This window comes from Paenibacillus sp. MER 180, from assembly GCF_023713665.1.
In the GTDB taxonomy this organism is placed as follows: Bacteria; Bacillota; Bacilli; order Paenibacillales; family Paenibacillaceae; genus Paenibacillus_B; species Paenibacillus_B suaedae.
Genome location: NZ_JAMAVT010000012.1, coordinates 115,344 through 216,558 on the forward strand (window position 1 = coordinate 115,344; position 101,215 = coordinate 216,558).

Below are 101,215 nucleotides of genomic sequence, written 5' to 3' on the forward strand. Positions count from 1 at the left end.
AGAGGTTCAAGTTCAGGTACTGGAATCGAAGCAAATTGCCGATGCGGTGCTGCAAGATCAGGTGGATCTCGGATTATCCCGAATGTGGGCAAGTGATGCGCGGCTTACCTGTGATATATTGGGGGAGGATGAGGTGGTGCTTGTCGCGCCGCATGATGGGCATGATGCAGAGACGGCTTCTCCGCTCCAGCTCGGAGATTTGCTGGCGAATCATATGCTGCTCACTTATAATCATCCTGAATATTGGGAGCCGCTTATGCAGGAGCTGCAGACGAGATATCGATACATGCGCACAATGCTTGTTACCCAAGTTCATGTAACGAAGAGGTTCATTGAAGAAGGGCTTGGTATTTCGTTCTTGCCTGAGATTACGATTCGCCGTGAACGTACGGAAGGAAGATTGCTTCAGGTGGATTGCTCGGAATTGATGCTGCCTACCGCAAGAACGTATGCGGTTATGAAGCACAATGTTACTGAAGGGCAGCGTTTCCTGGAATTTTTCCGTGGATTCATGTAAACAGGAGATCAGGCTGCTAGTGGTTGCCGTTGAACCGGGACGGTATTTAACGGTATGCTAGTGCCAACAATGTTGATAGTGGAAGCAGGAGGGTAATGGGTGTGACAAATATATTAATTGTCGACGATGATAAAGAAATCGCTGGCTTAATCGATATTTACTTGAAAAATGAAGGATATTGCACGCATAAGGCATACGATGGTGTGGAAGCATTGGACATCCTTCAGCATGAACCTATCGAACTGGTCATTCTCGATGTGATGATGCCGAGGCTGGATGGACTTGCGGTATGCCGCAAAATTCGGGAGAACCAAGCGACGCCAGTCATGATGCTGAGCGCTAAGTCGGAAGATATGGATAAGATCATGGGCCTTATGACAGGTGCGGATGATTATATGACGAAGCCGTTCAATCCATTGGAGTTGGTAGCGCGCGTAAAATCTCTGCTCCGCCGTGCTTATTTATTGAATTCGCAGCTTCAGTCTCAAGCGCAGCCGGTGGATGTTATTCGCATTCAGACGATGGACATTAATAAGTCGACCCATTCGGTGAAGGTGGATGGACAAGCAGTACATTTAACGAGTGTGGAATTCGATATTCTCTACTTAATGGCGAGCAACCCAGGAAGGGTATTCAGTGCGGAAGAGCTGTACGAACGAGTATGGAAAGAGAACTTCAATGGATCGCACAATACGGTGGCGGTTCATATCAGCAAGCTGCGGGACAAGCTGGAATCAAGCGGTGGCAAACTCATTCAGACCGTATGGGGAGTAGGGTATAAGATTGAAGACACCATGGTATAGTAGCCTTCGATGGAAGATGCTGTTCACCTTCATGCTAAGCATTATATTGGCATTGATAACAGCCTACCTCATGCTCGGTCTTGCTCTGTTTATGTACACTTACTTGCATATCGATCTGCTTAATAGTTTGTTTCGGGCATTGGAGCGAATGTTCGGAGTTGTTGTACCGCTCATTGTCGTTGGGTTGGCGCTGTTCGTCGGTATCTATTTTTTACTGAATCGCAAATTAATTAAAAATATGGAGCAAATTACAGCAACGGTTCAGCGTATGGCGGATGGCAATCTGGATGCCCGCTGCACCGTCTCCACGGATGATGAAATTGGCAGGCTTGCGGATAACATTAATCGTATGGCCGAACAGATTAAGCTGTCGCTGGAAGAGGAGCGCCTTGCCGAACGTACCAAAAATGAGCTGGTTACAAGCGTATCGCATGATCTTCGCACACCGCTTACCTCCATCATGGGCTATTTAGGGTTGGTTGAGCAGGATCGATATAGGGATGAAGTAGAGCTGCGGCATTATACGAATATTGCTTATGAGAAGGCTCAGCGCCTGAACGTCATGATTAATGATTTGTTCGAATATACCCGCATGAACGGCGGGATGACGCTGCATACGAGGCCGCTTAATATTGTAGAGATGGCTGGTCAGCTGTGTGTACACTATCGTTACCCGATGGAGCAGGAGGGTCTGACCATCTCGATGCACAGCGATGAGGATCAGTACTGGGTCGAGGCGGATCCAGATAAGCTGGTGCGTGTATTCGACAACCTGCTTACCAATGCGATGCGCTATGCGCCGCGTGGATCTGCAGTGGGAATATTTCTCCGCAAGCGGGGGGCTCGAATTATGATCTCTGTGCACAATAGCGGCGAGCCTATACCAGCTCATGATCTGCCGCATATTTTTGATCGCTTTTACCGTGTGGAGAAATCAAGATCGGAGCATTCAGGCGGTTCTGGGCTAGGTCTTGCTATATCCAAGACGATTGTAGAGCTGCATGGGGGAACAATTGAAGCGATAAGCAATCAGGAAGGCACTTACTTTGTCGTTGAGATTCCAAGCTCCGTGCCTCCATTGTATGAACAATAACCGAAGGCAGGTGAGCCTTCGGTTATTGTTCTACTTATGCTTCGTTATGGCAGTTGTCGTTATGGCTGGAGTACTTCGACATATGGGAGTTGCCCGATTCGTGACGTGGTGATACATCCCTGTTTGTATTGCCCATACGAGATTCACTCATTCGGGATTCACTCATACGAGAATCATTCATAGGGGAATCACTCATATGGGATTGTTCCATATGGTGTTGTTGCATGTCGTGAGCTGATGCTGTGCCGGTTTCTGTCTCTCCCGCACCTGCGAGTCCCTCGTATACGGTATTGCCAAGCAAGAGGCTTCCTCCCAAGATGAGAACAGCGGCTAAGATGTTGCGTTTCATAAGGTATACCTCCTCGATATGTTACATATTTCACAATCATATGTCTATTATACCTGTTTGTGCGAATTAATCCCCCCTACTAAGGTCTAGAATCAATAAGATTTATACATATGGTAAATTCCACATATCCTTTATACCGTCTTCTTCATATTTTCTTCATCTTTCATTCACTTTTCTTCATTTCTGCTTAGCACATTATTAAGTCCATTCGGTTATCCTGATACCTATCACGGGAAGACATGCGAATGCATGATAACAGGATAAGGGTGGATAATCGTGAGATTGAATAGGAAAAGATGGCTGTTCGCTGGCTGCATCGCCGCTGCTGGTATTTGGTTCATACTGCAACCTTACTCAGGACAAATCAAACAAAAGATATATAAAGTAGTGTCTGATAGCGTGCACACTGTAACTGGGCAGAATGTATTTGCTTCAGGAAGCCTGGATGCCCAGGCAGCGATCGTCATCAATCAAGATACAGGTGAAATTCTATACGGGATGAATGCTGATGATCGGCTCGCACCGGCCAGCACGACCAAAGTGATGACCGCGCTCCTCGCCATCGAGATGGCAGACATGAAGGAACAGGTGACCGTAGGGCAGGAGGTGCTGCTTGGCAAGCCGGGGGAGAGCTCGGCAGGGCTGCGCTTCGGGCAGCAATTGTCGTGGAAAGATTTGCTGGAAGCGATGATGCTGCCGTCCGGGAACGATGCGGCGAGAACGGTCGCCGTTCAATTGGGACGTCAGGTGCGCGCCGATGCATCCTTGGATACGGAAGAAGCGATCCGCGTGTTCGTTCAATGCATGAATGATCGGGCAGAGGAGCTCGGCCTTCGCAACACGCACTTTATGAATCCGCATGGATTGCACGATGCGAACCATTATAGTTCAGCACATGACTTGGCTGTTATTGCGAAGGAAGCGATGAAGAGCAAAGTGTTCCGCACTATTGTAGGCCAAACTACTGCTGATGTGAAGCTCGTGTCCGCAGATATGGAGAAGATCATGAAGTCGTATACGAATCGGAACCGGCTGCTGCAACAGGAGAGCGAATATTATTATGAAGGATCGACAGGCATTAAGACAGGATTCACCGATGAAGCCGGATACTGTCTAGTCTCCGCTGCCGAGCGCAATGATCACCGAATGATTACAGTTGTTCTGCATTCCGGTTCGAATAGCGTCTGGACAGATGCGAGAGAATTGCTCGATTATGGCTTTGAACAATATGCAGGATGAATATAATCTCGTAAACAGGAGTGGAATCGAAAATGACAATGGTAGAAGTGAGGAACTTAAGTAAGACCTATGAAGGAAAGGTAGCCTATCAGGCTTTGTCCAATATAAATCTAGGTATTGAGCAGGGGGAATTCGTAGGCATCATGGGGCCTTCCGGAAGCGGGAAGACCACTTTAATGAATATGATTGCAACCATTGATGCGCCTTCGTCTGGCCAAGTCTTGATTCATGGCAATAATCCCTTCCAATTATCTATGGAGAAGCTGGCTCTATTCCGCCGGCGCGAGCTCGGATTCGTTTTCCAATCCTTTAATCTATTAAATACGCTGACCGTTAAGGAAAATATCGTACTTCCCTTAACACTGGACGGGGTAGAAGTGGAAAAATTGCACCGCAAGGCAAATGCGCTGGCAGAGAGGCTTGGCATTACTGCATTGCTGAACAAGCGAATTTACGAGATTTCCGGAGGGCAAGCACAGCGCGCAGCTATCGCGCGTGCGATTATTCACCAGCCGAAGCTGCTGCTGGCGGATGAGCCGACTGGAAACCTGGATTCGAAGTCATCGCGAGCTGTGATGGATACGATGTATCAGCTGAACAAGGAGGAGGGGACGACGATGCTGCTTGTTACGCATGATGCGATGGCGGCAAGCTATTGTGATCGCGTTGTCTTCATTAAGGATGGTCAGCTGCATCATGAAATTACTCGCAGAGGCAGTCAGACCATGTTTATGCGCAGCATAATGGACGTGCTGTCCGTGATGGGAGGCAATCCGAATGACGTTCTCACAACTAGCTATTCATAATATTGCTCGCAACAAGCGCATGTACGCTGCTCATTTCTGGAGCAGTACCTTCTCGGTACTGATGTTCTTCACCTATTCTTTGCTCTTGTTCCATCCCGATTTGAACGGCAAGATTCGATCTTCCAGTGAGACACTAAGCGAACTCGGGATGATGGGACTGCGTGTGTCGCAGGTTCTGCTGATCGTGTTTTCTTTCTTCTTCATCTTATATTCGGTAGGCTCGTTTCTTAAGACACGGAACAAGGAATTCGGCATTCTCATCATACATGGAATGTCTCCTAAGCAGTTCCGCAAGCTGGTGTTCATGGAAAATATGCTGATTGGCTGCGCCTCCATTGTGGCAGGCGTATTGTTGGGTGTCATTTTCTCGAAATTGATCCTCTCCGGGATATCTGAACTTCTGGCGATTGATAAAGGCTTAACGTTTTATGTACCATTGAAGGCGATAGGGACAACGTTTATCGCATTCTTGATCCTCTTCCTGCTGATATCGATCGTGACTACTCGGATGGTAAGGGTGCATCAACTCATTAATCTTCTCAAGGGATCGGACAAGCCGAAGCCTGAACCTAAGGCGTCGATAGGACTGTCGGTGCTAGCCGTCTTGCTCGTCGGAGCGGGCTATGCGACGGTGTTTTTCTTTGCAACAGGCATCACGTATTCGTTCCTTGTACTCCTGTCAGGGGTGGTGCTGACTGTAGTCGGGACGTATTTTCTGTTCACGCAATTCGCGGTATTTGCACTGCGAATGTTGAAGCGGAGCGATCGGCTGTATTTCAAGAAGACGAATCTCTTGACGCTCTCTGAACTGGGATATCGGTTGAAGGATAATTCACGCTTGTTCTTTATCGTTGCTGTAATCTCGGCGGTTGCATTTACTGCGATTGGTACGTGTACGGCAATCGGCAATCAAGGGTTAGCGGAGATGACGAACCCGTATGCATTTACGTATTATTCGTATCAAGGGAATAAGCAGGAACAGGATCATGTAAGTCTGATTAAACAAAAATTGGAACAATCACAATTGCCTTATCGAGTTGGCGCAGCTACTTTGAAATTTGCAGGTAATGATGTCACGGTCATGAAGTTGTCCGATTATAACAAGCTGGCGACAGCCCTTGGATATGAGCAAGAAGCGATTACCGCTGATAATGAAGCGTTCCTTGTACCGACTTCAGTCATAGGGGAACGAGTATATAGTAAAGAAGGATTCGAAGAAGTTGTCCAACTGATAGAAGACACTACTCGATATGCCTTTCAAATTATGAAAGCTGTACCTCATCAAGTGCTGCCGCAGGATTATGGGATCATTCGGCTTGTTGTGGTAACGGATGATGCTTATGAGCAGATACCTGATCGGGATGAGTCAGGCCAGGAATCCTATACGGTATATGGATTTGCGGTAGAGCATTGGAGTAAGCTTGGGGATACAACAGAACAGCTAATGAAGCAACTGAACGCAGATCAAGAAGGAGAACAGAGCGAATCCATGAAGTTTCAGTTCAGGGCGCTGTATCCGCAGTGGGTTGCGGCCAAGCAGGCAAATGGATTACTGCTGCTCGTGAGCGTACTCATTGGTGTGGTGTTCTTCACCTTTGCCGCAAGCTTCTTATACTTCCGATTATATACGGATCGCAGTCGGGATCAGCAGCAGACCGAAATGCTGTCCAAGATGGGGTTGACTCGCAAGGAACTGAATCGCGTCGTGACACGACAGCTGCTGGTTATGTTCTTTTTGCCGCTTCTCATCGCAATCTTGCATAGTGGGGTTGCATTTGCAGCGCTGCAGCAGTTGGTTCACTTCTCTGTGGGGGAAAGTACAATCAAAGTGCTCGTTAGCTTCACAGTAGTTCAAATCATTTACTTCTTCGTCATTCGATGGCGCTACGTGCAGCAATTGCGCAATGCGATGGTGTAAGACTATACATTCTAAATAATCGTAGACTTCCTTATTGAACCTTATTGCACAAAACCCCCTCGCGCTGGTCGCTTATTGCGATCAGATGCAAGGGGGTTTTGATCATAGGTATAGGGGTTGCAAAGAAAGGAAGAGCCCTGTAAGTCGGTGCTGCTCCCAGCAGTCTTTGCTTACAGTATATCTTACTTCACGCGAGAATTATTCTTCACGAATTCAATAATCTCATCAACATAACCGAATGCAAGAGCAGTAACCGTGTCAGCTGCGCCATAGTAAATCGCGATGCGTCCTGTTGCTGCGTCCACAAGCGATGCACAAGGGAATGCAACGTTAGGCACGTCGCCTACGCACTCGTACAATGTGGAAGGCTGCAGCAAGTATGGTTCGCTGCGGTATTTTACTTTCCAAGGCTCATCCAGGTCGAGGATCGCTGCGCCGAATGCGTATACGAATCCGTTACAGGAGTTCAGGACGCCATGATAGATCATGAGCCAGCCTTCGCTTGTTTCGATTGGAATTGGACCTGCGCCAACTTTCTTGCTCTGCCAGCCGCCCATTGGAGCCATTACGTGACGGTGACGACCCCAGAATTCCATATCAGGACTCTCACTGTAGAAGATGTCGCCGAACGGTGTATGGCCTGTATCGGACGGACGGCTCACCATTGCATAATTGCCGTTAATTTTGCGCGGGAACATAACTCCGTTGCGGTTGTAAGGCAAGAATGCATTTTCGAGCTGATGGAATGTCTTGAAATCATATGTGTATGCCACGCCGATTGTTGGGCCGTGGTAGATGTTGCACCAAGTTACATAGTAGCGGTCTTCGATCCAGCATACGCGTGGGTCGTAGCCTTCGATGAAATTGCCGATTTCCGGATCGTCACATTCAAATGTAAGCGGCTCATGGTTGATGTCCCAGTTAATGCCGTCTTTACTGAAGCCAGCATGCAAGCGCATGTAGCGATTGCGATCGTCGCAGCGGAATACGCCAGCGAATCCGCCTTCGAACGGAACAACAGCACTATTGAAGATACTGTTCGAGTTAGGCAGCAAATCGCGTGGAATTACTGGGTTCTGGCTGTAGCGCCACAATACGTCGCGATGTCCTTCAGGACGTTCTTCCCAAGGCATGTTCGGAATATCTGGACCGATGATCTTAATTTGGCTCATGATGCAAACCTCGCTTTGCGTAGTAAGTATGAAACCTGTGCTGTTCAAGTGCAGGTGACAGATGTTGAGACCAAAAGAATAGGTGAGAGCCTTGTTCTTTATTGATGTCGTGTGCAATGTCAACTGAACTTGTAACACAGCATGTGTCAATTGTCTCTCGAAACGCAATGACAGCGTTTCCGAATAACTAAAGAGTAAAACACCAAGGTTACAATGTCAAGTAAATATTGTGCATTTACCGTGCAAATAATGTGCAAAAACGTGTTATATATCGAATGTAGATGTGCAAATGTAAACTATATCAGACTGTGTACTGAATCGCGCCATTCTACCTCCACGCCGATGCGAATAAGCTCCTTCGGACGATGCGGGTGGTCAATACGCCATACGATCTGTTCTCCGGCGCGCATGCCGAGCTCTTCCTTCGGTACATGCACGGTCGTGATGGCGGGATGAACAAGCACCGATTCGGCGATGTTGTCGAATCCGGTAATGGAGATATCCTCAGGTACGCGCATGCCGCTTGCCTTCACAATTTGCATGAAATCGACAGCAATATTGTCATTCACACATACGAAGGCCGTTGGCTTATCCTCCATCCGGGAATAGGCTGCAGACAGTTCCTCTTCATTAAAATAATGACGCTTCATGGAGTTGATGATGCACCAAGATTCATTGACACTGAGCCTTGCTTCAGATAGCGCACGATTGAAGCCTTCCCACCGTTCGCGGTAGCTGAGGCAGGAGCCGATATCGCCTACAAAGCCGATCTTCTTATGTCCACGTGCAATTAGTTGTTGCGTTAGGGCATATACGCTATGGGTATTGTCTACGAGCATAATATCGCTTCCCAGCATGCCGAAGTTGAAGTCCGCATACGTATCGATGAACATCGAGGCAATGCCTGAACGTTCGATTAGCTCATAGTACTCCCTCAAGAAGGGGCCGATCATAATAACGCCAGCAGGCCGCTGCTGCACGAATAGAGAAGGCAGCTTCTGTTCGCGCTCTTCTTCCATGTCAACAATCGTCATCGCCAGGGAGTAGCCAGCTTCTTTCAAGGTTGTATTCAGCCCTTTGATGAAGCTAGACCAATAGTGGTTGCCCATATAGTCAGAATGAGTAAGCAGGGACACGATACGATTGGTCGAGATGATTCCTTCCGCAGCTTCGAGTTGATGGAATTTGGTATAGCCGAGCTCGACGGCCTTCTTCATGATGCGGCGTTTCGTGTCATCGCGCATGTCAGGATCGTTGTTCAACGCCTTCGATACGGTATTGCGGGACAAGTTCAGCGCGTCGGCAATATGTTGTTGAGTTACTTTGGATTGTGACATCTATAAATCGCTCCGATTACAAATGGATTGTGTCTAAATTAACGTTGTTACAAGTATATAGGAGGTTTACATTTATGACAAATGTAAAGTTGCATCTGTGAGGATGATTGGATAGCGGCATAGACTGCAACCAAACCGACATAATATGAGTATATATTCATATATAATTGGGTCGTTGGAATGAATTTTGAAATAGGGAGTTGGCATTACATGCGATCGTTTTTACAATGAGACAGAGAAGTGTGATTTCAGAAAATAACTCTCTGTTTTCAAGGTTTTTTGAAAAAAGATTTGTGTAATCATTCCTTTACCTGTGACCGATAACAAATTATATAAATATTTACATAAAGGAGTTACAGGGAAATGCATATTTCGGTGAAAAGCGAACAACAGGTGCAGCTGTATCGATCCATTTGGACAACAGTCTGGAAGGAGATGGGCTTTGAACTGGAATCCGCTGCACATCCATTGGAACAGGTCATCGTATTCAACGAGGCAGGGGTTGCTGTAGGAACATTCGAACTGAAGCTGTACAGTGAGAGTGCGCGTATGTTGAACGAGGTCGCTCCGTTCGCGGAACAGCCGGAGGTGATGAACGCCCCAGAGCAAGTGGCTGAAGTGGACAAGGTAGCTTTGCTGAAGGAACATCGTGGTCATAATATCGATCGGCTGCTATCTTCAATCGTTCATTACTCGCGCAAGCATGGGATCTTGCAATGCGCTTGTCTGCTGGAACCGGTATTCGCGCGTGCGCTGCGCGTATCATTCCATGTACCAATGCGCAAGGTTGGAAAGAAGATGTTCTATAAGGGGGACGATGTCATTCCTACTCTTATTCATGTCGGTGCAATCTGGCAGAATCCAGCCAAGTTCGACTGGTTAATCCCAGAACAGGAACAAGTGGAAGTTCACTCAATTCCTATCACCTGTTAGCCGATATAATAAGGTGTTGAAGTTAACGGAAATGCAGAAATGTTAAGGAATGGTTAACGAACTGACTAGACAAGCTGTTAACGACGATCACTCGATACATAGAAAGTTGGTAGATGACGTGAATGAACTAACGATTCTTGACAGGCGCAACCGCCTGTTTGTCAAGATCATATGGACAATGCTTGCGATTGGAATCATCGGGGATTTGGCTGCAGGTATTGTCGGGACCATGCTGTATGTGCTGATTGGTTTTGGCGCGGTGGCTTGTGGATTAGCGACGTTCTTAACCTATAAGCGCATTGGCGTAAAGTATGTGATGTACTTAATTCCGGTGTTTCTGTGTTCGCTTGTCCTGCTGCTGATGAAGTCGGATCCGAATCCGATCTTCAGCACGTATTTGTTATTCTATGTCGTAATCAGCTTGATGACTTTATATCAGAATTATCGTCCTATCGTCTTTACCGGCGTAGTCAGTATGATAATGACGGTGTACGTATTCTATGATCCATTCCTGAATGAGAAGTTGTTCACGCGAGAGCCGCTCCTCTATTTGCTTATGTATCTGCTATTCGTGACGATTGCACTCAGTGCTTCGGCGGTGTTCAGTCAGAACTTGCAGCGGCAAGTGGCGGAACGGGGAACGGAAGCGCTGAAATCGAAGGAGCAGGCGATAGAATTGCTTGGACAAATTCAATCTTCGGTTACGCTGCTTAATGAATTCAGTCATGAGCAGAAGCTGCGTGCAGAATCGACAGGGACGATCTCGCGTGAAGTTACAGAGACATTCGCGCAAATATCGACAGGTTTCGAACAGCAGACGATTAGCCTGCAGCATATCGGAAGCTCTGTGGAATCCGTGGAGCGCTCCGTAAGTCACGTTGCGAACGGGACGAATCAATTGGAGCAGGTTGCATCAACTACACTGCAATTGGCCGAGCAGGGCAGTGGTCAGATTGACACCCTTGTCGGTGAGATTGACCGTGTGAAGCGTACGGTGGAACAGACTGTGCAAGTGATGGACGCATTGAATGCGCAGACGGAGCAGGTCGGCGATATTGTCAGTACCATTAGTGATATTTCCGCACAGACGAACTTGCTGTCCTTGAATGCGGCGATTGAAGCTGCGCGAGCAGGCGAGCATGGCAAGGGCTTCGCAGTGGTGTCGGGAGAGGTTCGCAAGCTGGCTGACCATGCGAAGAAAGCGACTGAGGATATTGCAACTATATTGGAAACGATACGAACTCAGATCAGTGCCGCAGCTGAGCAGGTACAGCGTGGACAATCTGCCGTCGTATCCAGTGTAGAGGCTACGGGGCAAGTGGAGCAGATTATGCGTACGATTACGGATAACACCGACCAGGTGAACCGTCAGTCGGAAGCGATGCATGAAGCCGTTCGCGACCTTCAGACACAGTACTCCAATATGGCACAAGGTGTTGTGACGATTACGAACAGCACGGAGGAGCATATGGCCTCTGTGGAAGAGGTGCTGGCGAATATGGAGCAGCAGCATATGGATATTCAGGCGCTTGTTGATGGATACAGCCGATTAGACAAGCATGTCAGTGATTTGAAGCGTCTGTCCGAAGAAGAATAAATAGATAAAAAAAGGGCCTATCAGAGAGTACAATCTGATAGGCCCTTTCTGTATGATTAAGGGAAAGCAGGCAGGTATAATCTTCCGCCCAGATTGATGGAGGTCAGGTATGGAGAGGGGAATGCAAGTATGTGGATGAAGCATCGGGGAGAGGCGAGCAGGATTAGAGTCATGATGTTCAAAATGTATACGCTTACAACGAGTGGGTTAGCTGTTGTGCTGCGACCGATTCTTGTGTACAAGAAAGGCGGGATGATGGCAGGAGCTGTATGCTTATTGCTGCTGATTGGATGCAGTGGGCAGGTAGGGCAGTCGAAGGTGGCGGAACAGCGTTCCTTGCTGCCTAAGGTTACGGTTGTATTGAATAGTCTTGGCATAGGGTTCCCAGAACCGTTGACGGAGAACGACAATCCGTATGTAACCGACATCGAGGTGAAGACGGGTCTTCAATTAGAAGTGATCATCCCCCCATCACATCGGTATGAGGATCGCGTCGGTGTCATGATGATGTCGAACCATATACCAGACCTGATCAGCATTACGGATGCGAATTGGGTCTCCTTTTACGCACGGAAGCAGATGCTAACACCGCTCGACCACCTGCTTGCCCGATACGCACCAAAGCTGAAGGAACGGATTCCTCCTGAAGTGTGGGAGCAGGTGTCCTTTAACGGCCAAATATATGCGATTCCGAGCCTGCATGAGGGAAGGGGGCAGGAGATGATGTATATTCGCAAGGATTGGCTGGAACAGCTCGGACTTGAACCACCAGCTACTCTTGCGGAGATGGTAAATGTGATGCGTGCCTTTACTTCGCTCCGTTCGGACGACAATGGGTTGCACGATATTTATGGTACCAGCTTCATTGAAGAGTTGGGCCGCACCTCACCGTGGTTCGGTGCATATGGTGTGCAGCTCAATCAATGGATGGAACGGGATGGCCAGCTCGTATATTCCAATGTGCAGCCAGAGATGAAGGAGGCCCTTGCCTTCATGCGCACGATGGTTCAGGAGGGGCTCGTAGATCCATTGTTCCCGATTCAAACACAGCGTGGACTGGAGAGGCAGGTTGTGGATGGGAAGCTGGGTCTGTTCACGGGAACATGGTACGATACCCGCGGTGTGCTGGAGAGGAGCAAGGCGCGGGATCCGCGTGCAGAATGGATCACCCTACCTTTTCCGAAGGGGCCTGGAGGAAGTGGAACCTTTGCGCTGCCTCAAGTACGAAGCTATCAAGTAATCCCTGCTACCAGCTCTCACGCGGTGGAGGTGCTGAAGCTGCTTACCTATATCGACGAGGAGGGGAGGGATACCCTCAAGCTTGGATTCGAGGGAGACGTGTGGGCTTGGAAGGAGGGGAAGAGGGTGACCAATATGGAGCGCCATAATCATGATCATTATCGCGGACTTTATGCTAATTTGGCAGATATGCCTGATGAGGATTACACTCGATCCCGGCTGGATTCGTTAGGAATTCAATACCAGTTGTACGATAATCTTCGATTTACATCCATGCATGCACGTCCGAGCGCTTTCCGTTCGCTGCCGACACCGGCGATGACAAGATATGCACCGTTATTGTTGAAGAAGAATGATATGCTCATCGACATTATTCTTGGCAATCGACCACTTGAGGACTTCGACAGATACGTGTCGGAATGGATGAATGAAGGCGGGCGTGATATGACGAAGGAGGCCAATGACTGGTATCACTTCAGTCGCAACCAGATTGGAAGTGAGCCACCGCCCATTCAGTCTGAACGCAGTTCTAAGCACGGAGGGTGAGTCCTAATATGCTGAAAATGATACGTGACCAAATTCGCCAACGGATTCAGTGGCGATTAACCATCTATTTTGTACTTATTCTGATCCCTCTGCTGTTGACCGGCTGGTTCTCCAACAAGCGCTCTCAGGAGCTGCTTCTGTCAGAGACGACCGCTCGTACCGAAAGTGCAATGCATGCCCTCATGGACAATATTGAGCTCGTGCTTCAGAACGTGGAAGAGCTGTCCGCGGTGCTGTCAACCGATATGGAGATGAACGATGCGCTTGCACATGCGAAGCGGAAGCTGGAGCCGAAGGATGTCATGGCATTCGCCGATCTGAAGCATAAGCTGGCCAACTTTCTATCGATTCATCCGATGTTCTCGCAAATTGCTGTATATCACGATCATTCCAACTCCGTGATTTCTACGCTTCATGGCGTGCTTCCGGTTGATCGTGCGGATGAACGCATTTGGCTTCGACAGCTGCTTAATGGACTGGGGACTGGCATTGTATTCATTCAGCCGGACGAACGAATTGGGGCAGGGAAGCCGTTCGGTCAAGCGTTTGGAGCGGATAGTCTGGCAGTCGTTCGGGCGATGGATATTTACAACCCGAATCGAGAACGTCATGCGCTTATTATTAGCCTGAACATGGGGCGCTTGCAGCAATATATCCGTTCTGTTACGCCATCGCCACAGGCAGAGCTGCATCTATATACGGCAGATGGGAAATGGGTCACAGGAACGGCTAAGCAGCCTGAATCCTATCAGGATTACTTGGCACGTGCAGAAGCGAATGATCAGGTGTTAATTCAAGCCGCCTCGCCTTATTACGGCTGGACATTGACACTGGCTCAGCCGAAGAGGGAGCTGTTCGCCCAGTCCTACCAGCTGGAGTATTACGCGGTGTTTATGATTGCGCTGAGCATTGTCATTGCCCTCGTTATGGCTTATAGCATCTACACGAGCATTGCTGCTCCTATGCGGAAGTTAGCTCGGGGCATGAGGGCGATGACGAGCGGCAACTTAGATGTGAGGCTGAATTCGACGCGGCAGGACGAATTCGGTATCGTGACCCACCTATTTAACCACATGGCATCGCAGCAGCAGCACCTCATTCACGATCACTATGAACAGAGCTTGCGGCTTGCCAATACAGAGCTGAAGCTGCTCCAATCCCAGATCCATCCCCACTTCTTATATAACACCCTAGATTCGATCTATTGGATGGCCCAGCATGCTGAAGCTGAGGATATTTCCGAGATGGTACTTCACTTATCCCGATTCTTCAGGCTAAGTCTAAGTAAGGGCAAGGATGTAATTACCGTGAAGGACTGTCTGGAGCATTTGCACGCTTACATACGAATCCAGCAAATCCGGTTCTTAGACCTATTCCATATGGAGTACGATATTGAACCGCGCTCAGAGGAACTTCCGCTCGTGAAGCTGCTGGTGCAGCCCATTGTCGAGAATGCCATCATACATGGCTTGGAGAAGTCCTCGCAGCAAGCAGAGATGTTGCTGCGCATTGTAGTCCGAGTAGAGGAGGACACAGAAGGGAGAAGACTTACAATTAGGGTTATCGATTCTGGAACGGGTATGACGGAGGAAATGTGCGCCCAATTGCAAGCTGAACTGTCTGCTGTATTGCGGCAGCCGACAGAGCATGGTGTGGTGGCGAGCGACCACACAGGTGCTGGTTATGGACTTCGAAATGTCGCGGCACGAATCCGCTTGAATTACGGTCAGAATGCAAACATTCATATTGATAGTGTATGGGGTGGGGGGACAACGGTAACGCTCGTGCTTCCCTTGTCCGAGCCATACGTGGGGAGACAAATTGAAGATCGGTCGAGGACGGCAGGTTAATGCTTAATGCTTGATGCCTAATGCTGCTAGGCAGCCTTCAGTTTTCGCTAGTTGATGAAGCAAAGAATGCCTTCATTTCGAATCGTCACCGAGGAGGAGATAAGATGAACCTATTGATTGTGGAGGATGAGCTGCGGCTCCGTCAAAGCTTAACTGAGCTTATGCCTTGGGAGAGGGCAGGGATTACGGAAGTAACGGCAGCCGCTACCCTAGAAGAAGGGAAGCGGTGGCTGCAGTTGAAGCGTCCGGACATTCTGCTTGTAGACATTCAGCTGCCGGACGGAGATGGCTTATCCCTCGTGAGGCAAGCGTCGGAGTGGAATGTTGAGGTGAAGGCGGTGGTGCTCAGCGGTCATGATCACTTCCCTTATGCTCAAGAGGCGCTATCCATGGGGGTGAAGCAGTATCTATTGAAGCCGGCGGGACAGGATGCCATCCTGCAAGCAGTTGCCGCTGCAGTCTCGGAGCGCCGCCAAGACATTCAGCGGCGGCATGATGCCGATATGCTGCGTAAGCAATGGCACAACTACTTGCCGATACTGCGTCAGCGCATCTTGCGCCAAGGGCTGGATGGCAGCTTGTCGACGGCCTCGCTGCTAAGGAGAATGACAGAACTCGGTATCGACTTGCAGGAAGACGAGCGCTACGCAGTGATGGTAATCGATCCTGATCCTTACCCGCAGGAGCGGGTGCAGGCATTTGGAGGCGATCAGGGTCTAATGCACTTCGCGGTCGGCCAAGTCGTGGAGGAAACGATGACAGGGATGGAATACGGCTCAATGCTATTATGCCGCGAAGCAGACGGTCCGCTCGCCATCCTATTTCGCTATCCACCCGCTGCGCTCTCTAGGGGCATGGCAGAGGAGCATAGAAGGGTAGAAGCATCTCAAGCAGCAGAAAGTCATTGCGAGAGATCGGATGGAGAACTGATGATTGGCATTCATGCACTGGCAGGCAAGATGCTGGAGTATATCAAGACTTCATTGAAGCTTACGGCGAGTGCGGGCATCTGCTCGGGGTGCGGGCGGCTGGCTGACGTGCCGCGGCTGTATAAGGAAGCGGACTTCGCGCTCCGTCAGCGGCTCGTTCATGGTGGCGATATTGTCATTCCGTACCGCAATCACGGACTGAGAGCGGCTGAAGATGTTTCGGCTGTAACGATACATACGGAGCAGTGGGAACGGGAACTGGACATTGCCTGGAACACTGCCGAAGAGCAGCAGGCAGCGGAACTGGCCGAAGCTTGGATTCGCGCAGTATGTGCGATTCCAGAGGCAGAGGCATTTAAGGAGCAGATGATGTTTCTGCAATCGTGGATCATTATGTGGCTGCGCAGGCAGGGGTGGTCGATGGCGGAGGTAATGGGAGAGGATGCAAGATGGTTCCGTCACACCGCCGAACTGCGAACGAAACAGGAGTGGAGTGAGTGGATGCGAAGTGTCATGCGGCGCATTGGCGCGGAAGCAGGCATGGTGCGTCGTCGCGGCGGCAATCGCTTGGTATCGGAAGTGAAGGAGCTAATCGAGAGTGAACTTCATACAGAGCTAACCCTGCAGGAGGTGGCGGATCGGCTGTTTATTAATGCCTCGTACTTGAGCAGGCTGTTCAAGCAGGAGATGGATCAGCCCTTCTCGTCTTATCTCCTTATGCGCCGCATGGAGCGAGCCAAGGAGGCACTCTTTCAAGGGGAGCGGGTATATGAGGCAGCACAGGCGGCGGGATTCCGCGATGTCAGCTACTTCACGAAGGTATTCCGCAAATATTGGGGGGTTACGCCGAGTGACTGGAAGCGGGGTTAACGGGCTGCATAGGCTCAGTTGAACCTGACCTCACGATGGAAATCATTTTACCAGAAGAAGTCATGGCTCTCCCGTGTTCGATTGCAGCCAGATGCCGTAGGCTAGTAGCAGATGCAGCAAACAATGAATGCCAAGTGCTCATGCCACGGAAAGGATGGGAGCTATGGATAAGCTGGAATTGGACAATGCTCCACGTTTGTCTTCACGATCATACGGGCGAAAGTTGTGGAGCGACATTCGGAAGGACTGGGACTTATACATTGCACTTTTGCCAGGGATCGCCTTTCTTCTCCTGTTCAAGTATACGCCGATGTATGGGGTCGTGATTGCGTTTCAAGATTTCAACATTTTCAGCGGAATAGAGGACAGTCCTTGGGTAGGGTTCTCGCACTTCGAACGACTATTTCAATCGCCGAAGTTCGTTCAAGTGTTTTGGAATACGATTATCATTTCGGTTCTGAAAATTGTCCTTCTCTTCCCACTGCCAATTCTGCTGGCAATTCTGTTGAATGAGCTTACGAAAATGTGGTTCAAGCGTCCGGTACAAACGATCATTTACATGCCTCATTTCCTGTCATGGGTTATCGTTAGCGGACTCTTTATGGATCTGCTCTCCATCAATGGGGGGCTTGTGAATCGAATCATTGAGTGGTTCGGCGGAGAGCCGATCAAATTCTTCCTCGACAACAGTGTCTTTCGCTGGCTGCTCGTCGGCACGGCGGGCTGGAAGGAAGCAGGCTGGGGGACAATCGTATACTTGGCCGCCTTAAGCTCTATCGATCCACAGCTGTATGAAGCAGCCAAGATCGATGGGGCAAATAAGTTCAGACAAATTCTGCATATTACACTACCAGGGCTTGTTCCCGTCATTCTCCTTATGTTCATCCTGCGGCTCGGGAATATGCTGGAGGCTGGGACGGAGCAAATTCTCGTCATGTACAATCCCGTCGTCTACAATGTGTCGGATGTTATCGGCACGTATGTATATCGTACGGGTCTAGGCGAGCAGAATTACAGCTTCTCAGCTGCTGTGGGGCTGTTCGAATCCATCGTAGGCTTCGTGCTCATTATTGGTGGAAACGCTCTCAGCCGGCGCTATTTGAATCGGGGGATCTGGTAATGAGAGAAGTTCAGCATACAGCTCTCTTGATGTCGCAAGTCGCCGCTTATTTGGAACCTGAACGTAAGAAGGAAGGAGGTCTGGCATAACATGAGACACCAATTGACTGCTTCGCGGAGAACAAGAACGGCCATTCGAATGTCGGTAGGGGAGCGCATCTTCCATGTGTTGAACTATCTGTTTTTTGCCCTTGTGTCGTGGACGACATTGTTCCCATTTCTCAATTTGATTGCGAAGTCGCTCAGCAGTGAGGAAGCGGTTATGTCAGGGAGCGTGTCCTTGTTCCCGGTTGATATTCAGTTCGGAACGTACTTATATGTGCTGCGCGACTCTCAATTCATGAATGCTTTCCTCGTATCGGTCACAATTACCGTGGCGGGAACGGCTCTCGGTCTGTTCATGACCGCATTAGCCGCATATCCCTTATCCAAGCCGCGTCTGCGCGGACGCAAAATATTCATCTTGATGTATGTGTTCACCATGCTGTTCAGCGGTGGTCTTATTCCTACGTATTTGCTCATGCACCGATTGAATCTGATCGATACACTGTGGGTGCTCTTTCTGCCGAGCATGGTTAGCGTGTTTAATATGCTGATTATTAAAAACTACTTCGAGTCTCTGCCCGATGAGCTGGAGGAATCGGCCAAGATGGACGGAGCATCGAATCTGACAATCTTGTTCCGCATTACGGTTCCATTGTCGCTGCCGGTGTTCGCTACCATTGCACTCTTCTTTGCGGTAGGCTTCTGGAATGATTACTTTGCCTCGATGATCTATATCAATACGGCAGAGTTGAAGCCGCTGCAATTGTACTTGAAGGAACTGCTTGCGCATTCCAATATCACATATCAGGATGGCGGGCATGTAACGAATATTGATGCGGTCATGAACACGACGCCTCAGGCTATACAGGCCGCTTCGATTCTTGTTGCAACCTTGCCCATATTGCTGGTATATCCGTTCCTGCAAAAATACTTCGTGAAAGGGGTGCTGATTGGTTCCGTAAAAGGGTAATGCGGTGAAGATATTTCGGGGGACATCCAAAAGAGCGGAGGTATGTTCATGCAACGTAAACAGGTATGGATATCATTGATTTCGATTGTGATGGTCTTGTCACTTCTCGGCTGCAACAGCGCCGGTTCAGGGCAGGGTGCGTCAGGAGGAGAAGGCGGCAAGCAGCTCCGTCAGCTGATGCAGTTCGATCGCTTCGAGCCGAATAGCGATCCGGTAGCCGTGTACTTGAAGGAGAAGACGGGATATTCCGTGAAGTATGAGATGCTTCCTGCGGAAAATGCCGACGAGAAGCTGAACCTGCTCATGGCGAACAAGGAGTCTTATGATATTATGAAGCTCGCTTCAGCCCAATACTATCAGCTTGTATCGTCTGGTGCGCTGGAGCCGCTGGATGATCTGATTGAGAAGTATGGAACGAATATGAAACAGGTTATCGGCCCAGATTCTTGGAATGGTGCCCGTTATGACGGCAAAATTTACGCTATTCCAGAAACGGGCGGAGGCGGAACCTCATCGAATGCGCTCGTCGTCCGCCAAGATTGGCTTGATGAACTGGGTTTGAAGATGCCGACGAACCTGGATGAGCTGGTGACGGTGCTGAAGACATTCAAGGAGAAGAAGAATGTAATTCCGCTGACGGGAGGCAAGATCCCTGTACATCCGGATATCGCCAGTGTGTTCGGCTTAACGACGGCTTGGTTGGAGCGGGACGGCAAGATCATTCACGCGGTTGAAGCTCCAGAGATGAAGGAATACTTGAAGTTCATGAATACGCTGTACAAAGAGGGACTAATCGACTCCGAGTGGGGCATTAATACGGCGGATAAATCGATTGAGAAGATGGCAAGCGGCAAGGCTGCCATGTATAGTCCAGGGTGGTGGATTGCTCCGAACTTGGAAAATGCACTTGCGAAGAATTTCCCAGATGCGAAGCTTGCGATTGTGCCGGTATTGAAGGACAAATCGGGGAAAGCGCGTGTAGGCACGCCGGGCAATACGATTAATTATTACATTGCAATTCCGAAGTTCGCGAAGAACAAGGAAGAAGCGGTGAAGTGGCTCGACATGAAGTTTGATAAGGATATTTTCAAGGGGATCGCTATCGGTGAAGAAGGCGTACATCACAAGTTTGAAAATGGAGCCTACTCGCCGATTCTGCCGAAGTTCGCAGATGAGCGTACAAATGCAAGCTCATTCTTGACGGGTGTGGACGAGAAGAACTATCCGATCTACTGGCAGGCGAGATTGAAGAAAAACCCAATCGTAGAGAACTACTTCAACACATTCCAGAAAAATGCGGAGGGCCTGTTAATCGCTGATCCACTCGGTTCAGCGCCTCCAATGCCGGATATCTCGAAGAACGTGCAGCGGTTGAACAAGTATCAAGAGGACACGTTCATTAACTATATTAGCGGAACGGAATCGCTCGACAATTATGACCAGTTCCTCGCGGAATGGCATGCACAGGGTGGGGCGGATATGGTGAAGGCAGCGAATGATTGGTATGCGAAGCGTTAAGCATGAATAGACGAATTAGATGATTTAGATGAGTAAGTCAATAAACATTCCGGCAACTAGTTAAATAAGTATTCAGAATAAGAGGCGAGATCGAATAACTAGGTGGCATGCTGAAATGCAAATATTCGTCTGCGAGATGTGAACACAAGCAAAAGGGGATGGCCCGAGATTCAAGGGCCATCCCCTTTTGGATGTTTGGCGAGGCATGATACTGTATTCTTACGAGTTGATAAAGAAACTTATAATAAGAAACTTATGATAAATAACTTACTAAGAAACTCGTGATGAAGGGAATCATGCTGCGGGAAGAATCGATGCGATGCTTCCTTGGCTGCTTATACTGGCCTTGTAGAAGGCCATTGCAGTACAATGCCGAGCTGCTGCAGCTGCTTCTGAAAGGCGCTAAGATGCTTCTCGTCACTGCGCACAGCGCGCGGCACAATACCTTGATTCAGTGCATATGCAGCCAGTGCGCCAGCTGATTCGCCAATGTTCCATTCTGCTGGATGCACGCGGTAACAGCCGTTGGTAATATGTGTCGTTCCGATATTTTTGCAGGCGGGAATCAGATTGTCCATGCGAACCGGAAGCAAGCTTCCTAACGGGATTTGGAACGGCAAAGAGGAGATGTCAATATAGTTTTTGCCTCCGGTCGACGGATGAAGGTCAATCCGATAGCATCCGATGCCGACGGAATCAGCAAATGTCTCAGCAGGCTGACCAGGACGACAGTCGGTGGCAATGTGCTGCTCGAGCACAGTGAATTCCGCTTGAATCCGTCTTGATTCCCGTACATAAGGATACATGGCGAATCCGTCTTCTGTGCCAGCAACATCCGGCCGCAATCGCAGACCCGGGTAGCCGATGCCTCCGTCAGGACGCGGTGCTTCTGTCTGCAGCCAGTACAAGAGCGATAGGCTGAGCTGCTTGGCATCGAATAGGCTCCGCTGCTTCTCTTCTTCGCTTACATCGATAATCGAACCAAGCCAGTAGTCATTCTGCGGCCAATTGACGACCGACACCGGAGTAGGGAGTACTCCTGACGATTGATCATACAGCGAAGGGTTCGTAATTTGCCGATAATGGAACAGTGGGAACTTCCCTGTCTCCCAGAAGAGGGAGTAGGTGATGGGTTCCAGCGTCGTTGGCTTGACTGCCGTCCAGCTTAGAAGACGATCCGGCCAGAACGAAGGCTGATATTGGCTCCAGAAGTCATAGCGTGCAGGCTTCGGAATCGTATAATCTCCGTCCTTGTCGTAATCAACGGCGTAGCAGTAAGTGAAGCCCTGCATACTCTGCGGTTCAGGGTCGCCCGGCACGGCGTGCGGTTCGCCGGTATCACGCTGCGATTCTGCACCTGTGACATACTCTGTTCCCGAGAGGGCAAGCAAGTCCCCGCATTCGGTTGCGTCGAGGAAGTATGCTCCCGTTAGGACATATTCGTTGCCCGCTGCATCCTGAGCGGTTACCGCATGGATGCGGTCGCCATCAACCTCAGCATTGGTGGCGCGGCATTGTGTCAGAATGGTAAGCTGTCCGCTGTGCACGTAGGGGAATAGCATCGACTCCAGCACAGACAGAGCTACGCGTGGATCATGGCAGAGACGGCTTACAAGGCCGCTCCCAGGGTTCAGCTCCGGGTTCGAGCGAGCATTCATGGCCAATGGGAGATGCTCGCGATAGTAGCGGCGTATTTCATTGCGGAATTGCCTGTATGTCTGCGTGCAGCCGAATTGTTCGATCCACGGATGCTCGTCTGGCGGAACCAGTTGGCTTGTCAATTGTCCGCCGATACGGGCGGTCTCCTCCGTCAGTACCACTGTCTTGCCCAATCGACAAGCGGAGAGAGCAGCTGCACAGCCTCCTACACTTCCACCAATAATAACGAGCTCGGCGTTCTTCTCCATATTCGGTGAGGGTGACACTCGATCAGCTCCTTCGCAATATTTTCCAATTATTACTTACCCCAATAAGTATAGGAAAGAAACAGATCGCTTCCCATAGAATCTGATTGCTATTGTTGGTAGATTGAGTGCTAGTATTGAGTGAAGTAGGAAGAATATGTGGATTGGTGTTTACGGTTCCGGGTCGATCCGTTCCTAAAAAAGTAGACACGCGAGGCGGAAAGAGGGATGCGCCACGCGTGTCTATATGTTCAGAAGGGGGATTCCTCATGACATAAGGAATTCGTTATTTCGTTATTGCTTGATACGTTGTTCGATCTTCGCTGTAATGTCTTTCTTTTCTTTCATGTATTGCTCCACGACTTCGTATAGGGTCACTCCTGTATCAAGTGATTTTTTATCCTTAAACATGGCATAACCGTCGCCACCGGCGATTAAGAAGTCATTTACAGCTACGCGGTACGTTTTGTCGGCTTCCACCGCTTTACCGCCAACCTTCACATCCGATACACGACTTCCTTTTGGCTTTTTGATGTCGAAGGAGAATGTAATACCAGCAACTTGAGGGAAGCGGCCGGAACCAGCTTCGATCTCGCTAACGCCATTTTCCAAGGCTGCTGTCAAATCACTGCCCTTCGCCTCAACAACAGCAAGTGTATTCGGGAATGGAAGCACATCATACAAGTTGCGCTTCGTAATATCGCCCTTCATGATGGTTGTGCGAATACCGCCTGAGTTCGTAATGGCCAGATCGGCTTCGAATCCAGGCATTGTACGCGTGCGCGCCAGCATGGCATCTGCTACTAAGTTGCCCATAATCGTCTCCTGCTTCCGCACTCTTGCACGATCACCGTCTAGATCTACGCTTGCAGTAGCAATTTTCTCGTTCAATAGGGAGTCGGTTTCTTTCTTCAGAGATTCAACAATGGCAGCTACTTCTGGGTCTGGCTTCGTTGCTTCATCGTACTTGATCAGTCCACCAGAGAAATGAACCAAATCCTTGCCGTGGTAGTACAGATCAACACGGCCAAGCGACTTCGCATATTCCCAGTCCTGCACAATGTACGTACCGTTGACGAGTTCAGGCTGATCCACTGGTGTATGCGTATGTCCGCCTACAATGATGTCGATGCCTGGAACCTGCTTGGCCATTTCACGGTCATAGGATATTCCTGTGTGGCAGAGGACGATGACGTGGTCAGCTTCCTCGCGCAGCTTCGGTACCCATTCCTTCGCGACTTCGATTGGATCCTCGAACGTTAAGCCCTTGACGTTGTCAGGATGCGTAACGATTGGTGTATCTGCTGTGACCAATCCAAGAATAGCGAATTTCTTGTCGCCGAACTGCTTCATGACATACGGCTGCAGCAGGTTCTTCCCTTGTGCGTCGAATACGTTCGCAGCGAGTACAGGGAATTTGAACATTTTCGTCAGTTTCGTAAGCTGCTCGTAACCGAAGTCGTACTCGTGGTTGCCGGACGCCATGAAGTCATAACCAAGTGCGTTAGCCAGCTTTGTTGCGTTTTCCCCTTTGGACAGGTTCACATAAATTGTACCTTGAATCATGTCGCCTGCATCCAGCACCATGGAATTCGGGTTCTCTGCACGAAGCTCCTTCATTAACGTAGCGAGTTTAGCGTAGCCCATTTCCTTCGCTTTCTCGTCTTCTAACATATGTCCATGCGTATCGTTCGTATGTCCGAGCGTAATATGTGTCGTAATGGCATCGCCGAGTGCTGTGAAGAACTGCTCGCGTGTCACCGTATCTCCTGTCACTGCTACATCAAGCCCTGCCTTCTTGGCTACAGCTTGCAGTGTCGCAGCAGGAACCGGATGATGGAGCTCTTTCCATTGCGCTGCATCCACGATGTTGTTCTGCTTCGCCCAAGTGAGTGCTTTGGCTGCCCAGCCTTGGATGGAAGGATCAATGGCCTTCACTTCTTTTTCCTTGTCTTGTACGCGGGCAATCATCGCCACTGCTTCCGCAAGTGTGACTGGGCGATCAAGCGCCAGGCCATCATTATATCCGGTTATGTAGCTTTTCGATTGCATCCATTCCAGGTGGTTAATTGGATTCACAGGAGCTGCAAATAATGATCCGGCGAATAGAGTACTAATCAATGTTGTCAGAACTGCGGCAGTACCTAGCTTTTTCTTGTTCATAAACGGACCTCCAAGCTTGCTTCATATTTGAAATGTATATGTAATAGATATGAGTGATATATGTATCGTAGGACACGGGGGTTGGGAGATTGTTAACTAGAACTTAAGAGATTGTAAATTAGATAAAAAACACCCTTATCTCATGGCAGACAAGGGTGACTGTAATATACAAAGTATAAACATCCGGCGATTCAGATATGCCGCTCGCTCGCATCTGTATTTCCTAATCAGAATTCAAGACTACATTTCTAATCCAACACATACGCTGGTTTCTAACAGACACTCAAGCAGCAAACAGTCACCAGCCTACAGCTGCCTACAGCTCGTCGAAGCCGTTGTCATCGCCGACCTTGCCGTAAGTGCGGGACTTCGCTTCGAAGAAGTCGGTCTTCGTTGCATTCAAGGCTTCGTCCGAGAAAGGCTTAATCCACGGCATGCAGTTTACGTCAACGCCTTCATACAGCTTCTCCATACCGATAAGGCTTAACCGGCGATTGGCAATGTGCTTAATGTAATCCGACAATTCACGCAGATCGATGCCGCGTACCTGCTTGAGCGTATAATGGGCCCAGTTGGTCTCCAATTGTACAGCACGGTCAATCGTATCGTACACAAATTGGCGGTTAGCCTCGGTATTCAACTCTGGGAAGTCCACAAGCAGCTGTTTGAACACCTCACCGAAGAAGTAGCAATGCTGGTTCTCATCACGCTGAATGTATGAGATCATTTGGCTCGTCGCCATCATCTTCTGATCCCGGGCTAAATTGTAGAAGAAAGCGAACGTACTATAGAAGAAGATCCCTTCCAATATCAGATCCGCTACGAGTGCTTCAAAGAACGTCTGAGGTGTTGAATTATCGCGGAATGTCTGATAAATGTCCGCAATGAATCGGTTCCGTTCAAGCAGCACACGATCATGCTTCCAATATTCGAAGATATCCTTCTGCTCTTGCTCGGATACAAGAGAGGACAGTACATAGGAATACGATTGGTTATGCACGACTTCCTGCTGCGCAATGATAGCCGATATGGCTTCTAGCGATGAGTCAGTGAAGTAGTTCTTCACATCACCGACGAACATCGTCTGCATGGAATCGAGCACAGCAAGCAGCGAGATATTGATTTTAAATGCATGCTTCTCTTCTTCGTCTAACAGCGGGAATTGCTGTGCATCTTTCGCCATCGGAATTTCATCCGCAATCCAATGGTTTTGAAGGAGAACTTTGTACAATTTATACATATGCGGCATACGAATGTCGTTCCAATTCAATATGCCGGAGCATTCGCCTAGAATAATTCGTGTCGATTGATTCGGTGCTTCTGTATTGAAGATGAGCTGCCGATTCAGCTCACGATCTAACAATGTCATAGAACTCTTCCTCTCTATACACCTTATTCCCCGTGCACAATCATGCACAAATTGGTTGCTGTCAAAGTCAACCAGTAGGAAGGGCTGTGCTGCTGTATGTAACGTTCAGTAGCCCTTCCCGATTTTATGAACGGATTTCCGTAACAGTGCGTGTTCAAAAAGGCCGGTTTTCAGCACCGAAGCTTATGCTTCCGATGTGCGTTTTTTCAAAACGCCTCAATTGGATGAAGCTAGGGCCTGAGGAGCGGAGTGTACGTTTTGGGTACATGAGCACCTGAGATGTTTCCGCAGGAAACATACTTCGTAAGCATCTGCTTAGGCCCGGCTGAATTCAAGATTCGATGCCGAGTCCACTTCATGATTTACTTCGTGATCAAAAGCGGACTTTTTGAACAACCTCTAACAGTGATTCGAGTCCGTCGCTGGACGATGGGTGCATTACGAGCTGCACGCTTCACATTCTTCTACGGTTAATGCTTGACTGCGCACATAATACGTTGACTTCAGCCCAGCCTTCCATGCATGAAGATGGAGAGAAAGAAAGTCTACAGCGCGAATATCAGGACGTACATATAAGTTGAAGCTCTGTGCTTGATCGATATGGCGCTGACGTGCAGCCGCCATACGAATGGACCAGTTCTGGTCGAGACGGAAGGCTGTCTTGTAATACCATATCGTCTTCTCCGACAGATCCGGAGCAGGATTGGCAATCTTGTACGTCGTCTTCTCCTCATAGCTAAGCAGGTCATAGACTGGATCAATGCTTGCCGTTGAGCCCGCAATAATGGAAGTAGAACCGTTCGGGGCTACCGCCATCAGCCATGCATTGCGCATGCCGTTCGCCTGTACCTTATCCGCAAGTTCTTGCCACTGTTCGGTCGTCACGAATTTGCCTTGGCGGGTGCCTGTTGTATATTCTCGATCGGAGAAATAGCGGCCGTTCTCCCATTCCGATTGAGCGAAGAGCGGATATGCTCCTTTTTCCTTAGCAAGCTCCATGCTGGCCTGAATCGCCAGGTAGTTGATCTTCTCATAGAGCGCGTCATTATATTGCACGGCTTCTTCGGACTCCCACGCGATGCCTTCTAGGGCAAGCAGGTGATGCAGGCCGAAGGTTCCAAGTCCAATTGCGCGATAGCGGCGGTTCGTATGCTGCGCCTGAAGCACCTCAATGCGATTAATGTCGATAACATTGTCGAGCATGCGAACCTGAATCGGAATGAGCCGCTCCAGAATATCGGCACGCACAGCACGCGCTAGATGGACTGAGTTCAGATTGCATACGACAAAATCACCAGGGATCTTGCTAATAATAATGCGAGACTGTCCATCCTGAGTGGTCAGCTCCTCTTGCTCAACGAGGGTAGGCGACATGTTCTGCATAATTTCCGTACAAAGGTTGGAACTGTAGATCATGCCATGCGCCTTGTTCGGATTCGCGCGGTTCGCGGCATCCTTATAGAACATGTACGGTGTTCCTGTCTCTAACTGCGACTTCAAGATACGCTTCATGATGTCAATCGCAGGCAGTGTAATGCGCGGCAAGCTTGAATTCGCAACCGCCTCGGCATATTTATCGCGGAACTGGCCTTGACCACGCTGCTCGTCGTAGAAATCCTCAAGTCCAAGAGGGCGTCCGTGGTTATCCTTCCAGCCCATGATCTTCTTCACTTCGTGAGGGCAGAACAGATGCCAATCCTCCCGGTTCTCCACCGCCTCCATGAATAGATCCGGCAAGCTCACCCCATGGAAAATATCATGCGCCCGCATGCGCTCATCCCCGTTGTTCAGCTTCAAGTCGAGGAAGGACAGAATATCCTTGTGGAACACGTCCAAGTACACGGCGATCGCGCCCTTGCGTGTGCCTAATTGGTCGACGCTGACGGCTGTATTGTTAAGCTGGCGAATCCAAGGGATAACACCTGAGCTTGTATTTTTATGTCCGCGAATATCGGAGCCGCGTGCCCTGATCTTGCCGAGGTATACGCCGATACCGCCGCCCATCTTGCTGAGGCGGGCTACATCGGTGTTGGACTCGAAGATGCCTTCCAGCGAGTCGTCTACCGTGTCGATGAAGCAGCTGGATAATTGTCCGGCCACCTTCTTGCCTGCATTCGCCATCGTCGGTGTAGCAGCGGTCATGTATAGATTAGCCATTGCCCAGTATGCTTCCTTAGCCAGCTCTACTCGGCGCTCTGCCGGCTCCTTGTGCATCAAGTACATAGCAATGATCATATAACGTTCCTGCGGCAGCTCCATCGTGCGGCCTTCGAAGTCAGTGGCGAGATACCGCTCTGCTAATGTCAGAAGTCCAATGTAGTCGAAGATAAGATCGTGCTCCGCTTGAATGGATTGTCCAAGTTCTCGAATTTGTTCAGGTGTGTAAGCTTCCAGCAATTCTTGACGGTAAATACCTAGATCGCATAGACGAGAGATAAGCTTGTAGAAATCTCCGTAAGGCTTATCCGGATATGCCTTATAGTTGCGATGGAGGGCGGCCTCCTTATATAGCTTCGTTAATAAGGAATGTGCGGCAACGAACTTCCAATCCGGTTCTTCCTTCGTCACCAATTCCAACGCAGTCATCATGCTGGCTTGAGTAATATCTGCAGCCTGTACGCTGCTGCTGCGCAGCTTCGACAGCAAACTGCGGTACCAGCGTTCACGATCAAGCTGAGGGTAGGGAGCCATCATTCGCTCTCCGTAGCGCTTTATGCGTTCCGCATCGAAGGCAAGGGAGCGATTGTTAGGCTTGTGAACGGTGTGGACGATAGGTGTAGTCGTCTGCATTCGTGAGTATTCCTCCTCGAATATCGAATTGAGATGGAGCTTAGCTATCTATGTCGGAGTCGTTCAGAAGAAATAAAACTTCAAGTTGAGTGCTGGTTATGTATCCAAGATAAAGGGCTGATAATAGGCCTGAATGAAGCACTCTTCTGTCTAAGCGCATAAGAACAGCGCGTGCGCCATACATGGACGCACACCTTCATCATTCTCGACATTCCGATATGGCTTATACAAGTTGTCATCTACCTAGCGATTGTTAACAAGCCCCAAAAACGAACCTCGAATACAGCGTAAGGGTTATCCGTTGTTGCTGTTCTCAAGGTCATTTGCACTTTATGCGTATTGGTAGTAGTAATTTCTTAACAATCACAACATGTAGATATTATTTTGTAAATATACTACAACATATAGGGTAAGTAAATAGGCGCAAGGTGATAAATGTCACTGGTTTTGGAGTGTTACATTGGCAATATTCCTTGCCAGCAGGCTTGTCCGAGGGATGTAAGCGGGGGGCAAAAAATATTTTTTTACTGCGATTTCTTGCTGAGGGAAGGATGAAGGGAGATGTTGTGGTAGCATATGGAATAAAACCTGTTTGTCCGCGTACAGTGGACAAACAGGTTGCCGGTTGATGTCGAATAAAGAGGGAAAAAGGGCGGCATCCAGAGTTTGTGTGACATTGCATTTGTATGCATTATCGATGTACTGGTCGCACGTATGTATGGGAAGAGGGGTGGAACTGTACTCCCTTTTTGCCACTGAATCGATCACGGAGTAGAGGCGCATTCGATATAAAATACATATAGAAATTTTCTTAGATTTAGTTTGCAGGAAGTGGACTTGCGGGATTCCTCCAGCTCTCGCATGCGCAGGCGTACTTCTTGAAAATCGAACAAACGCGCCGCGAAGTATTCAAAGGTGGGGTTGCCGTAATCGCTCAATCCGATAGAGGACAAGTTAGTAAGCGCTTGCAAAGTTAACCGTCTAATTCGCTGTTCTGTTGCACGGACATCGCGCTTGAGATGATCTCCTGCAGCTTGACCGTGCGATGTTACTTGTTCGTAGATCATTTTAAGTGGCGGCAAATCTTGAAGCAGTCGTTGTTCCTGTTCTTGTGCTTTCAGCCATTTTACAATCCGAATCATATCAGGAGCACCAGCATCCCCGACAACCCCTAGTTGCAGGAGCAGTGATCTGGCTTGCTGTTCTATACTCTTCTCCTGTTGCACAGGTGCTTGCCCCTGCCATGCATGCAGGGCTTCCGTTCCAGATACTTCGAAGACGCGAAGTGAATTTCGGATAGATTGCATGGATTTCTCCAATCGCAAATGGTCGGATACGCGCCGAAGAACAGACAACACCTCCAAGCGATTGATAGGCTTTTGGATGAATGTGTCCACCCCTTGTTGGTAGGCCTCGCCGATCATTTCTTTGTTTTCGACTTGGGAGATCATGATGAAGCGGCCGTTGTAATCATGTTTGCGCAGTGACTTTACCGTCTCAATTCCATCGCGGCCCGGCATAAGCAAGTCAATGATGACAATGTCTGCATGGCTGACAACCTCTGCCGATACATAGGAGCCGTCACCGGCTTCGCCAACGACTTCGCCAAGACCACTTTCGCTAACGATCCGCATAAGCATTTTACGAATAGCAGGGTCGTCCTCGACAAGATAGAATTTTAACAAGTGAACACCCTCCTCTCAAGTTAAATGCTCTACAGGAATCCGAATTTGAAAACATGTATGTCCGGGAGTACTGGTTACGTCAATGTCGCCCTTGAATAGCTGGACGATGTCAGTGGCATGCGATAAGCCAATGCCTGTTGAAGAGTTACCCTCAGCATCAAATTTAGTTGTATATCCGGGATGGAAGATCAATTCAAGATCATCTGCCGAGATGCCAGGCCCGTCATCGATGATAGAGAACAAGAGGAGCCCGTCATGCAAATCAACCTGCAAATCGATTCGACCTTCCTGTGGTATCGCTTCAACAGCATTGGATGCAATGTTGTTCAACACAGAGAGAAGCGGATAGATCTCGGTGGTAGAGAGATTCATGTTGCAGCTGAAATGTAAATGGATCTGCTTCCCGAGCAGCAGGCCGTAGTTGGTATTCGCCCTTACGACCATGGCGCATAATTCAGCAATCTGAATGCGTTTGGAGAGCATGCGTTCCTGATGAATGATTTTGAATAGGCCAGACAGAATGCGCTCGGAGTCTTTCTTCAGCTCATGTACATGCTTGGCAATCTGCAATGCTTGTGCTGCATCTACATAGAGCCGCTGCTTGAGTGATTGATACAGCCGATAGCTTTCGCGCGTAATTTCTTCAATATGGGACATGGACTTGCGTAAATAGAACGCTTCTTCGAACAGATCGGAATTGATCATCATAAGACGTTCCAATTCCAGACGACGCTGTTCTGCCTGTGCCCGAACTTGTCGAATGGCCAGCATATTGCACAGACCTACGGCGAAGAAGCTGCGCAGCAGGCCAACGAGAATGATGAGCAGGTATTCCTGATAGCTCATGTTGGACGGAGTGCCCGAGGCAATGCGAACGAGCAGCTCCACGCCATTGGATGCCATATCGGCAAGTGCGCCGTATATCGCGACCTTCACATGATATTCCACATTCGCTTTCAATTTGAGCAGGGAGATGATGGCGGCGAAGGTGACGTAGTAAAAAAACACAGGCATGTGCTGTGCAAATCCAAGAGGAATGGGGATATCATAGAGCAGCAATCCAAGCGCGATCCGGAATACTACAACGAATGCCCCTACTGAGATACCCGTGGCAAGCACGGGAACCGAGAACCACAGCAGCCCGAAAAAGAAGGCCATGATGCCGAGCGAAAAGCGAAAATCACCGCCAAACGGGGTGATTTTCATCTCACCGAGCAGCCCTGTAGACAATAAAATGATGCTCCAAATAAGCAGCCTCTGGTCACGCAATCGAATATGAACACTCCTTTCCGCAAGCTCCGACACTGCACCTGCCTTCGGCGCCTCTTCTTATCGTACCGGAAAAGAGGGTGTGTTGTCTTGTAGAATTATCCATATTCAGGAATGTTTATGCTCCAGCCTGCGTGAGGCGAGGGATAACAAGTAATTGACTATGCAATAGAGCAGGGCAGCAAACAAGAATGTTGGAATGACGTAATTGATATTTTGCCCATTAATGATCTGCACATGGTTCATCAATTCCGGCAGGGCAATGACGACGGCGAGTGAGGTATCCTTCAATAGCGAGATAAATTGGCTGACGATAGGCGGAACCATTCGCCGAAGCGCGATGGGAAGAACAATATGCCTTAGCGTTTGAGTCATTGTCAGCCCGGATGAGCGTCCTGCTTCGAGGAGTCCTTTTTCAACTGAGTTCAATCCACCCCGTACGATTTCAGAAATCATGGCCGATTCAAAAATAACAAGCGCGACTATGGCTGCTGTGAATTTATCAAGCTTAATACCGATCTGCGGCAGGGCAAAATACGTAAAGAAGATGATCAGCAATAGGGGCAGGTTACGAATGATCTCCACCACGATGGCAAATAGCTTGCCTAGAATGGGGACTTGGGCATATCGAACGGTTCCGACTATGACGCTGATGATAAAGCTAATGATAATGGACACTATGGCGACTTCTAAGGTGATAAGGGCGCCTTGTAGCAAAAACTGCATATTAACAAGGGACAACGCTCCAATGAAATCCATTATGCTTCGACTCCCTTCACACCTTGATATTTAAGTTCCAAATAACGAATACCGAAGCTGAGTGGAATCGTCAGCACCAAATAAAACATCGCGGCAAAAATATAGGTGCTAAACGTGTCGAATGTATCGGAATTGATTAAATCAGCTTGATACATGATGTCTGTAGCGGATAGAACAGTGAAGATGGACGAGTTTTTGACCAAGTTCAAAAATTGGTTGCCGAGTGGCGGAATAACCAACTTGACGGCCTGCGGCAGGATGACATGCCACATTGCTTGCGTATAGGTCAGTCCAGAAGATCGGGCAGCCTCCATCTGTCCTTTAGGGATTGCTTGAATTCCAGCACGAATCACTTCCGCGATAAAGGCAGAAGTATACACGGTCAAGGCGGTAAGACCCGCCACAAATGGGATAAGGACGGTGCCAATTACGAGCGGAAGCCCGACCAGCGTAAAAAAAGCAATGAGCATCAGTGGGATGTTGCGAATAAATTCAACATAGATCGTACCAAGCCATTGAAGCGGCTTGACGGGTGTGATGCGAAATACCGCGATGGTTGCACCTAGAATAAAGCTTGCCACGAGTGAAATCAGGCTGGCAGCCAGCGTGCCTCCCAGCCCGATCAAGTAGCGATCCAGATGCTCGCTCAGAATCGAAAAGTTGATAAACATCAATGTTCCTCCCTTGTTGGTAGGCTGGATGAACCCGAAAGAGGGGATGAGCGGCCAGCGCTTATCCCCTCACCGGAATCCGTACGGATATGACGGTCTGCTAGTTTGGCTTTTTGCCGATCCATTTCTCGTATATTTTGTCGTATTCACCGTTCTCCTTCAGCTCTTTCAAGGTGTCGTTCACGGCTTTAACAAGTTCTGCTTCTCCCTTGCGAATGCCGATGCCATAAGGCTCTTCTGTAAATGTCTCATCCAAGACACGGAAGTTGCTGTCCTGCTTAGCCATTCCATACAGCAGCGCGTTGTCAGTCGTCAACGCATTGCCCTGCTTAGCCTTCAAGGCTGTAAATGCCTCGGCATAATTTTCGAACTCCAGAATTTGCGCGTCAGGTGCGGATTCGCGAATGTTTTTGGCGGATGTAGAGCCCTTGGCTGTGAGCACCTTGGAATCATTGGTCAAATCCTTAATAGAGTTAATGGGGCTGTCAGCAGGGACAAGCAGGGACTGGCCGGCTGTAAAATATACATCCGAGAAATCAATCTCTTTTTTACGCTCGTCAGTTATCGTCATGGTTGCGATAATGAAGTCTATGTCGCCATTTTTGAGCATCGGAATCCGTGTCTTCGATGTCACCTCCATGAACTCGATCGCATCCTCATTGCCCAGCACCTTTTTGGCAATTTGTTTCGCAATATCAATGTCCAAGCCTTGCACTTTTCCGGTGGCAGGGTCTTTCAGTCCAAATAGGTTCAGGTCATACTTCACGCCGGCAATAATTTTGCCCCGATTTTTGATTTTTGCAAGGGCGTTTTCTCCTTCAGAGGCTTGACTTCCGCAAGCAGATAAAGCGCTTACAATAAAGGCGGCTACGATTGTCATGCTCATCAATTTCATCCAACGTTTCATGGGATATACACTCCTTTTCATCGCTTATCAATTAGTGATTCAGTATCCGGCTGAGGAATAGCTGGGCACGCTCTTCGCGCGGTTTTGTAAAAAAGGAAACAGGCTCTGCTTCTTCGACAATCCTTCCCTGATCCATGAACACGATGCGGTCTGCTACTTCCTTGGCGAAGCCCATCTCATGGGTAACGACGACCATCGTCATGCCTTCCTTCGCAAGCGCCCTCATGACATCGAGCACTTCTCCGATAGTCTCGGGATCGAGTGCCGATGTAGGCTCATCAAACAGCATAATTTTGGGCTTCATCGCGAGTCCTCGCGCAATTGCAACACGCTGCTGCTGACCACCAGACAGCTGAGAAGGGTAGGCGTTCGCCTTATCAGCAATGCCAACTTTGTCCAAATACAGTCTTGCTGCTTCCTCTGCTTCTTGCTTGGACATGCCTGCTACCTTTATCGGGGCGAGTGTAATATTTTGCAGCACCGTTTTATGCGGATACAGGTTGAAGTGCTGGAAGACCATGCCGATATTGCGCCGCAGTCGATTAATGTCAGTAGACTTGTCGTTTACGCGTATCCCGTCGACAAAGAGCTCGCCGTCGGTAATCGTTTCGAGCCGGTTAATGCAGCGAACCATTGTGCTTTTCCCCGAACCGCTTGGGCCGATGACGACAACGACTTCCCCTTGCTTGATCGATAAATTAATGTCCTTAAGCACATGAAAGCTGCCGTAATGCTTATTGATTTGATGGAAATGTATCATGGGCCTCCTCCTTTCGCCGATCTATGTATTCCGATGCGGTATAGCATACAGCGTAATGGAAAAACAACTGAAAATGACGGAATCCTACAGCATGAGTGTAAAAATTTTTTTGAGTTATGCGGTTGACAAACGAGAGGTGCCGTAATACATTGTATGAGGAAAAACAATCTAAGCTTTGTTAGGTGAGGCTCCTATACGAACAGAGGCCACTGCCCAGAAATATCGAGAGATGCCCATGGGTAGAACAGGAATTGTCGGATTAAGGCTCTTCTTAAGGTGGCTAAGGGAATGAATCCCTTTACGTTGTATAGTGCTGAAGCTCGACGAGGAGGGCTGGAACGGGATAGGCAATATCCCAGTTCTTTATTTGCGCATGCGTAACCCTTCGGCGAGCCGAAGGGTTTTTTTCGTATGATGAATCAATTAGACAGGAAAAGGCGGTGATTACGCATGGACGGAAGCCCGAGTCCGAAGACACAATTGCATAGCTTTGTGAAACCTTGGAACGGGAGAACCTTGATTCTCCTTGCTTTCCTATGCGTTATTCACTTGCCGACACCGATACATGGGATGGCTTATTTCGTCATGTGAGGAAATGGAAGTGCCGTCAGAAGTACTGCACTTCCGTTGCTCCGCGATGAAATTCGTTCAACCCGACAGTAACGGCTGTATACTTGTGGAGAATGACAGCTTCGATTGGTGATCGAAGATCATGTCATATCGGCAGCAGGGTACTCGTATGTGCGTTTGTACATGGAGTATTCAGACTTTGGATAGTCGAGGTCTGCTGGTATGAACCATATCCACAAGCGAGTGACATCCGTGAGAAGATGAGGGATTTCCCCTCTTGTGCGGAAGAAGTATGCGCATGCAGACAGCAAGGAATTGAAGGTTCGGGTCATGCAGACCTCCCTGTAGGCAGGGAGGTCTTTTTGCGTACTTTGGTGCATGAGAAGGAGGAATTCACTATGGAAATAAAGGTTAATCAAACTAAACGTAAATGGCCTAAATATGTGTCGCGCAGAGATGCAGATAAGGAAAATGCGAGGCTGGAACAGCGTCTCATCGAGGCATCGGAGTCTCATATCGATGATGTACTGGAAGAGTTGAAGACGAAGCCGTACGGCTTGGACGAGATGGAGGCGATGCGCCGTTTGGAGGAGTACGGCCCTAATCAGGTTGCGTATGAGAAGCCGCCTGCTTGGTACATTCAGCTGCTACGATGCTTCAAGAATCCGTTCATTCTCGTTCTGCTCGGTCTGGACGTATTCTCGGCGCTTACGGATGATACAGAGGCCGTTATTATTATTTCGACAATGGTTACGATCAGCATTATCATTACGTTCACGCAGGAATTCCGGTCTTTGCGCACAGCGGAGAAGCTAAAGGCGATGGTGAAGACGACAGCCGCAGTTATTCGCGGCGGGCAGAGCCGTGAGATTGATATGGAGCAGCTCGTACCTGGAGATATGATAAGGCTTGCGGCAGGCGATCTAATTCCTGCAGATATCCGCCTTCTGTCTGCCAAGGACTTGCTTGTTATGGAGTCGGCGCTGACGGGAGAAGCGATGCCGGTAGAGAAGCGGGATATTGGGGTCTTGCCTGAACAGCGCCGCATTAAGGCGATTAAGACAGCTAAGCAGGCGTTGGAGCTAGATAATATGGCGTACATGGGGACGACGGTTGTCAGCGGATCCGCGACGGCAGTTGTCATTGCGACAGGCTCGCATACGTACTTTGGCGCGATGGCGCATAGCTTGGTCGGAGCACGGCCCATGACGAGCTTCGAGCGCGGCATCAACAGTGTCAGCTTCGTGCTTATTCGCTTCATGCTGGTGATGGTGCCGATTATCTTTTTCATCAACGGATTCTCGAAGGGCGACTGGTGGGATGCGCTGTTCTTCGGATTGTCAGTCGCAGTAGGGTTAACGCCGGAAATGCTGCCCGTCATTGTGACGTCGAATCTGGCGAAGGGTGCGATGGCGATGTCGCGTCAGAAGGTAGTCGTGAAGCGGCTCAATGCGATTCAGAACTTAGGCGCGATGAATGTGCTGTGTACGGATAAGACAGGAACCTTGACGCAGGACAAAATTATACTGGAGAAGCATTTGAACATCCATGGGGAAGAAAGCGAGCAAGTGCTGCGGTACGCGTACTTGAACAGCCGTTATCAGACAGGGCTCCGCAATCTGCTCGACCATGCGGTCGTAGAGCGGGCAGAAGAGCATGGCCTTGCGGGTCTGGATCTGGATTATACGAAGCTTGACGAGATTCCATTTGACTTCAATCGCAGACGGATGTCTGTGGTCTTGTCTAGAAAGCAAGGGGAACATGTTCTGATCTGCAAAGGCGCAATGGAGGAGATGCTCTCGATCAGTGAATTCATGCTTGATGGCAAACAGGTCGTTGGCTTGGAGCAGGATATGAAGCAGCAGTTGCTGCGCAAAGCGAATGAAATGAACGAAGATGGGCTTCGCGTCATTGGTGTAGCGATTAAGGTTCTGCACGATGGAAGTTCCCGTGAATCCTACAGTGCTGCCGATGAGCAAGGGCTTGTATTCGTTGGCTATATCGGATTCCTGGATCCGCCGAAGGATAGTGCGGCCCCTGCAATTGCAGCACTGCTTGAGAATGGGGTAGCGGTGAAGGTGCTGACTGGAGATAACGATGCGGTGACGCGCAAGGTGTGCCGTGATGTTGGCATCGATACAGGTCGTATTGTGCTAGGCAAGGAAATTGATGAGTTGAGCGATACGGCGCTTGCGGAGCTGGCTGACAAGACGACGGTATTCGCGAAGCTGAATCCGATGCAGAAGGCGCGAATCGTTCGTGCCCTGCAGGCGAAGGGGCATACGGTCGGATTTATGGGGGACGGCATTAACGATGCAATCTCTTTGAAGGAAGCGGATATTGGCATATCGGTTGATACTGCGGTGGATATTGCGAAGGAGTCGGCAGATATTATTCTGCTCGAAAAGTCTCTTATGGTGCTGGAGAAGGGGATCATCGAAGGTCGCCGCACGTTCGGCAACATGATCAAATACATCAAGATGACGGCCAGCTCGAACTTCGGCAACGTGTTCAGTGTACTCGGCGCGAGCTTGTTCCTGCCGTTTCTGCCGATGCTGCCGCTGCATCTGCTCGTGCAGAACCTGTTCTATGATGTGTCGCAGCTGTCGATTCCGTGGGACAACATGGATAAAGAGTTCTTGAAGAAGCCGCGTACGTGGGACGCGAAGTCGATTGGCCGCTTCATGCTGTTCATCGGGCCAACAAGTTCAATCTTCGACTTCCTCACTTATGGATTGATGATGTTCATCTTCGCTGCGAATTCACCTGCAGATCAAGCCCTATTCCATTCCGGTTGGTTCATTGAGGGGCTGCTGTCGCAGACCTTGATCGTGCATATGATCCGTACGGAGAAGGTGCCGTTTATCCAGAGTCGGGCGAGCCTTCCTGTCATGTTGCTGACGGGGCTCATTATGCTGGCAGGCATTATGATTCCGTTCTCCGAATTCGGAGAAGGGATTGGCCTAGTGCCGCTACCATTGTCGTATTTCCCTTGGCTGGCTGCTATTCTGCTCGGTTACTGCATTTTGACGCAGTCCGTCAAGAAATGGTATATCCGTCGCTTCAACGACTGGCTGTAAGGATCGAGAATGTAAGGATTGACTGTAAGAACTGGCTGCAATTCAATTATCGATTCAATCTCGAACCTTGCTATCCTTTTCGATAAAAGCAAACAGATCGAGTTCAGCAGCTTCAATGCTCGAACTCGATCTGACATCATACCATCTACGATTTCTACAAGGGAGGCTATCAAAGTAACAGAGCTAACGCTAGCTAACCATGTACGTGATAGCGCCTCCGTCACTTCGTCTAACTCGGTACCGTTACTGCATATTGTTTACGGTCTTCACGATATCCGATCCCGTGCCAAGCTTGTAGCCTTGGAGCTGGTAACGGATGCGGTGCTGATGATCCACGACAACAACGAGCGGGTATTCTTGCCCGTTCCATTCCGGTAAGGAAGGAAGCAGAGCTTGCAGAGCCCCTCCATCTTCATCCACGCTGTATGTTGTATGCTCCGGCATGCCCTCCAGCTTGAATTCGCCGCGATTGCGCAGAGTTTCTACCATAAGCGCAATCCGGCCTCCCCATTGATCGAGCTCTGCCTTGAGCTCGCGCAATTCTCGTGCGAGGTGCTTGGATGGCTCCCGTTCTGGATCGAGCCATGCAAGGACGATTCCTTGCTCGGGAATATTGAGATCCGCCTTCGCGGTCATGAGTTCCCACTGATTTGCCGTCACTGTACCGAGTACCGGAACATGAATCTCTTCCTTGCGGAACACGATAGGCACCGATGTTGATGTGCCTTCTTGCACCGAGAAGAAGGTTTGGCGAACTAGCACCGTTCCGTCGCTAAGGCGAGTTCCCGTTGTCATTCGATAGTCGCCGCTCAGCACCTCGTAAGGCTTGTCGTACATATCTTTTTCTCCATATGGGAAGGTCAAGGTACGGTAACTACCCTTCTCGAATCGAGAAATGGTGAAATTCAAGTAATAGGCAGCTTCTTGATCTCCTTCTCCTCGTGTAAATACGACAGAACCAGTAGCGTCAGCTTCCACAGGCGTCTCGACGGCATCCTGATGGAACAGAGCATCTTGCCACGCGCCATCCATCCAGAATTGCGGACGTGTATTCAGCGGCTCAAGTCGCGCTGGGATTCCGATGCTGCGCGCGATCGCCACGAAGCATACATACCGGCTTACACGGTCAGCCAGCTTCAATTGGAATGCGCCGACTGGCGTAATCATGCCATTGTAGCGATCGATACGGCCTTCAAGTGTAATGTCATTGGCCAAGCGGTCAGCCAGCTGCTGCGGATTGGCTGTATAGGCTGCCTTCTCCTCAGCCGTTAGATTGGCTTGGAAGAATGCGCGATAAGGCTTGATCATTTCATAATAGGCACGCGGACAGAGCACATAGGTTGCGAATAGTTCCTCATCCTTCACCTGATGCAAATAGGGAAGAGCACCCTCCAAATGATCGCGCAGTGTCTCAATCATCGTGTCTTGTGTATCTTTCTCGTGCAGCGATTCGAGCAGTCGGAGCGGCCATTCGCCATGTTCCGGTGTGCAGGATTCGAGGAAAGACGCTATTTCATGACTGTTCCCACGTGCATGACGTAGTACCGTCCATACACGATCTGCAGGCAGGGAGAGCTTGCGCGCCAATTCCCCAGCCTGTTCTTCATTCATAAATGTAGCTTCGTATGCGGCACGTGTTGCTGTACCGTGCTGGACACGGTTATCGTTCGCCTGACGTTCCTCGTCTGTCATCCGATCTTCACTCTTGTCTGGAATCTCTGGCGGCGGCACCATATTGAATTCGAATACTTCGTGCTCCGATGGCTCAGACTGGAGCGTTACGGTGAATGTATCCGCATCTCCGACCGAAATATGGCGGAAGCCGTAGACTTGCTCGTTGCGTACGTGGATGAGCAAGTCTCCATATCCAGTTGTGAATGCTACTTGTCCGTATGCATCGGTTGGCAATGTCGTAACAGAGTAGAATTCAGCGAAATTGTACATTTGGAAATGGACTTCGGCCGGTGTTGCTTCTCCTTGCTCATTCACGACTTGTATTGTAATGGTCTTGCGCGGCGCATAATTGCCGAGCAGGTTGATCTCGGTATACCAAGGGTGGCTGGAACAGGTTTCCTCGGGCCCGTTATAATCAGCAGGAACGCGCGTATGCACAAGCATGGCGCGGCGTGAAGGAGCCTTGAACCAGCCTTCGTTCAGGCGTCCCTCCGGCTCACATGCACCGAGGAAGTACCATGTGCCATCAGCCCAGGCTTCCACCCATGCGTGGTTCGAATCGCAATGCGCCCAGCGCGGCGTGTAGCATTGGCGCGCCGGAATGCCGACACTGCGCAGTGCGGCGACGGCTAGTGTCGATTGTTCCCCGCAGCGGCCTAGAGCCGTACGCATCAGGGTTAATGGCGATACGGTACGTTGATCTGTGCCGACATAGGTTGCTTTCTCATGACACCAATAGTTCGTTTCCAAAATCGCATCGACCATGGATTTATCCTTCACACGATCAACAAGCTCGTGATAAATCACTTCGCGGTTGTCGTCGATATTCTCATTGTTGACCCGGTAGGGAAGGACAAAGTTCATGAAGATGTAATCTGGAATGTCTTTTCCCCAAGGAAGCGCCTGACGTGTTGCTAGAGTGCGGCGTACATGAGCTAAGAAGAAATTCCCGTTATAGTCAGCCAAGTCGTGAATTGGCATGTAGGCGTACAAGTATTTCAAGAGTAAACGTTCTTCGCCGGTCAGTTCTTGATTGAATACACCGAATAGCTCTTCTGAACGGTGCTTGGCTAATTCTTGTTTATAATGAAACTTATCTTCGATCTGTTGAAGGAATGTGCTATCTGCGTAGCCAGTTGTACTCGTCATCTTGTTCATCAGCTCCGTGTGTGGAATGTCTGTGATGCAGTGATGGTTCATGTATGATTGTTAGTCCGGTCGAACTTGGTCATTGGAACATCGGTTACTGGTTACTGGTTTATCGATAACTACAAGAAATGCAGAGAACGGATGTACCGAAGGCTTGGAGCATGCATGCTGCAGCAGCAAACCTATTCGCGCCACACCTTCCCATCTTCCTGAATGCGAATCCACTGCAGTCCGTCCTGTGACTTGGCAGACATGAGGAAGGTTCCGCTTGTTGTCTCAATGACAGGTTCAATGCTGCACACCTCTTCGTTCGTTAACGCTGACAAGGTGGAGGCATAATGTCCATGCGCTGCATAATGCTGACGCTGGCGGTAATAGAGCTTGCGCAGCTCCCACTTGATCAGCTCATTTTGCGTAAGTTGGAAGATGGGTTCTGGCTGATTCGCCTCGGCGAAGACGACGAAGCCCCATAGCTCTGGATAATGCATATTAATAATGCCTTGCGGGCTCCATACCCAGTTATACTCTGGATAAGGGTCGTTCGTATCCGGATTGATTGTCTTCACGTACTTTCCGTTCTGCACTTCAGCACGCCACTCGACACGGGAGAAGTTAATTCGCCAATACTCCTCATGACGCGGCAAGCGTCCCTCTGGCGCACATTCCTTCAGCGCGCTCCAAGGCATGGCCACTTCAATGCTCCAACCCTTGTTGTCTGCATTCGGATTGTTCACTTCGCCATCAATATGAACGGCAGTGCAAATGCCGCGAATATCCCAGGAATTAATAGGCGGACCGCCATCACGATATGGCTTCGGAAGCAGCAAGTCCCATATCGTGTTGAAGGCGTTTATTTCGAACTCATAGTAGTTATGCGTGTCGCCGTCGGGATCAATGAAAATCTCGAAATCATTATCATAGAAAATGACAGAATCTCGCTCCGTCAATGTTGCCCATATTTGATCTTCTTCCATTTCGGCTCCGAAGTATAAATACTCGTCATCCCATAGCATTTTAACCCGTGTGCGCTTGAACGGCCGTGGCTTCAAATCTCCCTCAATATCGACAAAGTCGTCTGTCCACGGGGCATCCGCCCAAAAAGGCTTGTCCAATCGTCCATCAAGCTGTAACGAGTCTGCTGCGCGGTGGCAAATGTAATGCTTTGGCTCGAACACGATATTCGGTTCAGGAACGCCGCTTCTGTCCATCTTCCATCCTCCTCTAGATGAATGCATGTGGTGGGTGTTGGAGAACACACAAATACGTAAATATGGCAATACAGATAAAACTTATCCTTATACTAGATGGATATAATCGGATATTCAATAGGAAAACGTGATTTTCGGCGAAAAAAAGTTATCGGTATCACAAAATGTTGAACATGTCGGTTTCGCTGTTGTATCTGAAGATAAATAAAGAGAGCATCCATGAAGAATGCCCTCTTCGTAACTGAGTATATTTTCTATCCATAGTAACAACGATTGCTTATGCTTGCTTCATGAAGAAGGCAGCAGACTGAGTTAGAAAATGCCACCTCATGTATATCGGGGCACTATCTATCTTGCAGCTTACCAAGCGCGTTCGTAAGATTTCGGCTTAGGCAGTTCAGCACGAAGTGCTCGTGCAGCCCGCAGCGGCCAGTATGGATCGCGCAGCAGCTCGCGCCCGAGAAGGACGAGATCCGCACGGTCATTACGGACGATCTCTTCTGCAAGTGCTGGCTCGGTAATAAGGCCGACTGCTCCCGTAGCTATGCCAGCCGACTGACGAATGGCATGCGCATAAGGCACTTGGTAGCCAGGGAATACATCGATTGGATGCGGTACAACCGCGCCGGAACTGCAATCAACGAGGCTGACGCCTTGATCCTTCATGCGGCGTGCATAGTCGATATAAGCTTCCAGAGAGTTGCCTCCATCTGCATACTCATTGGCCGAAATACGCACGAACATGGGGCCTTCCCAATTAAGGCGCACTGCATCGATTACATCGCTTAAGAAGCGGTATCTTCCTTCTGTGCTTCCACCATACATGTCCATGCGCTGGTTCGTAAGCGGGGAGAGGAATTCATTGATCAGGTAGCCATGAGCACCATGGATTTCTACGATATCGAAGCCTGCTTCCTTTGCTCTACGAGCGGCTTCTGCGAATGCCTTCACCGTCCGGCGAATCTGCTCCTGCGACATTTCTTCCGGCACTGCGTAATCCTCACTAAATGCAATTGCCGATGGAGCAATTGCGCCTGGAACGGTAGCCTTGCGGCCTGCATGGGCAAGCTGGATTGCGATCTTGCTGCCATGGGAATGCACCAGATCAGTAAGCTTGCGCAGACCAGCAATCTGATCGTCGCTCCAAATTCCTAAATCACGAGCACTGATACGACCTTCTGGTGTGACGGCAGTCGCTTCCACGATAATAAGCCCGACTTGCCCAACTGCACGAGAGGCATAATGGATCAAGTGCCATTCCGTTACTTTGCCATCTTCATCATCACATGCATACATGCACATCGGAGACATAGCAATCCGGTTCGGGATTGTAACTCCTCCGATCGTTATCGGTTCAAACAAGCGAGACATGTGTAAGTATCCCTCCATCTCCATTGGAACTAGATCATTGATCATTCACTCATGACTATTATACGCCCGTCCAGACAGCAGGCACAAATGACGGACTGTTGAACCTTTATTTATTGACAAGCTTAGAGGCTTGCTTTGTTTGCTTCGTTAGCCATGTCAGGCAATCCGCGGTGATCTCGTCGCGGTTCGTTTCATTGAGCAGCTCATGGCGCGCACCCGCATAGAGCTTGCATTCGACTTGTTCCAGACCAAGTTGTCCATATAGATCCGCCAGCTTGCGGACACCCTTGCCGTAGTTGCCTACCGGATCTTTATCGCCTGCAATAAGCAGCACAGGCAGCTGCTTCGGAATGCGGTTCATGACCTCGGGACGATGGATATTGCGAAGCAGCTTGAAGAAGTCGCGATAGAATCCGACCGTGCTTAGAAATCCACAGTAAGGATCTGCAACATACTTATCGACTTCCTTCGGATCGCGGCTTAACCAGTCTACCTGTGTGCGTGCTGGCTTGAATTTGCGATTGAAGCTGCCGAACGCCATCTTATCGATGAAGGTACTCCGATGGCGAGATCCCTTCATGGAAGCGATCAACTTCGTAACACCGACACCTGCTAGCAGCTCAGACCCGCGAGGGCCATTGCTTCCGCATAGGATGACGCCGTCTATCAGGCTCGCATGTTCTGTTATATATTGCTGAGCGAGGAAAGAGCCCATGCTATGAGCGAACAGAAACAGTGGAATATCGCCATTCTGCTCTCGAATCATCTTGGTGAGCTGCGCCATATTGCGCACCATCCACGTGAATCCGTCCTCGCCAACATAGCCCAAGTCTTGCTCTGTTGCTGCTGTAAGGCCATGACCGCGATGATCATTGGCGTATACGATATAACCGGCAGCCGTAAGCTCTTCGGCAAAGCGCTCATAGCGAATCGCTGTTTCGGTCATCCCATGAGCGATTTGTACCACGCCTCGAACCTCAACTGTGTCCTCGGGCATCCAGTGATAGACATGAATTCGTACTTGTTCTTCATCTATAAATTGAAAGGTGTTCGTTCTCATCAGATTGCCTCCTCATCGGCATTTGTTCCGTTACCCTTTTCTTACATTATATCGAGAGCTTTGAAACGAAAGCTACGTTATTTTCTAACTGCATCATACACGGAATTCATTCCACTATGGTATGATACATTCAAATAGGACTGAGGGAGGCGGTACAGATGTTCACACCGACACTATATACTGGCGATAGAGCCAAGGATTATCCGATTATCAATGGACAGCTGTCCGCATTAATCGCAGGTGAGCCGAATTTCATTGCGAATTTGTCCAATGCAGCTGCGCTATTGTGGCATGGGCTTAAGGACATTAACTGGGCTGGATTTTACTTGATGGATGAGGAGAAAGGGGAGCTTGTGCTCGGGCCGTTCCAAGGACTGCTTGCATGTGTAAGAATTCCGCTTGACCGCGGCGTGTGCGGAACGGCGGCGAAGGAGCAGCGTACAGTGATTGTGCCGGATGTTCATGCATTTCCCGGACATATTGCCTGTGATGCAGCGTCACGCTCCGAAATTGTTGTCCCACTGATAAAGGAAGGCAAGCTCATCGGGGTACTGGATATCGATAGCCCGATTACGGATCGCTTCAATGAACAGGATCAAGAAGCGTTGGAGAAGCTGGTCAGTGCGCTTTTAGCAGAGAGCCAATTGTAGACAGTTCGATTGTACGCGGAAAATAGAAGATGGTGCTGCATGAAGGGAAGGAACATCGTTCTAGAACACTTCTGCAGCATCATATAGTAAATATAGGTAAATTTATTTTAGTGTTGAAACAATAATTTGACTTCTCTATAATATTTGGTGTCAACAACATTTGCTGGTGTAGCTCAGGGGTAGAGCAACGCATTCGTAATGCGTGGGTCGGGGGTTCAATTCCCTTCTCCAGCACCATGTAATGTCGATAACGGCGCGGTTTCCGAGCAATCGGAGGCCGCGCTTTTCCCTTTTTTAGGGCTGACTTCTAACATTTTTCTAACCTTTAGTCTAGTAAAGTGAAATTTTCACTCTTTTCTATAGGTTGATAAGCATTGCCTAAAATAGAATCACCAATATTTTTAAGTACGGCTTCTTGAAGGTTTGGTAGTACATGCGAGTATGTGTCCAAGGTAACATTGATTGAAGAATGGCCAAGTCGTTCCTGAACAATTTTCGGATGTATTCCTGCCTTGAGTAATAGTGTGGCATGAGTATGCCGAAGATCATGAAATCGAATTTTTGGGAATTCGGGATGTTTGGTCTGAATCTCTTTAATGAGTCGATAATAGTGCCTCATCAAATTTCTCGGGCTTAGCGGGGTGCCAACACTCGTCTGGATCACCAATCCTGTATCCTTGTATAGCTTGCTTCTATTACGTTCTCGTTCTTGTTTACTTAAATGCTCCTCAAGTAGTCTAACTGTATTAGCAAAGAGTGCAATTGATCGCTCACTACTGTCACTCTTGGTATCATCGAAGTCGTGTCCTTCTTCAGCAACAGTATAGGCCTGACGGATAGATGCTGTTTTTGTTCGCAAATCAACGTCTACTCGACGCAATGCAAGTATTTCACTTTGACGCATACCAGTAGAAACTGCAAGCTCGAAGGCCATGTAATATTGGTCTTCTTTAGCATGCTCAAGAAATATACTTAATTGCTGCTCATTCCATACCTCAAACTTAGTCTTTTTGCCTTGTGGTAATTCAACGGTTTCAGCAACATTACGACTAAGCTCGCCCCAGGCTACAGCACGATCTAAAGCGTCCATAATTAAGACGTGTGCCTTCTTAATGCTCCCAACCGACAGTTTTGCTTTTTTCAAAAGGGTTTCATGATAGAACTTATGAAGATGCTCGGGTTTAAGCTTAATTAGTTGAATACGCCCTAAATTCGGAACGATATGATCGTCCACGAGCCATTTATAAGATTTCCACGTACCATGTTTTACAGTCGTCTTCTTCTCCTGAAGACGTTTCTCCATTATTTCACCGAAAGTTTTCTTAGTTGGTTCTACATAAGTACCGTTCATGAGTTGAGCCAGAATAGTAGGGAGAGCTCTTTCAGCCTCTCTTTTTTTGTCGTATCCTGACAACCACTTTTGTTTCCTCTTACCAGTTACTTCGTCTTTCTCCGAGTCTACGACAATATAATATTTGTTACCTTTTTTCGCTACATGTCCTCTCATTGGTCACTTGTTTCCTTTCTATAGACTCATTTGCAATACTTCTTCTACATCATCCATAAGAAGAATAAAGATTTCTGCATCTGTACTATGACGAGCAGCGATTGACGGCAAACTGACCCCAATCTGTCCGCTACTTATCCCCAATGTCAGATCGGATAGTAATACAGATACACACAACATATCCCCATAATCCTCAGGTTCCAGCCGTTCGAATGGCCCATCCACAGGTATGTAGAGAGTTTGAGTCCAATCAAGTTCTTCGGGATCCGGGCGGAGTACTAATTGTAATGGCCGGATCTGATCCGTGTAGTAATCGTAGTAGGCACTAATACGCATGCTGAATGCCACCTTTCGACTCAAGCTGTTTCTCTACGGATGCAAAGAATCTACCGGCATAAACACGTCTCCGAATTTGTTCAAGGCGCTGTTCTGCCATATCAATCGGTACTTTGAATTCATCTGCTAGGTAAGTTGTTGCATCGCAACAACGTTCTGGAAGAGCCATAGTCTTAATCATTGAAATAGGCATTGCGGCATAAATAGCGAAGGCATCGGCTTCAGCTTCTTGGGCTTGAGTAAACTCTTCGGGCATTATGGTTTGATTACCGGCATGCCGTAAAAGGTGGCACAACTCATGCAAGAACTCAATCCACTGTTCACGAGGCTGTAATCTTGAATCAATGTTCAAGGAGAACATCCCTGGACGCACTTCGAGCGCTTTGCTTCTCATAGGAGTGTAGTAGATCCAGATATTCAGTCGGTTTGCTATCTCCTCGATCGTGAGCTGATATGTATTTTTGATATTGATCTTTTCGTATAGTCTCTCTGTAAACTCTTCAATACGTGTCATTTTATAGTGTTCTATCATGCTGAATGCCCCCGATATAGAATGTATGTTCGTATTTAGAGTGAAAATAAAAGCCCCACCGGGCTTGGAGTATCTTAAAGTTCACTTTTCTCTTTTTTTGCAAAGTTTGCCCATTTCTTTTGTAATTCTGGAGGAAATTCTTTTGTTGATGAATTTCTCATAATCTGATTCTTCTTCTTTTTGTTTTTTTCTTTAGGTTTATCAACTCCGAAATACTCGTCCTCATTCCATTCTTCATATGCTCGAGCATGGAGTGCTCCAGAGATAATTAACGCGATAGCAGATAGAACAACTGAAGCTCCTAAATTATTGAACATGATTTGTCCGATTTTCCAAGCAATAAAAACCCAAGCTGCTACGAAAACTATAAGAAGCGCAGCTCTTGCTTTTTTAAATTGCATTAATACTAATAACCCTACTAAAGCCCCTCCAAAAAGCCACCATGACGAATAAGAAAATCCCAGAGCTAAGGAAATTATTAATATTTCAAGAAACGCTAAGCCTGCGCCAGAACCGTAGCGTTCTGCTTCAATAATCCCTTTTGTAACATGTTTATGAAGAGGAACCTCGTCGGCTACATTATGATTTTGATACTTCTTGCTACTCATGTGGATATCTCCAGTTCATTCCCCATCGGCTGGGGGATTTGCTAAAACATGATGTATAGATTATTCTCCTTGGCGGTCTTCAAGCTTGCGACCCTTCTCAGCATCTTTGATGATCTTCCAAAAATGCCTCAGCTCCTTTTTGCATTCTTCTGATGATTCTAGGTATTCTCTGAAGAAGAGGGTTTCTTCTGGATTTTTTATAAGTTTTACGTATTCTGAGTTCAATAGATTATTATCCATATCTGGGTCAGTACGTCCGAGTAAATAATCTCCTGTAACCATAAAGAAATCCGCAAACTGATTAATTTCATCGTGTTCAACAGGGCGTTTTCCTGACTCAATTCTCGATAACACGCTATTATTCATACCGATTTTTTTCGATAGTTCAAGTTGGTTCAATCCAGTTTGTTCCCTTAGTTTTTTAATACGTTCTCCTATTCCTAACACGAAATGATTACTTTTTCCTTTTACTTGTGGAAAGGTAGCATTGGTACGGCCTAGCAGATAGTCAGTTGTAATTCCAAAAAAGTCAGCTAGAGCCACCAAAGTCTCATGAGGAGGTGCACTGTGACCGTTTTCGTAATTACTAATGCTCGCCTTGGTAATGTTTACTTTGATAGCAAGCTGTTCTTGCGTTAGCTTTTTCCTCTTTCTCCATTTGACAAGTCTATCTGATCGGAACAATGTAATTCCTCTTTCTTGTATTATCGATATCTGCCTATTTTTAATGGAGTCATATTACTCGCCCTGACGATCTCCAAGCTTGCGGCCCTTCTCAGCGTCTTTAATCATCTTCCACAGCATCATTAGTTCTTTTTTTCTTTCCTCAGGAGCTTCTAAGTATTCTTTAAAAAAGATGCCGTGTTCTGGATTGCTTATGAATTTTTCAAATTCAATTTCATCGGACTCTTTCTCTTTTTCTAGAGGAGAGGGGGCATCTGTACGGCCAAACAAGTAATCCATAGAAACATTAAAAACTTCGGCTATACGTTGCAATGTGTCAGTATCAGGAGAACGATTACCGTTTTCATACCCGGAAATAGAAACCTTAGTCACATTTATTTTTTTGCCCAACTCTTCTTGAGTCATCTTATTTTGCGTTCTCAATTGTTTTAATCGGGAGGGGAAAGACACAAGATACACCTTCTTTATAAGGTACTTTATTGTAAGTATAAGTTAACAGTTAGTTAACGTAAATTAAGTTAACTAAATAGGAACTTTTATGTTGACAGTTAACTAATAGTTAATTATTATATAGTTAACAACAGGTTAACAACAAGATTCAGCAAAGTGAGGTGAGGGAATGATCAGGGCTAAGCTTAAGATTATCCGCGAGAGTTCAGGGAAAACCCATCAAGAAGTAGCGGATTCGATTGGAATTACCAAGCCACATTATTGGCAAATTGAGAATGGTAAACGTGGCCTTTATTATGACATGGCTGTAAAAATAGCAGCTGTATTTGGTTTAACACCAGATGATATTTTTTTGCCCGATGAGTTAACTAAATCGGAACATAAGGATCAAGAAGCAGGCTAATTTGAACATAACTCATGCGAAGTAGGAAGTACGGGAGAAGGAGGAGGTTTTAAATCGATGAGCATTCCAGCCTATGAGCTAGAAAGCATGAAGGAGACATTTGCTAAAGCACTTAGCTTTATTGATACTCTTTCAAAACATCAGCCAGTAATAGAAAGGGTACAAGATGAGAAGCCAGTCGAAGAGGTTCTGACGATTCCTCAGCTTATGAATCGCTTAAAGATCGGGAAAGAGTCAATGTACGACATTTTGGATGAACCTGGCTGCCCTGTTTTTACCCTAGGTGGGCCTAAACAGAGACGAGTTATCTGGAGCGAATTTGTTCAGTGGCTGAAAGAACGGGATGTCTCATGAGGTTCCGTTGGCTTCGAAAGTCGTCCCGAGCAGCTTGCATTACGATGACGGTAGCACGAGTGAAGATTCGAGGAATGGACGTTGAAGCAGCTTTAGATTTCACCTTACATAAAGGCCACGCCAAGAACCCTGAATCAATCTCTCAAAGGGAATTGCGTTCGTTGAATCGAGATGTCAGGAAAGCTCTGCTGAAGATAGAAGAAAACCGCCGGTGCGGATCCAGCGCCAGCGGGTGAGGGAATAGATGGGGAATTGCTTAAATTCATATTACAACTTATCGCCCACTATTTCTGTTCGAATCTCGAACGGGAGGTGAGAGGCTGTGAAATTTGGTGTCATTATCAAGGCGCTGCGGACGCGAAAGGGCTGGAGCCAAGAGGAATTAGCCGACAAGGTTCACATGTCCCGCAGCGCAATATCAAAGCTGGAAAACGACCAGCAAACACTCGATGTTCCAACACTCATGCGAATGATTCAAGCTACGAACGCCCCCGAAGTTGCTGTATCTATACTCTACGGTATGGACGGAATCACAATTCTTCAAAACATTATGACGGCATTTTAAAGGAGGTATTTTCATGGATAGAAAGATTCTTGCGGCAGAAGCGTTAGCTGCTGGACGAGCTGCGAAGCACAATCTGAAGGTAATTCAGGAGAATCCAGAAAAGATTCGCCCAGGGAAGATGGAGAACGCTGAGGCATATCTGAACATGATGATTAATTTCGCAGAAGAAGAAATAAAAAACGCCCGGCGGGCAGGCCGGACGTCGTTGAGAACTTGGTTGAAGTGTCTCGTGCTGTCTATTGTAACCTCTGAAAAACAGAAACGCAAGGAGGGAGCAGCGTGAACGAAGAGGATATCAAACAATTCACGGCTGCATTGGCTGTACGCTATTTGCAAGTTAAGGAAGAGTATTCATTGAGTGCTCGGTATTTTATCAACATGGATGTGACCACAACGCCTATGGAGAAGTTTCAGTCAGCTCGTGTTCAGGCCGAAACAGCTTACGCTAAGTGGCTTTTGTTCAATGAGGTTATAAGTGAGCTTCCACTCGATATAAAACAAGCTTTCCTCAAAGAGTGCGAACTTCTTAAATCTGAATAGAAATGACAAAGCTTCGGCTTTGTCTCTCGGCGTCGGACAGTATTTTCTCTTACCTCTGTCTGGCGTCGAGAGATGTGGCTGAGTCGCATCAATACATATGAGAGCAGGTGATAGATTGAGACCTTGGATGCAAGAATTGCTCTGGGTGCGCCGAAATGATAACGGCGTAATTGTAGGGGTATCTTTTGATCCACCTAAAACAGGTGACTTAATCCCAACAGTACCAACCGTAAAGAGAACTAAGTCCAGCAAACCAGAAAAAAAGAAGAAATGACCCGCAGCCACGGGTCATTTCGGTTCATTGAAAATCAAATATTACGGCCATTCTACCACGGGTGGCCTGACATGCACAAGGAGGATGACTATGGGAGCGGCAATGTCATTGGATATCACACGGGAACGGATCGAGGTTGTGATCCAGCCGAAGCTCAGATATTCGCCTACGACATTATCAATCAGGGGGCAATCAGGAACGGTTGAACTGCATGCCGACGATGAGCAACTGGAAGAAATCGAACTTGCCATTCGTGAGTATCGGAAAAATAACCGCAAGGAGGAGATTGCATGAAACAGATTAAATTGGAGCGATTGACTGCTCGTAACTTCAAGGGTTTCCGCGACTTTGCATTAGTAGCCGACGGTGGGAATGTTGATGCATTTGGCGACAACGGTACAGGTAAAACGACGATTTTTGATGCTTTCATGTGGGGCTTATTCGGAAAGGACAGCACTAACCGTACCGATTTCGAAATCAAGGAGCTTGACGAGGCTGGTAACGTCCGTCAGCACGGCCTTAACCATGAAGTAGAAGTGGTTCTCAGTCTCGACGGCCGACGGAAAACCTTCCGGCGTGTGTTCGCTGAGAAATGGACTAAGAAACGCGGTGCTGCTCTGGCGGAGTTCACAGGACATACAACTTCGTACTTTGTCGATGGCGTGCCAGTGAAGCAAGGAGAGTACACCACAGCGGTTGATACGGTTATCAAAGAGGATGTTTTCAAGCTTCTGACCAATCCGCAATTCTTCAACGAACAGTTGAAATGGGAGCAACGTCGCCGAATCCTCTTAGAAGTCTGTGGAGACATCACGGATGCGGAGGTCATTCACAGCAACAAAGCACTGGAACGGCTGCCCGATATCCTGAATGGTCGTAGCATTGAGGATCACCGCAAGGTGATTGCCGCACGACGGGCAGACATAAATCAGGAGCTGGAGAAAATCCCCGTCCGCATCGACGAGGCTCGTCGTAGTGCACCAGACATCACGGAGCTTGATGAGGAACTACTTCGAGAGGACATCCAAACTGTTCGTAACCGCATTACAGCCAAAGAAGAAGAATTGTCCCGTATTCAATCGGGTGGCGAAATCGCGGTTAAGGAGAAGCGGCTACGAGAAATTGAAACCGACATGATTGGAATCAAGAACGAGCTGCAGCAAGAGACATTAGGGCGCCTTTCACGCAAGCGGGAAGAAGTTGATTTACTCCATCGAGAAGTTGATCAAATTCGCCGCCACATCGATGACGCTCAGCACCACATAGAAAGTAATAAACGAAGAGCACAGGGACATGAGGAAGAAGCGAAACGCCTACGTGAGAAGTGGTCTGAAGTGAATAGTCAACAGTTGATTGATCATCATCATAATGATAACTGCCCAACTTGCGGTCAATCACTTCCGGAAGATCAGGTTCAAGCGGCTAGAGATAAGGAATTGACTGATTTCAATGTTGCTAAAGCACGACGCCTGGAACAAATCTCAACCGAAGGTAAAGCAGGAGCTGCTGCAGTCAAGCGTCTGCAGGATGAAGTAGATCGGTTCACTGTTGCAGTTGAAGAGAACCATCAGGCGTTATCAGCAAAGCAAGAAGCGCTCGCCGCTGCTGAAGAAGAATCAACTGCCCTACGTGCCAGCATGCAAGATCCGGCAGCTGATTTGCGATATCAGCAGTTGAAGTCTGAGGCGGGGAACTTACGACAGGAAATTGAGGAGCTTCGTTCATCGACCGTTGCTGCAGCGGGTGCCGTTCGTGAACAACTTGCTGGGCTTCGAAAGGAACTCGAATCACTCGAGGCAGAGAAAGCCAAGATTGGCCAAGCAAGAGCAATCGATCAACGCATTATTGAACTAGAGAAGCAAGAGAAATCACTGGCGGTTGAGTTCGAGCAACTTGAACAAGAGCTTTTCCTCACGGAGGAGTTCATCCGGACTAAGGTCAGTATGCTGGAGACGAAAATCAATTCTAAGTTCCATCATGCTCGGTTCAAATTATTCGACCAGCAGATCAACGGCGGCCTGAAAGAGGTTTGCGTGACCACCTTCAAAGGTGTGCCATATGACGGTGGATTGAACAACGCGGCGCGAATCAATGTCGGTTTAGACATCATCAACACATTAGGTCAGCATTACGGTTTCACTGCACCGATCTTCGTCGATAACGCAGAAGCCGTTACGAAACTGATTGACACGGACGCGCAGGTAATCCGACTGGTCGTGTCTGAAGCGGACAAACAACTTCGAGTGGGGACACAACACAACAACATGCAGGAGGCGATTTAATTGAGCGCACCATTCTCAACAGCTTTAACCAAGGTAAACGACATCTTTCTTCCCATGATTGAATCTCAGCTCACAGGGCACGGAATTAACATGGATCAGTATTCTAAGCAGTGCGTCATGTCGGCCATATCGTCGATTAACACAGCACTGGATTCAAAGGGGATCGATTGGAGTGATACGCAGCTCGATAAGAGTAATGTCACTCAAACGTTGCTCTCGGTTGCATCGCTGAAGCTCAATGCAGCGGCGAGCCCGCGTGAAGTTTTTTTCCAAGTACGGAATGTGAAAAGTAAAGGCGCGGATGGAAAAGAAGTTTGGAAGAAACAGATTGAAATGGGCATTGAGGGTGACGGTAATGATGCCATTCTCGCCCGGTACGGTCGTGATGTTAAGAAGGTCGGACAGTTCTGGCTTGTACGTGAAGGCGATGAATTTACTTACCCTCAGTACACTGGTTTTGATGTAATTCCTCCAACATGGACCCCAAAAGGAAAAGGTGATGTTGTGAGGGTTGTATACCCCATCATGAAAAAAGATGGGACGGTCGAATTTTACATTGCAGAGCGTGACGATGTGGCCAGAAATTTGATTGCCCACATGAATAATAACTTGATGAACGAAACATTTGGTATCTGTAAAGATCGATTCAGTGCAAATGCAGAGCAGAAGAAGCAAATCGCTGCAAAGAAAGCGGAGGTACTGAACAAAGCGAAGCAGCTTGGTCTTGGAGCTCTGGATGACCCAGAACTGCAACAATATATTAGTCCAGCATGGACAGAGCCACAGAGCAGGGAATCTATGATTGTTCGTAAAATGCGAAACAACATAGTTAAAAAAATCCCGAAAGACTTCGGGAATGCGCTCGTTGAGATGGCATATTCAGATACAGCGGATGAGTCCTATACCGCTGTTCAGCAAGAGATTGCGGAGCGTGCTAATGGCGAAGTTATTGACGTTGACCCTGTTAAGGTTCCTGAGGAGCCCACGATGGGAGAACAACACGATGAGAATAGAACAGAGATCGAGACAGAAGAACGGGAACAGGGTGTCATCAGCTTTGAAGAAGGGCCTGGTTTCTAATGATCGACATACTTCCTCTTGGTTCTAGCAGTGCGGGCAACGCCTATCGGGTAACCGATGGGCACACGTCCCTCCTGTTGGAAGCTGGAATCCGGTTCAAAGATATTCAACGAGCGCTGGAGTTTAGGCTGTCGGATATTGCTGGTTGCCTGATCTCGCATGATCACGGCGACCATAGCAAGTCTATCAAGGATCTGATGAAGGCAGGAATCAATGTTTATACAGGACAGGGCACAGCGGACATTCTGGGGATCTCAGGGCACCGCTTGCGGCCTGTGGTAGCTCGACAGCAGTTTACCATCGGTACTTGGACTATTCTCCCGTTTCAGGTCGAACACGACGCTGCAGAGCCGCTAGGATTTATCCTAGCCAATCGATCAGGGGACAAGCTACTGTTCGCGACTGATACCTATTACATTCGCTACAGGTTCACAGGCTTGACTCATATTATGGTCGAGTGCAATTACTCGATGTCGATCTTGCGTGAGAATATCACTGCTGGCCGTGTGCCGGCAGTCATGAAAAACAGACTGCTTAGGTCGCATTTCAGCCTTGAGAATGTGAAGGAGTTCCTGCGAGCGAATGACTTGCAGCGCGTGCAGGAAATATGGCTATTGCATCTGAGTGACAACAACAGCGACGAGGAACTATTTAAGAGAGAGATTCAAGCTTTGACAGGCAAACAGGTCATGATTGCTAAACGGTAGGTGATTCGCATGAATGAACTGACTGGAACCCATATGAAGAGCATGATTGGCCAGAGGATATGGAAGTTGAAAGATTCAGATCCAGAGGCCTTCAAGCGTGAGGTACGGATCTACTTTGAACGGGGATATCCTGGCTGGACAGTCGTCCGTGCAAAGTACCCATTCATCTATCTCAGGGATGATAGGAGGAGCTTGAATTGAGTGTGGTTCAGATGAATTTGTTTTCAGATTTTGAAAGGGAGCCGCATTTGAACGGAATGTATTACGAACGAAGCACGGATCGATTTGTATCGTTCGTGCTGGGCCGAAGGCATTATGAAATATCGGCTAAGGAATGTAAATGGGATAAGGCATGGCAAATGAAAACGAAGCAGGAGCGGGCTATTTAACTTCTCCTAGCAGGGGGTGAGAGTCGGTGGATTCCAGCGTAAATCCCCAACCAGACGACCCACATATCCGAATTGCGCATGAAATACACCGAGAGATGATCCGCCGGAAGTTTAACCAGCGTCAGTACGACATTATCAATTTCATCATGACACTGAGTTGGGGGTGCGGGAAGCCATCGGCGAACATACCTCAATTAAAGGATTTTGGATTATGTGGAGTTGGGAGTAATCATATAAAACTTGCACTAGAAACATTGGTTGAAAGCAATGTGATTCTATGGGAGAAGAGTTTGAACCTCTTCCAAATTAATAAGCATTATGACCAGTGGACAATCGATCCAGTCGGAAATTTTGATTCCAAAAGAATGAAAGAATTAATCAAGTTAAATATCGAAAATCGCTCTCCGAATTTGGCGAAAAAAGTTCCTGAAAAGGGAAATGACTTCCCGAATCGGGAAACGAAAATTGATTCCCAAAAAGGGAACTTAGTTCCCGAATCAGGAAATGAGTTCCCAAAAAGGGAAACGGCCATTTCCCAAATCGGGAAGTTCTCATTTCCCAAATCGGGAAACGAAAAACGCGATTTTCCGCGTAGTATCAAGGCTTACGGGGCGTCGAAAGCAATTATTAAAACAATAATTAAAAGTAGTAGTAATAAAGATACTTCTACTGAACTAGAAACAGAGATATCCGGCAACGGCAACAATCCTGAATTTACGTTCGGATACATATACCGTGCCTACGAAAATAATTTCACCGACAAGGGGAATGTCACTCAGTTCGAAGTCGAAGAGCTTGGATATCTTTTCGACGATTACGGGGGTGAGTGGTTGCTAAAGGCAATGCGTGAGGCTGCCAGACATAAGAAAATGACACTGGCTTACGTCAGGGGCATCCTTGAAGGCTACAAAAAAAGGGGTGGGCCACAAGCGAACCTGCATAGCATAGAGCAGTCAGAGACAGTGGTTCAGGACGATGATCCTATCACAATTTTGATGAGAAAGGCAGATGAGAAGAGACTTGCTGAATACGGAGCTTCTTGAAGCAGAAATTCTCGGAGCATTCTTCCTGGATCCTTCACTTGTTGGGGAAGTCGCTGTAACCATACAACCAGAGGTATTCGCTCAGCCGCAGCACCGTAATTTGCTGAAAATGATTCAGGAATTGTATAGACGGCAGCAGGAGCTATCCTTAACCACAATCGCGACGGTATTTGAGAAACATATTGGTAAAGTGGGCGGGATCTCCTACATTTCGCATCTTATCAGCTCCACATCAACTACAGCAAAGCTTGAGGAAAATGTTCGCCAACTCATAGAATCAGACGCTCGTCGTAAAGCAATGGCACTGACCAAAGAGTACTATGCTAGATTTGCAGATCCAGCTGCAGGTGGTTTTGAAGAGATACTGGACGAGTTTGAACAACGTACGCTGGATATTCGTCCAAAGGCTCTGCAAGTAGATACGACTGTTGATGACATTATCGGTTGGTATGAAGATCTTGTTCTCAAATCACAGGATCCAACACGAGCGCTCGGCATTATGACCGGATGGGAAGCACTTGATCGGATGACGCTTGGATTTCAAAGAACCAATCTCATCGTGGTTGGAGCACGAACTAGTATGGGGAAATCAGCTTTTGCAAATGAGATAAAAATGCGTGCAACAAGGCGAGGGCACAAAGTAGCTGATTTTAGCCTGGAGATGTCAAAAGGGCAAATATATAACCGAATGATTGCTAACATGTGCAACATACCACTACAAGCGTTACGTTCGGGTAATTTAACCCCTCAACAGCTTGAAAAGATATCTTCGAAGATGGATATGCTCCGAAGAATGCACATTGATGATAGTCGTGGTGTAACTGCCGAATATATCTGCTCGGAGATGCGGCGTATTAAACGCCAAGATGGGCTTGATCTCGTTGTTGTCGACTATCTGCAAGAGGTAGTCGAGCCAGCTGAGCGGAACGATAATAGCGGCTCAGGGCTACACAGGGTCTGCCAGAAGTTACGGAAAGCTGCTAAAGACTGCGACTGTGCTCTTATTGGGCTTTCTCAAGTTAAACAAAGCGTGGAAGAGCGTCAGAACAAGCGGCCACTAATATCTGATCTATCTGGTAGTGCAGCAATAAGCGCTGTAGCAGACGATATCATCCTTCTTTATCGGGATGAGTATTACAATCCGGACACTTCAGACAAGGGTGTTCTAGAAGTAAATCTTTCGAAACAAAGAAATGGCCCAACTGGACTTGTAAAAATGCAGTTCAATAAAGATTTTCAACAGATTGCATAGGAGGGAACTATGGCCGAGGGAACTTGGAATAGATGGAGTGTCTACGAGTACATGAAACAGCGTTTTGAACGGACATATGAAGTACCCTCTCTGCAGGAGCTTGAGAAAGAGTTTGCGTCTATCGAATCAGATGAAATCGAAGAGGGGATTCAAGAATTTGAATCGAGAGTATGTGGTGCGCATGTGTCGTAAGCCGCTCGACCCTTTGTATCAACAAAGCATTTATTACTCAGTGATAGGGGAAGACGGATATACGATCGGGGAAGTGTTTGTAATCGATCGTAGCCTGCTGCCACGACAGAAGGGAAGAACGATGAATGAAAACGATGGGGATCGACCACGGAACCAATTACGCAGGATGGGCAACCATGAGCAACGGCAAGCCAATTGATTTTGGTCTCCGTGATTATAGTGAAATTAAAATGCCGTATGTCCTTGATGCAATATACCAGGATACTTACCAACTCATTGGACAACACCGTCCGGAAATAGTCATTCTAGAACGTCCGGTTCACTTCAAGAATGCGAACAGTGTCTTGGCTCTTGTAGGAGCTTACTCTATGGTGACGCTGGCAGCGCTCCATCAGGGCATCAAAATTGCAGAAGTCAGACCGACAGAATTGAAACGGGAGACGGGCAAAGGGAATGCAGACAAGGAGACTGTAGCAATAGAAATGCAAATGCTATTCGATTTGGATTATGACGAAATTGCGGTCCCTGTGTTGTACCAACGGGACGACCCGAAAGGGAAATTCAAAAAAGGCGACATTAGAGATCGTTTATTCGACCCGTCAGACGCCATTGCGCTCTGCTGGGCCTTCCATCAAAAACTTAAAAAAGGAGCTGCATAACATGGGTTACATCGAGTCAGAAGGAACATTGCTGGGAGCAAACATGAAGAAGGGCGGGAAGATGGTTCTGCAGATCGAAGTTACACAAGATTTGGACAGCCGAGAAGATTACTACCACCTTCGCAAAATGATTGAAAAAAACATTCGATTCTCTTTGGAGAGTCAGGTCGTGCAATATAACGTCGCTCTCGATGCGCGAACGGAAAAACCGATCAAAAACTATCGAGTGGATGAAAAGGGTGTTGTATCTGAGGTTAAGCCAGAAGGCGAACAGGTAGAGATGGAGCTGGAAGGCGTTCCGAAAGAGGAAGTACCAGTTAAGCACGAAGCGAAGGAATCAGATAAGACCATCATTGATGACTTCATCGTTTCTGGGCTGGCACCGACATACGAGGATTTGCCTTATGACTTCGCGGCCTACGTTCAGCGCATTCGTAGCGGGGAAACGTACATGAAGATTGCTAATGAGCTCGACGTGAGCAGCGGACGGGTTGCTGAAATCATCGAAGATTATCGGACACGGGTTGCACCGCTGGCGATCAAATGGGACGAGTGGAGAAAGGGCAATGTTCAATCTGAACCTGCAGCAAACAAAGAGGGTGATGTTGAGGAAGTCACTAATCCGGATCCAAAAGAAACAGGCGAAGCTGGGGCAGGCACAACGGACACTGATTCAGTAGAGTTTGAGCCAGAACAGGAAGAGACTGCTGGCGAAGAAGTGGAACAGTCACAAAATGAGCAGGAAGGCCAAGGTGAAGAAGGGACTGCTTCAAAAAGCGTATCTTCCGATATCAGCAAGGAGGAGCTAGAGAAGTATATTCTTGAGAAACGACCAGCATACGATGACCTCCCGATTGATTTCCCTGCGCTGCTTGAGAAACGGCTTCAGCAGGATAAAACATGGTTGGAAATTGCAAAAGAAACAGGTATGACAAGTGGACAGCTTAGTTCTCGTTGGAGCGCATATAAGAAGCGTGTAGCAGAGCAAATGAAAGACGGAGGAGCGGCTTAAGGCGTTCCAACAATCCAAAGGTTTGAAGGCGTTTGGCGGCCCTTTGCGGCCCTTTGCGGCCGTCAAACAGAACATATGTGCGGGTGAGGCTGTGACTCAAAGAGAAATCAAGATGACGATTGAAAGAATATTCGAGGCATATAGGAGTTTCAGTTTTCTGAATCGATTGAATTTGCCAGCGCTTCCGAAGGAAGCGCAGATTTGTAAATCAATTGACGCTGTAGTCGAACACTTAGATCCGATAGAAAGATGCTTAGTGAATGAACGCTACATGAAAAGGACGCGGGTATCGGACCTGGAGGTGTACTCTCAGATAATTACTCCGCCTGTATGTGCGGTGACATATTCAAACATCAGACAATCAGCATTTGAAAAACTTCTAATTGCATTTAGGCTATTGGGGCTAATCCAGTGATGGAGTGATTAATGTGGAAACTGTTATGAAGTGGGGGAAGGAGGATTTATGAACAAAGTAAGATTCAAGCTTTTCATTGCAGTTATTGCAGCATCATTCGTGGCAATGTCGCTTTCGTTGCTTGCTTACGGAACGATTGCGGCGTTCATTTTAAATGTGTAAATGGTCTCAGCTAGAAGAATAACAGACAAATTAATAAATTCATTTCATATATGTAACGCTTAGGCCAGATTGAGAGGATAAAGCATATCCACTCAATCCCTTCAATCCGGCCGTTATGAACCGTTTTTCGGTTTTTGACCAAATGTGAACTCTACGGAGACTATGATGAGGTCAAAAATGATTTTGATTTTTCTTAGATTCATATGGCCATCCCTCCTTTACGTGTGGGATGGATAGTACGGTAATACGGTTTCTATTCTATCACAGATGGAAATATTTTCACAAATAAAATTGGACAGAGAGGTAAAGGGAATGAAAGTGGAGATAGATATAAACCTCCGAAGGTGGTTCATTGGGTACTGGATGCTTGGAAGCAGTTGGAGTGGAAAACGAAAGCATGCATTTTACTTGGGGCCTTTTTCATTCTGTATCACGTTAGGAGGTACGGCTGATGAATAATGTGGTTGATTATAAAAAAATCGATTCATACTTTCTAACTGAGGAGCAGCTGCAAGCAGAACGTCAACGACTCGAGGCATTAAAACCTCGAGACTATAAAGGACAGACAGTGGTTACCGCCTCACAAAAGTTGGGCAATGGAAAGTATGCCCGGAAAGGTGGGGAGTGGTAGGTGGTCGACCTAAGTAAATAATAAAACGCCCTCCGCTGTTCCTTGGCCAGGCTGCGGGGGCGTTTATCACAAGCCATAACCAATATACCATAACGAGGGGATTGAGGGGAATGGCGATGGCGTGGGGACAATGTGAGCTGTTTCCAAAAGCAAGCGAATCGGAGATCCAGCGGACAAAATTCCTTCTTGGAAAATACATAAATATGATTTCCTTAATGAAGGATTTTGAAAAATTCGAAGCCGACCTGAAGCAAGTAGCCATTGATGGCGAAGTTGCTCGACGGATTGATCAAGAAGATCTGCACGCAGACAAGACGGCGAATGCCACCATCCTGATTGAGAAACAGCGTTGGGTGTACCAGCAGTATAGTTTATATACACAACAATTGTGGAGAGCATTTATGTTAATTCGGGATGATGAAGCAAAAAAGGCGGTCGATTATAGGTATATGAAAGGGTACTCCTATAAGGAGACGCTTTTGTTTTTCAGATATAGTTTATCGGACAGTACAATCCGTCGGAAAATTACAGAAGGGATCGAAAGCATGGCCAACACATTGAAGTTGATGGGGTTCTTTGAACAGGATAGTGTTGGGTTTTAAGGGGAGTGTTGCTATCTAGGTTCCGTATAAACAAGGAGAACTATTTTAGCAGACAAAATCAATTTATTAAAATCGGAGCAGTTGCTATTTGCAAACTGCTCCTCTGACGTTTAGCTATCGTTTCCCCGGCAGGGATTGAAACTTACTGGGATCTCCAGATTATTGAAATGTGGTTTGAATCGTGTCGACCTTGTTGTACTACATATCATGAATTGGTAATATTTTTTTGTTCAATATTATGGTAGTATGAATCTAATTTTTAGAAAACGATCTTGGTGGGGTTAAATTATGAATCGTGATCTTATAGATGATTATCTCCAGAAGCCGAAACACAAGAAGAAATTATTCGTAGTGAGGATGCTGCCATACATCATGCCAGTACTTTTTATATTAGGGGTAATTATCTTATTATTTATTTTCACTCCAAAGGATGCATGGGTTACCTATAAGACAACTGCTAATAATATTTCCTTTAATAAAGTTATGCTAGGTACAAACTTGAAGGTCACAACAGATAGTTTACATATTATTAGTGGAAAAATGACAAACAATTCATCTCTATCTGTAAAGGTAGAAGGTAAAGTTCAAACTTTAGCACCTAGAGAACTACGAATTGTGTTTGACAAAGCAAGTACTAGCGATGTTATTGATATATCACCTCCAAATGTTCTGTTAGACAAAAATGTGTTGATAGAGTCTAAAGGCGCAAATGAACTTGACTCATTAGAGATAACTAACAATTATTACAAGGACGCAGAATTTAAACCGGAGTTTAGTTTTCTCAACGGTTTTCGTGTTAACGTTGGTACTGGTAAATCCTTCGAATTGATTAGAAAGCAAAATGTTGAAAGTTATTCTAAAAGAAGCAAAACAGTTTGGAGTGTATCTTCCGACAGGGAAATATCATTTAATTTTAAAGGTAATGTAGAGATTTATCTAAAAAACAAAAAGATAACTTTTGATCAACTGTTAGAATTAATACCCGTTGAAAGTAATTCAACGAAAAGTAGTAAATACTTAGAGCTGGAATTCTTAACAGACGAAGCTTTTATACTTAAAGTGCTTCCTGAAAAGAGTCAAACCATTAATTACTATGGATATTCTAGTGATATCAAAATTGTTGGAAATGACGATGCAGTACTAACTGTAATTAAGTCGGGTGAACCTCAAAAATATGAAGTACCTGGAGCAATAATATCGGCTCATGCAAAGGATTTTCCTTACAATCAAATTACATCTTATTTGACAGTAGATAAAAAGTCTAAAGAAGGTGGCCCATTTAAAGCAAGCGGAACCGTAAATAAACTTTCTATTAATAACAATTCTCTTTTCCAAAATCCGACTCAGTGGGCTCAGAACAATATATCAACAATCATCACTACTATTCTTACTGCAATCATAACCGCCTTAGTCGCTTATTTAACAACATCCAAAACAATAAACCAACGAAACAATTAATTGTTGATAGTACATTTGAAAGCCTCCAAATGTGGGCTTTTAGTAACTCTAGTTAAGACCGCATGTCGATCTGATGTATAGTAAATACGAGGGTGTTGGGTAGTGGATGAAGGTTTAACAGTAATATGACTGTAAAATGAATGCGTTATGACCGTAAGCTGGACTGAAGTTGAACAACGTCTGACCGTTTTTCCGTGATAGTATGTAACCATAGAAAAAGGCGAGAATGACACGCACGGCTGCATATAGGCAGCATTCGAACCGGGGCGTACTTCTTCTCGTATATTAAGAGGGGGACAAACCAACACGGCTTGTCCCTTTTGCATTACTTCTTACTAATAGCTCTTATCGCTTTCTTATCACGATCATATTTTGCTATGCAAATATCACGTATTGCTAAGATAGCGGTTATAGCCAAAATAACAAAAACAACAACTATTGCTAAATACATGTTAGACTCCCTCCTTTCATACCTTCACATCCTAGGAGTCGGATTGAGCGACTAAAAAATTGCGAACCGATTCCCAATTTGTCTTTTCATGAATGAATATAGAGAGCTGCTTATCTTTGTGACAGGCTATATGAAATTAGTGAGTAAGTTTTTATGTGCTTAAGCATTAGGGGAGTTAAATGGGGTTTTTGAGAGAATATCATTTTGACGTGGAAAATGAGACGTTTGTAAAATGGTCTTGGTTCTTCCTCTCTAGTTACAAAGTACGTATGCTTTTAATAGCAAAGAGCGCAGCAATTTTGCAGCGGCCGTTTACGGACGCAATTTCTCGAACATAACTTTTTGATTGAATTAACTTTATATATAAACCGAAGTCGCTCATTATTGGGCGGCTTTTTTTTATTGGAGGAATGCACTGTGAAGAAGAAAAAGAAGCGATTTAGAGATCCGCCGAAGCAGCCAGCCCGTTGCAAAGGATGTGTATGGGGCGATTGGACGGGTACGAAGCAATACTGCGGTAGGCGGCCATGTGTAAAAGTAAGTCGAAAGTTGTAGGAGGAAATACCTTCCTGTCGTCGAAGTATGGCAGTGGAGGTGAATTGTGAATGACAGCTATTATTTGTTATTCAACTAAAATGTTAAACATCATGCTTACTGATCGAAGAATTAATTATGGATCTAAACAGGAACTAGGTTACACAGACAATCGTATTAAGTTAATTAATCTGCCAGAGATGGGATGGGTAAGCGGTGCTGGATTGGCAGATTTTTTAGATTCGTTTAAAGGAAGCTTGGCAGAAAAAGAAGTAAGAAGTACTGATGATGTATTAAAAATTTACGACGACGCGGTAGTTAATGCAAAGGAGATAAATCCCAGTAGTTTCGAACAGCAGATTGATCAAAGTGTTGCTGTAGTCTCATGGTTTGGAGCTTCCACAGATTATACAGAAATGTTCTTTAGAATGGGGATACTATCAAATGCTCATTATGGGAAGAATATCGCACTCGCACCTAGTGAAGAGATTTTTATTGTTTACCCATCAGATTACTTAGAGAATTTAGAATTAGTTAAAGATCTTGAAGAACGGCATGGCTTACATGATCAAATTAATGGGGATATAATTGTAGTACTCAAGCAAATGTTTGAAGTGTTTAAAGAGATTTCTGATAATTCACCATATGTTAGCTCAATTTGTGATGTAGGTTTATTCTTTATAGATCAGGATGGGATATATAAAAGTAAGATTTCAGGAGAAGTGCACGATTTATTAAGAGAGCTTGAAGAGGGAAAGTTGGAACAAAGGTTTGAGATTGTATCCTCATTCGGGAGTCCCTGCTAGGGCTATTTTTTAGATGTACATAACAATAATAGTGTTGAATTAATTAAGTAGCATATTACTAATATTTATTGTCTCATTATGGCGATTGGGTTATTATGGTTGCGGGGTGAAACAAGTGAATAATAAAAACAAGGTACAAAATCCACTAACGATAATAGCTATATTTGCAGGTATTGCTGAAATAGCTGGCACTGCAGTTTTGTTGGGCTTACCTCTTGAGATCCAAAAAACTTTTGTGTGGTTTGTTATGTTGTTTCCATTTGTATTAGTAGGTTTATTTTTTATTGTGCTATTGTTTAAACATGGTGTTTTATATGCCCCAAGTGATTTTACAGATGAAAGTAATTTTATCGGCATTTTAAAGAACCGTAGTAACCAAATCAATAATGAATTAAACGGAGCGACAAGCGAAATCGAAGAGGCTAAAAAACTAATAGAAACTATTGAAGAAGCAAAAAAACAGTTGGCAGAATCTACACCTGAGAATACATACTTTGCACAAATTACAGAGTTGTCGAAGAAGCTCAATTTAATTCAGAGTCAAGTTGAAAATGCTAAACAGACTAATAACGATGAAGATATAAATTTAAAAGTAATACACAAAATGAACAATGTAATCAATCTTAAAAAAGAGATTCTGTCAGTTCTTAAGGGTGCGGGGAATAAAGGGCTATCTCCACAGGACATAGCGCTACGTACAAATAGTAATTATATTTTTGTTATCACAATGCTTGGTAGTCTAATAGATGAGGGACTAGTTATAAAAAAAGATAATAGGTATTTTGTAACTTTGATTGAGAGCGCTTGAAGGAGCGTTCTTTTTTTGTCTGAAAATTTGATATACAAGCTGATTTAAGGAACGCATGTTCTAATGAGTCCGAATGTAGGATGCAAATTAAAAAACGCCATGGCGGTACCGCAGAAGCGTTCTACGAGCGTGTTATGAATGCATATATAGGAAACCAACTCAACTCAATGGAGTGTATTTTTGATCACTAATGAAATGCATTGTCTGATATTGGAAAGCGATGTATGATGTGTTGGGGTGATTTTATATGAAAAGAAAGAACTTAATTTGGGTCGTTATTGGCATCATTTCGATATGGGCATTATCTGCAGTAATAATAACGCTTTTTGTTGACGAAACTTATCGCGGTACAGCAGGAGACATGTTTGGTGCAGTTAACTCCTTATTTGCTGGTTTGGCGTTTGCCGGAATTATTTATACAATTTCGATCCAGAGGCAAGAGCTAAAGGAGCAGCAGAAGGCAATTCAGATGCAAACAGAGGAATTATCTCTACAGCGAAAGGCTATAGAAATGCAAACTCAAGAGTTGAAGATGCAGAGAGAAGAAACTGCTCGATCGGCAGATCAACTTGAGAGTCAAAGGAACCTAATGAACCTACAAATAGCCATGACAACGATAAATGAGTTAATAATGACAAAAAATAAAAGGATTGAGCGTATTGTACGAACTAGTAATGGAGATATTTCAAGAGGAATTCAGGCATTAGTAGAGATAGTAAGATCAAAAATTAAAAAAAATGAACCAATAACAAAAGATGAACAGTTATTTCATAATTTTTGTAATTCCTTTATATATATATTGCAGTATATAACGAATTCTGACTTGAATTCGGAGCAAAAGCAAGTTCTTGGGAAGATGTTGGATATGGACTCTGCTGATGTTGAAATCTATATTATATACTCTGCTTTCGAAGCCGACCAACATGTATTGGCGCTTTTAAAACAGTTTGGTTTTGATGCAAGGTATAAAAGAATAAGTTCTCAACTAATATGACCATCTATCAGGTGGTCTATTTTTATTAAGAAGGTGGTTAATTTGAATATACAAACCGTATCTATAAATAAAATTAAAGCAGCAGCCTATAACCCTCGCATTGACCTGCAGCCAGGTGATCCAGAATACGAGAAGCTGCGCCGCAGTATTGAGGAGTTTGGTTACATTGACCCTATCGTATGGAATGAACGTACTGGAAACATGGTCGGTGGTCATCAGCGTTACAAGATCCTTGTCAACGAGTTGGGGCGCACGGAAGTCGAGGTTTCAGTCGTTGACCTGGACGAGACACAAGAGCGGTTGTTGAACCTTACCTTGAACAAGGTGGAAGGCCAATGGGATGATGAAGCGCTGGCACACCTTCTTGAAGAGCTCCAAGCAGAAGCAGCAGATCTTGGTCTTACAGGTTTTGATGTCGATGAAATAGAAAGCCTTATTGAAGAATTCACAGAGCCGCAAGAGGATCAGCTCGGCGACTTCGAAAACCGAGAACTGGATACGGAAGAATTCGACGAATCCCAATTCGGGTGCAAATGCCCGCGTTGTGGATTCGTTTTTGATTCTGAGGGTGAATAGACATGCCAGCATGGGATTGGAGTTTGAAAGATATCGAGCAGGTGCCGAAACATGGCCATACTGTGTTCAGTTGCTTCTCCTGCGGCGGCGGCTCAACGATGGGCTATAAGCTTGCAGGATACACGGTGCTGGGGAATGTGGAGATTGATCCCCAGATGATGCGAATTTATCGGCAGAATCATAATCCGAAGTATCCGTTTATGATGCCGATTCAGGATTTCAAGGCGCTGCCCAATGATGAGCTGCCGGCGGAATTGTCCGACTTGGACATATTGGATGGTTCGCCGCCATGCAGCGTATTTTCCACCGCAGGTTCCAGAGAAAAGAAGTGGGGCGGTGAGTTTGCATTTCGGGAGGGGCAAGCTGTGCAGCGTCTGGATGATCTCTTTTTCGACTTTTTAGACGTAGCAGAAAAGCTTCGGCCTAAAGTCATTGTTGCTGAGAACGTCAAAGGGATGATCATAGGAAAGGCACGGGGCTATGTCAGCATGGTTCTGTCACGGTTCCGAGAACTTGGTTACCGACCACAGTTGTTCCTTCTGAATTCGGCTACGATGGGCGTACCGCAGAAAAGGGAGCGGATCTTCTTTATTGCTTCGCGGAATGATATACCTTTCCCACGGTTGCAGCTCGAATTCAATGAGCCGCCAGTTCTGTATAGGGACATTCGTGACGGGGAAGGGGCGCCTTTAAACCCTAGCACTAGGACGTTCCAACGGTGGCAGAAGCGACGTCCAAGGGATCTTAACATGGGTGATGTGACCGAGAGGGAAGAGGGCAAGAACAGTAATTTCAATACAATACTGGTCAAGGAGCAAAAGGTGCCGAATACAATTGCGAGCTCGTCTGTGTTTGTACGGACTGATGCCCCACAACAAATTAGTGATTCGGACGTTATTCGGATTCAGACATTCCCACGAGACTATGATTTCATGGATGCAGATGTCCAATATGTCTGCGGCATGAGCGTCCCTCCATTGATGATGAAGGGGATTGCATCCGAGATCTACAAGCAATGGTTTAGTAAATAAAAAAGAGGGCGCATCAACGCCCTCCTACCCAACCAGGTTCCCCCGGCTGAGATAGTGGAAACCCGTGGCCACGGAATCGCAAGCCACTATCTCGCCACCAATTTTAACGGAAAATTGAGGGGAACACAATGGGAACAAAATATGAACACGATGTATTGATGCAGCATGAGTTGGCTGTCATGGAAGGGATTCTGGAAAGCAAGGAGCAGTACCGCAAGATTATTAAAGCGGGCATTGCTCGATGGGTGAAAGACTTCCAAGATGGCCGCATTGAGATAAAGACGGTGGATGACCTGAAGAAGCTGATTGAAATAGATATCGAGTTGCAGAAGGACGATATTTAGCTTCTTTCTTTCTCTATTTGCTCTATTACATTCATATGTTTTTCGTACTCTTCCTTTTTGAGGTATGTAAAGAAAATGTTCGCAGTAATTAAGGCGAATATACAACTACTTACGGTTAGTGCATTCCAAGCAGTGTCGGGTATAAGCTTAATATATTGAATGAGATCTGATGTAATATCTGACCATGCATCAGAAAATTGCTTTTCGGTTCCTTCTTTGTTTTTTTGAGCGTAATTTAGCAATATTCCAGAAATTGTAGCTGTTAATCCAATAAGTGAAACACCTAAGGTAAGCACAAGTTTTATAGCAAAATCTACTATCTCCTTTATGAGGGATTTCGGATCCATTGATTTAAGGTTTAATTTCACGATAGTAAACATTTCAGGTGGAATTCGTTTATATGAAGAGTAAAGAACGCTAATATCTTTGCATTCAAGAATAATATCTTGTTTATCAATAACTATTCGTCTAAAAGGTTTTTTTAGCTTCTTTTTGTAGAAATAGAAAGAGATGATTTCGATAATTAAGGTGATGAGTAACACGGATATTAAATATTTGAACATCAGGAATCCTCCTCTTTGATATGCGAAAGATATCGAGCTCTGTTTTTACAATATATTTCTTTCAAAATTACAGCAAGTGGTGGTGGTGATATGTAGTGGCTAGAGAGCGAAGTCCGCAGCGCGACGAAGCTATGAAAATGTGGCTGGACAGCGGCGGCAAAATGAAGCTGAAGGATATTGCTACAGCTCTTGGACTCGGTGAGACGCAGATCCGGAAATGGAAGAGTGTAGACCGTTGGGTGGATGCTCTGAATAGTAACGTTACTGATGATTCGAATAGTAACGTTACCAAACGAAGGGGAGCCCTCAAAGGTAACAAGAATGCCGTTGGAAACCGTGGCGGGGCACCTCAGGGGAATCAAAATGCGAAGGGGAACCGTGGCGGGGCGGGCGGCCCTTATCGAAATAAGAAAGCATTGAAGCATGGTATGTACGAGACGATTTTCATGGATGCCTTGGAACCAGATGAACAGGAGCTACTTGAACAGATTGACACAACCCCACTTGTACAGCTTGAGGAACAACTTCGCATGCTTACGCTTCAGGAACGCCGCCATATGAAGCGGGTGAAGCTTCTGGAGGAAGGTTTGAGTGATGAAGAGCGCAAGGTAAAAGAGGAACTTATGCAGCGGAAGGACATGGTGCCTTACGTCAGCCCAAAGAGTGGGAAACAGATACAGGTTCCTATCCAAACCGAAGGATTGAAGGTCACTGAAATCACGACCGTTGTCACATCAAAATTGGACAAGATCCTCAAACAGGAAGAAGCCTTGGTTAAGACGAGGGACAAGAAACTCCGTGTAATAAACTCGATTGCACACTTGAAGCAAGAGGAAGAGAAGCTGGCGATTGCCCGTGAACGCCTTGAACTAGATAAAATCAAAGCGTTGGGCTATGGCGAAGGGGAGGAGGATAACGACGATGATGAAGATGATGGGGATGATTTAGGATGGTAATTTCTCTAGCCAAAGAGCACCGACGACGCATTAAGCGGAAGCTGAGGAATAGACCGGAGAAGCTGGAGGAACTGAAAGAGATCCTGTCCGATTTTGAGCAATTCTGTTTTCGAATGCTGAAGATCAAGAACAAATCAGGTGAAATGGTTCCACTAGTTCTTAACGATGCCCAACGGCGTTATGCTTCCCGTGTGTTTGAGGATATTGCAGCGGGGAAGCCCGTCCGTATTGTAATCTTGAAGGCTCGTCAGATGGGGTTCTCTACGGTCACGGAAGCACTGATTTACTATTTCACATCGCTACAAGAAGCGAAGAACGGATTTATTGTTGCTCAGTCCTCTGACGCTTCCAGCAACCTATATGATATGTTTCAGCTTTATTATGAAAAGGTTCCACCTATCATCCAGCCGATGACTCGGAAAAATAATGCCAAGAAGCTCACATTTGAAAATCCAGCGATCCGCCCGGCAGACCGGCGAAAGAATCCGGGTCTTAAATCGAAGATCACCGTACAGACGGCTGAGAGCCGTGTGCTTGCACGTTCAGATACGATACATTATCTGCACGCTTCCGAGCTAGCCTTCTGGCCAGCCAAGAAGAAAAAGAGACACCTCTTGTCGCTACTGGCTGCATTGTCCAAGGAGCCGGGCAGTTTGGGAGTGATTGAGTCCACTGCAAATGGCATGGAAGAGTTTAAGAAAATATGGGATGCAGCCGTGAAGGGCGAGAGTGATTTTACTCCGCTCTTTTTTGCGTGGTTCGAAATGCCGGATTATCGTAAGCCAGTTCCACCAGGATTCGAGCTCACTGAAGAGGAACAGGAACTAAAGGGCAAGTACGGATTGGATGACGAGCAACTGCAATGGCGCCGGTACACAATTCGAAATGATTGCGGTGGAGATCCGCGACAGTTTGACCAGGAGTATCCGTCCGAACCTGATGATGCGTTTCTTTTGTCCGGCGAGGGCATCTTTGACAACAAGTTTATTAAGCGGCTACGTGATGCAATCACGATCACAGGTATCCGGCATGAAATTGATTTTGTTAAGGGCAAGGTTATTCCTTCCTCGACTGGTGAACTGGTCATCTACCGGAAGCCAGAGCCGGGAAAGCGATACGTTTTGGCTGCTGATACGGCCAAAGGCAAAGAAGATGGTGACTATGATGCTGCTTACGTACTTGAAGAGCGTATAGGTGAAATGTGTGCCGCTCTCCATGGTAAGTGGGACACCGACTTATACGGCAAGAAGCTGAATACCCTTGGTTTGTTTTACAACACAGCATTGCTGGCTGTAGAGAACAACAACACCGGGGAATCAGTGCTAAATACGTTGTTCAATACTTGTCACTATCCGTTGCTCTTCATGCATAAGAAGGGGACGCTTGGATGGAACACCAATCAGGCCACGCGCCCCGTCATGATCAGTGATTTCAAGGAAGCGATTCGGGATCAGTTGTATAAAATCTACTGTCCAGAGCTGTACGGCGAATGTATGACGCTGATTGACAAGAATGGCAAAGCTGAGGCCGACAGCGGCTGCCATGATGACAGGATCATGGCTTATTCTATCGCGCTGCAGGTGCGGCAGGTGGCTGAAAAATGGTTTGAATGGTTCAAGAAAAAACAGCAACGGGAGAATTCAAAGCGTGAAGAACACAACGAGGGAGCGGGGTGGATTTAGATGAGTGAAGGTAGTGCAGCGTGGTTCCCAATAGCCAAAGAAGAAGGGGAGCGGCATATCCCATCAAGTGCCCAGCTGCCCGATGTATTCGACAAGCTTTATGATCAACACGGCCTGTTGCCGTTTGAACCAGGCAATGACCCAGCCAGCTGCAGGCAGCTTGTCAAAAACAGCAATATAATTCCGCAATGCATTGAAGCATACAAGCACAATATTGCTGGCCACGGTATCGCATTGGAGTATTTACCGGGTGAGAGCGACGAAACGGCCAAGGATGAATGGGATCGAGCAGAAAGGTTCCTTGAGACATGCAACTTGGAGGATACGCCTGACGAAATAGTCAGCCAGCTGATTGAGGATCTGGAGAGCACTGGTATGGGCAATTTAGAGGTCGCTTGGCCTAGAGGGAGTGAGTTCCCAACGATATTTCGGATGGATCCAAAGTACGTACGCTATACCCGAGAGAGTAACCGGACAACGATTAAACGGAAACGGCGAATTAGCTCAACCAAGAAAGTCGAAGAGTTTACACAAGAAATATATGCTCGCCGCTACGCTATGAAGCGCGGGACATCAGTCGTATGGTTCAGGCTGTTCGGTACCGAAGGTGATGAAAATCAAATAATTCCTCTTCGAGTCGGCAACGATGGTGCTTATGGGGAGCCACGATGGTTTGGGAATGCACCTGGTGTAGTAGGATCTAGGGAAGCAGAAGAGTTGAACGTTTCCTATTTTTCGAATGGGCGTATGCTTTCTATGATCTTGACAGTTACTAATGGTCGATTGACACAGCAGTCCATGGAATTACTCCGGAACGTAAAGGGATCGCAGTCCCAAGGCGGTATCCTTTACCTTGAGGCCAAGGGGGAAGAGACTGGCGGCCCGATGGATGAGAAGGTCGAGAAGGTGGCCATTAAGTTAGACAAGCTGAACGATCTGCTGCAGCAAGATGCCCTATTCCTCGAATACGGCAAAGAGAAGAAGGCTGATATTTTGTCCTCCTTCCGGCTTCCTCCGATCTTGGTCGGCCAAAGTTCGGATTATAACCGAGCGACAGCACAGGCGGCGCTGCAATTCGCCGAGGAACAGGTCTTTGAGCCTTACCGCAAATGGATCATGAACGAGCTGTTCAATAAGCGCTTATTTCCTGCCATGGGCATCTTCCGAGTCCGGGCTATTTTGCGTGGACCGAAGATTATAGATCCAGAGGATCGCAAGGGAATGCTGGACTTCTTGGCAGATCGGGGTATTATGCTCGTTCGTCACCTAATCCCGATTGCTGAAGACGTTCTCGGAACTACGATCGATGAGAAGAAATACAGTGATGAATACCTGGACACGCCTATTGCTCAGTTGGCTATTAGCCAGCCAGAAGCCTTCCAAATGAGTTCGGAAACCGACGACATTCAGGAGCATGTTGTAACAGTGGCGAAGCGGCTGCTCCGGCAAGGTACAGCGGAGGCGATGGTACATGTGTGAGGCTTGCTTGGAGCGAATCGCAAAAGCGGACGACACTGAATTTCTGGATAGTTTAGATTTGACTAACGCGGAACGTGCGGTGCTCGAGGAATTGTACAATCAGGGCGAAGAGCAGATCATCGAGATACTGGAGCTACAAGGTAAGGCGTTGCACGAAGCAATTCAAGAACTTACCGAGGATGCGTTGATTGACATAGACGGGCTAGGGAAGGTCATTGTCTCGCTTCAGACGGGTGAACTCTTTACGACCCAATTTGAGCAAGCTGTATATGATGCGTTCATGCCACTGTTCGAGTTAGCTGGAGAGACCGAATTGACGGTACTCAATCCAGATAAAATATGGACAGTACAAAGCAAGGCCGCCGGTCGGTTTGCCCGCAAACTTCAGGATCTCGTTCCAGACATGAATGATACATCTACCGAAATTATGCTTCGCTCTTTCCAGAAAGCAATCAAGGAAGGAAAAACACCAGCGGAACGGGCATTGCTTGTGCAAGAGGTCAGCGCACAGGCTGCTACTGGGGAAGAGGGTCCGTTTTCAATGCAGCGAGCAGTTCGAGTAGCTCGGACTATGAGCACAGCGGCTGCCAATGGTGGAAAGGTGGAGGGATGGAAGCAATCAGAGGTTGTAACCGGGAAGAAATGGCGGTCTGCTGGCGGGAGTCGAACCCGTAAGACACATAGAAAAGCGAATGGACAAGTAAAGCCTTTAGATGAACCGTTTGAGGTTGGGAAGAGCAAGTTGATGTATCCCGGAGATCCTTCCGGGGAAGCGAAAGAAATCGTCAATTGCCGTTGTACCATGCAGTCTGTAATGGATTGATGTATGAAAAACAGCATGATATGATATAAATAGAAAAAGGAGCTGGTTGCCTCCAGCTCCCCCGTACAACACTTGGGTGGGAAACCTCCAAGAAAAGATCAGAGAATAACCCGTTCCCTTGGCGCTAACCTGGGCGGGTTATTTTCGTTTATTCAGGTATGTGAGCAACGCGAGGATAAACATCCCGAGCATCATCACTTCCGAAAACGAAAATGTCATAAGCATCACCTCGATTCTGGAGGCGATACTTTCCCACCCAAGTTCAGTTGTACAAGGAGAATTATACCATAAGAATCTGCGAGGTCACAGGCTGTTTCTTCCCCGAACCGTCGAATAATGATATCATATCCAATATCATTATTGTTGATATGTGATATCATATATGATATTATAATAAGTGAGGGGAGGCGATAAGGTGGCGTCAGTAGAAAAGATAATAGAGAAAATGAGGCGCCAGCCCCGCGGGATCAGCTACGACGAAGCGGTGAAAGTCCTTAACCATTACGGTTACGAGCTTAAACGCAAGTCAGCAACATCCCATAGGGTGTACGGTAATAAAGACGGTGACGTGTTTGTTCTTAAAGACAAAAGCCCGTTGAAGATATCGTACATAACAGAAATTTTAGAAAGGTTGGTAGGGGATTAACATCCCCTCCCCATCTTTAAAATATAGATCAATTGATGCTTAAGAAAGTAGTAATTCATATTGGAGGTGTTCATATGGAAAAGGACATCAACTATTACATGAGTCTTCCTTATACGCAGCGTGTAAACCGCGTAGAGGATGAGGATGGTGCGTATTTCTTTGCGAAAATCGAAGAACTTCAAGGATGTCACACTGACGGTACCACAGCAGAGGAAGCTATTGTGGAGCTGCAGCAGGTTATGCGTGACTATTTAGAGGTAAAGTTGGAGATGGGCGCTTCTATACCCGAACCAACTGGGCTTCCTTCGGGAAAGTTCCCGTTGCGGCTCCCTAAGTCGTTACATGCTGAGCTTCAACAGATGGCCGCGCGTGAAGACGTTTCTCTCAATCAGTTAATGGTGTATATTCTTTCAAAAGCGGCAGGATCAAATGAAGAAGCTGCAGCACTAAACTAATTAATTAGGCTCTCGCCAAACGGCGCAGAGTCTTTTTTATTGACCATGTTAAGGAGGTGAACTTGAAAAATGGCGTATAAATTGACTGATGCAAAAATCACGCATCTGTCGCTCGTTGATAAAGGCGCGAATGGGCGCCCATTCGCCATTATCAAGGAAGAGGGGAAGGAACCGCTGCAGAAGGATATTCGAATTACAAAGGCGGACAAGGCTCGACAGATTGTTTACGGTGTGGTGTATGAACCAGATGTAGAAGATGCTCACGAGGATACGATGACCGCTGACGAAATTGAAAAGGCGGCTCACGGCTTTATGGAGCGTCAAAACACGTACAACATTGATAAGCAGCACGACCTTGATGCTGACAAGGGCTATGTGGTCGAGTCATACATCGCTCCGGTTGATATGCAGTTGGGTGATCAAGAGATCAAGAAGGGCTCTTGGGTGGCTGGTGTGAAGGTGTTGGATGATGACACTTGGGAGCAGATCGAAAAAGGTGAGATTACCGGCTTTTCGATGTTTGGCGCTGGTAAGCGTGAGGAAATGGAAGAAGAGGAGGTATCAAAGGGGATCTTGAGGAAGATAGCCAAAGCACTCGGCTTGATTGAAAAAGGAGCCGTAGCCAACAAATATAACGCGAACCGAAAGAACCGAGAATTCTGGGCTGCACAAGATGCCTTGAACTCGGTTCTTTTTCGTTGGGATGTATGGGAAAGCGGCATGGAGACGGATGCGGAAGTAATTCGTGAAGCTTTACAGGATTTTGTTGAGATTGCGCAAGATGTCCTGATTCAAGATGACATCGTTAAGGCCATTGGTCAGCCACCAGAGCAGATTGCGAAGGCTGGTAAGAAGATTTCCAATGACAACATGAAGCATCTGGACGATGCAATTTCTGCGCTGACAGAACTCAAAAATAAGACAGCTCCCATAGAGGAGACCGAGGAGGAAGAAGAAATGAAAGCAGAAGATATTGCAAAAGCTGTTGCCGCTGCTGTGGCACCAATTTCAAAACAGGTTGAAACACTGACCGCTGAACTTTCCCAATTGAAGAAGGATGAAGGTGTCAATGGAGAGGCTGCCGCCGCTGCTGGTGAGGCAACCGCAACACCAGAACAAGCGGCGTTGGAAGATACCATTGCCAAGGCATTGGAGCCAATCACAGGGCAAATTCAGACGCTTGCGGAAGATGTGCAATTGATTAAGAACAGTCGTGGTGGTTCGTTACAAGAAGGCGGGCAAGACAACATTATCAAGGCGGATACCGGAGTAAGCTTCGGCAATTTGCTGTAATTAAAAAGGGGGAAGTCAGTATGAGAACAAACGGTCAGATTATTAAAAAATCAACAATCGTATCATCGATGGACAGTACCGCAATGAACTATCAGCAGGTCGATAAGTTTATTGAGATGGCCTACGAATCGAATAGCTTCTTGAAAGGTATCCGTCATGAAACGCGTACATCTGCAAAAGGGACGATCGACAAAATTACGGTAAGAGGTAGAAACCTGCGAAGCAAGAAAGAGAATGTTATGGCAGGGAATTTGGCAACACCAGAATTCCCGCAAGTGCCGTACGCGGTAGAGCCGGTAGTATTGCCGTTTGAAATTACTGAAGAGTTGATTCGCCAGACACAACGTGTTCGTGGTCAAGATGCAGAAGATATTATCATGCGTGCCATGACAAGTAACTACGGCGAAAACATGCAAGACATTGGGTTTAATGGTGATGTAGCAACACCTAGCACCGATCCAGATCATGAATTCCTGAAAATAAATGACGGATGGTTGAAGCTTGCACGTACCAAAGCAAACTACATCGATTGGTCAACGCTTAAAGATCCGCAAAAGAAAGGTGTTCTATTCGAGTTGGAACGAGCAATCCCTACTCGTTTCCGTTCAGGTGGAACTTTTAAATTCTTCATGCATCCGAACACCTATAGTAAACGACTGCAGAAGTTGGCCGAGCAGGATACTAGTACATCCATTCAACTTCAAATTATGGGTGGCGTGAAAAAGGTGAACTCCTACGATGTTGAAGAGGTTTGGAGCATGCCTGAGGGTGCTCTCTTGTTTACGTATCAACCAAACTTCGTCATGGTTCATACGTACGACATGCAAATCCGTAAGACGACAGAAGGGAAAGAGGCAATCTATGCGGACAAGCGATTCTATGCTATCCATTCGGACTTCGACCCGGTATTTGAAGAGCCGCAGGCAGTAGCTTACGTGGAAGGAGTGGAATTCTAATGCCATTCGTGACATATCAGGGGGAGAACGCCTCCCTAACTTTGCACGGTATTCGTTTTGAACCGAAAAAGCCGATTGAAGTAGATGAATCCATCGTCAAGAAGCTCATGGAGCGGGCAGACTTTGAAGTAAGAGAGGAATTCCACATTCCTTTAGAAGACCTAACGGTTGTTCAACTCCGGGATAAAGCAAAGGCAGCGGGAATTGAAGGTTTTGCCGACATGAAAAAGGCAGAACTGATCCAGGCGCTACAGGGTGAAGAAGATGCTGACTTCGTCACTCCTTAAAAAGCGGAGCCTGGTCAGTGTCGTTCAGGACGCGGGGGAGGAGCGGTTGGAACAGTACATTGATGATGCCGAGACGCGGATCGAATTATTCCTACCAGTCCCCTTCCCAGAGCAGCCGGACAAGCATATTATGCTTGCCTGGACGAAGTTAGCCGAATCACTTGCGTTACAGGATAGCGAGGAGTATCTTGCTGCAGTTGCTCGGAACTATGCATCCGAGAGTGATGGAGCTTGGACATATACAAGACAATCAGTACATGGCAAGACAACTGGCAATGTTGACGTAGATGCAATCCTCTCGCAGTGGATATCAAAGCGTCAAAATGGCAGTGTGAAGGCATATGTGTTATGAACCATCGATTTAATACACCTCTTGCTGTATACCGTGTGGGCAGCAAGAGGGATGATGATGATTTGTTCAACGATCGTAAATCAGGGAAGGTATTGGATCTCAAATGCTTTGTCATCAAAAACGAGACATCTGAAAAGATGGACAGCAAACCTGTCGTATACGTCATCAAGAAGACGGTAGGCATCCCGAAAAAAGCAGACGTTCGGTTCAGCGATGAGGTACTGCTGCACGGTCGTCGCTATCTCGTTATTGATTCGCTTCCTCGCCGTTACTGGCGGGAACTCCTTGTGACATGTGAGGTGAAGGGACATGAGCGTGCATGATTTCGATGGACTCGCCAAGAGATTCAAAAGGCTGGGCGATGATGGGATGAACAAAATTTTGCGTAACATTGCTGAATCAGTCGGGGAAACCCTGCTGAACCTCATCATTGATGAAATCGATCGGCAGGATCTTATCGATACCGGTGCCATGTGGAACTCCTTTACTCGTGGCAGCGAGGGGAACGTCTGGGAATGGGACGTAGACCGTAACGCTATCACGCTGGAAGTAGGGAGCAATCTAGGAGGCGACCGTAACGATCCGGAGAAGTGGCCATACCCTCGCTTACTTAACGAGGGATACACCATTCACAAAACCCACTTTGTTCCGGGCTATTGGAACAGCGGCGGCTCATTTGTGTACGATCCAAGCGCAAAAGGCGGATTCATGGCAAAGCCCAGGTCGTTCATTGGCCGCCACTACTTTGACATTGCTGTAAAAGAGCTGGAGGGTGGGATTAACCAGCTAATCATGAAGCGGCTGGAGATTGAATTGGGGAGGCTGTTTGCATGATGGACGTGGGCTTGAAAGCATGGGCTGAAATTGTACGGCGGGTGTATCCGGATCTTCCTATCCTGCGTGATAGGTCGCGATGGATGGCTGGCGATTTCGAGCGGCCTTCCGTATTTATCGAGACGGATCTTGTTTCGGATCGGGTTCACACGCCGCAAGCCGACCGAATCATCGAGGATGTGGGGCTTGTCTTTCACTTTGACAAGGAGCGAGTAGCTGAGGAAGACGAAGGGGAACCAATCGCCTTTGATTTGACTCCCTTCTTCACCTACCTTCGCCAGAAGCGCTTCTGCGTGGCGTCTGAGCGATTCGGTATCATGATGGTTATTGAGCCGCCGCAGCTCAGGCCGAAAGCCGATCAGGTGGAATTCACCTGCAGATATTCGTATCTGTTGCATGTGGATCGAGTTTCGGAGACGGGTGAGAAGATTAACCACTTTTACATTGAGCATGAAGGAAAGGAGATCAATGCATGACGGCGGAATATAACAAACGAAATAAGTATGAATGGATTGAGGGCGCAGCCGCCTTGAAGCACGAACGCTTCGAGGTGGCAGGCGCCCTTTTTGATTGTTCGGATGCCGCTCTGCTGACAAAGGGAGAAGTGGCTAGGAAACTGGATGCTTTCTTGCGTCCTGTATCTACTCCTGCTGCAGTGCCAGAACAGGTGTCTACAGACAGAAAACCGAAACGAACGAAGGAGGAAACAGTGAATGTCGATTCAACGGAATAGACCAGGCGCATATGTGGAGCTGCACGCATTGGCAAAGGCACGCGTAATCCCGAATATGGGGCGCGTATTGGTGCCGTATCAGGCCGAGTGGGGGCAACCGAATCAAGCCGTAGATATGGCCGACGATTCGGAACGACTCCTTGAGACAGGCAAGCTAGTAGATGTAGTTGAACTTGCTGCTGAAAAGGGCGCTACCGTGATTGGTTACAGGGTAACTAATGGCGATGAAAAAGCGGCCAACGTCACGGTAGCGGATAGCTATACGATAGAAGCACGCTATGAGGGATCACGCGGTAACGATTTCGAATATATGATTCGCTCGGCGCTTGCCGACCCGTCGAAAAAGGAGATCGTGATCCGCGACACTAAAGGCGTGTATGACACTGAAACATACATTGTAGTGGACAAGGCTGACGCTGCTGTAAAGCTGATTAAATCCGCAATGGTACGATTCCAAGAGATTGGAGCGGTGGATTTAGCTGACGTGGCATTCACTAAGATGACTGGCGGGAAGACAGGAACAGCGCCGATTACTGCATCTGACTGGAGCCGTATTTTCAAACGCGTCGATGGTCTGACCTTTGATGTATTCTATTTGCCCGCAACTGATCCTGCTGTACAGGCAGCTGCGAAACAATGGCTTCTTGATCGCAGAACGAAGGCGCGAAAGTTGGCACAGTTGGTGGTTGCTGGCGACCCGGCGATGGATGATGACATTGAGGTGCACAACGAGCGCAGCCGTGCTATGAATGCACGCTACATCATCAACTGCTCTATAGCCGGTAAACACATCAACGGAAAGACATACAGCTCTGTTGAATGGGCAGCGTGGGTAGCTGGACTTGTGGCCGGTACGCCAGCGAATCAGTCGTTCACTGGCACCAAAGTTCCAATGACGCTGGCTAAGGTGGATTGGAGCCACTCGGAAGTCCTGAAGGGGCTATCGGAGGGAACATTGATGGCGACGCGTGATGGTTATGACTACATCATTGAATCGGCAGTCAATACTCTATCAACTCTTGCTCCGGGGGAGCGTGAGGATTTCGGGAAGATCCGAGTCTCTATGACGATTGACCAGATGTTGAACGACATTTATGCCGCTGGCAAACGGAATAAGGCGAAGCTGAACAACGATAAGGAAGGCCGCGCTATGTTCATTGCGGAGGTTATCGAATACCTTAAAATCCGAGCACAACAAAAGGCAATTGCTGAAGGCTTCGTGTTTGAGGAGCACCCTACTAAGAAGAGTGAATTTGATTATGCCTTCTTCACGTTGCTAGCGAAGCCGTTGGATGCAATTGAAGCATTCTACATTGACTGGGAGGTGGCATAGTAGATGGAACGCGAGTTGATTGGACGGAATCTATCCGTACAGGATGACCACGGTGATCCTGTACAGACTATTAAGGAAATCGAGGTCACCCTCAAACCAGAGACACTGGACATTGTACGTGCTAGACGGATGAGTAAAACAAAGCAGATCGTGGGGTATGAGATCCCCGTGAAGCTAGTCATGTCAAAGCTTGAATCCCGGTTGCGGTATCGTTTGCTAGAGCAGTTCAAGGCAGGTAAGACAATGTTTCTTGATCGCATCACCGGCTCCATCGAAGATATGCAGACTGGGAACACGGAGCGGGTACTGATTACGGGTATTCACATCCATGATGATATGGATATCCTGATTGCAAAAATCGACGAGAATAAGGGAATTGATATTACGTTATCGGGGACAGCGACAGATTTTGATTTTGTCGAGAAATTCCCAGACTATATGGCTTAACACTGCTTTATCCTCACACTGTTATGTTAAAATGGTTGTAAAAGAAAGTAATTCCAGAAAGGTTGAAGTAGTGTGGCGGATAAATTCTCCTTTGACAAATATTTTTACGAGCCTCAACGTGTGGAGGATATAAAGGACTCGGCGTATGTTGTTCTAGATTCCAGTGTTCTGCTCTCGGCGTATCAATGGAAGGAAGTCACTTTAACAGAAGTCTTGGAGGTAATGAGAGAATTATCTAATGATGGGCGATTAAAAGTACCTTCTCATGTGTTTAAAGAATTTATTGATCAGAGACCTAAAAAAATTCTTGAAATTATTCAAAGAATTGATAAGGATCTGCATTCACGGCTTCATAAGCCTCCAAAGTTAGAATCACTAGTCCCATTTTTAGACATGTTAGAAGGATCAGATGATTATTATCACGCAGAGAGATCCTATTTAGAGGCATATGATTCATATAGAAAAAAAACTTCCGATTTATCAAACAGAGTAAAGTCCTTTCTTCAAAGTGATCCTGTTCTTAGCATGTTGAAAGAAATTATACAGGACAGCTTTTTTGATTTGCCTGAGGAAGTCTATAGAAATATAGACTCAGAGGCAAAAGAAAAAGCAAACAAAAAAATTCCTCCACTAACTGGTGGGGATGCAGGGAAAAAGGAAAACGCTTTTGGGGATTTTATAATCTGGAAGCATATCTTGCATTTAGGTAGAGAAGTTATATTTGTTTCTGCTGACAAGAAAGATGATTGGGTGTTAAAAGATCACCATGGTAATATTCTCTCACCACGAAGAGAGCTAGTAGAGGAATTCTATGAAATCAACAACGAAAAAACCTTTACCATTCTGTCTCCGAAGGAATTTGTTGCTCTATATAAACCAAATGTAAGCGGAAGGGTTTCATTCGATTTAGAATTCGATAAAAGAAGAAGAGTAGAGCTTTTTGATGAGTTAAGTAAAGTTTTTAATGAGCATGATCCAAGTGGCCTATACTCTTTAACTGATGAGATAGACGAGTATAGGCCAGAAATAGAACCTCTAATAGAAAAAATGCCTGGATATCAGACAAAAGAAGAGATTGCGGGTCTGATAAAAAAAATATTTGATGACAAGCTATCGGAATTTGGTAAGCCCTCAGAGAGGTACTACGATATAGCTGAAGAAGTTCTTTTAGTTAAACAGAAGTATCAAATAAATTAATAATGATGGGACAGCCGGTTACGGTTGTCTCTTTTTTATTTACTAAGGAGGAGAATAATATGGCTGATAAACTGCAGAGATATCTCGATAAAGGTAAGAGTGGCCACAAAGGCGATTTTATCAATGTTCCAGCCGACGGTGAGGAATGGTCTGTGAGACGACTGACTACAATTGATGTTCGCCGGTCATATGAATTAGCCTACGATGAACACGGGGATTCAAAGGGCACATACAACGAGATTGATGTCATGATCGTAAAGGCAACGGAGCATGACTTCAACTGGAACGATCTCGAATTGCTCAAGGCTTTCAATTGCACAGAAAAATTTGAACTGCCACCGCGATTGCTGGATAATCCAGACGATTATGCAGCACTAAGTAAAGCGGTCCGTAACTTTCAGGATACCAAGGATGCACTGTTGAAAGAAGCAAAAAACTCATCCGGCAAGACGGAGAAGCAAGCTGGGTAGCATCTTTTTGGATTAATCAGAAGCGGCTGCCAGCAGAAGTCTTGCCTTATGACGTTGACAAGGAACGACAATATTATTTCTGCCTTGCGGCCAGCATGATCGCAGAGCAGGAAAGGGAGAAACAAAGAAAATAGAGCGGGAAGGGGGTGGATATTATAGCTACAGCACGAGTGACGGTTCCATTTGAAGCCAAGGATCTTATATCCGGCGCTGTACGTAACATGCGCAGCATGATCCAGAGTGCGACAGATGATCTGTGGGATTTCAGACGAGCATCAGGGAATATGTTCGATGATTTTGTATCGGGTGGTCGTCGTGCACGAGAGACGGCAGAAGACCTAGGCAGACGGGTAAACGATGTCCGGGATGAAACGCGCCGCCTCGGCAATACGCATGTAGATGACCTGTTCCGTAGGGCTCGGCGCGGTGCCGACGATTTGCGTTCATCTGTAAATCGTGCAGAAGGCGAAATCAGAGGCATGAGTGATGCTCGTGTCCATTTACGCGCACGTGATGATGTCAGTCCAGTACTAGATGGAATCTCGTCGAAAATAGGAGCTATTGCTGCTACTGCTGGCACACTTATCTTAGGCAGTGGGGTAAATGACGCGATGTTCGGCGGTGTGATGGATTATCATACTGCTGCAGCACGAAGCGCAGCTCTCCTATCGCCTACAGAACGTGCTCAGGGTTTAGGTGCAGTGGACGAGCTGTATAAGAAAGGGATGATTTCATCTCGGTCAGAGGGTGCCAACCAGTTGGCCAACGCAGCTCCGCTTGTAAAGGACAAGTCCCAAATAAGCGATTTCGTAACTCAATCTGCAAAAATGCAGACAATCACGCCTGACGCCAGCTCAGAAGAAATTCACCGAGCGTTGGCTCAATCGGCGGATACGTTCAAAGAAAGCTATCAGTCAGTTGCTGATAGCATGATGTACGCTTATAAGAGGGTTGGTGACCGTCAGCAGGATCTTTACGATACCTTTTGGGAGTATTCGGGTTATTTCAAAAATACCGGGGCATCATCTGCTCAAATGTCGAATTTCCTCGTCCGCAGTGTTGAAGAAGGCAGCTTCAACTTTGACAAGCCCGCCGACTTCTTCAAGGAAGTTTTCGGGGTTAAAGCCTTGGATAGCGGCGACATGGCAAAGTACTTCGAACAGCGTGGTTCAGGGAAAGCGGAAGCGGAGCGTCAGGCGGAGGCGTTTACCGGGGACATTAACTCAGGGAACGACCAACGAATGAAAGGGGCGCTCATGGCCCTGCTCGGAGACCTTTCCAGCCAATCTCCGAATGACTTGAAACAATCACTCGTTATGCTCGGTTCGGCAACGGCTGAGGACAACGGTATTGCTGCAATAAAGAACTTTGGAACCGCATTTGATAAAGCACCTAGCGATATCGCCGGAACCACGGATAGAATGGTTCAGACTCAACTGGCTGCGAATCCAATGCAGGATATGATCGAAACTAGGCGGCAGATGGATCTTCAGATGCAGGAAATTGGTTCGAACATATCGACTGCCGCGCTTCCGATGTTAAAAGAGTTCAATTCATTACTAACTGAAAACAAAGATAATATTCAAAGCTTAGGTAAAGAGGTGTCCGGTTTTATCTCAGGATTGACCAAATTTTATAAAGAACACTTTAATTTGATTAACGGGATACTGGGGACTATTGCTGGCGGATTTCTGTTGAAGAAAGGTGTGGACTTCTCAAAGGGAACTTGGAAATTCGTTAAGGACATCGGTAACTTTGGGATGAATGCCCGTAGACAAGTTGCTTCTGGTGGACGTTCAGTATGGGAACGTGTGCGCAGGAAAACGGAACCACCACCGCCCGTTCCGACACCTGCAGATCGTCTCAGAGGAAGGCAACTTACTAGATTTCAAAATAGGCGAGGCTCAAGAGCAACTGACGTCTTTGACTCCGTGCGCTCGTTCTCTTCAATGACTATTCAGGCATCCCATGTGTTCGTCAACGGACCGCTCGGTGGTAACGGCGGCGGTATTGGCGATGTGGATGGCCGAGGCAGCGGTCGGAGAGGAAGGGGAAGCGGCGGCGGGAGAGGTGGCGGTCGTGGATCTAGATTCCCTGGATCGAGGGAAACGTTTGGAGGGAATGGTTCTCGGAGTAATGAACCAATCCGCGTGCAGCGTGCGCCACGTCCTGACCCGATTCTAGATCCAGCGCCTCCAAAACGTGGATTTTTAGGGCGTATGAAAGACTCTGGATTATTTACGTCTACTAAAGGACTTGCAAGAAGCGCAGGAATTCTAGGTGCAGTTACTAGCGCTGGAATTGGTGCATACAACATGTATGAAACCGCGAAGGATGTCGGTTGGAGAGAAGCTGCATCGACGCAAGGTGGAGCAGCCGTGGGTGGAATAGCAGGCGGTGCAATCTTGGGTGCTGTAGGCTCAATTGCTGGCCCTGTTGGATCGATGGTAGGTGCCAGCATCGGTAACTATGTGGGCGAGAAGCTAGGCAGCTGGGCTGATTCTAGCGGTCTGACTCGGAAAGTTGTAGACAGCGCGATTGCAGTTAAGGATACAGTAGTGTCTTGGACGAGCAGTGCTGCTGATTCGATCTCGGGCGCTTTTGGAGATTTTACGGACTGGATCGGGATTACGGAATCGAAACCACCGGAACCTCCACCACCGCCACCGAAAGCTGAGATTACTTTCGGTAATATAACGCCAGATGCAAAAAAGAGAATCGAGGAAGTAGCTTCTCAATTCACTTCAACGCTGAAAGAAAAAGGATGGAAAGAAGCTTTTTCTGGTGTGATGGATCAGCCAGAAGTGAAAAACACAATTCAGGGATTTGAAAGCATTGGAAAGCACCTTTCCACGACCTTCTCTAGTATGTGGAAGGGCGGGGACAGCCAGAAGGCGAAGCAGGGCGTCGATGAAGTAGGCATAGCAGCGCAACAGTCTGCTGCCAAGTCCAAGGAGCTCGGCAATACAACTAAGAGCAGTACAGACCTCATCGTTCAAGGTACAGCTAATGCTAAACAAGGCATGGCAGGGGTAGGTGCATCGGCTAAGACGGCAGCGGACGAAACAAAGCAACATCTGTCTTCTATCCAATCTGTCGTAAGCCAGAGCAGCAGTTGGGGAAGTAACTTAATCTCGATGATGACTTCAGGTATCAGAAGCAAATTCCCATCCCTTACTACGGCGGTCAGTGAAGCAGCAGGAGTAATTAAGAACTTTCTTGGCTTCCATTCTCCTACGAAAGAAGGGCCAGCCAGTAAGTCCGATCGATGGGCTGGCAACTTCGTTTCGATGTTTGCCGACGGACTGGATGCTCGTCCAATTCGCGATCGCGCAAATATGATCGCGGGGGCACTGCGCCCGCCGATGACGCAAACCATGCCGGGCAGCACTTCAGGCATTTCGTCAGCAAATACACTTAGCCAAGGAGCAGGGAAAGTTACTGCAGCTCAAGTGATGATTCAAAATGTAACCTTCGATTTCGGTGAGATGGCTAAGAACGTCACCAATTTCACGGAATTTGCGAAAATGCTGACCAGCTCAGAAGGTCGGGCATTGGTTAGAAAAGTATTTGGCGAAGAGTTGTACAAAGCGATTGAGAATGGGGGCTAGGTCATGCTAGCACTATCGCAAGGTAAAATCCGTATGACCTTTCCTATCACCCCCGCAGAAATAACAGTCTCAGCGGGGAATACGGTTGATGCATTCAGCGTTATAACTGGAGAAGAACGCACAGGTAGACCCGTTTCCAAAGTGAAGCGGGTCTCTTTTTCTGCCATACTCCCGCGTAAGTGGGAGAACATCTGGGAAAAGGATAAGAAGCAAACAGTCACATATAAAACACCAGAGATAACGTGGAAGCTGCTAGAACAATGGAAAGGAAAGCCGGTTGTATTTAATTTTGAAAATCTCATTTCCCAGACCATGCTGCTTGAGAGCATGGAGGGCACATATAAAGACGGTCAAGGGAACCTACATGTGTCTATTTCTTTGGTGGAGCATAAGCCGGTTAAGATTGTTTCGTACAGCAATTCTAAACAGCTTCTTAAGCCCGGTACGATCATTACGAAGGCTTCGAAAAGCCGTCCGAATACGACAGGGAAAAAGGATAAGAAAAATAAGAAGGACAGTAAAGGGAAGGACAAAGATAAGAAGAAGGATGCAAACGCAAAGGGAGACTTTGATTATATTGCACAAAAAGAGAGAATAGCGGACAAAAACAACAACGTGAAAGGCGGGAAATAGAATGAAGGGCATCGCGGTTTTGTATGGAAAGGAGAAGGCTCGTCAAATCCTTACAGACGCGATAACCGAGCTTTCTTGGAGTTCCTATAGGTCTGAGATATGTCGGAGCATGAGCGTGCGGCTCCGAGGTGCATCTGAGATCAAGGTAGCGGGAATGTTGATGTGCTTTGCGCAGCAAGGCGCTGAGTTGAAATTGAATGCAGCGAACCAGTTTTTCCATGGCCCAATCATTCGGTATGAGGTGGACGAGTTTACAACCGATTGGGAGATTGAAGCTCGCGATGTCGGGTGGTACCTGACAAAGAACAAAGGCACCCGGCCTTACCTAAAGGGGGAAGCTGGCAGCGAGCTGCAACGGTACATAAAGACGGCAGGCGTTGATTTCAGGTGTCCTAAACTCGGGTTTAATCTGGATGAACGATACGGTACGATGACGCACTCAGACATAATAATCGACGTGTTGCAAAAAGCATATGAACGTACCGGCTATCATTTTTACGTAGATGTTGTTCGAACTGATCAAAGCTTTTATTTTCAAGTTGGGCGGGAGGGGACGAATACCCGCGTACCTATTTTCGTGCCTGAACAGATAGAATCCAGCTCTGCCGGATATACGATCGAGGATACATATACGGTGGTAACAGCTCAGAAGTGGAAGGATGACAAGGTATCTGTCGCTGCAACAAAGAGCGACCCCGGAGCTATTAAAAGCCTTGGTCGCATGGAGGAAATAATAGAGGTAGGCGAAGACGAGAAGCCGGCCACGGTGGCAGAGCAGCGTCTGAAAAGCCTATCGAAGCCAAAGCAACTCAAAAAAATAACCGTAAGGCATGAAGACCATTCCCTTGCGAAGTTGCGGGCTGGATGGCTTGTAATGTTAAAAACGGATCATGTATCTAAATGGATCGTGGAGAGTGCCCAAACAAGCGTGAAAAACGGTATGTATGTGGTCAAGATGGAACTGGAAAGGAGGGAATGAACGTGCTGAGCGAGGCCTTGAAACTGATGCGCCAGAAGACAACGGATCATATCGATGCACGCGATGCAGAGCGGGGGACACTACTGGCATGGCCAGTTAATCCGAAGGTGCAGGTTGACGGCGATGAAGTGCCTTACGAGGCTGGCAAGCTTGTATTTGCGGAGTATCTGCTTGAACGCCGTATCGAGAAAGTAAAAATCGAGGTTGAAACGGGGCCGAAGGAAGTAGCAGGAACAACGTTGACCGGCAGCTTCGTCATTCCTAGTCCTCTGAAGTCGGGCGATCGTGTCATTGTGTCGCGATTGACCGGGCAGCGGTACTATGTGCATGGGAAGGATGTGAGCGGCAGTGGTGGATGAAGGAACACTATTTCCTGAGATGGATCTATCAGATATCGATGAGGTTGAACTGACGGAAACCGTGCCATCGGAGACGAAATGGACGTACATGATTGACTACCGAAATCGATGTGCGATCCTTACAGATGAAGGGTTGCCGCGAAAGACCAGAACCTATGAAGAATATTTGATCCAGACCACCATGAAGATCCTCAATACTGAGCGATTTCAATATACCGTATATGGTGAGGATATCGGCGTACAGAAATCTGAATGGCCGGCATGGGAAGATATTGAGATTCAGCGGGATATCGAAGAAGCACTAACTGCCCATGTAGAAATACAGCAAGCAGAGGTACTATCTATGACTCGAGACAGTCAGGACATGCACCTTCGAATTAAACTGACCGGAGTATCTGGAACCGCGGTAATGGAGGAGACAATCTGATGAGCATAAAATTGACCGACTTACCGAAGCTTCCGCCTATGCCTATCTTGGAGGAAACCCCAGACGAAATCTATCGTCGGTGGGTAAACCGGGCGATTGACATGGCTAAGGATAGGGGGCTGCCTCCTCCACCAACGGACGAGGGAGAGTACTTTTATGATCTTTGGTATCCCCTCGCGCAAGAAATCGCGGAGCAGCAAGAGCTATGGACGTATGGATTCATACAAGCGTTCCCGATATGGGCTGATTCGGAGTTTCTGGATGCTCATGCATGGGCAAATGGTGTGGCCAGAAAAACTGGTGAAGATGATGACGCCCTCCGCATGCGAATGCTTGAGCAGTCTTTTGCTGAAGAGGGCAGCGGTCGGCGGAAGGATTACGAAACGTGGGCGAAAGAAATTGAGGGTGTTGGTGGTGCTATTGCGAGAGAAAAGGAACGCCACGATAATTCTATTGACCTGTATTTGACGGATCTTGCTGGTCAGCCGATTACGCCGGAGTTCGCGGCCAAGGTTAAGAATATGATGTGGGAGGAAAAGCGAATTGCTGGCCATGATTTGGAGGTTCATCCGGCACCAGTATTTACGTTACGAATCGAAGCACGTCTGGCCACGATCGAAGAACTCACGAAATTGGCCGAGCAGATCCGGAAGCGAGTGCTCGATTATGCGAATGGACGAACTTCACTTATATACAACTACATTGCTGCGTTGCTTCTTGTTCCAGGCGTTGAAAACTATTCCGATTTTAAGCTGAACGGTGATGAGAAGGATGTCGAGATCCCTACGACATCAGTCCTCCAGGTTGAGGTGATTCTCACATGATTCCATTGAAATACCGACAGGCGCTGCCGCCATACTGGTATGAGATAGACATGGCCGACCGCCATTTTTCGGTTATGGAGGAGGAAATGGACGGTCGAGAAAAAACGATCGATGACCTGGGCAATCAGTTCTTGCTGCAGCATGCAACATGGGCACTTTTAGTTTGGGAGTGGATCTACTTCCAAGCCATGCAATCAGGTGCCGATGCTCAACGGCGTGAAGCAATTCGAAAAAAGAAATTAGCCAGTAAGCCGTTCAAACTTCCAGTTCTTCGGGCTATTGGGGAACAGCATGGGAAATTAATACGAGTTGAAGAGGATTTCTTAGCTAAAGAGATTCGCTTTGATTTTTCAGCGGAGAAACCCATCGACCTGAAGAAGTTCTATCAAGATTTTGAATATATCCGTCCTGTGCATGTGCGTAAAGCAACTACGTCCGTTCAAACCGAAATAGAAACGATCGTTGTAAGTGGTCAGGCTAATTATTTTACTTTTGACTTTCCTATATGTGGACTTGAAATGCCTACGGTGTGAGGAGGGATAGAACTTGGGAGTAATTATTAAACCAGCTTTAATAGATCACATCATTAAGGATATGAGTGATAAATTTGACCATGCCATTGTTAATGTTGATGGGAAGATGGAGCGTTATCCCATTCATAACACGAGCATATCCGGTCAAACTGTACGAAAATATGTTTTTGTGCAAGATTCTGATGCTATAGGAAAAACGATTCTTGGAGCCTCCTTAAAAGATAAGGACGGAAACGAGTTAATTAGTCAATCTATGAAAATATCAAAGAGCAACAAAGGCTTCTTGATAAGCTTTGAGTTGGAGGTGAAGGTGAATGTATAAAAAACAGGAGTGGAAAGATGAAATCCCTGACTTATCCAAGCCCATTCTGGATAGCACGGGAAAACAGAAAGTGGATCCTCAAACAGGACGCCCTTTATGGGAACTAGTGCAGGAAGGTACACGTATTACATCTGCTCGATTGAATCACATGGAAGATGGTATTCAAGCGGCTCATGACTCGATTAATAATATTTCGCAGTCGCTTACTCCGGAAGCAATCGGAGCTGCGAAAAAGGCGGACTTGGACACACTCCAAAAAAATAGCGTAAGTATTAAGACGAGTACCAGTAAGGATTTCAACACGTACCGAGAACCGGGGCTGTTCTTTGTGGGGAGCCTATCTGAGTACACCAATGCACCTTCGAGTGATGGCGGGTTCAGTTGGGGGATCTTGCGTGTAGAGACGCTAGGGACAACCGCCTATGTGGCTCAGTCATATACATGCGTTTTAAATAATGTCACCTTTACGCGCTCAAAAGCAGAGGATTCAACGGGTAGAGGATGGGAACCTTGGCGAGCGACCTCCAAGCTTGATTCTGACGGTGTGCTAAGACTCAGTAAATGGCTAGATATTAGATCAGACGGACCAGCAGCAAATTTGATCGGCAGCACTCATGTATACCAACAATTCTTAGTGGGCGATCAAAGAAAAGGTTATGTTGGGGCGGGTGACCCAAACGCACCTAATAACATAGCGGTTGTGTCAGACCATGGTGACACATTAGTAAATGCCAAAACTAACATTTGGTTAAACGCTTCTGCTGGAGCTATACATTGTAATGGTCGCAATATTTTATGGGAAATAGACCAGGTAAAGCAATCTGGAGTTAATGCCAAACAAGGCACGGTGGATGCCCTTAACTCCAAGTCGGTAGCGGCGTCCATAAATGATTCTTGGCCTACGTTGAATGGTAAAATCGGAACACTACATGGAAGAAGAGATGATAGGTTCGTTGCTGAAGGTTCATCTGGTATGAATGGTGTGAATGAATGGATGTACACTTCATTGGGTGCTATACCAGCAGGAGTGACACAAATCCTATTCAATACCCGTACAACTGACACATGGGGAGCCACTTATGTTACATTCCCACAAAATGGAGGCTGGTCATCTCAGGCAAAGTTGCAATTGATAGACAAGAATGGAACGATTGCAACAATTGCAAATTTAAGGGGAAGTAACTATGCACTTTCTAGAATAGTGATACAGAGTATAACCTATTCACCAATCGATGGAAAGTTGTATTGTAGCATTGGATATCACTTAAATGGAACACCCAGTGGCTTCTCTACTGGTTTGGAAAATGTCGGTACGCTGGATAATAGTGGTCAAATACAGATTCGGTTAGATGTATTTAATCCCGATCGCCAAGTTGATTACAAACTTGACATGGACCAAATAATGTACTTATAGGAGGGTTGTCAATGACTGATACTGCGACTATTGTATACAGGATAAGCACAAAATACGGTTTCATTGTTCAAATGATTGCTTTTAATGATTACACGTTGAATTTCTACAAGGAGCATTATCCAGAGTCAGACGGTTGGATGTACTACGAAATTGAAGCTGATTATGACAATTTGCCAGTAATTGCTGAAAAAGTCCCAGAACATTGGATGGATAAGACGTTTTACGGGTTGAAACGGATATGGGATGAGCCTAACCTCGGGTTTCATCAAAGGTACATGAACTGGCATAGTGTAAGCTTCGATGAAGTCGATCCATACGTTGACCCGCCAGCACCAGAAATAAACGGCTGAGGTTCAAGATTTTTTACTATTTACAAATTAAGGACGAGCGCCATGCCGTATAGGTGGCGCTTTTATTATGCCCTCATGGCAGCGTGGGGGCTATTTCCATTTCAAAGGAGGATTTTTTATATGGATCGCTTTGTTGATTTTGTTGGTCAGCTCGTCGGTGAGTATGGCCCTAAGCAAATTGTGTTTGCTAGTAGCATTGCAGCCAGCGGTGGGGTGGCGGCATTCTTATTCGGAGGTTGGCCGCTGCTGTTGCAGGTGTTGCTAATCATGACGGTAGCTGACTTCATCACTGGTATTATTGCCGGTGGAGTAGAGGGGAAGCTGAAAAGCAAGGTTGGGCTTGTTGGAATCGCTAGGAAAGTATTCATTTTTGTAATTGTCTCATTAGCTCATCAAGCAGACACGGTTCTCGGCGATCAGCACATGCTGCGAGATGCAACCGTGTTTTTCTATATGGCGAATGAGATGTTGTCAATTGTTGAAAATGGGGGACGTATCGGCGTTCCTATTCCGAAGGTGATTCGCCAGACAATAGAAGTCCTGAAGGGGAAAGGCGGGGAAAACGATGATTAAATGGGGAGATTATGGCTTCACCGTAACAAGTCCATTCGGGAGTCGACGAGATCCCATTAATGGCAAAACAGCAGAACATACGGGCATTGACTTGGTTAAGGCGCATAAAGCGCCTATTTTTGCGTTTACTGACGGTGAGGTTGTCCATGCAAGAATGGGACAGTCTGGAACTGGATTCGGGAATTTCGGGAATGTTGTAGCCATAAAAGACCAGCGCGGCGCACTGCATTGTTACGCACATTTGGATTCCTGCAGCGTGAAGTCCGGCCAAAAGGTTGCTGCAGGGCAAGAAGTGGGGAAGCAAGGCAACACGGGCAGAACAAACGGGAATGGCGCTGCTAATGGAAAGGGATCACACCTTCACTATGAAGTACGGACAAAGGCCACGCCATCATTTGGATTCGGTAGCCATACCGATCCATCTGCTTATCTATCCAAATATCTTGAACAAGGGAAGGGGACAAGCAAGATGAAACCAACAGATTTCATTGCAAAGATCGCACCTGCGGCCGTGGAGGATATGAAGAAAACAGCCGTACCGGCCTCCTTGACGATTGCACAAGCTGCACTCGAAAGCGGGTGGGGAGGTAGTGGACTGACGGTCAAGGCGAACAACCTATTTGGTATAAAGGGAAGCGGGCCAGCAGGTAGCGTAAAGATGCCAACAACCGAATACCGACCAGACGGAACATCGTATCAAATACTTGCTAATTTCAGGGTGTATCACAACTGGGCTGAGAGCATTGGGGATCATTCCAAGTTACTTGTCAACGGCACCACGGACGACCCAAAGAGATACCATAAGGTTCTCAATGCGGATTACAAAACTGCATGTGTTGAGGTATGGAAAGCAGAATACGCAACTTCACCTGAGTATCCCAAATTGCTTATTGATTTAATTGAGCAGCACAAGCTAGATAAGTACGATCAAATGGGCAAGGTTGAAAAAGCTACAGTAGAGCTTAACGGCAAGAAAATTGCCGATGGTACATTCCTGAACGGGCTTGTCACAGTGCCGATACGAGACATGGCCGAAGCACTAGGTGCAAAACTTGTATGGGACAACATCAAGAAAATAGCGACGGTAAACGGGAAGAAGATTGTTGGGGTACAGGTTGTAAATGGACGAGCCATTGCGCCTGTCCGCGAAGTGGTTGAAGCTGCAGGCGGTCGTGTGGCGGCATGGGACGGGCTGAAACGTGCGGTCACTATTCAAAAATAGATAACTAAATACATTTATATCAATGTATTTACAATTTTAACCTATCGAGGTAATATAATGATAGATATATATACTATATCAAGAAAGGAAAGTGATTAAATGAAACCAGTGCTTATGTTAAGAAATAATCAGTTCTTTAAGGTTTTGTTTTTAATGGTTCTTGTTTTCTCTCTTGGCGTTGCTTCAGTAGGTGCAGCAGTTGACGAGAAAATGATCTATGGTCCTAATGAATTCTATGGCCTGGATCAAGGAGGGGTAACAACAAAGTACTTTGAATCTGATGGTAAGAATATTCAAGTTAATGCATATGCATCTAAAGATTACTCGAAGGATAAAGGTACTTATACAATTACTTTATTGAAATTTAGTGACTCTATTGGTAAACCTGTATCACAGGGCTCACAATCATTTACGTATCATCCCGATCAACCTACCTATGTAGGCACATGGAATGGAGTTGGCAAGGGGAGATATGCAGTAACAATACAAAGAGAGAAGTCAGACACAGGCACAATAAGTGGTTCTTTAACGGTATACGCCAAATATTAAATTAATCATTATCAACTTGTCGAGAAACCCTGTTTTTTAGACGAGTGTTCTGGACGCAGTTTATAAACAGCAACAAGAGCCGCGGGATTCACACGGCTCTTGTTGCTGTTTATCTTTCTGTCTCAAATGTGATCGTATTCCCGTTACTCGTTGAGACGATAGTGCCTTGCTCATCGGTTCGAAAGACCTTTACTCTTGCCTCGTTTAATCTATCCATTACCACATCTTTTGGGTGCCCATATTTGTTATCCTTGCCAACGCTGATTACCGCATACGTTGGATGAATGGCTTTTAGGAACTCGGCTGACGTAGACGTATCCGATCCGTGATGCCCGACTTTGTATACATCTGCTTTTAAATTCGCACCGCTGTTGACCATGTCGGTTTCGCTTTTACGCTCAGCGTCCCCTGAGAATAAGTACGATGTATTTTTGTATGTAACCTTAAGAACTGCGCTCCATGCATTCAAGTCCTTCCCGTAGTCTCCGACTGGAGCAAGGAACTCAGCCGTAACTCCATCTAGTGGCAACTCAAGCCCTGCCTTCGCCGCCTTGATTTTCAGCCCGCGATTTTTTACAGCCATCAAGAAATCTTTATACGTCTTTGTTGTGTGCGACACTCTAGGCGCATATACGGACTTAACTGGTATTGCATCGATCACCGTATCCAGTCCACCGATATGATCGGCGTCAGGGTGAGTGGCTATGACTGCTTCAAGTTCCTTCACCCCGTACTGTTTCAAATAGTTGACCACGTTCTCACCTTGACCATTGGTGCCTCCATCGATCAACACATTCTGCCCGTTTGGCGTGCGAATTAGGGTTGAATCTCCCTGCCCAACGTCTAAATAATATACCTGTAGCGTGCCGGTTGGCTGCTGCTTTGGTGCCTGAGGTGCTAACGTTTCCTTGGTGCTGACAGTTGTTATACCTCGATTTGGAGATGTGCAGCCGGCCATAAGAATAACTAGGATTAGTCCGTATATGTATATTCTATTTCTCACTTTTACCTCGCATATTGGCGGATTTAATAAGGCTCATGATATTGTCAATCGTACTTTGTTCGTATCCAGCTAACCAAGCAATCGTGCTAAGTTCATCCTTTGTGAGATCGCGGCCAATACAGGCCATAATACCTTCTACAAACGGTTTGTATTGATCTACCTGCCATTCCTCCATTACCAATCCTTCCGGACAATGAGAACGTGCGAGATCACGTTCAAACCATTCCGCGCGACCGCGACTGTTTACACCTTTATAGTGCAAGTCCATATAAACACACCTTTCTTAGATGATACAATTACCAATTAGATTATATTAAACACGGCGGATTATTTATCCTTCATTTGCAGATATCCGCGACCATCGCCCCGAAGGGCTAGGTTTCGGCTTGTATCCATCAGGCCACCGTCAGGCGGGGAAATTCATCACATATTTTTCACATGCATAGGGCATAGCTGAGCCACACACTAAGTAATTTTAATACTATATGGATGTACCTAATCGAAAGGAGGGATCTCATATGGGAGAAGTTCTTGGAGGATTCGGTGGTTCATGTGGTTTTGGTGGCTTTACTTCCATTGGTGTAATCTTGGTCTTGTTCATTTTGTTGGTTATCATTTCTCGTTCATTAATTTTTTAGTATCTAATCGATTACTTCCACAGCCCACCTCTTTAACCTCTTTAACGCTGAGATGATGTTTGATATACTGGAAATTCGTGGTACTTACCACGCGAAAAAGAGTCGTATGGGAAGGCATCCCTGCGACTCTTTAATTTTTTTCTTAACTACCTGAAATTCATTGTTTACTGTCATTTTCAGTAAGATTATGACTTGTTGTTTATCTATTCCATCGCTGCTGACAGCATATGTAGGTATTATGGTTTTGAAAAATCAGCCAAAGTTGAGAAAAAAGAGTATTGATAAACTCTTTTGAAAGTAAAGATAAAATAAAGATATCCAACTTGTCATTCCAATTCCAGATCAATCACAATATACTGCACCTTTTGGTGAACCGTTAGCTAAAAGAGGTTTGCGAATATTAATTCTATATTCGTAACCAATGGTGGTGGATAAGGACCGGGTAAGGGTTTCTTTTCCATTCAGACGTGTAATATTATCATCTAAATCCCACCAAAGTGCATCTGGGCTGGTTCTTCTTTGCACACTAAAGTTGCCTTCACCTGAATCGTTACTTACTGTTAATTTCATTGTTGTCTGAGTTGCTTTACATCCCTGGCTTAACCAGCCGTTCCCGGAAGAGATGTTTTCGTAAGTCCCTAAAAACACTGTCGCATTTGGATTTTGTGTTGCAGCAAATACAGCGCCTGCGGAGCTAAGGAGCAAAGATGTGCACATAAGGATAGATAAAACGGGTTTCAAACTTTTCTTCATAAAATTCACCTCACCAAGAAATAATTTAATTACTACAGTAATTTACCATGATATGGATAAATAGTAATTAGGTGTATTTTACCAATTTATGAGAAAAGTACAGTTCTTTTGAACTATTTTACTTCACTATTAATAAGGCTAAATATAAGTAGTAAATAACTGTTATATTTCTTCAATTCCTCAAACAAGTTGGGTATCAGTAAGAAACTAAGGTGTAGTACCTTGGTTCTTTTTTCGTATTGAAAGAAAACAAATGTTCGCATTATAATAAGAACAAACGTTCTTATGGAGATGATGAGCATGTATCTGGATCACTATGTTGGTAAGGAGATCGAGATCATTTATGAGGATCGAAAAGGAACAATCACACAGAGGCGAATTGTAGTGCGTAGAGTAAGAGACGGAGTAATTCATGCCACCTGCATGAAGGCTAAGGCTTGGCGACCGTTTAGAATCGAACGTATCTTATCCTGGCGACCTGTGAAGGGGAGAACAGCATGAAGGACTGGAGAGAGGAATTACGGAGTAAACCGGTTCCTATAAAGCAAGGGAAGTCACTATACCTTTGTAACTGTATGGCCGCAATGCGTGGCCGTTGGATAGACGGGGTATATATGTGTACACGGTGTAAGAAGCCTGTGTATAGTTGAACAAGAAAAGCCCCGGATTAGTCCGAGGCTTCATAATGTTATTTTATTGCTTCTTCAATTTGTGTCTTTAACCTTTTAATTTCTGTATCATCGCCACGCCCCTGTAATGAAGCGGCATATGCAGTAAGTAACATTTCTAAGTCGGCACATGCAGGACTCAATACGATTTTATCACTTTGATTGAGTTTAGATTCTTCTATTTCATTTCTTAAATTCCCTACACTTTCTCTAAACTCACGAGCGAATTTAGACCACCCAGCTGCATCAAACGATTCCGAGTGACTTCCATATGTATCCTTAATTGCTTTATATGATTCGATGATTTTATTTTTGTACTCTTTGATCATTGCACTGTGATCAACTTTTGTAGCCCCTTCAACTATAATTGATTTGGAGTAATTAACGGTTTTCCCCAAGTCGCCTTCCTTTACTAAATCACCTTTTAAATTTTCAGAGTTCTCTCCGATGATTTTTTTTACAGCGTCAGGTTGAACAGAAGCAATAGGCATTGTAACATCTACATTGTATGCACCAGATTCCAAAGCTTGTCCGTTGTTGGAGAACTCTTCCGTAATAAATTCATTGCTAGTGACTACGGTAGACGATTGAGCCCGAAATCCATTTTCATTGGATACTGTGATCATAAGACCTGTTCCATCTGGAAGATTGGTGGTTCCGGATAATGAGACTTTGCCAGCTGTCACATTCTCGATAATACTTAATTCAACATTAATATCTTTGGTTGTTTCCTTGTTGATACTCTTATCCACCGAGGTTGTGGTGGCTGGGGAAACAGGTGATACTGGCGCGACAGTCTTTTTGCCATCATCTAAAGCTGCCCCTATTGCTGCAGACGCAATAAATATAGCCAATAATATAAACCACCATCGTTTATATACCGGTTTCTTGGTTTTTGTAATAGTCATAAATATATCGCCTCCCTAAAGCTGAATATCTGGGCATATTGTACCATTATTAGCCATTTATAACTATGTAATTACTGTCAAAAATCATATTTGAGTTTAAGAATTAAGAAAAGCCTCGGATTACTTCCAAGGCTTTTGGCTTTATGCAACAGCAAAACCATAGTAAAGGAGATCCAGTTATTGTTCTGGATCTCCTTTTTGTCTTATGGAAATCTTCTAACAAAACTTCTAACAAAACTTCTAACATCCCACGGAACCAAAGGGAACCAACCGGAACTATAATCACAGGCTAATTAGGTATATTGATGCTTTTGGATCGTTGCGGAACCATGCGGAACTACTAGGTAACGCATTCGTAATGCGTGGGTCGGGGGTTCAATTCCCTTCTCCAGCACCATGTAATGTCGATAACGGCGCGGTTTCCGAGCAATCGGAGGCCGCGCTTTTCCCTTTTTCAAGTGCTTCATCTACCATTCATCTACCCTTTATCCAGATAAAGTGGATTTTCAGTCTCTATTTTCGTGCCAGTAATCGAATCGCCAATACTGCGTAGAACTGCCTCCTGCATGTTTGGCAAGACATGTGAATAGAGATCCGATTAATTTTATTGTTATAGGAGATCTAGTCAGTGACGTACTGTTCGATGGGCCCATAGGAAGGAAAAGAAAGCTAAATCCTTCAGGATACGATGGAAGGCATAGTATTAAAAGTTATTATGCTCAACTATAGGGCAAACGGTAATTTTTAACGTCATCTCACGTTGGTGGGCTATAAGAATCGATATTTCGTCATTTCCTCACGATTCCCTCCGGTTATTTATGCAAAAAATCCGACCGCGAGTTCTGGTATTCCGTGCCTATCCGCCGATATAAGCAGATTTCATTTAATAGCCACGGGAATGGAAGCTTAAACGACTGCGAACGTTGGCAGCCGGTTCCCGTGGACAAGCCCGCAGCAGGGGAACCATGGGTGCATCGGCAGAAAGGTGATAGTGGGCTGTCATAAAGTGGGTAGTATCGCATATGCGCCAGTCCGCGAAGTGGTAGAAGCTGCCGGAGGATGTGTCACGAATTGGGGCGGTCTTAAACGAATAGTGACAATACAAAAGTAATGATCATTAAAAATGGAAAAGATCCGTGAGGAGAGATGATATCCTCCACCGAAATTAGTCCATCTTAGATAGTCGGTAAAAAGCATCCATACTGTAAATGGATTTGATACAAGAAATAGGCTGCCGTATTGGCAGCCTCAGGCTGTCGAGAAAGTCTCGACAGCTATTTTTATATTCATTTATTTCAACACGACACCGCGTTAATGTTGTATAATTACGGTAATAAATGAGATCGGGAAGGTGTTCAAGAATGCTTCGTTCA

At 46.7% G+C, this 101,215-nt stretch carries 104 protein-coding genes, 1 tRNA gene and 1 riboswitch (1 of these 106 running past the window's edge); of the genes, 75 read left to right on the forward strand and 30 right to left on the reverse strand.

The window, feature by feature from the left end:
- The 3 genes from M3661_RS19595 to M3661_RS19605 form a co-directional block, all read left to right on the forward strand.
- Positions 1-517: the 3' portion of a LysR family transcriptional regulator gene (locus M3661_RS19595; protein ID WP_065292439.1), read on the forward strand. 359 nt of this gene lie to the left of the window's left edge; 517 of the gene's 876 nt are visible here — the last part of the coding sequence; its start codon lies beyond the left edge, outside the window; it ends in the stop codon at positions 515-517.
- Between the two features lie 95 nt (positions 518-612).
- Positions 613-1,320 carry a response regulator transcription factor gene (locus tag M3661_RS19600; protein ID WP_036667607.1) on the forward strand — a complete coding sequence of 236 codons (708 nt, stop codon included), beginning with the start codon at positions 613-615 and terminating at the stop codon, positions 1,318-1,320.
- The gene (locus M3661_RS19605) at positions 1,301-2,413 is read left to right on the forward strand and encodes a sensor histidine kinase (RefSeq protein WP_065292440.1); all 1,113 of its coding nucleotides are present in this window, start codon (positions 1,301-1,303) and stop codon (positions 2,411-2,413) included. The genes M3661_RS19600 and M3661_RS19605 overlap by 20 nt, the downstream gene beginning before the upstream one ends.
- Positions 2,414-2,447: 34 nt before the next feature.
- Here the strand turns inward: M3661_RS19605 and M3661_RS19610 are convergent, their stop codons facing one another.
- Entirely contained in the window at positions 2,448-2,762 is a 315-nt protein-coding gene (locus M3661_RS19610) for a hypothetical protein (RefSeq protein WP_251487737.1), read from the reverse strand.
- Between the two features lie 276 nt (positions 2,763-3,038).
- Between M3661_RS19610 and M3661_RS19615 the strand changes: the two genes are divergently transcribed.
- From M3661_RS19615 to M3661_RS19625, 3 genes are read left to right on the forward strand one after another with little or no spacing between them, the layout of a single operon-like run.
- The gene (locus M3661_RS19615; RefSeq protein WP_251487740.1) at positions 3,039-4,001 is read left to right on the forward strand and encodes a D-alanyl-D-alanine carboxypeptidase family protein; all 963 of its coding nucleotides are present in this window, start codon (positions 3,039-3,041) and stop codon (positions 3,999-4,001) included.
- Positions 4,002-4,033: 32 nt separating this feature from the next.
- Positions 4,034-4,807, forward strand: a complete 774-nt coding sequence (locus tag M3661_RS19620) for an ABC transporter ATP-binding protein (protein ID WP_251487742.1) — start codon at positions 4,034-4,036, stop codon at positions 4,805-4,807.
- Positions 4,779-6,725 carry an ABC transporter permease gene (locus M3661_RS19625; protein WP_251487744.1) on the forward strand — a complete coding sequence of 649 codons (1,947 nt, stop codon included), beginning with the start codon at positions 4,779-4,781 and terminating at the stop codon, positions 6,723-6,725. The genes M3661_RS19620 and M3661_RS19625 overlap by 29 nt, the downstream gene beginning before the upstream one ends.
- 182 nt (positions 6,726-6,907) lie before the next feature.
- On the opposite strand, the gene M3661_RS19630 is transcribed toward M3661_RS19625, so the two are convergent.
- The gene (locus tag M3661_RS19630; RefSeq protein ID WP_021256311.1) at positions 6,908-7,897 is read right to left on the reverse strand and encodes a glycoside hydrolase family 130 protein; all 990 of its coding nucleotides are present in this window, start codon (positions 7,895-7,897) and stop codon (positions 6,908-6,910) included.
- A 296-nt stretch (positions 7,898-8,193) separates the two neighbouring features.
- Positions 8,194-9,234 carry a LacI family DNA-binding transcriptional regulator gene (locus tag M3661_RS19635; protein WP_251487746.1) on the reverse strand — a complete coding sequence of 347 codons (1,041 nt, stop codon included), beginning with the start codon at positions 9,232-9,234 and terminating at the stop codon, positions 8,194-8,196.
- Positions 9,235-9,597: 363 nt separating this feature from the next.
- Between M3661_RS19635 and M3661_RS19640 the strand changes: the two genes are divergently transcribed.
- The 8 genes from M3661_RS19640 to M3661_RS19675 all read left to right on the forward strand — a co-directional run bounded on the left by M3661_RS19640 (position 9,598) and on the right by M3661_RS19675 (position 20,850).
- The gene (locus M3661_RS19640; protein ID WP_065292446.1) at positions 9,598-10,167 is read left to right on the forward strand and encodes a hypothetical protein; all 570 of its coding nucleotides are present in this window, start codon (positions 9,598-9,600) and stop codon (positions 10,165-10,167) included.
- A gap of 49 nt (positions 10,168-10,216) precedes the next feature.
- Positions 10,217-11,764 (forward strand): methyl-accepting chemotaxis protein, encoded by a 1,548-nt coding sequence (locus M3661_RS19645; RefSeq protein ID WP_251487748.1) that lies wholly within the window; start codon positions 10,217-10,219, stop codon positions 11,762-11,764.
- A 129-nt stretch (positions 11,765-11,893) separates the two neighbouring features.
- Entirely contained in the window at positions 11,894-13,549 is a 1,656-nt protein-coding gene (locus M3661_RS19650) for an extracellular solute-binding protein (RefSeq protein ID WP_251487749.1), read from the forward strand.
- An 8-nt stretch (positions 13,550-13,557) separates the two neighbouring features.
- Complete coding sequence (locus M3661_RS19655; protein WP_251487751.1) at positions 13,558-15,399, forward strand: cache domain-containing sensor histidine kinase; 1,842 nt, start codon at positions 13,558-13,560, stop codon at positions 15,397-15,399.
- A gap of 104 nt (positions 15,400-15,503) precedes the next feature.
- Positions 15,504-17,198 (forward strand): response regulator transcription factor, encoded by a 1,695-nt coding sequence (locus tag M3661_RS19660; protein ID WP_251487755.1) that lies wholly within the window; start codon positions 15,504-15,506, stop codon positions 17,196-17,198.
- Positions 17,199-17,361: 163 nt separating this feature from the next.
- Positions 17,362-18,318, forward strand: a complete 957-nt coding sequence (locus M3661_RS19665; protein WP_021256304.1) for an ABC transporter permease — start codon at positions 17,362-17,364, stop codon at positions 18,316-18,318.
- A 90-nt stretch (positions 18,319-18,408) separates the two neighbouring features.
- The gene (locus M3661_RS19670; protein WP_021256303.1) at positions 18,409-19,332 is read left to right on the forward strand and encodes a carbohydrate ABC transporter permease; all 924 of its coding nucleotides are present in this window, start codon (positions 18,409-18,411) and stop codon (positions 19,330-19,332) included.
- Positions 19,333-19,380: 48 nt separating this feature from the next.
- Positions 19,381-20,850: an extracellular solute-binding protein gene (locus M3661_RS19675; protein ID WP_021256302.1), complete on the forward strand. Its 1,470-nt coding sequence runs from the start codon at positions 19,381-19,383 to the stop codon at positions 20,848-20,850.
- Positions 20,851-21,185: 335 nt separating this feature from the next.
- On the opposite strand, the gene M3661_RS19680 is transcribed toward M3661_RS19675, so the two are convergent.
- From M3661_RS19680 to M3661_RS19730, 11 genes are all read right to left on the reverse strand, one after another.
- Entirely contained in the window at positions 21,186-22,757 is a 1,572-nt protein-coding gene (locus M3661_RS19680; RefSeq protein ID WP_251487956.1) for an FAD-dependent oxidoreductase, read from the reverse strand.
- A gap of 291 nt (positions 22,758-23,048) precedes the next feature.
- The gene (locus M3661_RS19685) at positions 23,049-24,917 is read right to left on the reverse strand and encodes a bifunctional metallophosphatase/5'-nucleotidase (protein WP_251487761.1); all 1,869 of its coding nucleotides are present in this window, start codon (positions 24,915-24,917) and stop codon (positions 23,049-23,051) included.
- 316 nt (positions 24,918-25,233) lie between these two features.
- Positions 25,234-26,265, reverse strand: coding sequence for a ribonucleotide-diphosphate reductase subunit beta (locus M3661_RS19690; protein WP_174809660.1), 1,032 nt, complete (start codon positions 26,263-26,265; stop codon positions 25,234-25,236).
- A gap of 459 nt (positions 26,266-26,724) precedes the next feature.
- Positions 26,725-29,076: a ribonucleoside-diphosphate reductase subunit alpha gene (locus M3661_RS19695; protein ID WP_285853120.1), complete on the reverse strand. Its 2,352-nt coding sequence runs from the start codon at positions 29,074-29,076 to the stop codon at positions 26,725-26,727.
- 764 nt (positions 29,077-29,840) lie between these two features.
- On the reverse strand, positions 29,841-30,761 hold the full coding sequence (locus M3661_RS19700; RefSeq protein WP_065293795.1) for a response regulator: 921 nt from the start codon (positions 30,759-30,761) through the stop codon (positions 29,841-29,843).
- Between the two features lie 15 nt (positions 30,762-30,776).
- Entirely contained in the window at positions 30,777-32,030 is a 1,254-nt protein-coding gene (locus tag M3661_RS19705) for a sensor histidine kinase (protein WP_251487763.1), read from the reverse strand.
- A gap of 108 nt (positions 32,031-32,138) precedes the next feature.
- Positions 32,139-32,789 carry an amino acid ABC transporter permease gene (locus M3661_RS19710; RefSeq protein WP_065293794.1) on the reverse strand — a complete coding sequence of 217 codons (651 nt, stop codon included), beginning with the start codon at positions 32,787-32,789 and terminating at the stop codon, positions 32,139-32,141.
- Entirely contained in the window at positions 32,789-33,460 is a 672-nt protein-coding gene (locus M3661_RS19715) for an amino acid ABC transporter permease (protein ID WP_251487765.1), read from the reverse strand. The genes M3661_RS19710 and M3661_RS19715 overlap by 1 nt, the downstream gene beginning before the upstream one ends.
- 100 nt (positions 33,461-33,560) lie before the next feature.
- A complete protein-coding gene (locus M3661_RS19720; RefSeq protein ID WP_397376534.1) occupies positions 33,561-34,367 on the reverse strand; it encodes a transporter substrate-binding domain-containing protein in 807 nt (268 codons plus the stop codon).
- 31 nt (positions 34,368-34,398) lie between these two features.
- Entirely contained in the window at positions 34,399-35,127 is a 729-nt protein-coding gene (locus M3661_RS19725) for an amino acid ABC transporter ATP-binding protein (RefSeq protein ID WP_251487767.1), read from the reverse strand.
- A gap of 167 nt (positions 35,128-35,294) precedes the next feature.
- Positions 35,295-35,466, forward strand: a riboswitch (M-box (ykoK) riboswitch).
- A 371-nt stretch (positions 35,467-35,837) separates the two neighbouring features.
- Positions 35,838-36,029, reverse strand: coding sequence for a hypothetical protein (locus M3661_RS19730; RefSeq protein WP_251487769.1), 192 nt, complete (start codon positions 36,027-36,029; stop codon positions 35,838-35,840).
- A 66-nt stretch (positions 36,030-36,095) separates the two neighbouring features.
- Between M3661_RS19730 and mgtA the strand changes: the two genes are divergently transcribed.
- Positions 36,096-38,777, forward strand: a complete 2,682-nt coding sequence (gene mgtA, locus M3661_RS19735; RefSeq protein WP_251487771.1) for a magnesium-translocating P-type ATPase — start codon at positions 36,096-36,098, stop codon at positions 38,775-38,777.
- Between the two features lie 243 nt (positions 38,778-39,020).
- Here the strand turns inward: mgtA and M3661_RS19740 are convergent, their stop codons facing one another.
- The 4 genes from M3661_RS19740 to M3661_RS19755 form a co-directional block, all read right to left on the reverse strand.
- Positions 39,021-41,600 (reverse strand): transglutaminase-like domain-containing protein, encoded by a 2,580-nt coding sequence (locus M3661_RS19740; RefSeq protein WP_251487773.1) that lies wholly within the window; start codon positions 41,598-41,600, stop codon positions 39,021-39,023.
- A 182-nt stretch (positions 41,601-41,782) separates the two neighbouring features.
- Positions 41,783-42,808, reverse strand: coding sequence for a carbohydrate-binding family 9-like protein (locus tag M3661_RS19745; RefSeq protein WP_251487776.1), 1,026 nt, complete (start codon positions 42,806-42,808; stop codon positions 41,783-41,785).
- Between the two features lie 360 nt (positions 42,809-43,168).
- Positions 43,169-44,179: an NADPH dehydrogenase NamA gene (gene namA, locus M3661_RS19750; RefSeq protein ID WP_251487779.1), complete on the reverse strand. Its 1,011-nt coding sequence runs from the start codon at positions 44,177-44,179 to the stop codon at positions 43,169-43,171.
- Between the two features lie 106 nt (positions 44,180-44,285).
- A complete protein-coding gene (locus tag M3661_RS19755; RefSeq protein ID WP_065293785.1) occupies positions 44,286-45,239 on the reverse strand; it encodes an alpha/beta hydrolase in 954 nt (317 codons plus the stop codon).
- 158 nt (positions 45,240-45,397) lie between these two features.
- On the opposite strand from M3661_RS19755, the gene M3661_RS19760 reads away from it, so the two are divergent.
- A complete protein-coding gene (locus M3661_RS19760) occupies positions 45,398-45,889 on the forward strand; it encodes a GAF domain-containing protein (protein ID WP_251487782.1) in 492 nt (163 codons plus the stop codon).
- A gap of 162 nt (positions 45,890-46,051) precedes the next feature.
- Positions 46,052-46,126 (forward strand) — tRNA-Thr (locus tag M3661_RS19765).
- Positions 46,127-46,214: 88 nt separating this feature from the next.
- Here the strand turns inward: M3661_RS19765 and M3661_RS19770 are convergent.
- From M3661_RS19770 to M3661_RS19795, 6 genes are all read right to left on the reverse strand, one after another.
- On the reverse strand, positions 46,215-47,396 hold the full coding sequence (locus M3661_RS19770) for a site-specific integrase (RefSeq protein ID WP_251487785.1): 1,182 nt from the start codon (positions 47,394-47,396) through the stop codon (positions 46,215-46,217).
- An 18-nt stretch (positions 47,397-47,414) separates the two neighbouring features.
- Positions 47,415-47,732, reverse strand: a complete 318-nt coding sequence (locus M3661_RS19775; RefSeq protein WP_251487788.1) for a hypothetical protein — start codon at positions 47,730-47,732, stop codon at positions 47,415-47,417.
- Entirely contained in the window at positions 47,722-48,264 is a 543-nt protein-coding gene (locus tag M3661_RS19780; RefSeq protein WP_251487790.1) for an ImmA/IrrE family metallo-endopeptidase, read from the reverse strand. The genes M3661_RS19775 and M3661_RS19780 overlap by 11 nt, the downstream gene beginning before the upstream one ends.
- Before the next feature lie 74 nt (positions 48,265-48,338).
- On the reverse strand, positions 48,339-48,872 hold the full coding sequence (locus tag M3661_RS19785; protein WP_251487793.1) for a hypothetical protein: 534 nt from the start codon (positions 48,870-48,872) through the stop codon (positions 48,339-48,341).
- 60 nt (positions 48,873-48,932) lie between these two features.
- Positions 48,933-49,556 (reverse strand): helix-turn-helix domain-containing protein, encoded by a 624-nt coding sequence (locus M3661_RS19790; protein WP_251487796.1) that lies wholly within the window; start codon positions 49,554-49,556, stop codon positions 48,933-48,935.
- 54 nt (positions 49,557-49,610) lie between these two features.
- Positions 49,611-50,015: a helix-turn-helix domain-containing protein gene (locus tag M3661_RS19795; protein ID WP_311279596.1), complete on the reverse strand. Its 405-nt coding sequence runs from the start codon at positions 50,013-50,015 to the stop codon at positions 49,611-49,613.
- 160 nt (positions 50,016-50,175) lie between these two features.
- Between M3661_RS19795 and M3661_RS19800 the strand changes: the two genes are divergently transcribed.
- The 19 genes from M3661_RS19800 (at position 50,176) to M3661_RS19890 (ending at position 64,026) form a co-directional block, all read left to right on the forward strand.
- Entirely contained in the window at positions 50,176-50,409 is a 234-nt protein-coding gene (locus M3661_RS19800; protein WP_251487801.1) for a helix-turn-helix transcriptional regulator, read from the forward strand.
- 57 nt (positions 50,410-50,466) lie between these two features.
- Entirely contained in the window at positions 50,467-50,763 is a 297-nt protein-coding gene (locus M3661_RS19805; protein WP_251487804.1) for a hypothetical protein, read from the forward strand.
- Between the two features lie 322 nt (positions 50,764-51,085).
- Complete coding sequence (locus tag M3661_RS19810) at positions 51,086-51,328, forward strand: helix-turn-helix domain-containing protein (RefSeq protein ID WP_251487807.1); 243 nt, start codon at positions 51,086-51,088, stop codon at positions 51,326-51,328.
- 13 nt (positions 51,329-51,341) lie between these two features.
- Positions 51,342-51,611, forward strand: coding sequence for a hypothetical protein (locus M3661_RS19815; protein ID WP_251487810.1), 270 nt, complete (start codon positions 51,342-51,344; stop codon positions 51,609-51,611).
- Positions 51,608-51,868 carry a hypothetical protein gene (locus tag M3661_RS19820; RefSeq protein ID WP_251487814.1) on the forward strand — a complete coding sequence of 87 codons (261 nt, stop codon included), beginning with the start codon at positions 51,608-51,610 and terminating at the stop codon, positions 51,866-51,868. Before M3661_RS19815 ends, M3661_RS19820 begins: the two co-directional genes overlap by 4 nt.
- 364 nt (positions 51,869-52,232) lie before the next feature.
- Entirely contained in the window at positions 52,233-52,436 is a 204-nt protein-coding gene (locus M3661_RS19825; protein WP_251487816.1) for a hypothetical protein, read from the forward strand.
- Positions 52,433-54,424: an AAA family ATPase gene (locus M3661_RS19830; RefSeq protein ID WP_251487818.1), complete on the forward strand. Its 1,992-nt coding sequence runs from the start codon at positions 52,433-52,435 to the stop codon at positions 54,422-54,424. The genes M3661_RS19825 and M3661_RS19830 overlap by 4 nt, the downstream gene beginning before the upstream one ends.
- Complete coding sequence (locus M3661_RS19835; protein ID WP_251487820.1) at positions 54,425-55,504, forward strand: hypothetical protein; 1,080 nt, start codon at positions 54,425-54,427, stop codon at positions 55,502-55,504.
- The gene (locus M3661_RS19840; protein WP_251487822.1) at positions 55,504-56,211 is read left to right on the forward strand and encodes an MBL fold metallo-hydrolase; all 708 of its coding nucleotides are present in this window, start codon (positions 55,504-55,506) and stop codon (positions 56,209-56,211) included. The genes M3661_RS19835 and M3661_RS19840 overlap by 1 nt, the downstream gene beginning before the upstream one ends.
- A 9-nt stretch (positions 56,212-56,220) precedes the next feature.
- A complete protein-coding gene (locus M3661_RS19845) occupies positions 56,221-56,412 on the forward strand; it encodes a hypothetical protein (RefSeq protein WP_251487824.1) in 192 nt (63 codons plus the stop codon).
- A gap of 2 nt (positions 56,413-56,414) precedes the next feature.
- The gene (locus M3661_RS19850) at positions 56,415-56,600 is read left to right on the forward strand and encodes a hypothetical protein (protein ID WP_251487964.1); all 186 of its coding nucleotides are present in this window, start codon (positions 56,415-56,417) and stop codon (positions 56,598-56,600) included.
- A gap of 26 nt (positions 56,601-56,626) precedes the next feature.
- Positions 56,627-57,643: a replication protein gene (locus M3661_RS19855; RefSeq protein WP_251487826.1), complete on the forward strand. Its 1,017-nt coding sequence runs from the start codon at positions 56,627-56,629 to the stop codon at positions 57,641-57,643.
- Complete coding sequence (locus M3661_RS19860) at positions 57,609-58,895, forward strand: replicative DNA helicase (protein WP_251487828.1); 1,287 nt, start codon at positions 57,609-57,611, stop codon at positions 58,893-58,895. Before M3661_RS19855 ends, M3661_RS19860 begins: the two co-directional genes overlap by 35 nt.
- A 9-nt stretch (positions 58,896-58,904) precedes the next feature.
- A complete protein-coding gene (locus M3661_RS19865) occupies positions 58,905-59,087 on the forward strand; it encodes a hypothetical protein (RefSeq protein WP_251487831.1) in 183 nt (60 codons plus the stop codon).
- 125 nt (positions 59,088-59,212) lie between these two features.
- Positions 59,213-59,746, forward strand: a complete 534-nt coding sequence (locus tag M3661_RS19870) for a crossover junction endodeoxyribonuclease RuvC (protein ID WP_251487834.1) — start codon at positions 59,213-59,215, stop codon at positions 59,744-59,746.
- A 1-nt stretch (position 59,747) separates the two neighbouring features.
- Entirely contained in the window at positions 59,748-60,758 is a 1,011-nt protein-coding gene (locus M3661_RS19875) for an aldo/keto reductase (protein WP_251487836.1), read from the forward strand.
- Positions 60,759-61,786: 1,028 nt separating this feature from the next.
- Positions 61,787-61,966: a hypothetical protein gene (locus M3661_RS19880; protein WP_251487840.1), complete on the forward strand. Its 180-nt coding sequence runs from the start codon at positions 61,787-61,789 to the stop codon at positions 61,964-61,966.
- Between the two features lie 110 nt (positions 61,967-62,076).
- Entirely contained in the window at positions 62,077-62,568 is a 492-nt protein-coding gene (locus M3661_RS19885; RefSeq protein WP_251487842.1) for a hypothetical protein, read from the forward strand.
- A gap of 288 nt (positions 62,569-62,856) precedes the next feature.
- Positions 62,857-64,026, forward strand: a complete 1,170-nt coding sequence (locus tag M3661_RS19890) for a hypothetical protein (RefSeq protein ID WP_251487844.1) — start codon at positions 62,857-62,859, stop codon at positions 64,024-64,026.
- Positions 64,027-64,351: 325 nt separating this feature from the next.
- Here the strand turns inward: M3661_RS19890 and M3661_RS30325 are convergent, their stop codons facing one another.
- Positions 64,352-64,477, reverse strand: a complete 126-nt coding sequence (locus M3661_RS30325) for a hypothetical protein (protein WP_285853123.1) — start codon at positions 64,475-64,477, stop codon at positions 64,352-64,354.
- A 417-nt stretch (positions 64,478-64,894) separates the two neighbouring features.
- On the opposite strand from M3661_RS30325, the gene M3661_RS19895 reads away from it, so the two are divergent.
- The 7 genes from M3661_RS19895 to M3661_RS19925 all read left to right on the forward strand — a co-directional run bounded on the left by M3661_RS19895 (position 64,895) and on the right by M3661_RS19925 (position 69,570).
- Positions 64,895-65,032, forward strand: coding sequence for a hypothetical protein (locus tag M3661_RS19895; protein ID WP_251487846.1), 138 nt, complete (start codon positions 64,895-64,897; stop codon positions 65,030-65,032).
- Between the two features lie 50 nt (positions 65,033-65,082).
- Positions 65,083-65,817, forward strand: coding sequence for a hypothetical protein (locus M3661_RS19900; protein WP_251487848.1), 735 nt, complete (start codon positions 65,083-65,085; stop codon positions 65,815-65,817).
- Positions 65,818-65,932: 115 nt separating this feature from the next.
- Complete coding sequence (locus M3661_RS19905) at positions 65,933-66,625, forward strand: coiled-coil domain-containing protein (RefSeq protein WP_251487850.1); 693 nt, start codon at positions 65,933-65,935, stop codon at positions 66,623-66,625.
- Positions 66,626-66,872: 247 nt separating this feature from the next.
- A complete protein-coding gene (locus tag M3661_RS19910) occupies positions 66,873-67,619 on the forward strand; it encodes a hypothetical protein (RefSeq protein WP_251487852.1) in 747 nt (248 codons plus the stop codon).
- A gap of 42 nt (positions 67,620-67,661) precedes the next feature.
- Positions 67,662-68,195, forward strand: a complete 534-nt coding sequence (locus tag M3661_RS19915; protein WP_251487855.1) for a ParB N-terminal domain-containing protein — start codon at positions 67,662-67,664, stop codon at positions 68,193-68,195.
- 2 nt (positions 68,196-68,197) lie between these two features.
- Positions 68,198-69,226 (forward strand): DNA cytosine methyltransferase, encoded by a 1,029-nt coding sequence (locus tag M3661_RS19920; RefSeq protein WP_251487857.1) that lies wholly within the window; start codon positions 68,198-68,200, stop codon positions 69,224-69,226.
- A gap of 128 nt (positions 69,227-69,354) precedes the next feature.
- Positions 69,355-69,570 (forward strand): hypothetical protein, encoded by a 216-nt coding sequence (locus tag M3661_RS19925; protein ID WP_251487859.1) that lies wholly within the window; start codon positions 69,355-69,357, stop codon positions 69,568-69,570.
- Here M3661_RS19925 and M3661_RS19930 read toward each other — a convergent pair.
- Positions 69,567-70,133: a hypothetical protein gene (locus tag M3661_RS19930; RefSeq protein ID WP_251487861.1), complete on the reverse strand. Its 567-nt coding sequence runs from the start codon at positions 70,131-70,133 to the stop codon at positions 69,567-69,569. The genes M3661_RS19925 and M3661_RS19930 overlap by 4 nt on opposite strands.
- 95 nt (positions 70,134-70,228) lie before the next feature.
- Here M3661_RS19930 and terS point away from each other — a divergent pair, with 95 nt between their 5' ends.
- The 31 genes from terS (at position 70,229) to M3661_RS20090 (ending at position 95,872) form a co-directional block, all read left to right on the forward strand.
- Entirely contained in the window at positions 70,229-71,089 is an 861-nt protein-coding gene (gene terS, locus M3661_RS19935; RefSeq protein WP_251487862.1) for a phage terminase small subunit, read from the forward strand.
- On the forward strand, positions 71,083-72,771 hold the full coding sequence (locus tag M3661_RS19940) for a terminase large subunit (RefSeq protein WP_251487863.1): 1,689 nt from the start codon (positions 71,083-71,085) through the stop codon (positions 72,769-72,771). Before terS ends, M3661_RS19940 begins: the two co-directional genes overlap by 7 nt.
- Positions 72,772-74,250 (forward strand): phage portal protein, encoded by a 1,479-nt coding sequence (locus tag M3661_RS19945; RefSeq protein WP_251487864.1) that lies wholly within the window; start codon positions 72,772-72,774, stop codon positions 74,248-74,250.
- Entirely contained in the window at positions 74,243-75,073 is an 831-nt protein-coding gene (locus M3661_RS19950; RefSeq protein WP_251487866.1) for a phage minor head protein, read from the forward strand. The genes M3661_RS19945 and M3661_RS19950 overlap by 8 nt, the downstream gene beginning before the upstream one ends.
- Positions 75,074-75,488: 415 nt before the next feature.
- Complete coding sequence (locus tag M3661_RS19955) at positions 75,489-75,719, forward strand: hypothetical protein (protein WP_163980030.1); 231 nt, start codon at positions 75,489-75,491, stop codon at positions 75,717-75,719.
- Positions 75,720-75,793: 74 nt separating this feature from the next.
- The gene (locus tag M3661_RS19960) at positions 75,794-76,174 is read left to right on the forward strand and encodes a toxin-antitoxin system HicB family antitoxin (RefSeq protein WP_251487869.1); all 381 of its coding nucleotides are present in this window, start codon (positions 75,794-75,796) and stop codon (positions 76,172-76,174) included.
- Between the two features lie 69 nt (positions 76,175-76,243).
- On the forward strand, positions 76,244-77,467 hold the full coding sequence (locus M3661_RS19965) for an XkdF-like putative serine protease domain-containing protein (protein ID WP_251487871.1): 1,224 nt from the start codon (positions 76,244-76,246) through the stop codon (positions 77,465-77,467).
- A gap of 20 nt (positions 77,468-77,487) precedes the next feature.
- A complete protein-coding gene (locus tag M3661_RS19970; RefSeq protein ID WP_251487874.1) occupies positions 77,488-78,423 on the forward strand; it encodes a major capsid protein in 936 nt (311 codons plus the stop codon).
- Entirely contained in the window at positions 78,423-78,710 is a 288-nt protein-coding gene (locus M3661_RS19975) for a Rho termination factor N-terminal domain-containing protein (protein ID WP_251487876.1), read from the forward strand. The genes M3661_RS19970 and M3661_RS19975 overlap by 1 nt, the downstream gene beginning before the upstream one ends.
- Positions 78,688-79,062: a head-tail connector protein gene (locus tag M3661_RS19980; RefSeq protein ID WP_251487879.1), complete on the forward strand. Its 375-nt coding sequence runs from the start codon at positions 78,688-78,690 to the stop codon at positions 79,060-79,062. Before M3661_RS19975 ends, M3661_RS19980 begins: the two co-directional genes overlap by 23 nt.
- Entirely contained in the window at positions 79,059-79,385 is a 327-nt protein-coding gene (locus M3661_RS19985; protein ID WP_251487882.1) for a hypothetical protein, read from the forward strand. Before M3661_RS19980 ends, M3661_RS19985 begins: the two co-directional genes overlap by 4 nt.
- Positions 79,372-79,896, forward strand: coding sequence for an HK97 gp10 family phage protein (locus tag M3661_RS19990; RefSeq protein ID WP_251487885.1), 525 nt, complete (start codon positions 79,372-79,374; stop codon positions 79,894-79,896). The genes M3661_RS19985 and M3661_RS19990 overlap by 14 nt, the downstream gene beginning before the upstream one ends.
- Positions 79,893-80,372, forward strand: coding sequence for a hypothetical protein (locus M3661_RS19995; RefSeq protein ID WP_251487887.1), 480 nt, complete (start codon positions 79,893-79,895; stop codon positions 80,370-80,372). The genes M3661_RS19990 and M3661_RS19995 overlap by 4 nt, the downstream gene beginning before the upstream one ends.
- Complete coding sequence (locus M3661_RS20000) at positions 80,369-80,629, forward strand: hypothetical protein (RefSeq protein ID WP_251487890.1); 261 nt, start codon at positions 80,369-80,371, stop codon at positions 80,627-80,629. Before M3661_RS19995 ends, M3661_RS20000 begins: the two co-directional genes overlap by 4 nt.
- Complete coding sequence (locus M3661_RS20005) at positions 80,610-81,962, forward strand: phage tail sheath subtilisin-like domain-containing protein (protein ID WP_251487893.1); 1,353 nt, start codon at positions 80,610-80,612, stop codon at positions 81,960-81,962. Before M3661_RS20000 ends, M3661_RS20005 begins: the two co-directional genes overlap by 20 nt.
- 3 nt (positions 81,963-81,965) lie before the next feature.
- Positions 81,966-82,409: a phage tail tube protein gene (locus tag M3661_RS20010; protein WP_251487896.1), complete on the forward strand. Its 444-nt coding sequence runs from the start codon at positions 81,966-81,968 to the stop codon at positions 82,407-82,409.
- Between the two features lie 72 nt (positions 82,410-82,481).
- Positions 82,482-83,606: a PIN-like domain-containing protein gene (locus M3661_RS20015; RefSeq protein ID WP_251487899.1), complete on the forward strand. Its 1,125-nt coding sequence runs from the start codon at positions 82,482-82,484 to the stop codon at positions 83,604-83,606.
- A gap of 59 nt (positions 83,607-83,665) precedes the next feature.
- A complete protein-coding gene (locus tag M3661_RS20020) occupies positions 83,666-84,076 on the forward strand; it encodes a hypothetical protein (RefSeq protein WP_251487902.1) in 411 nt (136 codons plus the stop codon).
- A gap of 146 nt (positions 84,077-84,222) precedes the next feature.
- Entirely contained in the window at positions 84,223-87,687 is a 3,465-nt protein-coding gene (locus M3661_RS20025; protein ID WP_251487905.1) for a phage tail tape measure protein, read from the forward strand.
- 3 nt (positions 87,688-87,690) lie between these two features.
- Positions 87,691-88,320 carry a hypothetical protein gene (locus M3661_RS20030; RefSeq protein ID WP_251487908.1) on the forward strand — a complete coding sequence of 210 codons (630 nt, stop codon included), beginning with the start codon at positions 87,691-87,693 and terminating at the stop codon, positions 88,318-88,320.
- A 1-nt stretch (position 88,321) separates the two neighbouring features.
- The gene (locus M3661_RS20035) at positions 88,322-89,299 is read left to right on the forward strand and encodes an XkdQ/YqbQ family protein (RefSeq protein WP_251487911.1); all 978 of its coding nucleotides are present in this window, start codon (positions 88,322-88,324) and stop codon (positions 89,297-89,299) included.
- Between the two features lie 2 nt (positions 89,300-89,301).
- The gene (locus M3661_RS20040) at positions 89,302-89,658 is read left to right on the forward strand and encodes a DUF2577 domain-containing protein (protein ID WP_251487913.1); all 357 of its coding nucleotides are present in this window, start codon (positions 89,302-89,304) and stop codon (positions 89,656-89,658) included.
- On the forward strand, positions 89,648-90,085 hold the full coding sequence (locus M3661_RS20045) for a DUF2634 domain-containing protein (RefSeq protein WP_251487916.1): 438 nt from the start codon (positions 89,648-89,650) through the stop codon (positions 90,083-90,085). Before M3661_RS20040 ends, M3661_RS20045 begins: the two co-directional genes overlap by 11 nt.
- A complete protein-coding gene (locus M3661_RS20050) occupies positions 90,085-90,909 on the forward strand; it encodes a baseplate J/gp47 family protein (RefSeq protein WP_251487919.1) in 825 nt (274 codons plus the stop codon). Before M3661_RS20045 ends, M3661_RS20050 begins: the two co-directional genes overlap by 1 nt.
- Entirely contained in the window at positions 90,906-91,442 is a 537-nt protein-coding gene (locus M3661_RS20055; protein WP_251487921.1) for a hypothetical protein, read from the forward strand. Before M3661_RS20050 ends, M3661_RS20055 begins: the two co-directional genes overlap by 4 nt.
- A gap of 13 nt (positions 91,443-91,455) precedes the next feature.
- Positions 91,456-91,764 carry a hypothetical protein gene (locus tag M3661_RS20060; RefSeq protein WP_251487924.1) on the forward strand — a complete coding sequence of 103 codons (309 nt, stop codon included), beginning with the start codon at positions 91,456-91,458 and terminating at the stop codon, positions 91,762-91,764.
- On the forward strand, positions 91,757-93,178 hold the full coding sequence (locus tag M3661_RS20065; RefSeq protein ID WP_251487927.1) for a pyocin knob domain-containing protein: 1,422 nt from the start codon (positions 91,757-91,759) through the stop codon (positions 93,176-93,178). The genes M3661_RS20060 and M3661_RS20065 overlap by 8 nt, the downstream gene beginning before the upstream one ends.
- Positions 93,179-93,189: 11 nt before the next feature.
- The gene (locus tag M3661_RS20070) at positions 93,190-93,528 is read left to right on the forward strand and encodes a hypothetical protein (protein WP_251487929.1); all 339 of its coding nucleotides are present in this window, start codon (positions 93,190-93,192) and stop codon (positions 93,526-93,528) included.
- A 120-nt stretch (positions 93,529-93,648) separates the two neighbouring features.
- Positions 93,649-94,101 carry a phage holin family protein gene (locus tag M3661_RS20075; RefSeq protein WP_251487931.1) on the forward strand — a complete coding sequence of 151 codons (453 nt, stop codon included), beginning with the start codon at positions 93,649-93,651 and terminating at the stop codon, positions 94,099-94,101.
- On the forward strand, positions 94,094-95,323 hold the full coding sequence (locus M3661_RS30825; RefSeq protein ID WP_397376535.1) for a glucosaminidase domain-containing protein: 1,230 nt from the start codon (positions 94,094-94,096) through the stop codon (positions 95,321-95,323). Before M3661_RS20075 ends, M3661_RS30825 begins: the two co-directional genes overlap by 8 nt.
- Positions 95,324-95,422: 99 nt before the next feature.
- The gene (locus tag M3661_RS20090; RefSeq protein ID WP_251487933.1) at positions 95,423-95,872 is read left to right on the forward strand and encodes a hypothetical protein; all 450 of its coding nucleotides are present in this window, start codon (positions 95,423-95,425) and stop codon (positions 95,870-95,872) included.
- A gap of 109 nt (positions 95,873-95,981) precedes the next feature.
- Here M3661_RS20090 and M3661_RS20095 read toward each other — a convergent pair whose 3' ends face one another.
- Positions 95,982-96,875, reverse strand: a complete 894-nt coding sequence (locus tag M3661_RS20095; protein ID WP_251487934.1) for a ComEC/Rec2 family competence protein — start codon at positions 96,873-96,875, stop codon at positions 95,982-95,984.
- A complete protein-coding gene (locus M3661_RS20100) occupies positions 96,865-97,143 on the reverse strand; it encodes a hypothetical protein (RefSeq protein WP_251487936.1) in 279 nt (92 codons plus the stop codon). Before M3661_RS20100 ends, M3661_RS20095 begins: the two co-directional genes overlap by 11 nt.
- Positions 97,144-97,393: 250 nt before the next feature.
- Between M3661_RS20100 and M3661_RS20105 the strand changes: the two genes are divergently transcribed.
- Positions 97,394-97,513, forward strand: a complete 120-nt coding sequence (locus M3661_RS20105; RefSeq protein WP_251487938.1) for a YjcZ family sporulation protein — start codon at positions 97,394-97,396, stop codon at positions 97,511-97,513.
- Between the two features lie 342 nt (positions 97,514-97,855).
- Here the strand turns inward: M3661_RS20105 and M3661_RS20110 are convergent, their stop codons facing one another.
- The gene (locus M3661_RS20110) at positions 97,856-98,266 is read right to left on the reverse strand and encodes a hypothetical protein (RefSeq protein ID WP_251487940.1); all 411 of its coding nucleotides are present in this window, start codon (positions 98,264-98,266) and stop codon (positions 97,856-97,858) included.
- A 688-nt stretch (positions 98,267-98,954) separates the two neighbouring features.
- On the reverse strand, positions 98,955-99,842 hold the full coding sequence (locus M3661_RS20120; protein ID WP_251487946.1) for a hypothetical protein: 888 nt from the start codon (positions 99,840-99,842) through the stop codon (positions 98,955-98,957).
- Positions 99,843-101,215 lie beyond the last annotated feature (1,373 nt).

What these genes read in the sequence shown, in the direction of transcription:
- M3661_RS19600 (WP_036667607.1), top strand. Translation starts at nt 613, where the DNA reads ATGGGTGTGACAAATATATTAATTGTCGACGATGATAAAGAAATCGCT.
- M3661_RS19610 (WP_251487737.1), bottom strand. Translation starts at nt 2,762, where the DNA reads ATGAAACGCAACATCTTAGCCGCTGTTCTCATCTTGGGAGGAAGCCTC.
- M3661_RS19620 (WP_251487742.1), top strand. Translation starts at nt 4,034, where the DNA reads ATGACAATGGTAGAAGTGAGGAACTTAAGTAAGACCTATGAAGGAAAG.
- M3661_RS19625 (WP_251487744.1), top strand. Translation starts at nt 4,779, where the DNA reads ATGACGTTCTCACAACTAGCTATTCATAATATTGCTCGCAACAAGCGC.
- M3661_RS19630 (WP_021256311.1), bottom strand. Translation starts at nt 7,897, where the DNA reads ATGAGCCAAATTAAGATCATCGGTCCAGATATTCCGAACATGCCTTGG.
- M3661_RS19635 (WP_251487746.1), bottom strand. Translation starts at nt 9,234, where the DNA reads ATGTCACAATCCAAAGTAACTCAACAACATATTGCCGACGCGCTGAAC.
- M3661_RS19640 (WP_065292446.1), top strand. Translation starts at nt 9,598, where the DNA reads ATGCATATTTCGGTGAAAAGCGAACAACAGGTGCAGCTGTATCGATCC.
- M3661_RS19645 (WP_251487748.1), top strand. Translation starts at nt 10,217, where the DNA reads ATGGTTAACGAACTGACTAGACAAGCTGTTAACGACGATCACTCGATA.
- M3661_RS19650 (WP_251487749.1), top strand. Translation starts at nt 11,894, where the DNA reads ATGTGGATGAAGCATCGGGGAGAGGCGAGCAGGATTAGAGTCATGATG.
- M3661_RS19655 (WP_251487751.1), top strand. Translation starts at nt 13,558, where the DNA reads ATGCTGAAAATGATACGTGACCAAATTCGCCAACGGATTCAGTGGCGA.
- M3661_RS19660 (WP_251487755.1), top strand. Translation starts at nt 15,504, where the DNA reads ATGAACCTATTGATTGTGGAGGATGAGCTGCGGCTCCGTCAAAGCTTA.
- M3661_RS19665 (WP_021256304.1), top strand. Translation starts at nt 17,362, where the DNA reads ATGGATAAGCTGGAATTGGACAATGCTCCACGTTTGTCTTCACGATCA.
- M3661_RS19670 (WP_021256303.1), top strand. Translation starts at nt 18,409, where the DNA reads ATGAGACACCAATTGACTGCTTCGCGGAGAACAAGAACGGCCATTCGA.
- M3661_RS19675 (WP_021256302.1), top strand. Translation starts at nt 19,381, where the DNA reads ATGCAACGTAAACAGGTATGGATATCATTGATTTCGATTGTGATGGTC.
- M3661_RS19680 (WP_251487956.1), bottom strand. Translation starts at nt 22,757, where the DNA reads ATGGAGAAGAACGCCGAGCTCGTTATTATTGGTGGAAGTGTAGGAGGC.
- M3661_RS19685 (WP_251487761.1), bottom strand. Translation starts at nt 24,917, where the DNA reads ATGAACAAGAAAAAGCTAGGTACTGCCGCAGTTCTGACAACATTGATT.
- M3661_RS19695 (WP_285853120.1), bottom strand. Translation starts at nt 29,076, where the DNA reads ATGCAGACGACTACACCTATCGTCCACACCGTTCACAAGCCTAACAAT.
- M3661_RS19710 (WP_065293794.1), bottom strand. Translation starts at nt 32,789, where the DNA reads ATGGATTTCATTGGAGCGTTGTCCCTTGTTAATATGCAGTTTTTGCTA.
- M3661_RS19715 (WP_251487765.1), bottom strand. Translation starts at nt 33,460, where the DNA reads ATGTTTATCAACTTTTCGATTCTGAGCGAGCATCTGGATCGCTACTTG.
- M3661_RS19720 (WP_397376534.1), bottom strand. Translation starts at nt 34,367, where the DNA reads ATGAAACGTTGGATGAAATTGATGAGCATGACAATCGTAGCCGCCTTT.
- M3661_RS19725 (WP_251487767.1), bottom strand. Translation starts at nt 35,127, where the DNA reads ATGATACATTTCCATCAAATCAATAAGCATTACGGCAGCTTTCATGTG.
- M3661_RS19730 (WP_251487769.1), bottom strand. Translation starts at nt 36,029, where the DNA reads ATGACCCGAACCTTCAATTCCTTGCTGTCTGCATGCGCATACTTCTTC.
- mgtA (WP_251487771.1), top strand. Translation starts at nt 36,096, where the DNA reads ATGGAAATAAAGGTTAATCAAACTAAACGTAAATGGCCTAAATATGTG.
- M3661_RS19740 (WP_251487773.1), bottom strand. Translation starts at nt 41,600, where the DNA reads ATGACGAGTACAACTGGCTACGCAGATAGCACATTCCTTCAACAGATC.
- M3661_RS19745 (WP_251487776.1), bottom strand. Translation starts at nt 42,808, where the DNA reads ATGGACAGAAGCGGCGTTCCTGAACCGAATATCGTGTTCGAGCCAAAG.
- namA (WP_251487779.1), bottom strand. Translation starts at nt 44,179, where the DNA reads ATGTCTCGCTTGTTTGAACCGATAACGATCGGAGGAGTTACAATCCCG.
- M3661_RS19755 (WP_065293785.1), bottom strand. Translation starts at nt 45,239, where the DNA reads ATGAGAACGAACACCTTTCAATTTATAGATGAAGAACAAGTACGAATT.
- M3661_RS19760 (WP_251487782.1), top strand. Translation starts at nt 45,398, where the DNA reads ATGTTCACACCGACACTATATACTGGCGATAGAGCCAAGGATTATCCG.
- M3661_RS19770 (WP_251487785.1), bottom strand. Translation starts at nt 47,396, where the DNA reads ATGAGAGGACATGTAGCGAAAAAAGGTAACAAATATTATATTGTCGTA.
- M3661_RS19775 (WP_251487788.1), bottom strand. Translation starts at nt 47,732, where the DNA reads ATGCGTATTAGTGCCTACTACGATTACTACACGGATCAGATCCGGCCA.
- M3661_RS19780 (WP_251487790.1), bottom strand. Translation starts at nt 48,264, where the DNA reads ATGATAGAACACTATAAAATGACACGTATTGAAGAGTTTACAGAGAGA.
- M3661_RS19785 (WP_251487793.1), bottom strand. Translation starts at nt 48,872, where the DNA reads ATGAGTAGCAAGAAGTATCAAAATCATAATGTAGCCGACGAGGTTCCT.
- M3661_RS19800 (WP_251487801.1), top strand. Translation starts at nt 50,176, where the DNA reads ATGATCAGGGCTAAGCTTAAGATTATCCGCGAGAGTTCAGGGAAAACC.
- M3661_RS19805 (WP_251487804.1), top strand. Translation starts at nt 50,467, where the DNA reads ATGAGCATTCCAGCCTATGAGCTAGAAAGCATGAAGGAGACATTTGCT.
- M3661_RS19815 (WP_251487810.1), top strand. Translation starts at nt 51,342, where the DNA reads ATGGATAGAAAGATTCTTGCGGCAGAAGCGTTAGCTGCTGGACGAGCT.
- M3661_RS19825 (WP_251487816.1), top strand. Translation starts at nt 52,233, where the DNA reads ATGGGAGCGGCAATGTCATTGGATATCACACGGGAACGGATCGAGGTT.
- M3661_RS19830 (WP_251487818.1), top strand. Translation starts at nt 52,433, where the DNA reads ATGAAACAGATTAAATTGGAGCGATTGACTGCTCGTAACTTCAAGGGT.
- M3661_RS19840 (WP_251487822.1), top strand. Translation starts at nt 55,504, where the DNA reads ATGATCGACATACTTCCTCTTGGTTCTAGCAGTGCGGGCAACGCCTAT.
- M3661_RS19845 (WP_251487824.1), top strand. Translation starts at nt 56,221, where the DNA reads ATGAATGAACTGACTGGAACCCATATGAAGAGCATGATTGGCCAGAGG.
- M3661_RS19860 (WP_251487828.1), top strand. Translation starts at nt 57,609, where the DNA reads ATGAGAAGAGACTTGCTGAATACGGAGCTTCTTGAAGCAGAAATTCTC.
- M3661_RS19865 (WP_251487831.1), top strand. Translation starts at nt 58,905, where the DNA reads ATGGCCGAGGGAACTTGGAATAGATGGAGTGTCTACGAGTACATGAAA.
- M3661_RS19870 (WP_251487834.1), top strand. Translation starts at nt 59,213, where the DNA reads ATGAAAACGATGGGGATCGACCACGGAACCAATTACGCAGGATGGGCA.
- M3661_RS19875 (WP_251487836.1), top strand. Translation starts at nt 59,748, where the DNA reads ATGGGTTACATCGAGTCAGAAGGAACATTGCTGGGAGCAAACATGAAG.
- M3661_RS19880 (WP_251487840.1), top strand. Translation starts at nt 61,787, where the DNA reads ATGAATAATGTGGTTGATTATAAAAAAATCGATTCATACTTTCTAACT.
- M3661_RS19885 (WP_251487842.1), top strand. Translation starts at nt 62,077, where the DNA reads ATGGCGATGGCGTGGGGACAATGTGAGCTGTTTCCAAAAGCAAGCGAA.
- M3661_RS19890 (WP_251487844.1), top strand. Translation starts at nt 62,857, where the DNA reads ATGAATCGTGATCTTATAGATGATTATCTCCAGAAGCCGAAACACAAG.
- M3661_RS30325 (WP_285853123.1), bottom strand. Translation starts at nt 64,477, where the DNA reads ATGTATTTAGCAATAGTTGTTGTTTTTGTTATTTTGGCTATAACCGCT.
- M3661_RS19900 (WP_251487848.1), top strand. Translation starts at nt 65,083, where the DNA reads ATGACAGCTATTATTTGTTATTCAACTAAAATGTTAAACATCATGCTT.
- M3661_RS19910 (WP_251487852.1), top strand. Translation starts at nt 66,873, where the DNA reads ATGAAAAGAAAGAACTTAATTTGGGTCGTTATTGGCATCATTTCGATA.
- M3661_RS19920 (WP_251487857.1), top strand. Translation starts at nt 68,198, where the DNA reads ATGCCAGCATGGGATTGGAGTTTGAAAGATATCGAGCAGGTGCCGAAA.
- M3661_RS19925 (WP_251487859.1), top strand. Translation starts at nt 69,355, where the DNA reads ATGGGAACAAAATATGAACACGATGTATTGATGCAGCATGAGTTGGCT.
- M3661_RS19930 (WP_251487861.1), bottom strand. Translation starts at nt 70,133, where the DNA reads ATGTTCAAATATTTAATATCCGTGTTACTCATCACCTTAATTATCGAA.
- M3661_RS19940 (WP_251487863.1), top strand. Translation starts at nt 71,083, where the DNA reads ATGGTAATTTCTCTAGCCAAAGAGCACCGACGACGCATTAAGCGGAAG.
- M3661_RS19945 (WP_251487864.1), top strand. Translation starts at nt 72,772, where the DNA reads ATGAGTGAAGGTAGTGCAGCGTGGTTCCCAATAGCCAAAGAAGAAGGG.
- M3661_RS19950 (WP_251487866.1), top strand. Translation starts at nt 74,243, where the DNA reads ATGTGTGAGGCTTGCTTGGAGCGAATCGCAAAAGCGGACGACACTGAA.
- M3661_RS19960 (WP_251487869.1), top strand. Translation starts at nt 75,794, where the DNA reads ATGGAAAAGGACATCAACTATTACATGAGTCTTCCTTATACGCAGCGT.
- M3661_RS19965 (WP_251487871.1), top strand. Translation starts at nt 76,244, where the DNA reads ATGGCGTATAAATTGACTGATGCAAAAATCACGCATCTGTCGCTCGTT.
- M3661_RS19970 (WP_251487874.1), top strand. Translation starts at nt 77,488, where the DNA reads ATGAGAACAAACGGTCAGATTATTAAAAAATCAACAATCGTATCATCG.
- M3661_RS19975 (WP_251487876.1), top strand. Translation starts at nt 78,423, where the DNA reads ATGCCATTCGTGACATATCAGGGGGAGAACGCCTCCCTAACTTTGCAC.
- M3661_RS19980 (WP_251487879.1), top strand. Translation starts at nt 78,688, where the DNA reads ATGCTGACTTCGTCACTCCTTAAAAAGCGGAGCCTGGTCAGTGTCGTT.
- M3661_RS19985 (WP_251487882.1), top strand. Translation starts at nt 79,059, where the DNA reads ATGAACCATCGATTTAATACACCTCTTGCTGTATACCGTGTGGGCAGC.
- M3661_RS19990 (WP_251487885.1), top strand. Translation starts at nt 79,372, where the DNA reads ATGAGCGTGCATGATTTCGATGGACTCGCCAAGAGATTCAAAAGGCTG.
- M3661_RS19995 (WP_251487887.1), top strand. Translation starts at nt 79,893, where the DNA reads ATGATGGACGTGGGCTTGAAAGCATGGGCTGAAATTGTACGGCGGGTG.
- M3661_RS20000 (WP_251487890.1), top strand. Translation starts at nt 80,369, where the DNA reads ATGACGGCGGAATATAACAAACGAAATAAGTATGAATGGATTGAGGGC.
- M3661_RS20005 (WP_251487893.1), top strand. Translation starts at nt 80,610, where the DNA reads ATGTCGATTCAACGGAATAGACCAGGCGCATATGTGGAGCTGCACGCA.
- M3661_RS20010 (WP_251487896.1), top strand. Translation starts at nt 81,966, where the DNA reads ATGGAACGCGAGTTGATTGGACGGAATCTATCCGTACAGGATGACCAC.
- M3661_RS20020 (WP_251487902.1), top strand. Translation starts at nt 83,666, where the DNA reads ATGGCTGATAAACTGCAGAGATATCTCGATAAAGGTAAGAGTGGCCAC.
- M3661_RS20030 (WP_251487908.1), top strand. Translation starts at nt 87,691, where the DNA reads ATGCTAGCACTATCGCAAGGTAAAATCCGTATGACCTTTCCTATCACC.
- M3661_RS20035 (WP_251487911.1), top strand. Translation starts at nt 88,322, where the DNA reads ATGAAGGGCATCGCGGTTTTGTATGGAAAGGAGAAGGCTCGTCAAATC.
- M3661_RS20050 (WP_251487919.1), top strand. Translation starts at nt 90,085, where the DNA reads ATGAGCATAAAATTGACCGACTTACCGAAGCTTCCGCCTATGCCTATC.
- M3661_RS20055 (WP_251487921.1), top strand. Translation starts at nt 90,906, where the DNA reads ATGATTCCATTGAAATACCGACAGGCGCTGCCGCCATACTGGTATGAG.
- M3661_RS20065 (WP_251487927.1), top strand. Translation starts at nt 91,757, where the DNA reads ATGTATAAAAAACAGGAGTGGAAAGATGAAATCCCTGACTTATCCAAG.
- M3661_RS20070 (WP_251487929.1), top strand. Translation starts at nt 93,190, where the DNA reads ATGACTGATACTGCGACTATTGTATACAGGATAAGCACAAAATACGGT.
- M3661_RS20075 (WP_251487931.1), top strand. Translation starts at nt 93,649, where the DNA reads ATGGATCGCTTTGTTGATTTTGTTGGTCAGCTCGTCGGTGAGTATGGC.
- M3661_RS30825 (WP_397376535.1), top strand. Translation starts at nt 94,094, where the DNA reads ATGATTAAATGGGGAGATTATGGCTTCACCGTAACAAGTCCATTCGGG.
- M3661_RS20090 (WP_251487933.1), top strand. Translation starts at nt 95,423, where the DNA reads ATGAAACCAGTGCTTATGTTAAGAAATAATCAGTTCTTTAAGGTTTTG.
- M3661_RS20100 (WP_251487936.1), bottom strand. Translation starts at nt 97,143, where the DNA reads ATGGACTTGCACTATAAAGGTGTAAACAGTCGCGGTCGCGCGGAATGG.
- M3661_RS20105 (WP_251487938.1), top strand. Translation starts at nt 97,394, where the DNA reads ATGGGAGAAGTTCTTGGAGGATTCGGTGGTTCATGTGGTTTTGGTGGC.
- M3661_RS20110 (WP_251487940.1), bottom strand. Translation starts at nt 98,266, where the DNA reads ATGAAGAAAAGTTTGAAACCCGTTTTATCTATCCTTATGTGCACATCT.
- M3661_RS20120 (WP_251487946.1), bottom strand. Translation starts at nt 99,842, where the DNA reads ATGACTATTACAAAAACCAAGAAACCGGTATATAAACGATGGTGGTTT.